Source organism: Streptomyces sp. SAJ15 (assembly GCF_007595705.1).
Taxonomy (GTDB): Bacteria; Actinomycetota; Actinomycetes; order Streptomycetales; family Streptomycetaceae; genus Streptomyces.
In genome coordinates this window covers 1-115,343 of the sequence record NZ_NISY01000002.1, presented here as the reverse complement: position 1 = coordinate 115,343, position 115,343 = coordinate 1, and the positions used below count along the sequence as shown (strand labels likewise).

Annotated in this window: 79 protein-coding genes, 1 tRNA gene and 1 riboswitch (1 of these 81 running past the window's edge); of the genes, 26 read left to right on the top strand and 54 right to left on the bottom strand. The window is 73.2% G+C overall.

What is annotated here, in order from left to right:
* The 3 genes in view from CD790_RS06045 to CD790_RS06035 are tightly spaced (at most 60 nt apart) and all read right to left on the bottom strand, a layout consistent with a single transcriptional unit that may run on beyond the window.
* A protein-coding gene (locus tag CD790_RS06045; protein ID WP_144382006.1) for an alkaline phosphatase family protein crosses the window boundary here: on the bottom strand, window positions 1-621 show its 5' portion. The gene continues 588 nt to the left of window position 1, outside the view; only the first 621 of its 1,209 coding nucleotides appear in the window; the start codon lies at window positions 619-621; the stop codon falls past the left edge of the window.
* Entirely contained in the window at window positions 621-1,211 is a 591-nt protein-coding gene (locus tag CD790_RS06040) for a DUF5998 family protein (RefSeq protein WP_144382005.1), read from the bottom strand. The genes CD790_RS06045 and CD790_RS06040 overlap by 1 nt, the downstream gene beginning before the upstream one ends.
* A 60-nt stretch (window positions 1,212-1,271) precedes the next feature.
* Window positions 1,272-4,256 carry a GNAT family N-acetyltransferase gene (locus CD790_RS06035; RefSeq protein ID WP_144382004.1) on the bottom strand — a complete coding sequence of 995 codons (2,985 nt, stop codon included), beginning with the start codon at window positions 4,254-4,256 and terminating at the stop codon, window positions 1,272-1,274.
* Between the two features lie 709 nt (window positions 4,257-4,965).
* Here CD790_RS06035 and CD790_RS06025 point away from each other — a divergent pair.
* Window positions 4,966-5,247, top strand: coding sequence for an HPr family phosphocarrier protein (locus tag CD790_RS06025; protein WP_144382003.1), 282 nt, complete (start codon window positions 4,966-4,968; stop codon window positions 5,245-5,247).
* A 230-nt stretch (window positions 5,248-5,477) separates the two neighbouring features.
* Here CD790_RS06025 and CD790_RS06020 read toward each other — a convergent pair whose 3' ends face one another.
* The 4 genes from CD790_RS06020 to CD790_RS06005 all read right to left on the bottom strand — a co-directional run bounded on the left by CD790_RS06020 (window position 5,478) and on the right by CD790_RS06005 (window position 10,636).
* Complete coding sequence (locus tag CD790_RS06020; RefSeq protein WP_399217017.1) at window positions 5,478-6,272, bottom strand: GntR family transcriptional regulator; 795 nt, start codon at window positions 6,270-6,272, stop codon at window positions 5,478-5,480.
* Window positions 6,273-6,481: 209 nt separating this feature from the next.
* Complete coding sequence (locus CD790_RS06015; protein WP_144382002.1) at window positions 6,482-7,309, bottom strand: M23 family metallopeptidase; 828 nt, start codon at window positions 7,307-7,309, stop codon at window positions 6,482-6,484.
* A 9-nt stretch (window positions 7,310-7,318) separates the two neighbouring features.
* Window positions 7,319-7,473, bottom strand: a riboswitch (cyclic di-AMP (ydaO/yuaA leader).
* A 335-nt stretch (window positions 7,474-7,808) separates the two neighbouring features.
* Entirely contained in the window at window positions 7,809-9,209 is a 1,401-nt protein-coding gene (locus tag CD790_RS06010; RefSeq protein ID WP_186318897.1) for a pitrilysin family protein, read from the bottom strand.
* Window positions 9,206-10,636, bottom strand: coding sequence for a pitrilysin family protein (locus CD790_RS06005; RefSeq protein ID WP_144382001.1), 1,431 nt, complete (start codon window positions 10,634-10,636; stop codon window positions 9,206-9,208). The genes CD790_RS06010 and CD790_RS06005 overlap by 4 nt, the downstream gene beginning before the upstream one ends.
* A 508-nt stretch (window positions 10,637-11,144) precedes the next feature.
* Between CD790_RS06005 and CD790_RS06000 the strand changes: the two genes are divergently transcribed.
* From CD790_RS06000 to CD790_RS05985, 4 genes are all read left to right on the top strand, one after another.
* Window positions 11,145-13,598 carry a DNA topoisomerase (ATP-hydrolyzing) subunit A gene (locus tag CD790_RS06000; protein ID WP_144382000.1) on the top strand — a complete coding sequence of 818 codons (2,454 nt, stop codon included), beginning with the start codon at window positions 11,145-11,147 and terminating at the stop codon, window positions 13,596-13,598.
* Between the two features lie 399 nt (window positions 13,599-13,997).
* Window positions 13,998-14,924: a sucrase ferredoxin gene (locus CD790_RS05995; protein WP_144381999.1), complete on the top strand. Its 927-nt coding sequence runs from the start codon at window positions 13,998-14,000 to the stop codon at window positions 14,922-14,924.
* Between the two features lie 230 nt (window positions 14,925-15,154).
* Window positions 15,155-17,017, top strand: a complete 1,863-nt coding sequence (locus CD790_RS05990; protein WP_144381998.1) for a sensor histidine kinase — start codon at window positions 15,155-15,157, stop codon at window positions 17,015-17,017.
* Window positions 17,014-17,835 (top strand): response regulator, encoded by an 822-nt coding sequence (locus CD790_RS05985; RefSeq protein WP_260867364.1) that lies wholly within the window; start codon window positions 17,014-17,016, stop codon window positions 17,833-17,835. Before CD790_RS05990 ends, CD790_RS05985 begins: the two co-directional genes overlap by 4 nt.
* A 13-nt stretch (window positions 17,836-17,848) precedes the next feature.
* Here the strand turns inward: CD790_RS05985 and CD790_RS05980 are convergent, their stop codons facing one another.
* The 3 genes from CD790_RS05980 to CD790_RS05970 form a co-directional block, all read right to left on the bottom strand.
* Window positions 17,849-19,444, bottom strand: a complete 1,596-nt coding sequence (locus tag CD790_RS05980; protein ID WP_144381997.1) for a cation acetate symporter — start codon at window positions 19,442-19,444, stop codon at window positions 17,849-17,851.
* Window positions 19,441-19,890, bottom strand: coding sequence for a DUF485 domain-containing protein (locus CD790_RS05975; protein ID WP_260867363.1), 450 nt, complete (start codon window positions 19,888-19,890; stop codon window positions 19,441-19,443). Before CD790_RS05975 ends, CD790_RS05980 begins: the two co-directional genes overlap by 4 nt.
* A 483-nt stretch (window positions 19,891-20,373) precedes the next feature.
* On the bottom strand, window positions 20,374-22,497 hold the full coding sequence (locus tag CD790_RS05970) for a type IIA DNA topoisomerase subunit B (protein WP_144381995.1): 2,124 nt from the start codon (window positions 22,495-22,497) through the stop codon (window positions 20,374-20,376).
* A gap of 444 nt (window positions 22,498-22,941) precedes the next feature.
* Here CD790_RS05970 and CD790_RS05965 point away from each other — a divergent pair, with 444 nt between their 5' ends.
* Window positions 22,942-23,172 carry a hypothetical protein gene (locus tag CD790_RS05965; RefSeq protein WP_144381994.1) on the top strand — a complete coding sequence of 77 codons (231 nt, stop codon included), beginning with the start codon at window positions 22,942-22,944 and terminating at the stop codon, window positions 23,170-23,172.
* Window positions 23,173-23,666: 494 nt separating this feature from the next.
* Here CD790_RS05965 and CD790_RS05960 read toward each other — a convergent pair whose 3' ends face one another.
* From CD790_RS05960 to CD790_RS05935, 6 genes are all read right to left on the bottom strand, one after another.
* Window positions 23,667-24,500 carry a trypsin-like serine protease gene (locus CD790_RS05960; protein WP_144381993.1) on the bottom strand — a complete coding sequence of 278 codons (834 nt, stop codon included), beginning with the start codon at window positions 24,498-24,500 and terminating at the stop codon, window positions 23,667-23,669.
* Window positions 24,501-24,774: 274 nt separating this feature from the next.
* Complete coding sequence (locus CD790_RS05955) at window positions 24,775-26,331, bottom strand: RNA polymerase sigma factor (protein ID WP_186318896.1); 1,557 nt, start codon at window positions 26,329-26,331, stop codon at window positions 24,775-24,777.
* Between the two features lie 462 nt (window positions 26,332-26,793).
* Window positions 26,794-27,681, bottom strand: a complete 888-nt coding sequence (locus CD790_RS05950; RefSeq protein WP_186318895.1) for a FadR/GntR family transcriptional regulator — start codon at window positions 27,679-27,681, stop codon at window positions 26,794-26,796.
* Between the two features lie 1,207 nt (window positions 27,682-28,888).
* On the bottom strand, window positions 28,889-29,650 hold the full coding sequence (locus tag CD790_RS05945) for an NUDIX domain-containing protein (protein ID WP_144381990.1): 762 nt from the start codon (window positions 29,648-29,650) through the stop codon (window positions 28,889-28,891).
* 109 nt (window positions 29,651-29,759) lie between these two features.
* The gene (locus CD790_RS05940) at window positions 29,760-31,829 is read right to left on the bottom strand and encodes a glycogen debranching N-terminal domain-containing protein (protein ID WP_399217015.1); all 2,070 of its coding nucleotides are present in this window, start codon (window positions 31,827-31,829) and stop codon (window positions 29,760-29,762) included.
* A gap of 101 nt (window positions 31,830-31,930) precedes the next feature.
* Complete coding sequence (locus CD790_RS05935; protein WP_144381989.1) at window positions 31,931-33,280, bottom strand: DUF4192 domain-containing protein; 1,350 nt, start codon at window positions 33,278-33,280, stop codon at window positions 31,931-31,933.
* Window positions 33,281-33,391: 111 nt separating this feature from the next.
* On the opposite strand from CD790_RS05935, the gene CD790_RS05930 reads away from it, so the two are divergent.
* Window positions 33,392-35,578: a RecQ family ATP-dependent DNA helicase gene (locus CD790_RS05930; protein WP_144381988.1), complete on the top strand. Its 2,187-nt coding sequence runs from the start codon at window positions 33,392-33,394 to the stop codon at window positions 35,576-35,578.
* Between the two features lie 215 nt (window positions 35,579-35,793).
* Window positions 35,794-36,480 carry a hypothetical protein gene (locus CD790_RS05925; RefSeq protein ID WP_144381987.1) on the top strand — a complete coding sequence of 229 codons (687 nt, stop codon included), beginning with the start codon at window positions 35,794-35,796 and terminating at the stop codon, window positions 36,478-36,480.
* A gap of 106 nt (window positions 36,481-36,586) precedes the next feature.
* Here CD790_RS05925 and CD790_RS05920 read toward each other — a convergent pair whose 3' ends face one another.
* The 5 genes from CD790_RS05920 to abc-f form a co-directional block, all read right to left on the bottom strand.
* Complete coding sequence (locus tag CD790_RS05920; protein WP_144381986.1) at window positions 36,587-37,204, bottom strand: hypothetical protein; 618 nt, start codon at window positions 37,202-37,204, stop codon at window positions 36,587-36,589.
* Between the two features lie 59 nt (window positions 37,205-37,263).
* Window positions 37,264-37,965 (bottom strand): ribonuclease HII, encoded by a 702-nt coding sequence (locus tag CD790_RS05915; RefSeq protein WP_144381985.1) that lies wholly within the window; start codon window positions 37,963-37,965, stop codon window positions 37,264-37,266.
* A 321-nt stretch (window positions 37,966-38,286) separates the two neighbouring features.
* Window positions 38,287-39,177 carry an ADP-ribosylglycohydrolase family protein gene (locus CD790_RS05910; RefSeq protein ID WP_144381984.1) on the bottom strand — a complete coding sequence of 297 codons (891 nt, stop codon included), beginning with the start codon at window positions 39,175-39,177 and terminating at the stop codon, window positions 38,287-38,289.
* Between the two features lie 27 nt (window positions 39,178-39,204).
* Window positions 39,205-39,864: a histidine phosphatase family protein gene (locus CD790_RS05905; protein ID WP_144381983.1), complete on the bottom strand. Its 660-nt coding sequence runs from the start codon at window positions 39,862-39,864 to the stop codon at window positions 39,205-39,207.
* A 9-nt stretch (window positions 39,865-39,873) separates the two neighbouring features.
* Window positions 39,874-41,586, bottom strand: a complete 1,713-nt coding sequence (abc-f, locus tag CD790_RS05900) for a ribosomal protection-like ABC-F family protein (RefSeq protein ID WP_144381982.1) — start codon at window positions 41,584-41,586, stop codon at window positions 39,874-39,876.
* A gap of 69 nt (window positions 41,587-41,655) precedes the next feature.
* Between abc-f and CD790_RS05895 the strand changes: the two genes are divergently transcribed.
* Window positions 41,656-42,399, top strand: a complete 744-nt coding sequence (locus tag CD790_RS05895) for a TetR/AcrR family transcriptional regulator (RefSeq protein ID WP_144381981.1) — start codon at window positions 41,656-41,658, stop codon at window positions 42,397-42,399.
* A gap of 174 nt (window positions 42,400-42,573) precedes the next feature.
* On the opposite strand, the gene CD790_RS05890 is transcribed toward CD790_RS05895, so the two are convergent.
* The 3 genes from CD790_RS05890 to nrdR form a co-directional block, all read right to left on the bottom strand.
* Complete coding sequence (locus CD790_RS05890; RefSeq protein ID WP_144381980.1) at window positions 42,574-43,179, bottom strand: YdbC family protein; 606 nt, start codon at window positions 43,177-43,179, stop codon at window positions 42,574-42,576.
* A gap of 319 nt (window positions 43,180-43,498) precedes the next feature.
* Window positions 43,499-46,402 (bottom strand): vitamin B12-dependent ribonucleotide reductase, encoded by a 2,904-nt coding sequence (locus CD790_RS05885; protein ID WP_144381979.1) that lies wholly within the window; start codon window positions 46,400-46,402, stop codon window positions 43,499-43,501.
* A gap of 114 nt (window positions 46,403-46,516) precedes the next feature.
* The gene (gene nrdR / locus CD790_RS05880; RefSeq protein WP_144381978.1) at window positions 46,517-47,053 is read right to left on the bottom strand and encodes a transcriptional regulator NrdR; all 537 of its coding nucleotides are present in this window, start codon (window positions 47,051-47,053) and stop codon (window positions 46,517-46,519) included.
* A gap of 689 nt (window positions 47,054-47,742) precedes the next feature.
* Here nrdR and lexA point away from each other — a divergent pair.
* Window positions 47,743-48,528, top strand: a complete 786-nt coding sequence (lexA, locus tag CD790_RS05875; RefSeq protein WP_144381977.1) for a transcriptional repressor LexA — start codon at window positions 47,743-47,745, stop codon at window positions 48,526-48,528.
* A 223-nt stretch (window positions 48,529-48,751) separates the two neighbouring features.
* On the opposite strand, the gene CD790_RS05870 is transcribed toward lexA, so the two are convergent.
* The 5 genes from CD790_RS05870 to CD790_RS05850 form a co-directional block, all read right to left on the bottom strand.
* Window positions 48,752-50,755, bottom strand: coding sequence for an ATP-dependent DNA helicase (locus CD790_RS05870; RefSeq protein WP_144381976.1), 2,004 nt, complete (start codon window positions 50,753-50,755; stop codon window positions 48,752-48,754).
* Window positions 50,756-50,793: 38 nt separating this feature from the next.
* Window positions 50,794-52,818 (bottom strand): IucA/IucC family protein, encoded by a 2,025-nt coding sequence (locus tag CD790_RS05865; protein ID WP_399217010.1) that lies wholly within the window; start codon window positions 52,816-52,818, stop codon window positions 50,794-50,796.
* 121 nt (window positions 52,819-52,939) lie between these two features.
* Complete coding sequence (locus tag CD790_RS05860; protein WP_260867362.1) at window positions 52,940-53,644, bottom strand: GNAT family N-acetyltransferase; 705 nt, start codon at window positions 53,642-53,644, stop codon at window positions 52,940-52,942.
* A gap of 101 nt (window positions 53,645-53,745) precedes the next feature.
* Entirely contained in the window at window positions 53,746-55,896 is a 2,151-nt protein-coding gene (locus CD790_RS05855; protein WP_260867361.1) for an IucA/IucC family protein, read from the bottom strand.
* 955 nt (window positions 55,897-56,851) lie between these two features.
* Entirely contained in the window at window positions 56,852-58,348 is a 1,497-nt protein-coding gene (locus CD790_RS05850) for a diaminobutyrate--2-oxoglutarate transaminase family protein (RefSeq protein WP_144381973.1), read from the bottom strand.
* Window positions 58,349-58,687: 339 nt separating this feature from the next.
* Here CD790_RS05850 and CD790_RS05845 point away from each other — a divergent pair, with 339 nt between their 5' ends.
* On the top strand, window positions 58,688-59,866 hold the full coding sequence (locus CD790_RS05845; protein WP_144381972.1) for a serine protease: 1,179 nt from the start codon (window positions 58,688-58,690) through the stop codon (window positions 59,864-59,866).
* 121 nt (window positions 59,867-59,987) lie between these two features.
* Here the strand turns inward: CD790_RS05845 and hflX are convergent, their stop codons facing one another.
* The 6 genes from hflX to miaA all read right to left on the bottom strand — a co-directional run bounded on the left by hflX (window position 59,988) and on the right by miaA (window position 68,978).
* Window positions 59,988-61,481 (bottom strand): GTPase HflX, encoded by a 1,494-nt coding sequence (hflX, locus tag CD790_RS05840; RefSeq protein WP_144381971.1) that lies wholly within the window; start codon window positions 61,479-61,481, stop codon window positions 59,988-59,990.
* A 204-nt stretch (window positions 61,482-61,685) separates the two neighbouring features.
* Window positions 61,686-63,356 carry a M1 family metallopeptidase gene (locus CD790_RS05835; RefSeq protein ID WP_144381970.1) on the bottom strand — a complete coding sequence of 557 codons (1,671 nt, stop codon included), beginning with the start codon at window positions 63,354-63,356 and terminating at the stop codon, window positions 61,686-61,688.
* A gap of 83 nt (window positions 63,357-63,439) precedes the next feature.
* Window positions 63,440-65,749, bottom strand: coding sequence for a bifunctional (p)ppGpp synthetase/guanosine-3',5'-bis(diphosphate) 3'-pyrophosphohydrolase (locus CD790_RS05830; protein WP_144381969.1), 2,310 nt, complete (start codon window positions 65,747-65,749; stop codon window positions 63,440-63,442).
* Window positions 65,750-65,877: 128 nt separating this feature from the next.
* Window positions 65,878-66,750: a diaminopimelate epimerase gene (gene dapF, locus CD790_RS05825; RefSeq protein ID WP_144381968.1), complete on the bottom strand. Its 873-nt coding sequence runs from the start codon at window positions 66,748-66,750 to the stop codon at window positions 65,878-65,880.
* Window positions 66,751-67,268: 518 nt separating this feature from the next.
* The gene (locus CD790_RS36765; protein ID WP_144382684.1) at window positions 67,269-67,931 is read right to left on the bottom strand and encodes a hypothetical protein; all 663 of its coding nucleotides are present in this window, start codon (window positions 67,929-67,931) and stop codon (window positions 67,269-67,271) included.
* Between the two features lie 108 nt (window positions 67,932-68,039).
* On the bottom strand, window positions 68,040-68,978 hold the full coding sequence (gene miaA, locus CD790_RS05815; protein WP_144381967.1) for a tRNA (adenosine(37)-N6)-dimethylallyltransferase MiaA: 939 nt from the start codon (window positions 68,976-68,978) through the stop codon (window positions 68,040-68,042).
* Window positions 68,979-69,160: 182 nt separating this feature from the next.
* Between miaA and CD790_RS05810 the strand changes: the two genes are divergently transcribed.
* Together CD790_RS05810 and CD790_RS05805 are read left to right on the top strand one after the other, a co-directional pair.
* A complete protein-coding gene (locus CD790_RS05810; RefSeq protein ID WP_144381966.1) occupies window positions 69,161-69,481 on the top strand; it encodes a hypothetical protein in 321 nt (106 codons plus the stop codon).
* A gap of 24 nt (window positions 69,482-69,505) precedes the next feature.
* The gene (locus tag CD790_RS05805; protein WP_144381965.1) at window positions 69,506-69,778 is read left to right on the top strand and encodes an antitoxin; all 273 of its coding nucleotides are present in this window, start codon (window positions 69,506-69,508) and stop codon (window positions 69,776-69,778) included.
* 440 nt (window positions 69,779-70,218) lie between these two features.
* On the opposite strand, the gene CD790_RS05800 is transcribed toward CD790_RS05805, so the two are convergent.
* A complete protein-coding gene (locus CD790_RS05800) occupies window positions 70,219-70,929 on the bottom strand; it encodes a class III extradiol dioxygenase subunit B-like domain-containing protein (protein ID WP_144381964.1) in 711 nt (236 codons plus the stop codon).
* Between the two features lie 384 nt (window positions 70,930-71,313).
* Window positions 71,314-72,804: a tRNA (N6-isopentenyl adenosine(37)-C2)-methylthiotransferase MiaB gene (gene miaB / locus CD790_RS05795; protein ID WP_144381963.1), complete on the bottom strand. Its 1,491-nt coding sequence runs from the start codon at window positions 72,802-72,804 to the stop codon at window positions 71,314-71,316.
* Between the two features lie 250 nt (window positions 72,805-73,054).
* Between miaB and CD790_RS05790 the strand changes: the two genes are divergently transcribed.
* Window positions 73,055-74,050, top strand: coding sequence for a TAXI family TRAP transporter solute-binding subunit (locus CD790_RS05790; protein ID WP_144381962.1), 996 nt, complete (start codon window positions 73,055-73,057; stop codon window positions 74,048-74,050).
* 113 nt (window positions 74,051-74,163) lie between these two features.
* On the opposite strand, the gene CD790_RS05785 is transcribed toward CD790_RS05790, so the two are convergent.
* Together CD790_RS05785 and CD790_RS05780 are read right to left on the bottom strand one after the other, a co-directional pair.
* Window positions 74,164-75,615, bottom strand: a complete 1,452-nt coding sequence (locus CD790_RS05785) for a HAMP domain-containing sensor histidine kinase (protein ID WP_144381961.1) — start codon at window positions 75,613-75,615, stop codon at window positions 74,164-74,166.
* A gap of 15 nt (window positions 75,616-75,630) precedes the next feature.
* Complete coding sequence (locus CD790_RS05780; RefSeq protein ID WP_144381960.1) at window positions 75,631-76,341, bottom strand: response regulator transcription factor; 711 nt, start codon at window positions 76,339-76,341, stop codon at window positions 75,631-75,633.
* A gap of 337 nt (window positions 76,342-76,678) precedes the next feature.
* Between CD790_RS05780 and CD790_RS05775 the strand changes: the two genes are divergently transcribed.
* From CD790_RS05775 to CD790_RS05745, 8 genes are all read left to right on the top strand, one after another.
* Window positions 76,679-77,455: an amino acid ABC transporter ATP-binding protein gene (locus tag CD790_RS05775; RefSeq protein WP_144381959.1), complete on the top strand. Its 777-nt coding sequence runs from the start codon at window positions 76,679-76,681 to the stop codon at window positions 77,453-77,455.
* A gap of 221 nt (window positions 77,456-77,676) precedes the next feature.
* Window positions 77,677-78,492: a glutamate ABC transporter substrate-binding protein gene (locus CD790_RS05770; protein WP_186318894.1), complete on the top strand. Its 816-nt coding sequence runs from the start codon at window positions 77,677-77,679 to the stop codon at window positions 78,490-78,492.
* Window positions 78,493-78,560: 68 nt separating this feature from the next.
* On the top strand, window positions 78,561-79,229 hold the full coding sequence (locus tag CD790_RS05765; RefSeq protein ID WP_144381957.1) for an amino acid ABC transporter permease: 669 nt from the start codon (window positions 78,561-78,563) through the stop codon (window positions 79,227-79,229).
* Window positions 79,226-80,158: an amino acid ABC transporter permease gene (locus CD790_RS05760; RefSeq protein ID WP_144381956.1), complete on the top strand. Its 933-nt coding sequence runs from the start codon at window positions 79,226-79,228 to the stop codon at window positions 80,156-80,158. The genes CD790_RS05765 and CD790_RS05760 overlap by 4 nt, the downstream gene beginning before the upstream one ends.
* 371 nt (window positions 80,159-80,529) lie before the next feature.
* Complete coding sequence (locus CD790_RS05755; RefSeq protein WP_144381955.1) at window positions 80,530-82,290, top strand: NAD(P)/FAD-dependent oxidoreductase; 1,761 nt, start codon at window positions 80,530-80,532, stop codon at window positions 82,288-82,290.
* A 329-nt stretch (window positions 82,291-82,619) separates the two neighbouring features.
* Window positions 82,620-82,709, top strand: coding sequence for a putative leader peptide (locus tag CD790_RS36585; protein WP_313956474.1), 90 nt, complete (start codon window positions 82,620-82,622; stop codon window positions 82,707-82,709).
* 73 nt (window positions 82,710-82,782) lie between these two features.
* The gene (locus tag CD790_RS05750; RefSeq protein ID WP_260867360.1) at window positions 82,783-83,355 is read left to right on the top strand and encodes a cysteine dioxygenase; all 573 of its coding nucleotides are present in this window, start codon (window positions 82,783-82,785) and stop codon (window positions 83,353-83,355) included.
* Complete coding sequence (locus CD790_RS05745) at window positions 83,352-83,732, top strand: rhodanese-like domain-containing protein (protein WP_144381954.1); 381 nt, start codon at window positions 83,352-83,354, stop codon at window positions 83,730-83,732. The genes CD790_RS05750 and CD790_RS05745 overlap by 4 nt, the downstream gene beginning before the upstream one ends.
* A gap of 482 nt (window positions 83,733-84,214) precedes the next feature.
* On the opposite strand, the gene recX is transcribed toward CD790_RS05745, so the two are convergent.
* The 4 genes from recX to CD790_RS05725 all read right to left on the bottom strand — a co-directional run bounded on the left by recX (window position 84,215) and on the right by CD790_RS05725 (window position 88,012).
* Window positions 84,215-85,099 carry a recombination regulator RecX gene (gene recX / locus CD790_RS05740; RefSeq protein ID WP_186318893.1) on the bottom strand — a complete coding sequence of 295 codons (885 nt, stop codon included), beginning with the start codon at window positions 85,097-85,099 and terminating at the stop codon, window positions 84,215-84,217.
* Between the two features lie 3 nt (window positions 85,100-85,102).
* A complete protein-coding gene (gene recA, locus CD790_RS05735) occupies window positions 85,103-86,242 on the bottom strand; it encodes a recombinase RecA (RefSeq protein WP_144381953.1) in 1,140 nt (379 codons plus the stop codon).
* A 141-nt stretch (window positions 86,243-86,383) separates the two neighbouring features.
* Window positions 86,384-87,661, bottom strand: coding sequence for an AI-2E family transporter (locus CD790_RS05730; protein ID WP_144381952.1), 1,278 nt, complete (start codon window positions 87,659-87,661; stop codon window positions 86,384-86,386).
* Between the two features lie 156 nt (window positions 87,662-87,817).
* Complete coding sequence (locus CD790_RS05725; RefSeq protein ID WP_144381951.1) at window positions 87,818-88,012, bottom strand: DUF3046 domain-containing protein; 195 nt, start codon at window positions 88,010-88,012, stop codon at window positions 87,818-87,820.
* A gap of 80 nt (window positions 88,013-88,092) precedes the next feature.
* Between CD790_RS05725 and CD790_RS05720 the strand changes: the two genes are divergently transcribed.
* The 3 genes from CD790_RS05720 (at window position 88,093) to CD790_RS05710 (ending at window position 95,382) form a co-directional block, all read left to right on the top strand.
* The gene (locus tag CD790_RS05720; protein WP_144381950.1) at window positions 88,093-89,040 is read left to right on the top strand and encodes a hypothetical protein; all 948 of its coding nucleotides are present in this window, start codon (window positions 88,093-88,095) and stop codon (window positions 89,038-89,040) included.
* Between the two features lie 250 nt (window positions 89,041-89,290).
* Window positions 89,291-94,156, top strand: coding sequence for an ATP-dependent helicase (locus tag CD790_RS05715; protein ID WP_399217230.1), 4,866 nt, complete (start codon window positions 89,291-89,293; stop codon window positions 94,154-94,156).
* A gap of 377 nt (window positions 94,157-94,533) precedes the next feature.
* Entirely contained in the window at window positions 94,534-95,382 is an 849-nt protein-coding gene (locus tag CD790_RS05710; RefSeq protein WP_144381948.1) for an Fpg/Nei family DNA glycosylase, read from the top strand.
* A 1,149-nt stretch (window positions 95,383-96,531) separates the two neighbouring features.
* Here CD790_RS05710 and CD790_RS05700 read toward each other — a convergent pair.
* The 9 genes from CD790_RS05700 to CD790_RS05660 form a co-directional block, all read right to left on the bottom strand.
* Entirely contained in the window at window positions 96,532-97,002 is a 471-nt protein-coding gene (locus CD790_RS05700) for a Dps family protein (RefSeq protein ID WP_144381947.1), read from the bottom strand.
* A 347-nt stretch (window positions 97,003-97,349) separates the two neighbouring features.
* Window positions 97,350-97,730, bottom strand: a complete 381-nt coding sequence (locus CD790_RS05695) for a helix-turn-helix domain-containing protein (RefSeq protein ID WP_144381946.1) — start codon at window positions 97,728-97,730, stop codon at window positions 97,350-97,352.
* Between the two features lie 109 nt (window positions 97,731-97,839).
* The gene (locus CD790_RS05690; RefSeq protein WP_144382681.1) at window positions 97,840-98,349 is read right to left on the bottom strand and encodes a CinA family protein; all 510 of its coding nucleotides are present in this window, start codon (window positions 98,347-98,349) and stop codon (window positions 97,840-97,842) included.
* Window positions 98,350-98,465: 116 nt separating this feature from the next.
* The gene (pgsA, locus tag CD790_RS05685; RefSeq protein ID WP_144381945.1) at window positions 98,466-99,116 is read right to left on the bottom strand and encodes a CDP-diacylglycerol--glycerol-3-phosphate 3-phosphatidyltransferase; all 651 of its coding nucleotides are present in this window, start codon (window positions 99,114-99,116) and stop codon (window positions 98,466-98,468) included.
* Complete coding sequence (rimO, locus tag CD790_RS05680) at window positions 99,113-100,645, bottom strand: 30S ribosomal protein S12 methylthiotransferase RimO (protein WP_144381944.1); 1,533 nt, start codon at window positions 100,643-100,645, stop codon at window positions 99,113-99,115. Before rimO ends, pgsA begins: the two co-directional genes overlap by 4 nt.
* A gap of 105 nt (window positions 100,646-100,750) precedes the next feature.
* Window positions 100,751-101,560 carry a helix-turn-helix domain-containing protein gene (locus CD790_RS05675; RefSeq protein ID WP_144381943.1) on the bottom strand — a complete coding sequence of 270 codons (810 nt, stop codon included), beginning with the start codon at window positions 101,558-101,560 and terminating at the stop codon, window positions 100,751-100,753.
* Window positions 101,561-101,758: 198 nt separating this feature from the next.
* Window positions 101,759-104,578 carry a DNA translocase FtsK gene (locus CD790_RS05670; protein WP_144381942.1) on the bottom strand — a complete coding sequence of 940 codons (2,820 nt, stop codon included), beginning with the start codon at window positions 104,576-104,578 and terminating at the stop codon, window positions 101,759-101,761.
* 197 nt (window positions 104,579-104,775) lie between these two features.
* Entirely contained in the window at window positions 104,776-105,456 is a 681-nt protein-coding gene (locus CD790_RS05665) for a two-component system response regulator (RefSeq protein WP_144381941.1), read from the bottom strand.
* Between the two features lie 274 nt (window positions 105,457-105,730).
* Window positions 105,731-111,259, bottom strand: coding sequence for a HAMP domain-containing protein (locus tag CD790_RS05660; protein ID WP_144381940.1), 5,529 nt, complete (start codon window positions 111,257-111,259; stop codon window positions 105,731-105,733).
* Between the two features lie 262 nt (window positions 111,260-111,521).
* Between CD790_RS05660 and CD790_RS05655 the strand changes: the two genes are divergently transcribed.
* Window positions 111,522-114,170, top strand: a complete 2,649-nt coding sequence (locus tag CD790_RS05655; protein WP_186318949.1) for a SpoIIE family protein phosphatase — start codon at window positions 111,522-111,524, stop codon at window positions 114,168-114,170.
* Window positions 114,171-114,309: 139 nt separating this feature from the next.
* Here CD790_RS05655 and CD790_RS05650 read toward each other — a convergent pair.
* Together CD790_RS05650 and CD790_RS05645 are read right to left on the bottom strand one after the other, a co-directional pair.
* A tRNA-Thr gene (locus tag CD790_RS05650) sits at window positions 114,310-114,382 on the bottom strand.
* A 105-nt stretch (window positions 114,383-114,487) separates the two neighbouring features.
* Complete coding sequence (locus CD790_RS05645; RefSeq protein WP_144381938.1) at window positions 114,488-115,186, bottom strand: DegT/DnrJ/EryC1/StrS family aminotransferase; 699 nt, start codon at window positions 115,184-115,186, stop codon at window positions 114,488-114,490.
* Window positions 115,187-115,343: the final 157 nt, after the last annotated feature.

Sequence of the window (115,343 nt, the reverse complement as noted above, 5' to 3'; positions counted from 1 at the left end):
CTCGGCCGCCAGGTCCATCCGCTCCTCGCCGCTGAGCCGGCCGTGGAAGGTGCCGCCGCTGAGCGCGATCTTCGTCAGCGGGGTCTCCGCGAACGTCGGGGCGGAGACCTGGCAGGTGTGCACGCCGGCGGCGTCGGCGAGCTCGAAGACGGTGGGGTGCGGCTGCCACACGTACGGATCGGTCCACGGCTGCCAGCGCAGCTGGTTCATCAGCGCGCCGGTCGCCGGGTCGCGCACGGTGTAGCCGGGCAGGCCGTGCGCGCCGGGCGGCAGGCCGGTGCCGACCGAGGCCAGCGAGGTGGCGGTGGTGGACGGGAAGCCCGCGGTGAGCGGGGTGCCGGTGCCGTTCATGGAGCTCGACAGCAGCGAGGTGAGGAACGGGGCCTCGGCCGGGTGCGCCTTGAGCGCCTCCCAGCCGAGCCCGTCGATCAGGAAGACGCAGACCCGGTCGGCGGGGGCCAGGTCGAGCCCGGAGCCGAGCTGGGGGACGCCCAGGCCCGCGGCGACGGCGGGCAGCAGGTCGGCGAGCGATCCGGTGCCGTAGCGGGGGGCGGGCGCGGTGCGGGGGTCGAGCGGGGCGGGCTCGTGCCAGGCGGCGCCGGCGGGGGCGGGGTACGTCATCAGCGGCCGGAGTCCGCGATGGTGGCCTCGGAGAGCGCCTGCGCGAAGGCGAGGGTCTGCCGGACGCTGTCGGGGCCGTCGCCGGCCTCGCTGACCCGCAGGCTCAGGTCGTCGGCGGTGGAGGAGCCGGTGTAGCCGTGGTCGGCCTCGCAGTTGGGGTCGCCGCAGGCGGCGGGCTCCAGGTCCAGGCGGTTGACGGCGCCCCAGCCGATGGTGAGGACGACCTCGCGCGGCAGCGTGCCGGGCGTGTACGACTCGGGGTTGGCGACCACGCGGCTGACCACGACCGAGGAGATCCGGTCCAGCTTCACGGACTCGGTGGAGGTGGTGGCGTACGGCGACGGGGAGGTGCCGTCGGCGGCCTGCTCGTCGGTGTGGCTGACGATGAACCGCGTGCCGGTCAGGACGAGGACCGTGACATGGCGGCGGACCTCGTTGGCGTCGAAGGTGGTCTCCTGGTGGACGAGGTACGACACGACCCGCTCGCCGCCCACCGCGGCCTCCACCGCTTCGGCAACGAGTGCCGGGTAGTAGCCGCTGCGCTCGATCGCCGCGCGCAGCCCCTGGGTCGTCGTACCGGTCTTCGCCATGTGCTCCATCCTACGGGGCCCGACCGGTCCCGGGCCCCAGACCCGTTCGTGCCGGTCCGGTCAGTAGTTCGGCAGGTGACGCGGGCCGAGATCGGTCCGCGGCGGCGGAGGGGCGAGCCGGACGGACGCACCGAGCACCGACAGGCCGCGCTGTGCCACCACGACGGGCTCCAGGTCGACGGCGACCACCTCCGGATGATCGTCCACCATGCGGGACACCCGCAGCAGCAGCTCCTCCAGCGCCGCGGTGTCCACCGGCTGCGAGCCGCGCCAGCCGAAGAGCAGCGGCGCCGTCCGGATCGACCGGATCAGTTCGGCGGCGTCCCGGTCGGTCGCCGGCACCAGCCGGTGGGCGGTGTCCCCGAGCAGCTCCGAGGGGGCGCCGGCGAGCCCGAAGGAGAGCACCGCGCCGGCCGCGGGGTCGATCACCGCCCGGATCACCGTGTCCACGCCGCGCGGGGCCATTCGCTGCACCACCGGCCGCAGCTCCTCGGGCGCGCCCAGCTGCCGGGTCAACTCCGCGTACGCCCGGCGCAGTTCCACCTCGCCGCCCAGGTCCAGCCGGACCCCGCCCAGGTCGGTACGGTGCCGCAGGTGCGGGGCGGTGGGCTTGAGCGCCACCGGGTAGCCGAGCCGCTCGGCGGCGCGGACGGCCGCGTCGGCGTCGGGCGCGGGGAAGGCGGGCAGCACGGAGATGCCGTACCGGGCGAGCAGCCGCTGCGCGTCGGGCGCGGAGACCGGCACGCCCTCCCCCACGGCCTCCGGGCCGGTGGGGTCGGCCATGGGGTCGACGGCGGAACCGGCCGTGGCGTCCGCGGCGGCGGGCCCGGCCCCGGGCGCCAGCAGCACCTCGATGTCGGCGGCGGCGCCGGCCTCGTCGATGTCCTCGTACTCCGGGACGCGCCCCGGCTCGGCGGCCTCGCGGCGCCACCGCGCGTACCGCACGGCCTCCGCCAGGGCGCGCACCGCGCGCTCGGCGGCGGGGTAGGCGGGGACGCGCGGGGCGGGGCCGCCGGGGCCGGCTCCGGGGCCGGCTCCGGCCGGGTGCCCGTCCGCCCCGTGGGTGTTCGTGGGGGCCGCTGTCGGAGCCTGCGCGGGGGCCGCTGCGGGCGGCTGTGGCGCGGCCTCTGTGGTCACCTCGGTCGGGCCCGCCGTGGGCGCCTGCGCCGGGGCCTCCGCAGGGGCCGCCAGGGCCTCGGCGAGCCCGGGGATCTCCAGGTGGACCACCGCGACCGGCTTGGCGGCCCCGCCGGCCGCGCACGCCTCCCGCACCGCGGCGGCCAGCTCCGTCGCCGAGGCGCGGCCGACCCAGGGGATCGCGTTCACGACGACGGCGTCGCAGTCCGGGTCGGCGAGCGCGGCCGAGAGGGCGGTGCGGTAGTCGGCGGGCTCGGCGCCGGTGGTGAGGTCGCGCGGGTGCAGCGGGCTCAGACCCTCGGTGCGGCAGGCGTCGTAGGTGAGCAGGCCGAGGGACTCGGAGTTGCCGATGATGGCGATGCGGGGGCCCGCGGGAAGGGGCTGGGAGGCGAGCAGCAGCCCGGTGTCGGCGAGCTCGGTGATGGTGTCGACCCGGATGACGCCCGCCTGGCGCAGCAGGTCGGTGACGGTGGCGTCGGGGATGGCGGTGGTGGGCACGGCGTGGCCGAGCGGGGCGCTGCCGGTGTGCCGGGAGCCCTTGACCACCACGACCGGCTTGGCGGCCGCGGTGCGCCGGGCGAGCCGGGTGAACTTGCGCGGGTTGCCGATCGACTCCAGGTACATCAGGGCGATGTCGGTGTGCGGATCGTCGTGCCAGTACTGGAGCAGGTCGTTGCCGGAGACGTCGGCCCGGTTGCCGGCGGAGACGAACGTCGAGATGCCCACGAGGCCGGCGCCGCGCCGGTGCAGCCCGGAGAGCAGGGCGATGCCGATGGCCCCGGACTGGGTGAAGAGCCCGAGCCGCCCGGCGTGCGGCACCTCCGGGGAGAGGGAGGCGTTGAGCCGCACCTCGTCGGCGGTGTTGATCACGCCGAAGGCGCCGGGGCCGAGGACCCGCATCCCGTGGGCGCGCGCCTGGCGGACCAGCTCGCGCTGGCGGGCCCGCCCCTCGATGCCGCTCTCGGCGTAGCCGGCGGAGACCACGATCAGCCCCTGGACACCGTGCTCCCCGCAGTCGGCGACGACGGACGGGACCTGCTCGGCGGGGACGGCGACGACGGCCAGGTCGACGGGGCCGTCGATCTCGCCGATCGCGCGGTGCGCGGGCACGCCCTCGGGCTCCAGCCGGGTCTGCTCGGGCGGGAAGGCGTGGTTGACGGCGTAGGTCGCGCCGGTGAAGCCGCCGTCCAGGAGGTTGCGCAGCACCCGGCGGCCGACGCCGCCGGGGCGCCGGCCGACGCCGATGACGGCGACGGAGCCGGGGGCCAGCAGCCGCTGCGCGGAGCGGGCCTCGGCGCGCTGCTCGCGGGCGCGCATCACGGCCACGGACCGGGCGGTGGGTTCGAGGTCGAACTCCAGCCGTACGACGCCGTCCTCGAAGCTGCGCTGCTGGGTGTAGCCGGCGTCCGTGAACACCTTGATCATCTTGGTGTTGGCCGGCAGCACCTCGGCCACGAAGCGGCGGATGCCGCGCTCGCGCGCCACGGCGGCGATGTGTTCGAGGAGGGCGGAGGCCACGCCCCGGCCCTGGTGCGCGTCCTGGACCAGGAAGGCCACCTCGGCCTGGTCGGCGCCGACCGAGGAGTTGGCGGACATGCCGCGCTCGTCGATGCGGTCGTAGCGGACGGTGGCGATGAACTCGTCGCCGACGGTGGCCGCGAGGCCGACCCGGTCCACGTAGTCGTGGTGGGTGAAGCGGCGGACGTCGCGGTCGGAGAGCCGGGGGTAGGGCGCGAAGAAGCGGTAGTACTTCGACTCGTCCGAGACGTGCTCGAAGAAGCTGACCAGCCGCTGCGCGTCGTCGGGGGTGATGGGACGGATCTGGGCGGTGCCGCCGTCGCGGAGCACCACATCGGCCTCCCAGTGGGCCGGGTAGCGGTGGCGGTCCGGTGCTGACGGCGTCTGCATGGGCACAGCGTACGGGCAGCTCAGGCGCGGGACATCGGCCGTTCGGCCCCGGATCCCGGCCGGACGGCCGATGTCGACCGGCCTCTGACTCATGACCTACGGCGCCGGGCGTTGGGTGTTGGGTGTTGAGCGTTGGGCGCCGGGCGTTGGGCGTTGAGCGCTGGGCCCCCGGAAGTCAGCGGCGGGCGGCGAGCCCCGGGCGGCCGGCGGCGAGCCCCGGGCGGCAGGGCCCATAGCCGGGCACCAGGTGTCGCAACGCGCGCGTCAGACAGCGGGCGCCGGGCGCCGGGCGGGAGTGCCCTGGGCGGCGGGCTTCCAGCCCCAAGCGCCGGGCGGCGAGCCCAGCCGCCGGACCCGGAGCCGGGCGCCGGACGTCGGGCCCCAGGCACCGGGCCGAGACGCCGGGCATCAGGTGTCGCAACGCGGGCGTCAGGCGTCGGGCGCCGGGCCCGGAAGCCGGGCGGCGGGCGGCAGGCGGCGGGCGGCGGGCGACGAGCGGCGAGCGGCGAGCCCCAACCGCCGAGCCCGGAAGCCGGGCGGCGGGCGGCGAGCCCCACGCACCGGGCCGAGACGCCGCGCGTCAGGCGTCGCAACGCGGGCGTCAGGCGTCGGGCGCGCCGGGCGGGCGTCCGGGGCGGACCATCCCCGACACCGTGAGACACTGGTCTAGACAACCTCAGTGACTGGAAACGACTCGAAGGGTTTCACCATGGCTGAGCGCCGCGTCAACGTCGGCTGGGCCGAGGGCCTGCACGCCCGCCCCGCGTCCATCTTCGTCCGTGCGGCGACCGCCGCCGGGGTCCCCGTGACCATCGCCAAGGGCGACGGTCAGCCGGTCAACGCCGCTTCGATGCTCGCCGTGCTCGGCCTGGGCGCCCAGGGCGGCGAGGAGATCGTGCTCGCCTCCGAGGCCGCCGACGCGGACGTCGCGCTGGACCGCCTGGCCAAGCTGGTCGCCGAGGGCCTGGAGGAGCTCCCGGAGACGGTCTGAGCCACCGGCACGGTGGTGCGGAGCGATCGGGGGCGGGCTTTACGGAGCACGCCCCCCATTCGTCTCCGAAACCCCTCCGGTCAATCCACCGCACACGATGACAAGGCCGCGCGCCCGGCTAATCCGGGCACGCGGCCTTGTTTTCACTCCAGGCGATCGCGTCGCGAAGCCACGGTATCCCCGCGACGGAAATCGCCATTCTTATTCCCCATGTGTATACGGCCCGCGTGTTAATTCCGAGCGCTCGCCGTGTTGTGGGAGTGTTTCGAATCCCTCACCGCGACGGCCGGGGCCACGGCCGTGAACGGGCGGCGGAGCCGGTACTCGGCGAGCGAGCGCTCCGCGTGCAGCGTGGCCAGCGAGCGGGCCCGCTCGGCGTCGCCGCGGGCCACGGCGTCCACCAGCGCGCCGTACCCCTCCCACGACTCCACGGCCCGCACCACCGCGGGTTCCGCGCGCGGCGGGCCGGGGCGCGAGGCCGGGACGGCGGGCGAGGCGGGGCCGACCGGCTCCACCGCGTACATCCAATCGATCTTCCGACGCAGCTGCACCAGCAGCCCGGCCAGGCTCGGGCTTCCGGAGGCCTGCGCCAGCGTCTCGTGGAACCAGTCGCAGAGCGGGCGCAGCTCGGCGAGCTGGCCGCGGCGCGCCCGCTCCTGGCCGAGCCGCACCAGCCCGCGCAACACCTTCAGATGCGCCTCGGTGCGCCGTTGGGCGGCGCGCGCGGCGCCGAGCGGCTCCATCAGGGCGCGGATGTCGAGCAGGTCGGCGACCTCTTCCGGGGACGGCTGCGCGACACACGCCCCGGCGTGCCGGCGGCTGGTCACGAAGCCCTCGGACTCCAGGGTGCGCAGGGCCTCCCGCACCGGCACCCGCGAGACGCCGTAGCGACGGGCGAGCAGCTCCTCGGTCAACCGCGCGCCGGGCGCGAAGGCGCCGGAGACGATGTCGTCGCGGATCGCCGTACACACCGCATGGGCCGAAATCCGACGGCCACCCTGGAACACAGTCGAATCGCCGTTCACTTCCGGTCCCGCATGGTCGAACCTCCGCCGTAATCCCCGCTAAACGCAGCTGATTGACGTGTGATCCACAAACTCTATTCCACGTGGCCGGAATTTCCGACGGCCCGAGTGATTTCATGGCTATTTTTTGGCCATGGCCCGGGGCGCACGCGTAAGGCCCCGGCCGGGGGCCGGGGCCTTGCGGGGGAAGTCCGCCGTGCGGCGGTGGGTCAGATGTTGACGCCGTGGTGGCGGAGGTAGCTCACCGGGTCGATGTCCGAGCCGTACTCCGCGGTGGTGCGGGCCTCGAAGTGCAGGTGCGGGCCGCTGGAGTTGCCGGTGCTGCCGGAGAGGCCGATCTGCTGTCCCGGGGTGACCGTCTGGCCGACGGAGACGCTGAGCGAGGACAGGTGGCCGTACTGGGTGTAGGTGCCGTCGTTCATCTTGATGACGACGTTGTTGCCGTACGCCCCGCCCCATCCGGCCTCGACGACGGTGCCGGAGCCGACCGCGCGCACCGAGGTGCCGGACGCCGCGTGGAAGTCCACACCGGTGTGGCTGCCGGAGGACCACATGCCGCCGCCGGCGTGGTAGGAGGTGGAGACGTAGGAGCCCTCGATCGGCGACACGAAGGTGTTCAGCCGCTTGCGCTCGGCCTCACGGGCGGCGCGCTCCTTGGCCTCACGCTCTGCCTTCGCCCGCGCCTTCGCCTCCTTCTCCGCGGCCTCGGCCTTGCGCTTCGACTCGGCGGCCTCGCGGACGGCCTGCTTGCGGGCGGCCTCCTCGGCCTGCGCCTTGGCGGCGGCCTCTTGGGCCACGTTCTCCTGGGTCTGCGCCTGGGCGTCGATCTGGTCGGCCATGTGCTCACCGACGACGATCGCCTGGTTCAGGCCGGTGTCCTCCAGGCGGTCCGGCTCGCCGGAGGGCGAGGCGGCGAACGCGGGGGAAGCGACGGAGGCGACGACGCCACCGATCGTGGCTATCCCGGCGATGTTCGCGCCCGTACGGGCGGCGGAGCGGGGACGACGGTGCTTCCCGGTGGCACGGGTGAACGCCATGGGGTGGCGTACTCCTTTCCTTCCTTCGCCTACCGGGTTAGCTGACGGGTTCGGAGCAGGAAGGTCTCCTACGAGCACCTCCGGAAAGGCGCCCGATTCACCCCAGGGGGATATGGGTCCCCGGCTCCCCTGGCTCGCGCCACGGGACTCGGCGATGGTCGCCCGCTGCCGCGGGTGCGGCTCACGCATGACGAGCAACCGCATCGACGCTAAAGGCGAGTTCTTTCGTTCACCAAACAGATCAGCGTTTTTGTTGCGCTCGCCACACACACAGACAGGCAATCTCTCCAATAAAACGGACATTTGACGGATGCCAAGCCGTGATCTGGAACCCGGGTCGGCGCGGGCGGGCGCGGGCAGCGAAAGAGGGGCCCTGACGTCCCGTCGGACGTCAGGGCCCCTCATCGGACCTCACATCGCGTCAGCCGATCGCGAGCGCGCGCCGCGTCGGCGCATCGCGCCGGCGGATCGCCTCAGCCGATCGTGTCAGCGCATCGCGTCAACCGGACACGACCCGCACCTCGCCGATGCCGAGGGCCCGCACCGGCTCCTCGATGACCGAGGCGTCACCGACGAGCACCGTGACGAGCCGGTCCTCCGGGAAGGCGCTCACCACGGCCGCGGTCGCCTCGACCGTGCCGGTCTCCGCCAGCCGGGCGTAGAGCGTCCCCTGGAAGTCGTCGGGGAGCTGCTGCTCCACCTGGTCGGCCAGGGTGTTGGCGACGGCCGCCGCCGTCTCGAAGCGCAGCGGCGCCACGCCCACGAGGTTCTGTACGGCCGCCTCGCGCTCCTCGTCCGTCAGCCCCTCCTCGGCCAGCGTCCGCAGCACCTTCCAGGCGTCCTCCAGCGCGGGCCCGGTCACCTCGGTGGCCACCGAGCCGCTGATGGCGAGCATCGCGATGCCGGAGACGCCCGCGGTGGCGGGGTCGACCGAGCGCAGCACCTGCCCGAAGGCGCGCACGCCGTAGGTGTAGCCCTTCTCCTCGCGCAGCACCCGGTCGAGGCGGGAGGTGAGGGTGCCGCCCAGGCAGTAGGTGCCGAGCACCTGAGCGGGCCACACCCGGTCGTGCCGGTCGGCGCCGACCCGCCCGATGAGCAGCTGGGTCTGCACCGCGCCGGGCCGGTCGACGATCACCACACGGCCGGTGTCGTCGGCCGTGATCGCCGGGTAGGAGCGCTTCCGGGCCGGACCGCCGGTCCAGGAGCCGAGGGTGTCGGCGAGCGCCTGGTCGAGGTCGAGGCCGGTGAAGTCGCCGACCACCACGGCGGTGGCGCTGGCCGGCCGCACGTGCGCCTCGTAGAAGGCGCGCACGGAGGCGGCGTCGATGCGCGCGACGGTCTCCTCGGTGCCCTGGCGGGGCCGGGACATCCGGACGTCGGCAGGGAACAGCTCCTTGGACAGCGCCATCGAGGCGCGCCGGGCCGGGTTGGCCAGCTCGTGCGGGATCTCGTCCAGTCGGTTCTGGACCAGCCGCTCCACCTCGCCGTCGGGGAAGGCGGGGGCGCGCAGCGCGTCGGCCAGCAGGCTCAGCGCCTTGTGCAGCCGGGAGGCCGGGACCTCCAGCGAGACCCGGACGCCGGGGTGGTCGGCGTGCGCGTCCAGGGTGGCGCCGCAGCGCTCCAGCTCGGCCGCGAACTCCTCCGCGTCGTGCTTGTCGGTGCCCTCGGACAGGGCGCGCGCCATGATGGTGGCGACTCCGTCCAGGCCGGCCGGCTCGGCGTCCAGCGGCGCGTCGAGGCTGATCTCCACCGCGACGACCTTCTGGCCGGGGCGGTGGCAGCGCAGCACGGTCAGGCCGTTGGGCAGCGTGGTGCGCTCGGGCGCGGGGAACGCCCACGGCTTGGCCAGGCCCGGCTTCGGCTGCGGGTGGAACGTCATGGTGGCGGCGGTGTCGCTCACTGCGCCGACTCCCCTTCTTCCGTGGTGCCGGCCTGCTTGCCGGCGGCGTTCTCGGCGGCGTCCGCGGCGTCGGCCGCGCTCTCCTCGGTGTCGGCCCCGTCGGCGGCCTCGGCCTGCTCGGCCGGCTGGACGGGCTCGTAGACGAGGACCGCGCGGTTGTCGGGGCGCAGTCGCGCGGCGGCCACCGCGCGCACCTCATCGGCGGTGACGTCCAGGGCGCGGTTGACGGCGGTGAGCGCCAGCTGCGGGTCGCCGAACAGGACGGCGAACCGGCACAGTTCGTCGGCGCGCCCGCCGACGGTCGCCAGCCGGTCCAGCCACTCCCGCTCCAGCTGGGCCTGGGCGCGCTCCATCTCCTGCGGGGTCGGTCCCTCCGCGGCGAAGCGGGCCAACTCCTCGTCGACCGCGGCCTCGATGTCGGGCACCTCCACGCCGCCGGAGGTCTTCACGTCCAGCCAGCCCAGCGAGGGCGCGCCGGAGAGCCGCAGCAGGCCGAACCCGGCGGCCACGGCGGTGCGGTCGCGGCGCACCAGCCGGTTGTGCAGCCGGGAGGACTCGCCGCCGCCGAGCACGGTCAGCGCCAGATCGGCGGCGTCGGCCTCGCGGGTGCCGTCGTGTGGCAGCCGGTAGGCGGCCATGAGGGCGCGGGCGGGAACCTCCTCGTGGACCTCCTCGCGCAGCTGCTCGCCGATGACGTCCGGGAGCGAGCCGTCGCGCGGGGGGCGCTTCCCCTCGTGGGAGGGGATGGAGCCGAAGTACTTCTCGACCCAGGCCAGCGTCTGCTGGGGGTCGATGTCGCCGACGACGGCCAGCACCGCGTTGTTGGGCGCGTAGTAGGTGCGGAAGAACTCCCGCGCGTCCTCCAGCGAGGCCGCGTCCAGGTCGGCCATCGAGCCGATGGGCGTGTGGTGGTAGGGGTGGCCCTCGGGGTAGGCCATGGCGACGAGGCGCTCGAAGGCCGTGCCGTAGGGCACGTTGTCGTAGCGCTGCCGGCGCTCGTTCTTGACGACGTCCCGCTGGTTCTCCAGGCTCTCCTCGTCCAGCGCGGTGAGGAGCGACCCCATGCGGTCGGCCTCCAGCCACAGCGCCAGCTCCACCTGGTGGGCGGGCATCGTCTCGAAGTAGTTGGTGCGTTCGAAGCTGGTGGTCCCGTTCAGCGAACCGCCTGCGCCCTGCACCAGCTCGAAGTGGCCGTTCCCGGACACCTGGGCCGAGCCCTGGAACATCAGGTGCTCGAAGAGGTGAGCCAGGCCGGTACGCCCCTTGACTTCGTGGCGCGAGCCGACGTCGTACCAGAGGCAGACGGCGGCGACCGGGGTCAGATGGTCCTCGGAGAGCACCACCCGTAGGCCGTTGGCCAGGCGGTGCTCGGTCGCTGTCAGGCCGCCGGAGCCGGCCTGTTGCGTGGCCGTGTGACCCATGGGCATGTACGTCCCTTCGATCGCGTGATCAAGCGTGTACGGAACCGGCGCGGTGCCGCACGATGAGCGGTTCAGTCACTGTATGCAAGCGCGCGGACATCTGGCGAAGTTCCCGGACGCCGGTGGCTGACGAGACGACCCGGCCGCCGGCCGGGTGAGGCGGCCGGGATGGGGCGCGCGGCGACGCCGGGGCCGCCGCGCGCCAGCGCTTGGGCCGGGATGGGGCGCTGACCGGGTTCGTTCCGGGACCCACTCCGGGCCCCGCACCGGGCTCGTTTCGGGGCGCGGGACGGGCTCGTGCCAGGGCGCCGGTCGGGCTCGTTTCGGGGCGCTGGCCGGGTTCGTTCCGGGACCCACTCCGGGCCCCGCACCGGGCTCGTTTCGGGGCGCGGGACGGGCTCGGAGCCGGGCCTCCGGGGGCCCGGCGATGGGTCGCGGTCGGCGTTGTCAGTGGGTCGGGCCACAATGGTCCGCGTCAGATCCCTTCTCGGCAGTTGAAGGAGCCGCAGCCGCGATGGCCCGCCGCAGCACGAAGACCCCGCCGCCGGACGACTTCGAGGAGCGCATCCTCGACATCGACGTCGTCGACGAGATGCAGGGCTCCTTCCTGGAGTACGCCTACTCGGTCATCTACTCTCGCGCCCTGCCCGACGCGCGGGACGGCCTCAAGCCCGTGCAGCGCCGCATCCTGTTCCAGATGAACGAGATGGGGCTGCGCCCGGAGCGCTCGTTCGTGAAGTGCGCCCGGGTCGTCGGCGAGGTGATGGGAAAGCTCCACCCGCACGGCGACGCCTCGATCTACGACGCGCTGGTGCGCATGGCCCAGCCGTTCTCGCTGCGCCTGCCCCTGGTCGACGGGCACGGCAACTTCGGCTCCCTCGGCAACGACGACCCGCCGGCGGCGATGCGGTACACGGAGTGCCGCATGGCGTCGGCGACCTCGCTGATGACGGAGTCGATCGACGAGGACACCGTCGACTTCACGCCGAACTACGACGGCAGCGAGCAGGAGCCGGTCGCTCTCCCCGCCGCCTACCCGAACCTGCTGGTCAACGGCGCGTCCGGGATCGCGGTCGGCATGGCCACCAACATGCCGCCGCACAACCTGGGCGAGGTGATCGCCGCGGCCCGGCACCTGATCCGGCACCCCGGCGCGGACCTCGACACCCTGATGCGCTTCGTGCCGGGCCCCGACCTGCCCACCGGCGGTCGGATCGTCGGTCTCGGCGGCATCCGGGACGCGTACGAGAACGGACGCGGCACCTTCAAGATCCGCGCCACGGTGTCCGTGGAGAACGTGACGGCGCGCCGCAAGGGCCTGGTCGTCACCGAGCTGCCGTTCACGGTCGGCCCGGAGAAGGTCATCTCCAAGATCAAGGACCTGGTCGGCTCGAAGAAGCTCCAGGGCATCGCCGACGTCAAGGACCTCACCGACCGCGAGCACGGGCTGCGGCTGGTCATCGAGGTCAAGAACGGCTTCAACCCCGAGGCCGTGCTGGAGCAGCTCTACAAGCTGACGCCGATGGAGGAGTCCTTCGGCATCAACAACGTGGCGCTGGTGGACGGCCAGCCGCTCACCCTCGGGCTCAAGGAGCTGCTGGAGGTCTATCTGGACCACCGGTTCGAGGTGGTGCGGCGGCGCAGCGAGTTCCGGCGCGGCAAGCGGCGGGACCGGCTACACCTGGTCGAGGGCCTGCTGGTGGCCCTGCTGGACATCGACGAGGTCATCAGGATCATTCGATCGAGTGAGAACGCGGCGGCGGCCAAGGAGTCACTCATCGCCCGCTTCGCGCTCTCCGAGACGCAGACGCAGTACATCCTCGACACCCCGCTGCGCCGGCTCACCAAGTTCGACCGTATGGAGCTGGAGTCGGAGCGCGACAAGTTGACGGCGGAGATCGCGGAGCTGACCCGGATCCTCGAGTCCGACGCCGAGCTGCGCAAGCTGGTCTCCTCGGAACTGGCCACGGTGGCGAAGAAGTTCGGCACCGAGCGGCGCACGGTGCTGCTGGAGTCGGCCGGCACCCCGGCGGCCGCGGTGCCGCTGGAGGTGGCGGACGACCCGTGTCGGGTGCTGCTCTCCTCCACCGGGCTGCTGGCCCGGACCGCCAGCGGCGAGCCCTTCGCGGTGGAGGCCAGCGGCAAGCGCGCCAAGCACGATGTGATCGTCTCGGCGGTGCCGGCGACGGCGCGGGCCGATGTGGGCGCGGTGACCTCCGAGGGGCGTCTGCTGCGGCTGTCGGTGATCGACCTGCCCATGCTCCCGGCCACCGCCGCCGCGCCGAGCCTGGCGGGCGGGGCCCCGATCTCGGAGTTCCTGTCGCTGCGGGACGGCGAGCGTCTGGTGTGCCTGACCACCCTCGACGAGTCCTCGCCGGGCCTCGCCATCGGCACGGAGCAGGGCGTCGTCAAGCGCGTGGTGCCCGACTATCCGGCCGCCAAGGACGAGTTGGAGGTCATCGGGCTCAAGGAGGGGGACCGGATCGTCGGCGCGGTGGAGCTCCGCACGGGCGAGGAGGACCTGGTCTTCATCACCGACGACGCGCAGCTGCTGCGCTACCCCGCCGGACAGGTGCGGCCGCAGGGCCGCCCGGCGGGTGGCATGGCGGGCATCAAGCTCTCCTCCGGGGCCCGGGTCGTCTCCTTCACGGCGGTGGATCCGGCGGCGGACGCGGTGGTGCTCACGGTCGCGGGCTCACGCGGCACACTCGACGACTCCGTGCAGCAGTCGGCCAAGCTGACGCCGTTCGACCAGTTCCCGCGCAAGGGACGGGCCACCGGCGGCGTGCGCTGCCAGCGGTTCCTGAAGGGCGAGGACTGCCTGGTGCTGGCCTGGGCCGGCGCGGCCCCGGCCCGTGCGGCGGCGTCCAACGGCACCCCGGCCCCGCTGCCGGAGCCGGACCCGCGCCGCGACGGCTCGGGCGAGCCGCTGGACAAGCCGATCGCGGTCGTGGCGGGACCGGTGTAAGGACCGCCGGCGAGGCCGGTGTAAGGACCCGGGTGAGCGACCCGGCCGGCGCGGGCCGGCCGGTGTCGCGGCCGGCGTCGCAGCGGTTTCGCGGCCGGTTTCGCGGCCGGTCTCCCCGTAGAGGCTCTCAGCGGGGCGGTGCGGCCGGAGGGTGCGGCCGGGCCGCGTCGGGCGTGGCGGGGACCGGCATCCACCGGGGACGGTGAGCCGGTGGTGGGTGGTCGGTTGCGCCCACGGCGCCCCGCCGCCCCGGCCGCGCGTGGTGACCGCACGAGGTCAAGGGCGCACAGGGCAGGGGTGTTCACAGGCGACGAAATCACGTCAACTCGACACGACGAAGGGAGCCGTTGAGGGCGGAGCGGGTGATCTCCGGCGCGAAATGAGGTTAGGCTTACCTTCGTGAGCACGTGCGCGACCGCCTCCCGCGATCTGTCCGAGCCGCTCGCCGGAACGGCGGCGACCGCTCCCACCTGGCTGCTGGTGGAACAGCCCGGCCCCTGGGGTGCCGAGGCCCTGACCGCCAGCCGCCTCGGCCCGAGACTGGGCCGCGCCCTGGAGCGCGTCACCGAGGGCACCGGGGTACGGGTCGCGCTCATCCGTCGCCCCGGCCGGCACGCCGACTGCCACCTCCCCGCGCGGCACCGCGTCTTCGTCGCCCACACCGGACCCGGCGCCTCCTGGGTCCGCACCACGGCGCTCACCGACCCCGCCCGGCTGCTGGAGCTGGACTTCGCGGCGCTCGGCGCCGGCGATGAGGCCGGCCTGCGGGACGAGTGGTCGGCGTACACCGGCGATCCGCTGGTGCTGGTGTGCACCAACGGCAAGCGGGATCGCTGCTGCGCGCTGCTCGGCCGCCCGCTCGCCGCCGAGCTGGCGGCCTCCGGCGCCGAGGGCACCTGGGAGATCACCCACATAGGAGGGCACCGCTTCTCCCCCACCCTCGTGGTGCTTCCATACGGCTACGCGTACGGGCGGGCCACTGCCCAGAGCGTCACAAAGGTCATCGAGGCCGTGCGCGCCGGCCATGTCGTCACCGCCGGCTCCCGCGGCCGCTCCACCTGGGAGCGCCCGGGCCAGGCGGCCGATCTGGCGGTCCGCGAGCTGACCGGGGAGACCCGCGCGGGGGCGCTCACGGTGCTGCGTACGGAGGGCGCCGCCCCCGCCTGGACGGTCACGGTCGCCCACACCGACGGTCGCCGCTGGGATGTCTCCCTCGCGCAGGTCGCCGCCGCCCCGCCGCGCCCGCAGAGCTGCGGCACGGCCCTCGGCTCCCCCGCCCGCATCGACGTGATCGGCATCCGGGCCGCCGTGGCCGCCACCCGCTGACGAACGACGCCGCACAGCCGGAAGCCGCGCGGCGGACCACTCCCGTACGTCGGGCCACACCCGTGGGGCGGACGACACCCGTACGGCGACCCAGCCCGTACCTCGGGCGACACCCGTACGGCGGGCACGGGGCGGCGCGGCACCACAGACGGGCGGTGCGGCACCACGGGCGCGGCGGAACGGGGCGCGCGCGGGCACCCCCCTTGACGCCGGGCCTTACCGTCGTACGCATGAGCGATGCGATACCGCACCGGTCGCGCGCCGCCGCCCGCCGACGGATCGGGTGGCCCCGACCACGGCGGGTGTTCTCCCAGGTCCTGCTGATGCAGCTGACCATCGCGGCCGGGGTCACCGTGCTGGCCACCGGCCTGTTCCTGGCCCCGCTCAGCTCCCAGCTGGACGACCAGGCGATGCGCCGCGCCCTGGCCATCGCGCAGACCACGGCCGCCCGGCCGGAGCTCGCCGACGCGCTGCGCGACGCCGGGCGGCCCGCCGCCGACGGACCGGTCCAGGCGGCGGCGGAGCGCGTCCGGCGGGTCACCGGGGCCGAGTACGTCGTGGTCATGGACACGCGCGGGGTGCGCTGGTCCCACCCCGACCGGGCCCAGATCGGCCGGCCCGTCTCCACCGACCCCAGCGCCGCCCTCGCGGGGCGGGAGGTCATGCAGATCGACACCGGGACGCTGGGTCGGTCGGCGCGCGGCAAGGTCCCGCTGCGGGACGACGACGGGCGCATCGTCGGGGCGGTCTCGGTCGGCATCGCGTACGAGAGCGTCCGGGACCGGCTCGTCGGCGCCGTGCCCGGGCTGCTGGCGCACGCCGGTGGCGCGCTCGCGGTCGGAGCGCTGGCCGCGTACGCCGTGGCCCGCAGGCTTCGGCGCCGCACCCACGACCTGGCCTTCTCGGATATCTCGGCGCTGCTCGCGGAGCGCGAGGCGATGCTGCACGGCATCCGGGAAGGCGTCGTCGCGCTGGACGCCGGGGGCCGCATCCGGCTGGTCAACGACGAGGCCCAGCGGCTGCTCGATCTGCGCGCCGAGCACACCGGGCGGCCGTTGGCGGAGGTGCTGCCGCCGGGCCGCACCACCGATGTGCTGGCCGGCCGGGTCACCGGCGCCGACCTGCTGACGGTCAGCGGCGGCCGAGTCCTGGTGGCGAACCGGATGCCCACGGACGACGGCGGGGCGGTGGCCACCCTGCGCGACCGCACCGAGCTGGAGCGGCTGGGCAGGGAGCTGGACGGGACGCGGGGGCTGATCGACGCGCTGCGCGCCCAGGACCACGAGCACGCCAACCGCCTCCACACCCTGCTCGGACTGCTGGAGCTGGGGCTGCACGAGGAGGCGGTGGAGTTCGTCACCGAGGCGGTGGGCGTCCACCGAGCCACGGCCGAACAGGTCACCGAGCGGGTGCGCGACCCGCTGCTGGCCGCGCTGCTGGTCGGCAAGGCCACGGTCGCGGCCGAGCGCGGCGTGTCGCTGCGCCTCACACCCGGCACCCTGCTGCCGGACCGACTGGTCGATCCACCGGGCCTGGTGACCGTCCTGGGCAACCTCGTCGACAACGCCATGGACGCGGCGGCCGGATCGGCGGACCCGCTGGTCGCGGTGGAGCTGCGCGCCGAGGGCCGCACCGTGGTGCTCACCGTCGGCGACACCGGGCCGGGAGTCCCGGCCGGACGACGCGAGCTCGTCTTCACCGAGGGGTGGTCCACCAAGGAGCCGCCCGCCCACGGCAAGCGGGGCATCGGGCTGGCGCTGGTGCGTCGGCTCGCGGAGCGGCAGGGCGGCAGCGTGACCGTCACCGACCGGGTGGGCGGGGGCGCCGCGTTCGCGGTCGTCCTGCCGGAGGCGCTCACCGACGCGCGTCTCGAGACGCAGGGCGAGGCACCACCCGAGGCGCTGCCCGAGGCACCGCCGAAGCCGCCTGCCGCGGCGCCCGACCGGGTGCCGGGGGACATGTCGCCCGCGGCCGTGGCTCGCGCCGTACCCGCTCAGGGCACGGCCCCCGCCACCCCGCCCCCGGTGCCACCGTCCCCGGGCCAGACACCGAGCGCTTCGTGGAACGACGCGCTGACCGAGGAGCCGCGATGATCAATGTGCTGATCGTGGACGACGACCCGCGCGTGGCCCGGATCAACGCGGCCTACGTGGAACGGATCCCCGGCTTTCGGGTCGCCGGGCGGGCGCACTCGGCGGCGGAGGCGCTCGCCTTCCTGGAACGCGGCGGCCCCGGCCCGGAAGCCCGCGGGAGCACTTCTGAGCGCCACGAGACCGCCTCGGAAGGCTGGGGGACCACTTCTGAAGGCCGCGAGGCCACTCCTGAACGCCACGAGACCACCTCGGAAGGCCGCGGGACCGCCTCGGAAGGCTCGACGGCCCAGGTCGACCTGGTGCTGCTCGACCACTATCTGCCGGACGGAACGGGGCTCGCGCTGGTCACGCGGCTGCGGCAACTCGGCCACCACACCGACGTGATCATGGTGACCGCCGCCCGCGACATCGCGACCGTACGAGCGGCCATGCGCCACGGGGCGCTCCAGTACCTGGTGAAGCCCTTCACCTTCGCCGGGCTGCGCGCCAAGCTCAACGGATACGCCGCGCTGCGCCGCACCCTGGACGGCGGCGGCGAGGCCGAGCAGGAGCAGGTGGACCGGATCTTCGGCGCCCTCTCCGCCGTCGGCCCGCCGGACCTCCCCAAGGGTCACTCGGCGCTCACCGCCGACCGGGTGCGCGAGGTGCTGCGCGACGCGGAGGGGCCGCTGTCGGCGCAGGAGGTCGCCGAGCGATGTCGGCTCAGCAGACAGACCGCACAGCGGTATCTGAAGCTCCTGGAGCGGGCGGGGCGGGTGAAGCTGAGCCTGCGCTACGGCGAGACGGGGCGCCCCGAGCACCGCTATGTGTGGGTGTGACCCTCTGCTGGGCTCACGCCGCGCCCGCCCCGGTCAGGGCCCGCACCTCCGTCTCGGCGTGTCGGGCCGCGTCGGCCGGCTCGGGTGAGGTCACGGTGCCCAGCCAGCCGGCCAGGAAGCCGAGCGGGATGGAGACGAGGCCCGGGTTCTGGAGCGGGAAGAGATGGAAGTCCACCCCGGGGAAGAGGGCTTCCGGAGCTCCGGAGACCACCGGCGAGAACACCATCAGCGCCACCGCCGGCAGCAACCCGCCGTAGACCGCCCACACCGCGCCGCGCGTGGTGAACCGGCGCCAGAACAGCGTGTAGAGCAGCACCGGCAGATTGGCGGAGGCGGCGACCGCGAAGGCGAGGCCGACCAGGAAGGCCACGTTCAGGTCCCGCGCCAGCAGCCCCAGCCCGATCGCCGCCACTCCCACCCCGGCGGCCGCGACACGCGCCACGGCGACCTCGCCGGCGGGCGTACGACGGCCGCGGCGGCCCAGCGTCGCGTAGAGGTCGTGGGCGACCGCCGCCGAGGAGGAGAGGGTGAGTCCGGCGACGACGGCGAGGATGGTGGCGAAGGCGATGGCGGCGACGACCGCGAAGAGCACCGTGCCACCGGTCGAGTCCGCGCCGCCGCCGAGGTCGAGCGCGAGCAGCGGGACGGCGGTGTTCCCGGCCGGGCCGGTCGCCCGCACCGCGTCGCTCCCCACGATGGCGGCGGCCCCGAAGCCCAGCACGATCGTCATCAGGTAGAAGCCGCCGATGAGGCCGATGGCCCAGACCACCGAGTGGCGGGCGGCGCGGGCGGTGGGCACGGTGTAGAAGCGCGACAGGATGTGCGGCAGCCCCGCGGTGCCCAGGACCAGCGCCAGGCCGAGGCTGATGAAGTCCAGCCGGGCGACCCAGTCGCCGCCGTACTTCAGGCCGGGCGCGAGGAAGGACCGGCCGTGGCCGCTGCGTTCGGCGGCGGTGCTCAGCAGGGCGCCGGGGTCGCCGTGGAAGCGCAGCAGGACCAGGACGGTCAGCAGCCCCGCGCCCGCCATCAGTAGCACAGCCTTGACGATCTGGATCCAGGTGGTGGCGCGCATGCCCCCGAGCGAGACGTAGACGATCATCAGGGCGCCGACGCCGACCACCGTCCAGGCACGCGCCGGGCCGCTGTCGCCGCCCAGCAGCAGGGCGACCAGGCTGCCGGCGCCGACCATCTGGGCCACCAGGTAGAGGACGCAGACGACGACCGAGGAGGTGCCGGCGGCGATCCGGACCGGGCGCTCCCGCAGCCGTGCCGCGAGCACGTCGGCGAGGGTGAAGCGGCCGCAGTTGCGGACGAGTTCGGCGACCAGGAGCAGGACCACGAGCCAGGCGACCAGGAAGCCGACGGAGTAGAGCATTCCGTCGTAGCCGAAGAGGGCGATGAGGCCGGAGATGCCGAGGAAGGACGCGGCCGACATGTAGTCGCCCGCGATGGCGAAACCGTTCTCCAGAGGGGAGAACAGCCGCCCGCCCGCGTAGAACTCCTCTGGCGATCCCCGGCGACCACGGCTCACCCAGGTGGTGATCGCCAGCGTGACGGCGACGACCGCGATGAAGAGCAGCAGCGCCAGCGTCTGGTGGTTGCCCGTCATCCGCGGCCCCGCTCCCCTCGCGCCGTCTCGGCGGCCCCCTGGGGCGCCGCACCGCCCAGAGTTCCGGTCAGCTCCTGGGTCACCCAGCGCAGTTCCAGGGCCGGTCCGTCTCGACGCAGCCGCGCATGGCGGGCGTACGCCCAGGTCAGCAGGAAGGTGGTGGCGAACTGGGCGATCCCGGCGAGCAGTCCGACGTTGCACGCGCCCACCACCGGACGGGCCATCAGGCCGGGTGCGGTGGTAGCGGTGATCACATACGCGAGGTACCAGGCGAGGAAGGCGAGCGAGGCGGGGAGCACGAAGCGCCGGTAGCGGCCGCGCACCTCCCGGAACGCGGCGCTGCGGTGGACCTGTCGGTAGGCCGCTGCCCTGGCGTCATCGGCCTCCTCGGCTCCGTCGCCACCCGGGGGATCGTGAGGGCCTGGGACATCATGGGCATTTTCCACCCGAACTCTCCTTGGTTCGGCGGCGCGTCGCCGCGTGCCCAAGGATGGACAGATCGGAAAGATCCCGGACGCTTCACCATGGAACCTCACACCATTGAGTGAAGGCCGCCCCAGAGCTCGGCTCCGGGGCGGTCGAGGTCCGGGGCGAACCCGCCGGCGCGCACGGGCGCGTCGAGCTCCCTCCGCCCGCGTGGATGCGCGCCAGGCGCACCCCGCCGACGCACGGAGGCGCATCGGGGGCACCCGGCCACCGCGCGGAGGCGCCCCAGGCGCGTCCGGCTGCCATACGGAGGCACGCCAGGCGCACCGGCCACCACCTGCCGCGGACAGCCGCGCCGGACGCGCGGCCACCGCCCGTGGACGCGTCCAGGCGCCCCAGCCACCCCGCAGGGACAGGTGCCCCCGGCCATCGCGCAGGGACGTGTCAGGCGCGTCCGGCCACCGCGCGGTGGCGCCCGAGGCGCGCCGGGCGCGCACGGCGCGTCAGGCGTCGATCCGCGAGCGGTCCAGCGTCGCCGCCGAGTTGGTGATGAACTCCTTGCGGGGCGCGACCTCGTTGCCCATCAGCAGGTCGAACGCCTGCTCCGCGGCCTCCAGGTCGCTGATGTTGATCCGCCGCAGGGTGCGGTGGCGCGGGTCCATGGTGGTCTCGGCGAGCTGGTCGGCGTCCATCTCACCCAGACCCTTGTAGCGCTGGATGCTGTCCTTGTAGCGCACGTTCTTGCGCTGGAGCTCCAGCAGGGTCTCCTGCAGCTCGCTGTCGGAGTAGGTGTAGATGTACTTGTCCTGCCCCTTCTTGGGGTTGGACAGCTCGATCCGGTGCAGCGGCGGCACGGCGGAGAAGACCCGGCCCTGCTCGACCATCGGCCGCATGTAGCGCTGGAAGAGGGTGAGCAGCAGACACCGGATGTGGGCGCCGTCGACATCGGCGTCGGCGAGGAAGATCACCTTGCCGTAGCGCGCCTGGTCGATGTCGAAGGTACGGCCGGAGCCCGCCCCTATCACCTGGATGATGGCGCCGCACTCGGCGTTCTTGAGCATGTCGGAGACGGACGACTTCTGCACGTTGAGGATCTTGCCGCGGATCGGCAGCAGCGCCTGGAACTCGGAGTTCCGGGCGAGCTTGGCGGTGCCCAGCGCCGAGTCGCCCTCGACGATGAACAGTTCGCTGCGGTCGACGTCGTCGCTGCGGCAGTCGGCGAGCTTGGCGGGCAGCGAGGAGGACTCCAGCGCGGTCTTCCGACGCTGGGCCTCCTTGTGCTGCCGGGCCGCGATGCGCGTACGGGCCGCGGCCACGACCTTCTCCAGGACGGCGCGCGCCTGCTGCTTGGCGTCCCGCTTGGTGGAGGCCAGGAACGCCTTGAGCTCCTTGGCGACGACGTTGGCGACGATCCGGGAGGCGGCCGAGGTGCCCAGCACCTCCTTGGTCTGCCCCTCGAACTGCGGCTCGGCCAGCCGCACGGTCACCACCGCGGTGAGGCCCTCCATGGCGTCGTCCTTGACGACGTCGTCCTCGGCGACCCGCAGCAGCTTGGCCGAGCGCAGCACCTCGTTGACGGCCTTGGTGACCGAGCGCTCGAAGCCGGAGACGTGGGTGCCGCCCTTGGGGGTGGCGATGATGTTGACAAAGGACTTCACCGTGGTGTCGTAGCCGGTGCCCCAGCGCAGCGCGATGTCCACGCCGAGCTCCCGGGTGACCTCGGTGGGGGTCATGTGGCCGCGGTCGTCGAGGACGGGGACGGTCTCCTTGAAGGTGCCCTGGCCGGTCAGCCGCAGCACGTCGCAGACCGCCTTGTCCTGCGCGAGGTACTCGCAGAACTCGCTAATGCCTCCGTCGAACCGGAAGATCTCCTCCAGCGGCGGCTGTCCGTCGAGCCCACGCTCGTCCCGGACCACCAGGGTGAGGCCCGGCACCAGGAAGGCCGTCTGGCGCGCCCGCGCGTGCAGGTTTTCCAGGGAGAGCTTGGCGTCCTTGAGGAAGATCTGCCGGTCCGCCCAGTAGCGGACCCGGGTGCCGGTGCGGCCCTTGGGCACGCGCTTCCCCTTGAGCAGGCCGTTGGACGGGTCGAACGGAGCGTCGGGGCCGGACTCGGTGAAGATCCCGGGGACGCCACGGCGGAAGCTGATGGAGTGGGTCTTGCCGTCCCGGTCGACCTCGACGTCCAGTCGGGCGGAGAGGGCGTTGACGACGGAGGCGCCGACGCCGTGCAGACCGCCGGAGGCGGCGTACGAGCCGCCGCCGAACTTGCCGCCGGCGTGAAGCTTGGTCATCACAACCTCGACGCCCGACAGACCGGTCTTGGGCTCGACGTCGACCGGGATGCCACGGCCGTTGTCCCGCACCTCCACCGAGCCGTCGTCGTGGAGGATGACCTCGATGCGGTCGCAGTAGCCGCCGAGCGCCTCATCGACCGAGTTGTCGATGATCTCCCAGAGGCAGTGCATCAGACCGCGACTGTCGGTGGACCCGATGTACATACCGGGGCGCTTGCGGACCGCTTCCAGTCCTTCGAGGACGAGCAGGTGCCGCGCGGTGTAGTTGGAGCCGCCCCGGTCTGCTCCGGTCAGCAGCGCAGTGGAAGGCACGGACGTCTCGGCGGCGGTCACGCGGTTCGCTCCTCGCTGAATTTCTGGATGGCCCTACTCCGGGCACGGTGGTGGCTGGGTCGCCTGTGAGAGCGTACCGAGGCTTGATAGAGCCTTTGTGCCGCCACCCGTCAGAACGACCATGGTAGTCGAGGGTCGATCGTACGTTCGATCCCTCTTAGGGGTGACGCATACATCACGTTCCCTTCCGGGCATGAACCATTTAGGCTCCGGGCACGTCCTCAAGCACAACCGGCAAGCCAGCCGGGAGGGCAAAACCGACAAAGAGCAACAAGAGCGAACATGAACCCGTAAAACACAGCAATACGGCTCATTCGCCGCCAACCGTCACCATTCAGTCGACTCTGAAGGAATTTTCGAGGAAAAGCCGCGAGCGGGAACGTTTTCGGCCTGGTTGGATGTTGACCCTGGTACGACAGCTCGTCGAGCTAGAGAAGAGGCGACGTGACTACTGTTCTGACCCCCGCGAGCCCGCTGACGGCCGCTGACCGCTGCGACCGCTGCGGCGCCCAGGCATACCTGCGCGTCGTCCTGATGAGCGGCGGCGAGCTGCTCTTCTGCGCCCATCACGGGCGCAAGTTCGAGCCGGAGCTCAAGAAGATCGCCGCGGAGATACAGGACGAGACGGAGCGACTCACCACCGTCCCGGCGTCCGCGACCGACGACGAGCGCTGAGCGGCACCGACCCTTCGTTTTACACGACGAGCGAGACGTTCCGGCCGAGAGGCCGGGGCTCGGGCGGCCGTCCCCGCGACCGGGGGCGACCGCCCGTTCTCGTTTCCGGCCCACGGCGCCCTCCGGTCGGCGGCCTGGGTGCGAACCCAGGCCCAGGCTCACGACCCAGGCCCAGCTCGGCCTCGGGCCTCCGAGCCGCGGTCCGCCCTCCGGACCAGGACCCGGACCTGCGACCCGGCCCCGCACGGAGGCACCCACGACCCGATGCCGGCCGAGGGCGGCGGCACCGATTCCGGCCCGGCCTCAGTCGATCCGAGGCGGTCCGACCAGCCCGCGACAGCGCCGGCCCGCCTTGGACCACGAGACCCAAGGCCCCGTGGGGGCCACAAGGCCCCTCAGCGGGCCCTGACGGGCCCATCACGCCCCTGTCGGCGCCATCCGCGGCCAGCAGGCGCCGCGGGCAGCCCCAGGGCCCAGCAGGTCCGGCCGGGCCATCAGCCGTGCGCCGCCACCAGCGGGGCGACCGCGGAGATCCGCGTATAGACGCCCGGCCGACCCGCCTCGCCACAGCCACTGCCCCAGGACACCAGCCCGATCAGCCGGCCCCGGGCCACCAGCGGACCGCCGCTGTCCCCCTGGCAGGCGTCCCGACCCCCGCTGGGCAACCCGGCGCACAGCATGGAGGGTCGGTGGTAGGTGCCGTTCCGGGTGCCCGGATAGGCGCGCTCGCACACCGTGTCGTCGAGGACCTTGACGTGCGCCGACCGCAGCCCCGCGGCATAGCTGCCGTTGCCCCGCATGTCGCCCCAGCCGTAGACCGCCGCCGCGGTGCCCGGCTGGTACTCCGTGCCCCCCGCCTCCGCTATCGGGATCACCTTGGAGATCGGCAGGGGACGGGAGACGGTCAGCACCGCGACGTCCCAGGCGTTGGTGAAGGTGTCATAGGCCGGGTTGATCCACACCCGCTGCAGCGGGACCTCCTCGCCGTCGTCGGCCCCCAGATCGCCACGGCCGGCGATCAGGCGCAGGTCGGGGATGTCACGCCAGTCCACGCCCAGCACATCGGTTCGCAGACAGTGCGCCGCGGTGAGCACCGTCCTGCGGCTGATGGCCACGCCGCCGCAGAACTGGCCGGAGCGGGCCGGGCCGAAGTGACTGCGGCTGGCCAGCGCGACGGTCCACGGGGCGTCGGCGAGGCGCACCGGGTGCCCTCCCACGACGACACGATCGGCGGCCGCCGGAGCGGACATGGCGAACAGTAGGGCGAGGGCGCCGAGCAGGGACGCCAGCGGGGCCGCCGCGAGGAGCGGACGGCGCGAGTTGCGCATACAACCTCCTGACGTTACGGAACGGTCTGCATACTTAGCGTTACCCAGCGAATCGCATCACGCATCTCGAACAGCACGTCCGCCGACGCCCGGGTGGCGGACAATCCTCGGCGTCGCGAGGTCGCCGGCAACGCCCGGCGTCACGAGGTCGCCGGCGATGAGGCCGGACCAGCCGTGATCGGACAACGCGAAGGCCGGGCTCCCAGGGGAGCCCGGCCTTCGCGGGGATCATCGCGCGACGTGCCCGTCAGGCACTGATCGTCGCGCCGGTCTGTCAGTCGAGGTAGTCGCGCAGAACCTGCGAACGCGACGGGTGGCGCAGCTTGGACATCGTCTTCGACTCGATCTGGCGGATGCGCTCACGCGTCACGCCGTAGACCTTGCCGATCTCGTCCAGCGTCTTGGGCTGGCCGTCGGTGAGGCCGAAGCGCATGGAGACCACGCCCGCCTCGCGCTCGCTGAGCGTGTCCAGAACGGAGTGCAGCTGCTCCTGGAGCAGCGTGAAGCTGACGGCGTCGGCCGGGACGACCGCCTCGGAGTCCTCGATGAGGTCACCGAACTCGCTGTCGCCGTCCTCACCGAGCGGGGTGTGCAGAGAGATCGGCTCGCGACCGTACTTCTGGACCTCGATGACCTTCTCCGGGGTCATGTCGAGCTCCTTGGCCAGCTCCTCCGGGGTGGGCTCGCGGCCCAGGTCCTGGAGCATCTGGCGCTGGACGCGCGCGAGCTTGTTGATGACCTCGACCATGTGCACCGGGATACGGATGGTGCGGGCCTGGTCGGCCATGGCGCGGGTGATCGCCTGCCGGATCCACCAGGTGGCGTACGTGGAGAACTTGTAGCCCTTGGTGTAGTCGAACTTCTCGACCGCGCGGATCAGACCCAGGTTGCCCTCCTGGATGAGGTCCAGGAAGAGCATGCCGCGGCCGGTGTAGCGCTTGGCCAGGGAGACCACCAGACGGAGGTTGGCCTCCAGGAGGTGGTTCTTGGCCCGACGGCCGTCCTCGGCGATGATCTCCAGCTCGCGCTTCAGCTTCGGCGCCAGCTTGTCGGCGTTGGCGAGCTTGTCCTCGGCGAACAGGCCGGCCTCGATGCGCTTGGCGAGCTCGACCTCCTGCTCGGCGTTGAGCAGCGGGACCTTACCGATCTGCTTGAGGTAGTCCTTGACCGGGTCGGCGGTGGCACCGGCCGCGGCGACCTGCTGCGCGGGGGCGTCGTCCTCGTCCTCGTCGGAGAGCACGAAGCCCTGGGCCTCGCCCTCGCCCTCACCCTCGCCCGGCTTGCCGGGACCGGTGACCTCCTCGAGCGGCTCCTCGCCCTCGAGCAGGTCGTCCGCGTCCTTCTTGGCGGCGGTCTTCTTGGCCGTCGTCTTCTTGGCGGCGGTCTTCTTCGCCACGGCCTTCTTCGCCGTGGTGGTCTTCTTCGCGGCGGCCTTCTTGGCGGGCGCCGTGGCCTCGTCGGCCGTGTCCACGCCGCCCTCGGCCGCGGCCGAGGTGGTGGTGACGGCTGCGGTCTTCTTGGCGGTGACCGTCTTGGTGACGGTCTTGGTGGCGGTGCGCTTCGCCGGACTCTTCGCTGCGACGCTCTTGCGGGTGCGCTTGGGCGCCTCTGCGGCACTGACCATCAGCGTCACACCCTCCTCGTCGAGGATCTGGTTGAGGCTGCGCAGAACGTTCTTCCACTGGGTTGGCGGAATCTGGTCAGCCTCGAAGGCCCGGCGCACATCGTCGCCGGCGATCTGCCCCTCAGCCTTTCCCCGCTCGATGAGCGCCATGACAGACTCGGACTCGGCGATCTCCGGCGGGAGCGTACGGGATGTGCTGGCCGACACGAACAACCTCTCGGAATGATGGGAACGGCATCCGGCCCCGTCCTCGGAGGACCGGAGCCGACGACCGCCGGCAGGGATGAACCGGCGGCGGCGGGCGGAAGTGCAGAGAGATACAGCGTCGTAAGCGACCTTTGTATTCCCTCCGCGGCTACCACCTCTTTAGTCATCGCGCTGCCTCAAGGAGCGTTACGCCCAATCCTCGTGGCCCGAGTCACACCACAATCGCCGCGAATCCCGTCCGAAACGGACGAATCACACCGCGTCGCCGAATCCACCGAGACCCTGGAGCGGGCCTCGGAGGGGATCCGCGGCCGGATCCCCGGCCGGACCGCCGAGCGGCTCCCGACTCGGGCGCCGACCCGGCTCCCGGGTCGGCTCCCCGGGGGGATCCCGGTGCGGACACCGCGATGGATCCGACGACGCCGTCTCGTGCGCGTCCGTACGCATGCGCGTGGGGCCGGTTCAGTGCTCGCGGGGCGCCGGCACCACGCGCTCGACCTCGGGGTGCACGGTCAGCAGTTGCCGCATGGCGCTCTCCGCGGCCGCGGCGTCACCCGCGCCGACGGCGTCGACGATCCGGCGGTGGTGCCCGAGGCCGGCCTCGGTGAGGCGGTCGCAGCCGGTGACCGGTCCGCCGGAGACGTGCAGCGCGGCGGCGACGATGCCAGCCAGGTGCTCCAGCATCCGGTTTCCGGCGACCTGGAGCAGCAGCGCGTGGAACTCGGCGTCCGCGCGAGAGAAGGTCAGCGAGTCGCCCTGAGCCAGCGAGTGACCCATGATCTCGACCATGTCGGCGAGCCGCTGCTGCACGTCCTCGCGGTTGTGCCCGGCGGCGAGGCGGGCGGCCAGCGGCTCGATCGTCCAGCGCAGCTCACACAGCTCGCGACGCTGGTCATCGCGCTGCGGGCCGAACGCCCGCCACTCGATGATGTCCGGGTCCAGCAGGTTCCAGTCGCTGACCGGCCGGACCCGGGTGCCGACGTTGGGACGGGCGCTGACGAGGCCCTTGGCCTCCAGGACCCGGAGCGACTCGCGGACGACGGTCCGGGAGACCTCGAAGCGCTGGCCGATCTCCTCGGGGACGAGCGGGCGGTCGGCGCCCAGGTCTCCGGAGACGATCATCTGCCCCAGCTGCTGGACGAGTTGGCCATGCAACCCGCGGCCTCGATTGCCGGCGGCGCGGCGCCCCACGCGGCCGATCTCCGCGTCGGCGCCCTCCCAGGAGGGGGCGCTGCCGCGGTCGGCACCGGGGCCGTCGGCGTAGGAGTAGCGGTCAAGCTCGCCCGAGCCGGCAAGTCCGGAATCGGCGGGGCGAGCCGCGGTCATCGTGGTGTGCGCAAGGGTACTCACGCATCCTTTGTCGGCGACGCTTCCGGACCCCTTGAGGTCTTTGGTGAAAAGCACACGAAAGGGTGATCGCCCATTACCTCACAATTGACGCCCAATCGGGCAGAAATGGCCACCCTCCAGGGGCCTTGGGCCTGGTCGCGCGGCCAGCGCCCGCCCTGTCCCCGCTCAGGCCCGTGACCGAGGGCGTACGGCGCGTGGGCAATGACGGGCGCGAGGGGCGTGCGCCGGGCCGCCCCCGCGGATCCGGCAACCGGAACGAGGCAATCGGCGTGAACGCCCGAGCCGGGCGGACCGAAGGTCCCGCCCAGAGGCGGAGGCGGCGTGCCGGCACCCGGAAACGCCGGAGCCGCCCGGGCCGCAGACGGCGGGCCTCGGGGCCTGCGGGGGCGGTGAGGGCTCCGGGGTTCGAGGAGCAGAGGCCCGAGGAGCGGGGTTCGAGGGGCAGAGGCGGATGAGCGGGGTTCAAGGGGCAGAGGCGGATGAGCGGGGGTTCAAGGGGCAGGGGCCCGAGGCCGAGGCGGGATCCGGGCCTGCGGCTGAGGAGCATCGACTGCGAGGCGGGCGCCGGCGAGGCGAGCGCGTTCGACACCCCACTGTGGGGCGACCGCGTCCGCCCCCCACTGCCGGGGGCGACCGCGTCCGATGCCCCACTGCCGGGGGCGACCGGCCGGCGGCGGGATCGGTAGGGCGACGGTCCGGTACGTGAACGGTGTGCCGGCGCGGCTGCGGCGTCACTTCGGTGCCGCCGCGGCGCCGCGCGAACGCCGGCCTGGCGGAGCGGCATGGCGGAGCACTGGGCGACCTCGCGTACCAGCGCCGCCGCGGCGACGGCCGGTGCGTGCGGACGACAGACCAGGAGCACCCGGAACGAGGCGGGGAGCCGTCCGGCGACGTCGGCGCGGTGCAGACGCCCCGCCGGTGCGGCGCGGAGAGACGACGGCACGGCGCGGAGGCCGACAGTGCGGCGCGGAGGCACGGCAGGCGGTGCGGAGGCCACGACAGCGCGGCGCGGAGACACGACAGCGCGGCGCCGAGGCCACAGCGGTGCGGCGCGGAGACCACGACAGGGCGGCGCGGAGGCACGAGGAGTGCGGCGCCGGGGCATGGGCAGGGCTCCGGGTGGGCGGAGGTCGCCCAGCCCCTCCCCGCCTCGTACGGCGGAGTCAGCGCACACGTCAAGGGCGGAGCGGGCGGGAGGGCCGCCCTGTCACACCTCGGGGCGCAGCATCGGCGGGTTCAGCAGCGTGGCGCCGCCGGCCCGGAACAGCTGTGCCGGGCGGCCACCCTGACGCGTCGTCGTCCCGCCGGTGGGCACCAGGAATCCCGGCGTGCCCGTGACCTTGCGATGGAAGTTGCGCGGATCGAGCGCGACGCCCCACACCGCCTCGTAGACCCGGCGGAGCTCGCCGACGGTGAACTCCTGCGGGCAGAAGGCGGTGGCCAGCGAGGAGTACTCGATCTTGGAGCGGGCGCGCTCCACGCCGTCGGCGAGGATGCGGGCGTGGTCGAAGGCGAGCGGGGCGGAGATCTCCGGATCCCGGCCGAACGCGCCGCTGGGGTCGAGCAGGGACTCCACCGGGGCCCAGCGCACACTGTGGGCGTCGCCCCCGGCACGCGGGGCCGGCAGGTCGGGCGCCAGCACCAGGTGGGCGACGCTCACCACCCGCATGCGGGGGTCGCGCTTGGGATCACCGTAGGTGGCCAGCTGTTCGAGGTGGGCCGCGTTCGGAGGGACCGGGAGGTCCGGGTCGTGGGCGAGCAGCCCGGTCTCCTCGGACAGCTCTCGCGCGGCGGCGGCCGAGAGGTCCTCGTCGGGCCGCACGAATCCGCCCGGCAGCGCCCATCGCCCCTGGAAGGGCGGCTCGCCGCGGCGGACGGCGAGCGCGCACAGCGCGTGCCGCCGCACGGTGAGCACGACCAGGTCCACGGTGACGGCGAAGGGCGGGAAGGCCGAGGGGTCGTAGGGCATAACGCGATCATAGTCGTCTTCCTGACGATAATCAGGCGCTTGACCGTCACGGCCGATGTGCGGGAGGTCGCGCCTCCCCGGCATTCCCGTCAGCGTGTTCACGGCTGTCTCACCCTCCCAACTGCAGTCCATCCGCGGCCTCCTCGACCATGCCCAAGCCGAGACGGCTGACCCTCAGGGCGAAGGGTTGCTCGGCCACGCGCAGGCCGGTGAACTGAACGGCACCCAGCGGAGCGGTGTGCATGGGCCGCACGGCCACGGACCCTCCGGGCACATCCGGGCGGACCCCGGCCGCCGTGATGAGCAGTTGCGCCGCCCCGGCGGCCGCGACCGCGGCCGGGCGGCAGGCGGCGGGGTGCGGCAGCGGGACGCCGCCGGTGACGCGCTGCTCCCCCGCGTACATCTCCGGCAGCCGGTGGCCGAAGTGCTGCGCGGCGTCGAGGGCGCCGCGCAGCAGGGCGCCCGCCTCCTTCTCATAGCCCGCCGCGGCCAGCCCCGCGACGGCCACCGCCGTCTCGTGGACCCGGACGGCGCCGCCGCGGTGGCCGAACGGGTTGTGTCCGGGCTCCTTGGCGCCGAGGCTGCGCAGCCCCCACCCGGAGTCGAGGGCGGGGCTGCCCAGCAACCGGGCCAGTTGCTCGGTGCGCGCCGGATCGAGCAACCCCGCGGCGAGGCGGCCGCCGCCGAGCAGTCCGGTATCGAGGAGGTGGGCCGCGGCCCCGCCCAGGTGCGCCACCGGCCGGCCGCCTGCGAGCAGCGCGGCGGCGGGGCGCCCGCCGGCGAGGTCGTCGATCCAGAAGTCCTCCCGGAAGCGTCCGCGCAACGCGGCCGCCCACTCGCGGGCCTGTGCCCCTCCCGGGCGGCCGTAGGCGTCGAGGAGGTCGGCGCCGAGCAGGGCCGCGCGGTGGGCGTGCGCCTGGGTCTCGCAGCGGTACGGCCCGCCCGGCGCCGGGTCGGGGATGAAGCCGCTCTCTCCTGCTGCCGCGAGCAACCAGCGCAGACAGCCCTCCACGGCGTCCAGGAGTGGCCCGACCTCGCGATCGGGCAGCCCCCAGCGGCGGGCTTCGGCCAGCACGACCGGGAACAGCAGGGTCGCCTCGACCCCCGTGCAGCCGGGCGGCAGATGCGGACCGCTGTGGCGCAGCGACCCGGGGATGTGGCCCGCGTCGGACCCGCGTCCCGTCCGCTGGGTGCGGGCCAGGGTGCGCAGCGTGCCGGCGGCGAGGCGGGTCCCCAGCGGGAGGGTGAGCCGGGCGGCCCACAGCGCCTCGGCGGGGGCCAGTCCGCAGCGCCAGGGGACGCCCGCGACCAGGTAGCTGTCGGCGGGGTGTCCACGGTCGCGCACGAGGAGGCCGCACAGGTCGCCGAGGGCTGTGCGCAGCAGGTCCTCGACCCGGGCGTCGTCGCCTTGGGCCCGCGCGGCCCGCCAGAGGTGCTCGGGGCTCTGCCCGGGCGGCGCGGCGGCGGGCGCGGCCGCCGCCGCGCCCATGGCCGTCGGGCGCGTGGCGGGCGGGGTCTCCAGTCGAACGCGCAGCTCGATGCTGTGGGCGGCACCGGGGTCGAGCTCCACGTCCCAGCGGAGCAGACCGGCGTGGGCCAGTGTGTCGGTGGGCGCGGGGTCGGCCGCCACCACCGCGTGTATCCCCCCGGTGGTGGCCCAGCGCATGCCGGAATCGTGGACGCTGCCGGGGAGTTCGGGCCCGGCCAGCCCGGTTCCGACCGCGGCGAGTTCGGCCAGGTCGGTGCCCACGGCCAGCTCCACGGGGAGTCTGACCGCGCGTGGGGAGGCGCTGCGCAAGGTGATCCGCTCGGTCCCGTCGGCGTGCCGCAGCCGCTCCACGCTCACCCCCGGGTCCGGTCCGGGATCGGCCGAGGTGCGCACCGTCGAGACGAAGCGGGCCCGGTCGGCGCCGACCAGCTGTCCCTGCACGGGGAGTGGGTCCTGCCCCGCGACCCGCAGCCGGCAGCGGGCCAGCACTCGGCGGCCGGACCTGTAGAACCCGTCCAGCCCCTGGCCGGTGAGTTGGCCGTGCTCGTCGGAGATCGCGAAGGCGGGCATCGAGACGCAGATCAGCGCCCGGTGCACCGGCTGCGGGGTGGGGGCGGCCCGTCCCGTGGCCGCCCGCGGCGGCGGGGCCGGGCGGCCGACCGTCGGGTCGGTGGGGACCATGCCCTGCATCCTCTGCCCTCCTGGAGAGATCACGGATTTCGACGGCCGTGGCCAATGGGTGAACGGCATGATCGGCGCACAGGTCACGCTGGGCGGCCCGAACACGGCCGTCAGCGGCGCCCGCGGCTGCCGCGCGGTCCTGTCCGGCGGGGCGGACGGGCCTTCCCGGTGGGGCGGTCGGCGGCTCGGGCCGCGCCCGCCCCGGGGCCGCTGGGCGCCGGTCGGCCCCGGCGCGCCTTGCGGCGGCTGCCGCCCGGAGGCCCGGCCGGCACGCTCAGCAGGGGCGTCGGCGCGCCGCGCTCCGTCTCCTCGTGCAGGGCGGTGTGCAGGGCGTGGTCGGCGCGCTCCTGCCGCAGGCACCGACGCAGCAGCTCCGGATCGAGCCCCTCGTTGCACGCCTGGTGCAACAGCCTGGCGAAGAGGTAGTCCGGGTCGGCGCGCAGGGCGCGGCTCAGCGCCACCCGCGCCGCCGGCTCGTCGCCGGTGGACCAGGCGACCCAGCCGGCGAGGGTGAGCGGTACCGCCGCGTGCTCCGTGTACGAACCCACGCAGCGGCGGGCCAGGGCCCGCCACAGCCGCAGCGCGGCCTCGGCGTCGGCGCCCTCCATCCACTGCGCCGCACGGTCGCGCGTGATGCGGTCCTGAAGGCCGATGATGACGTCAGCGGCCTTCCCCGGGTCGAGCAGGCGGTCGTCGCGGGCGTCGGCGGCGAGGGGGTCGGCGATGGGCGGCGCGGCGCGGAACCGCTCCACCAGTTCCCCCGCGAGGCGCAGCGTCTCCTCGCGCACGGTCGCGCAGTCGACGCCACCCAGGATCCTCGGAACCAGCTCGGCGCCCGCCGTGTCCAGGGCGTCCTCCTGCTCCTCGGCCAGCGGCGCGGCGAGCGGGGCGAGCCGCGCCTCCATCTCCCGCAGCGATCCGCGCACCTGGATGCCCGCGTAGGCGGCGGCCGCGGCCATCACCGAGGTGCCCGGGAGGCCGAGCGGCGTCCCGTCCGCGGGGCAGCAACGCGGGTCCGGGCAGCAGTACGACCAGAACCGCCCGTCGGACAGGCACAGCGCCTCGAAGACCGGCACGTCCAGCCGTCCGCACGCGGTGCGCAACTGTTGGGCCAGCGGCCGCAGCCGCTCCATCACGTCCCGTCCCGACTCCGCCTCCGCCGGGTCCTGGCAGAGGAAGAGGACGATGCCGTCCGGGCGGATCCCACGCCGCTCCCCGGCCGTCACCAGGGACTCGGCGAGCTGGTGGCTCACCTCCGGCCAGTCCTCGCGGGCGTCGGGGATGCCGAGCCTGAGCCGCCCGCCGAACCGGCCCTGCGGGCCGTGCAGGGCGGCGAGGACGATGCTGTCGTCGGGGTGGAAGCCCAGCAGATACGGGAGGGCGTCGGCGAGTTCCGCGGGGTTGCGGAGGGTGATCTCCTCCTGGCCGGACGGGACGGGCGATGCGTTGTGTTCGGTCATGGCAGGACGGTCCCGCGGCCCGGCATGATCGCACCACCCCTGTGGATAACGTTATCCACAGGCTGCCGAGAGCATTCGCGTGATGTCGGTGGCATCGGGTTGCATGGGGGGATGAGCAACGACGAACTCCGTGCCTCGGCAGACCGTGTCCTCGCCCGCCTCGTCGGGGACGCCACCGGCGCCGCCCGACTGCGCGAGGACCAGTGGCGGGCGGTCGAGGCGCTGGTCGCCGACCGCCGCAGGGCGCTGGTGGTGCAGCGCACGGGCTGGGGCAAGTCCGCGGTGTACTTCGTGGCGACCGCGCTGCTCCGCGAGCGCGGCAGCGGCCCCACGGTAATCGTCTCCCCGCTGCTCGCGCTGATGCGCAACCAGGTCGAGGCGGCCGAGCGGGCCGGGATCCGCGCGCGCACCATCAATTCGGCCAACACCGAGGAGTGGGACACCGTCCAGGCCGAGGTGGCCGCCGGTGATGTGGATGTGCTGCTGGTCAGCCCGGAGCGGCTGAACAACCCGGACTTTCGCGACCAGGTGCTGCCCAAGCTCGCCGCCGCCACCGGTCTGCTGGTCGTCGACGAGGCGCACTGCATCTCCGACTGGGGGCACGACTTCCGGCCCGACTATCGCAGGCTGCGCACCATGCTCGCGGAGCTGTCGCCCGGCGTCCCGGTGCTGGCGACCACCGCGACCGCCAACGCCCGGGTCACCGCCGATGTCGCCGATCAGCTGGGCACCGGCGGACAGCAGCCGGGGGCCGGGCCGGAGTCCTCGCGGGCCTTGGTGCTGCGGGGGCCGCTGGAGCGCGAGAGCCTGAGCCTGTCCGTGGTCTCCCTGCCGGACGCCGCGCACCGGCTGGCCTGGCTGGCCGACCACCTCTCGGACCTGCCGGGCTCGGGGATCGTCTACACCCTCACGGTCGCGGCCGCCGAGGAGGTCACGGCGTTCCTGCGGCAGCGCGGCCACACCGTCTCCTCCTATACCGGCAAGACGGAGAACGCCGATCGGCTGCAGGCCGAGGAGGATCTGCTCGGAAACCGCGTCAAGGCGCTGGTCGCCACCTCGGCGCTGGGCATGGGCTTCGACAAGCCCGACCTCGGCTTCGTGGTCCACCTGGGCTCGCCGTCCTCCCCCATCGCCTACTACCAGCAGGTCGGCCGGGCCGGCCGCGGGGTGGAGCACGCCGAGGTGCTGCTGCTTCCCGGGCGCGAGGACGAGGCGATCTGGCGGTACTTCGCCTCGCTCGCCTTCCCCGCCGAGGAGCAGGTGCGCCGCACCCTCGACGTGCTGGCCGCGGCGGACCGCCCGGTGTCCTTGCCGGCCCTCGAACCGCAGGTCGACCTGCGCCGCTCACGGCTGGAGATCATGCTCAAGGTGCTCGACGTGGACGGCGCGGTGCGTCGGGTGCGCGGCGGCTGGACGGCGACCGGACGCCCCTGGACGTACGACGCCGAGCGCTATGCGTGGGTGGCCCGGCAGCGCGAGGCCGAGCAGCAGGCCATGCGGGAGTACGCGACGACGGGCGGCTGCCGGATGGAGTTCCTGCGGCGGCAGTTGGACGATGAGACGGCCGCGCCGTGCGGGCGCTGTGACAACTGCGCGGGGGCTCGGTTCACCGCCGAGGTGTCCGCTTCGGCGCTCGACGCGGCGCGCGGTGAGCTCGGCCGGCCGGGGGTCGAGGTGGAGCCGCGTCGGATGTGGCCGACGGGGCTGCCCGCCGTCGGCGTCGACCTCAAGGGCCGCATCCCGGCGGGCGAACAGGCCGCCACCGGCCGGGCGCTGGGCCGGCTCTCCGACATCGGCTGGGGCAACCGGCTGCGCCCGCTGCTCTCCCCGCAGACCCCGGACGGCCCCGTGCCCGACGATGTCGCGGACGCGGTGGTCACGGTGCTCGCGGACTGGGCCAGGGGGCCCGGCGGCTGGGCCTCGGGAGCCCCCGACGCCCCCGCGCGTCCGGTCGGCGTCGTCACCATCGCCTCGCGCACCCGCCCGCGGCTGATCCAGTCCCTCGGCGAGCGGATCTCCTCGGTGGGCCGGATGCCCCTGCTCGGAACCGTGGGGTACGCGGACGCCGGGGCGGACACGCGTATTCCACGCAGCAACAGCGCCCAGCGGCTGCGGGCGCTGCACGGGGCGCTCACCGTCGATCCGGACCTGGCGGCCGCGCTCGCCCGGGCGGGCGGACCGGTGCTGCTCGTGGACGATCTGGCCGACACCGGGTGGACCATGGCGGTGGCCGCTCGCCTGTTGCGGCAGGCGGGGGCGGGAGAGGTGTTTCCGCTGGTCCTGGCGGTGCAGGGGTGAGCCGACGGAGCCATCGACGGGAACGCGCAGGAATATAGAGGCCACACCACCACATATCGGCCATCAGCGGCCACAGGCGCGTTGCCGCATGCCAGTGCGACCGAAAGAATGGAGTCAGCTTCCCATCCCCATTCGCCCGCGGTCCGCTGGGTGTCGTGGCGTGCTGCCCGTCGCACGCCCCGCGACCGACCGTGCGCGCAGACGAAGGGAGGACCGTGGCCCTCAGCTTCGCTCCGCCGCCATCCGCCGACCGCGCCACACCGCTGGGCCGGCTGCTCGAACCAGCCGAGTGGGCCGCCGCGAGCATCCCTTTGCTGCGCGATCCACGTGCAGTGATCACCGGCCTGCACGCGCGCCATCTGCCCACCCCCTCGACGGCGGTCGTCGCGGTCCTCGATCCCGAGGAACGCCTGGTGGCAAGCGCGTCCTTCAGCCGTGGGAACACCGCGGCCGACGGCTGGGAGTTCCGCAACGCGCTGCTGGACCGGCTGCGCAGCGTGATACCCCACGACCTGCGCCGCCGTAGACCGGTCCGCACCGCGGTGCTGCTCTACTGCCGTGACGGCGAAGGCCGCTGGACGGAGGAGGACGGGGCCTGGATGTGGGGCCTGCGAGACGCCTGCACCCTGCATGGGCTGCGCTGCGGGGCGTACATCACGCTCACCCCCGGCGGCTGGCAGGTGCTGGGCGAGGCGCGCGGCGGCAGGCGGCCGCACGCCGCCTCCGCTCCGGAGTGGACCGTGGATGCGAACGCCCCGGCCTCCTCCGCCGTCATTCCGCGCCAGGGCCGCCCCGAGAGGATGGCGAAGGGCTCCCTGGACACCGGGGGCGTCGCCCCGGCCGGGCTGGCCCGGTCCGGCGGCGGCGCGCCGGAGGCACACCGGCACACAGCCGCCCGGTGACGAGCGGCCCCGTCGGCAGGGGCCGCCGGACACCGGGCGCTCCGGCTACCGGGGGCTCGGTCCGGACCCGGACCGTCACACGGGTGGTGAGACCCTGCCGCCGGGGTCAGACGCCCGCGGTCATGAGGCTGTTGATCCGCTGCGGGTCCCCGCAGACGATCAGCAGCACCTTGGCACGGGCCATCGCCCCGGGCAGGGCGCGGGCGACGGAGGCGTCGGCACCACCGTTGACCGCGACGACCACCACTGGGCGGGACTGGGCGCGCGAGGCCTCGATGTCGGCGTAGAAGACGTCGTCACCGGCGTCGTGCTGCGCCCAGTACGAGTCCTCGCCGAACGACAGCTCGTGCGCGGCCCAGGGGTGCTGGTCACCGGTGGTGAGCACCAGGATGTCGCTCGGTGCGCGGCCGGAGTCCAGCAACAGGTCGACGGCCTCGTCCGCGGCGTCCAGCGCGCCCTCCACCGAGGCGGGGATCAGCTGGATCTGCGGAGTGGACGATGCCTTGGTGGGCGGTGCGGGCTTCGCGGCGTCGCCCCCGGCGCGCTGCGACGGGGGCGCGGCCGGACCGCGGTTCGGGCCCGGGGTGCCGGGGCGCCGCGGAACGGGCCGGGGTCCGGGACCGGGGACGGGACGGGGGGTCGGCACGGTGCGGCCAGCGGCCGGCGTCGCGCGGGGACCCGGGACACTCTCGTGAATCTGAGGCTCCTCGGGGAAGAGAGGCATGATCTGATATTTATCAAACGCCGGTGCGAGTCGCATCGGCGGGTGGCGGAATTCTCCGCTCAGAAGTCGAAACCCAATTGGCCAACGGCTTCCATCGCAGCGGTTTCAGGGGCGCTGCGGCCCCGCTTGAGGTGCCGCCAACGCGGCAGGGCGTCCAGGTAGGCCCAGGACAGGCGGTGATGCGGAGTGGGCCCGAGCTCCTCCAAGGCTGCGCGGTGTACCGGCGAAGGGTAACCGGCGTTGTCAGCGAAGCAGAAGTCGGAATGCTCGACTCCGAGTTCGACCATCATCGCGTCTCGGTAGACCTTGGCGATCACCGAGGCCGCGGCCACCACGACACAGCTGCGGTCGCCCTTGATGACGGTGCGCACCCGCCAGGGCGCCCCGAGGTAGTCGTGCTTCCCGTCGAGGATCACCGCGTCGGGGCGCATCGGCAGCCCGTCGAGGGCACGCGTCGCGGCGAGCCGCAGCGCGGCGGTCATGCCCAGCTCGTCGATCTCCTGGGGCGAGGCGTGCCCGAGCGCGTGCGCGGTCACCCAGCTCTCCAGTTCGCGGGCGAGTTCCGTGCGCCGCTTGGGCGTGAGCAGCTTGGAGTCCGTGAGCCCGGCGGGCGGCCGACGCAGGCCGGTGACGGCCGCGCAGACGGTGACCGGGCCTGCCCACGCCCCTCGCCCGACCTCGTCGATACCGACGATGATCCGGGCTCCGGTGGTGGCGCGCAGGGAGCGCTCGACGGTGTGAGTGGGCGGTTCGTAGGCCATGACGTGAACCACACTACGCCGCCGTGATGACGCCCTCGGCGCAGGGGCCGCCCACCGAGCCGCCACCGCCCTTCGGAACGGCGGGGCATCCCCGTCGCGGCCGGCGCGCGCCCGGGTGGACCGCGCCTCGCCGAGGGCCGGCTCCGGCGAACTCCGAGCGCCGAGAACGGAGATCACCGCCTCGACGCGCGGAGGACGCCGGCGCGTGGCCGCTCCGGCGCGTCCGACGATCACCGCCCTGAACGCCACGGGAGGCCGGCCGCGAGCGAAGCATCGAAGGGTCAGGTCACGGGTGACCGGTCGCCGTCGCCGGTCGGCCGATCACCCTGCCGACGGGAGCCAGTCCGGAAGCGCCTCGACGCTCTCCCACCAGGCGAGCGGCGGGGCGCCCGCCTCGCCGGCCGCGATCACACCGCCGACGATCGCGCACGTGGTGTCCACGTCGCCGCCCGCCTGGGCGGTGGTCCAGAACGCGTCCTCGAACGAGCCGAGGTGGCGGGCGGCCGCCCACAGGGCGAAGGGCACGGTGTCATGGGCGCTGGTGCGCCGGCCGCAGCCCAGGACCGCGGCGACCGTGCCCGTGTCCCCGTAGTCGAGCATGTCCCGGGCACGACGCAGCCCGGCCTGCACGGCGCTGCGCGGCACCAGGGCGATCACCTCGTCCAGCAGCGCCTCCGGGCCGGCGACGCCCTCCGGAGCCGCGGTCAGCGCCGCGGCGGCCGCGACCGCCATCGCCCCGGCCACCGCCTCCCGGTGCTGATGGGTGGTGTAGGCGGAGATCTCCGCCTGGTGCGTGGCCTGCTCCGCGTCGCCCGCGTACCAGGCGCCGAGGGGAGCGATGCGCATCGCGGCGCCGTTGCCCCACGAGCCCTGCCCCTTGAAGAGTCCGGCGGCCAGCTCCCGCCAGTCGTCGCCCTCCCTGATCAGTCGGAGCATCCGGTTCACGGCCGGGCCGTAGCCGCGGTCGAAGTCGTGGTGCTCGGCGAAGGAGCGGGCCAGTGCGTCCTGGTCGATCCGACCGTGGGCCGCGAGGACGGCCAGCACCGAGCACGCCATCTCGGTGTCGTCCGTCCATTGCCAGGGCGCGGGCGGCAGCTCACGGCGCGACAGTTTCGGGTAGTTGGCGGGCACGAAGAACTGGGAGCCGAGGGCATCCCCCACGGCGAGCCCCCGCAGACTGGCGAGGGCGCGGGTGAAACGGTCAGCGCTCATCGCTGCGAACTCTAACCCGGTGAAGCCCTAACCGGTGAGGTCATATGGCTCGGGCGTGCACCAGCGCTCGAAGGGACGGTCCAGCCGGTACCGCCCGTCGGCACCGAGCTGCAGCATGCGCATCTCGCCGTTTCCCGGGTTGGAGAGGCACTCGAACTCCGCGACGGTCCAGTGCAGCCATCGCATGCAGAACAGCCGCATGGTGAGACCGTGGGTGACCAGCAGGACGTTCGGCGGGTGTCCCGGATCCTCGAAACTCCGCCACAGGCTCTCCAGGAAGGCACCCACCCGGTCGTAGACGTCGGCACCCGACTCCCCCTGGGCGAAGCGGTAGAAGAAGTGGCCGTAGGCGTCGCGATACGCCTTCTGCCGTTGCACGTCGTCCCGGTCCTGCCAGTTTCCCCAGTCCTGCTCCCGCAGTCTGGGCTCCTCTCGCACCCGGGTACGGGAGGGGTCGAGGCGCAGCAACTGGAAGGTCTGGTGGGTGCGGCGGTACGGCGAGACATAGGCGGAGACCGGCTCGTCCTCGAACAGCTCGCGCAGCCGCACGCCGGCCTCCCGTGCCTGCCTCCGGCCCCGCTCCGTCAGCCGTAGCGCGTGGTCGGGCACTCGTTCGTACACCGTGTCATCGACATTTCCCTCCGATTCTCCGTGCCGTACCAGGACGATGCGGTGGGGTCGCGCCATGCAGCCACCCTAGATCGCGGCCGCGGCCACCGCCTCATTCCGGGCGCCGGTGACCGGCCGCCCGCCGCTTATCTCGCAGACCCCGCCGTTGAAGCGATCGCGCAGCAGGCGGTCGTGCGAGACCACGACCAGGGCGCCGGTCCACCTCTCCAGGGCCCGCTCCAGGGCCTCCACCAGGTCGAGCGCCAGGTGGTTCGTCGGCTCGTCCAGCAGCAGCAGGTCCGCCGGGCGGGCCAGCAGCCGGGCCAGGGCCAGCCGGCGGCGCTGACCCACGGAGAGCGCACCCACCGGCACATGGAGGTCACGGGGGCGGAACAGGCCGTAGGACAGCAGGAGTTCCGCCTGCTCCTCGGGGGCTCCCGGGAGGCCGCGGCCGAAGGCGGCCAGCAACCGCTCACGGGGGCTGGTGACGGGGATCTCCTGGGCCAGGTACCCGATCCGGCCGCGCCGCACCACGGTGCCCGCGTCGGGCGCCGCCACCCCGGCCATGAGTCGCAGGAGGGTGGACTTCCCCGCGCCGTTGGCGCCGTGCACCAGCAGCCGCTCCCCGGCGGAGACGGTCAGGGAGTCGACCGTCAGCCGGTCGCCCACCCGCACTCCGTGGAGGCCGACGAGCACCCCGCCCGCCGTGCCCACGACCGGCCGAGCCGCGAACCGCAACGGCTCCGGCGGGCGGGGCACCGGCTCCTCCTTCAGTCGGCGCAGCCGCTCCTGGGCGTTGCGCACCCTGCTGGAGACCGACGACTGCACGCGCCCCTTGTCCCGGTCGTACGCCATCTTGTTGCCGTCCTTGCGGGCCCGGCCGGGGGCCACCCGCTGGGCGGCGGTGGCGGCGCTCTCGGTCAGGGCGGCGACCTCGGCGCACCACTGGTCGTACTCCTGCTCCCAGCGGCGCCGCGCGGCGGCCTTCTCCGCGACGAAGCCCGCGTATCCCCCGCCGTAGCGGACCAGGGTGCGGCGGTCGGCGTCCACCTCGACGATCGCGGTGGCGACGCGCTCAAGGAAGACACGATCGTGGGAGACGGCGAGGACCGTGCCCCGGTGGGACCGCAGGGCGTCTTCCAACCAGGTCAGCGCGGCGCCGTCGAGATGGTTGGTGGGCTCGTCCAGCAGCATGACCTCCGGCGCCGCCGCGATCAGACAGGCCAGGCCCAGTCGGGCCCGCTCGCCGCCGGAGAGACCGCCCAGCAGCCGATGGCGACCGATGTGCGCGAGGCCCAGGCCGTGCAGGGCCTTGTCGACCCGCGCGTCGGCCTCGTAGCCGCCGCGCGCCTCGAACGCGGTGAGCAGTTCGCCGTATTCGGCCAGCGCGGCAGCCGCGTCGTCGCCGTCGAGACGCTCCTCCAGCGCCCGCAGCCCGCGCTCCATGGTCCGCAACTCGGCGAGGGCCGCGTCGACGGCGTCGCCGACGGTGTGGTCCGGGGGCAGCTCCAGGGTCTGGCCGAGGTGCCCCACGCCGCCGTCGGCGGCCGTCACCGCCACCCCGTCGTCCGGCGGCTCCAGCCCGGCCAGCAGCCGCAGCAGGGTGGACTTCCCCGCGCCGTTCTCACCCACGATCCCGATCCGCTCGCCGGGCCGTACCGAGAACGACACGTCCTCGAGGAGGAGCCGGTCGCCGCGGGACACGGTGACGCCGCGCAGGGAGAGCTGAGTGGACTTCTGAGCGGTCAAGGGCGACCTCCGGGACGCTTGGAAACAGGACGGCGACGGCCGATCAGCCATCTAACGCAACCGGTGTCGCGTTACGATGATGGTGACACACGGCAGCTACTAACGCAACAGGAGTTGCACTTGAATACGGAATCCCCCACCTCCGGTTCCCGGGCCGGACGCCGGCGGGGCGGCGCCAAAGCCGGCAGCACCCCCACGCGCACCGACACCGCCGCCCCGAACGCGTCGCAGCCGCCCGGGACCGTCCGCCCGGGCGGGCGCACCGCCCGGACCCGCGCCGCCGTCCGTGACGCCGTCCTCACCGGGCTCACGGAACACGGCTATCCCGGCCTGACCGTCGAGTACGTCGCCGAGCACTCCGGCGTCCACAAGACCACGCTCTACCGTCGCTGGGGCGGCGTGGAGGGGCTGGTCGCCGACGCCCTCGACCTGGCGGGCGAGGACAGCTGGACCCCGCCCGACACGGGGACCCTCGAAGGCGATCTCCGCGCCCTGGCCCGGGAGGTGTACGACACCTTCTCCGACCCCGCGACCGCCGCCGCTCCCAGCGCGTTCATCGCCGCGGCGTTCCAGTCCGAGCGCGCCGCGGACGCGCTGCGCGGCTTCTACGCCGAGCGCTTCGCGCGCTGCGCCGACGTCGTCCGGCGCGCGGTGGAGCGCGGCGAGGCGCCGGCGGGCACCGACGCGGACGCGGTCGTACGGGCCGTCTCCGCACCGCTGTTCTTCCGGGTCCTGATCACCCGCGAACCGCTCGACGAGGCCCTCGCCGACCAGACCGCGGCGGCCGTCCACGCGGCCGTGAGCGCCGGGGCCTACACGACGAGCGACACCACGGGCGCCACTCCGGGCGGTGCGACGGGTTGACCGGGATGCCGCACGGCGCGCGCGAGCGGCCGCGCCACGCGCCCCGGCCGCCGGGCGGGCCCCGCGCGCACCCCGCTCAGCCCGGCCCGGTCGGCCCCGTACCGACCGGGTACCGCCCGGGCTGGGCCCGGGGCATGAGCGGGCCGTCGGTCGGCCCGCGTACGTCCCGCGCGGTCAGACGGTCCAGGTGGACTCCAGGGCCACGACATCTCCGGCGATCGCCGCCACATCGGTCTCGGTCTGCGCGCGCAGCGCGAGCCGCTCGACCCGCTCCGTGCGGTACTTCCCGTGCTCGGCGGCCGAGTCCCAGATGGACAACACCAGGAACTCGCTTCCCGGCGCCTCGCCGAAGACCCCGCGCAGCATCCCGGGCGACCCCGCCATAGCCGGGTTCCACACTTTCTCCTGCACATGGGTGAAGTGCTCCACCCGGTCCTCGTGCACCCGACAGTGGGCTACCCGGACCACATCCGCGTCGCTGAACCGCGGCTGGAAGCCCACCTTCACGTCAAACCTGCGCTCGAACAGTCTGACCTGGGTGTTCTTGAACGTCCCCGCCTGTCCCGCAGCCAGACGATCATGTGATCGCGCCATGAAGGAGTCGTAGAACGCGCGGCTCTCCCAGAAGCCGAATATGTGCGCCACGTCCGGGCGCCGGAAGCTCCAACCACCGCCCTGACCCCGGAACCCCGGTTCGCCGAGCAACCCCGCCCACTTCCGCTGCCCGCGCTCGAACCCTCGGCGGTCCACCACGGTGCAGCGAATCCACTTGACCAGCACCGCAATATCGTACGACTCCGAAGGTGGCGTGCATCACGTGCCAGGGACGAGAACCGCCCGCGCGCCGGCGCGCTACGGCGCGCGCTCGCATGCTCGCCCCGAGCCGTACACACCACGACCCCGGGGCGGGGAGCCGATGTCCTCGGCTCCCCGCCCCGGGGGTGAAGTGCGCGTGCTCCCGGGCCTCTCGCTCACCGTCGGACGGCGGACCGGGTCGCCTCGGGCGCGAGCCCAAGGCCACCAACGCCAAGGGCGGTGGCGCCGAAGAATCGGCGCCACCGCCCTGACTGGTCAGATCACCGCCGGGACGGGCCCGGCATCAGCTGCAGCCGCTGGTCGAGCCGCAGCCCTCGCAGATGTAACAGCTGCCGGCCCGCTGCATCTTGGTGCCGCAGGAGAAGCACAGCGGCGCGTCCGCGCTGATGCCCAGCTGCATCTCGACGAGCTCTGCCGAGGTGTGCGCCTGCTTGGGGGCCTCGACGACGGGGGCCGGCGGGGCGGCGACGACGGGCTTCGGCGCCTCCGTCTGGCGCGGGGCGGACTGGGCCAGGCCCTCGACGTCCATGTCCTCGTCGATCGGCTCGTAGGAACCGGTCTCCAGATGGCGCTGGCGCTCCTCCGCGGAGTGGATGCCCAGCGCCGAGCGGGTCTCGAAGGGCAGGAAGTCCAGCGCCAGGCGGCGGAAGATGTAGTCGACGATCGACTGCGCCATCCGCACGTCCGGGTCGTCGGTCATGCCGGCCGGCTCGAAGCGCATGTTGGTGAACTTCGAGACGTAGGTCTCCAGCGGCACGCCGTACTGGAGGCCGACCGAGACGGCGATCGAGAAGGCGTCCATCATGCCCGCGAGGGTCGAACCCTGCTTGGACATCTTCAGGAAGACCTCGCCGAGGCCGTCGTCCGGGTAGGAGTTGGCCGTCATGTAGCCCTCGGCGCCGCCGACCGTGAAGGAGGTGGTGATGCCGGGACGACCCTTCGGGAGGCGCTTGCGGACCGGACGGTACTCGACGACCTTCTCGACGGCCGCGCGGATCGTCTCCTCGGTCTTCTCCGCGAGCTCGGCCTTCTCGTCCTTCTTCGCCTCGTCCTTCTTCTTGGCCGAGAGCGGCTGGCCGACCTTGCAGTTGTCGCGGTAGATCGCGAGCGCCTTGACGCCCATCTTCCACGCCTCGAAGTAGATCTCCTCGACCTCTTCGACGGTGGCGGACTCCGGCATGTTCACGGTCTTGGAGAGCGCGCCGGAGATCCACGGCTGGATGGCGGCCATCATGCGGACGTGGCCCATCGGGGAGATGGAGCGCTCGCCCATGGCGCAGTCGAAGACCTCGTAGTGCTCGGCCTTGAGACCCGGGGCGTCGATCACGTTGCCGTGCTCGGCGATGTGGGCGACGATCGCCTCGATCTGCTCCGGCTGGTAGCCGAGGCGGCGCAGCGCCTGCGGGACCGTGCCGTTGACGATCTGCATCGAGCCGCCGCCGACCAGCTTCTTGAACTTGACCAGGGCGAGGTCGGGCTCCAGGCCGGTGGTGTCGCAGGACATCGCCAGGCCGATGGTGCCGGTCGGGGCGATCACGGACGCCTGGGAGTTGCGGAAGCCGTTCTTCTCGCCGAGGCGGAGCACGTCCTGCCAGGCCTCGGTGGCCGCGGCCCAGATCGCGGTGTCCAGGTCGTCCATCCGCTTGGCGGTGGTGTTGGCGTCCGCGTGCTGCTTCATGACGCGCTGGTGCGGCTCGGCGTTCCGCTCGTAGCCGTCGTACGGGCCGACGACGGCGGCCAGCTCGGCGGAGCGCCGGTACGAGGTGGCGGTCATCAGGGAGGTGATGGCGCCGGCCAGGGCGCGGCCGCCCTCGCTGTCGTACGCGTGGCCGGTGGCCATCAGCAGCGCGCCGAGGTTGGCGTAGCCGATGCCCAGCTGGCGGAAGGCGCGCGTGTTCTCACCGATCTTCTGGGTGGGGAAGTCGGCGAAGCAGATGGAGATGTCCATCGCGGTGATGACCAGCTCGACGACCTTGGCGAAGCGCTCGGAGTCGAACGACTGGTTGCCCTCGCCGTCGTCCTTGAGGAACTTCATCAGGTTCAGCGAGGCGAGGTTGCACGAGGTGTTGTCCAGGTGCATGTACTCGCTGCACGGGTTCGACGCGGTGATCCGGCCGGACTCCGGGCAGGTGTGCCACCGGTTGATGGTGTCGTCGTACTGGATGCCGGGGTCGGCGCAGGCCCAGGCGGCCTCGGCCATCTTGCGGAAGAGCGACTTGGCGTCGACCTCCTCGATGACCTCGCCGGTGAGTCGGGCGCGCAGACCGAAGGTGCCGCCGTTCTCCACGGCCGTCATGAACTCGTCGTTCACGCGCACCGAGTTGTTGGCGTTCTGGTACTGGACGGACGTGATGTCGTCGCCGCCCAGGTCCATGTCGAAGCCCGCGTCGCGCAGCGCGCGGATCTTCTCCTCCTCCTTGACCTTGGTCTCGATGAAGTCCTCGATGTCGGGGTGGTCGACGTCGAGAACGACCATCTTGGCCGCCCGGCGGGTGGCTCCACCGGACTTGATCGTTCCGGCGGAGGCGTCGGCGCCGCGCATGAAGGAGACCGGGCCGGAGGCGTTGCCGCCGGAGGAGAGCAGCTCCTTGGAGGAGCGGATGCGGGAGAGGTTCAGGCCGGCGCCGGAGCCGCCCTTGAAGATCATCCCCTCTTCCTTGTACCAGTCGAGGATCGACTCCATGGAGTCGTCGACGGAGAGGATGAAGCAGGCGCTGACCTGCTGCGGCTGCGGGGTGCCGACGTTGAACCACACCGGCGAGTTGAAGCTGAAGATCTGGTGCAGGAGGGCGTAGGCGAGCTCGTGCTCGAAGATCTCCGCGTCGGCCGGGGAGGCGAAGTACCGGTGGTCCTCGCCGGCCTTCCGGTAGGTCTTCACGATGCGGTCGATGAGCTGCTTGAGGCCGGTCTCCCGCTGGGGGGTGCCGACCGCGCCGCGGAAGTACTTGCTCGTGACGATGTTGACCGCGTTCACCGACCAGAAGTCGGGGAACTCGACGCCACGCTGCTCGAAGTTGACCGAGCCGTCGCGCCAGTTGGTCATGACGACGTCACGACGCTCCCACGCCACCTCGTCGTACGGGTGCACGCCGGGGGTGGTGTGGATGCGCTCGATACGCAGACCCTTGGCAGCCTTGCTTCCCTTGGAACGGGAACCTCGCGCCGGGCCGCTCGCCGTCTCTGTCATTCCGCCTCCCTGATACGGGCAAAACGCCCTGATGTGCCAAATTCTTCCTTGGCACGGTGTTCTGTTCTGTCGCCCACGCGCACGGCGGCGCCCGGGCAGGTTCGTGGTCGTCGCTCAGTCGGCGACGACGGCAGGCGCGGAGTCCTGCACGGCTCCACCACGCCCGGTGGCGGCGTCCGGCCCGCCCTCGGCGGGCGCGCGGAGCGGCTGCTGTTGACGCAGCTCGGCGACGGCCGCCTCGAAGTCCTCCAGCGAGTCGAACGCCTGGTAGACGGAGGCGAACCGGAGGTACGCGACGAGGTCGAGCTCCTTGAGCGGGCCGAGTATCGCGAGCCCCACGTCATGGGTCGACAGCTCGGCGCTGCCGGTCGCGCGCACCGCCTCCTCGACCCGCTGCCCCAGCAGGGCGAGCGCGTCCTCGGTGACCGGGCGCCCCTGGCACGCCTTGCGCACCCCAGAGATGACCTTGGTGCGACTGAAGGGCTCGGTGACCCCGCTCCGCTTGATCACCATCAGGGACGCGGTCTCCACGGTGGTGAACCGCCGGGAGCAGTCCGGGCACTGGCGACGCCGACGAATGGAGCAGCCGTCGTCGGTGGTCCGACTGTCGACGACTCGGCTGTCGGGGTGCCTGCAGAAGGGGCAGTGCATGGTTTCCCCACCCTTCTTCCACCCTCGGAAACGGCGTACGACCAGGTACGACTGACAGCCTCGACCGGCCCGTCGTGAGGGCCTCTCGAAGCAGCCACCAGCATAGGCGACCACCGAGGGGGCTCCGTACCAGGGACACAACCTGTGGTGGCGGACCCCAATCACACCACTAGATGTGGTGCCCGGTGCACTCTCCGCGCCGATCATGCCGCTGACGTGCCGAGGAGTCGCCACCGCGCGGGCGCGCGCGGGAACAGTGGGGACGAGACTACGCGAAGCCACCCGGACGGCGGCCTTCGGGGCAGATCGGGAGGTCAGCCGCAGGGGCGATCGGGCATCCGCCGCATGGCGGTGTCGCACCGCACCCCTCCCCCGGACGGGCCGCCGCCGCACGGACGGTGGAGCTGCGACCGGAGAGCCGCCGGGAAGCACCCCCGCCGGAGCACTCCCGACGGCGGACGCGAGGCGACGAAACGCGGTCGAGGCGGGCCCTCAAAGCGGGAATCGGGACCGCGAAGTGCCACACTGGATGCCACTCCGACCCCGGATCCACGGTCCGCCCATACACCCGATCCCTTGATCGCGTCAGCCGATCCGCGAGATTTCACTCGAACGTGTGTTTGGCGCAACCTTTCGAAAGCAACTACCGTTGACCAACCAGGGAGAACATTTCGAGAGGGGCCGACGACGTGACCACCACCACAGACAGTGCCACCATCACCGCCCAGGACCGCTCCCAGAGTCGACTCGAACACGCGCACACGATGACGAGCGAAGCCACGAACCCCGAGGGCGCGAAGCCCACACGCTCGCTTCCCGGCCGCCCCCCAGGGATCCGGGCCGACAGTTCCGGGCTGACCGATCGACAGCGGCGGGTCATCGAAGTGATCCGCGACTCCGTGCAGCGCCGCGGCTACCCACCGTCCATGCGGGAGATCGGCCAGGCCGTGGGGCTGTCCAGCACCTCGTCGGTGGCGCACCAGCTGATGGCCCTGGAGCGTAAGGGCTTCCTCCGTCGGGACCCGCACCGCCCCCGCGCCTACGAGGTGCGTGGCTCGGACCAGCCCACCGCACAGCCGGCGGACACCACCGGCAAGCCCGCCGCCTCCTATGTGCCGCTGGTCGGCCGGATCGCCGCCGGCGGCCCGATCCTGGCCGAGGAGTCGGTCGAGGACGTCTTCCCGCTCCCGCGGCAACTGGTCGGCGACGGCGAGCTGTTCGTACTCAAGGTCGTCGGCGACTCCATGATCGAAGCCGCGATCTGCGACGGGGACTGGGTGACCGTCCGCCGTCAGCCCGTCGCCGAGAACGGTGACATCGTCGCCGCGATGCTCGACGGCGAGGCCACGGTGAAGCGCTTCAAGCGGGAAGACGGGCATGTGTGGCTGCTCCCGCACAACGCCGCCTACCAGCCCATCCCCGGCGACGAGGCGACCATCCTCGGCAAGGTGGTCGCGGTGCTCCGGCGGGTCTGAGGACACGCCTCACGACCGGGCCCCGGGACCACTGCGCCGGTTCCGGGGCCCAGCTTCTCTTTCCCTGTCGTCTCTGGTGCGCGGGGCCCGCCGCCGGCTCGCCCGGCGCGCCAGCGCCCCCACACCACTGACGAGCAGCCCTCGCGCCGCGGACCAGCGGCCTACGCACCACAGACGAGCGGCCCGTACGCCGCGTCTCCTCCGGCGCGTACGCCCTCCCGGTCTACCTGCCCTCCGCGCGGGCGGCGGCATCGATGGCGGCCAGGGAGCGGCGCACCTGGTTGCGGTCCGTCGTGTACCAGAAGTCGGGCATCGAGGCCCGCAGAAAGCCGCCGTAGCGGGCGCGCTCCAGCCGGGGGTCGAGCACCGCCACCACGCCGCGGTCTCCCGTCGCCCGCACCAGGCGCCCGGCTCCTTGGGCCATCAACAGCGCGGCGTGTGTCGCGGCCACCGCCATGAAGCCGTTGCCCCCGCCCTCCTCGACCGACTTCTGCCGGGCGCTCATCAGCGGGTCGTCCGGGCGCGGGAACGGGATCCGGTCCATCACCACAAGCTGGCAGCTGGCGCCCGGCACATCCACGCCCTGCCACAGCGACAGGGTGCCGAAGAGGCAGGTGCGCGCGTCCGCCGCGAAGCCCCGGATGAGCTCGCCGAGGGTCTCCTCGCCCTGGAGCAGGATCGGCACGTCCAGTCGCCCGCGCAGTTCCTCCGCGGCCGCCTGGGCGGCGCGCATCGAGGAGAACAGCCCCAGCGTGCGGCCGCCCGCGGCCTCCATCAGCTCGGCCAGCTCATCGATCATGTCCCCGCGGCTGCCCTCCCGGCCGGGCTGGGCCAGGTGCTTGGCGACGTAGAGGATCCCCTGCTTGCGATAGTCGAAGGGGGAGCCGACGTCGAGCCCCTTCCAGACCGGACTCTCAATGCCGGAGCCCTCGCCACCGGCCCCGCCCTGGGCGCTCGCGGCGCCCTCGGGGCCCAGGCCGAGCGAGGCCGCGACGCCGTTGAAGTCCCCGCCGAGCTTGAGGGTGGCCGAGGTGAGCACCACCGAGCGGTCCTCGAACAGCTTCTCGCGCAGCAGGCCGGAGACCGACAGCGGGGCGACGCGCAACGAGGCGCCGAAGCGGTCGTGACGCTCGTACCAGACCACGTCGTACTCGGAGCCCTGCACGATGCGCTCGGCCACCGCCTGGATGTTCTCCACCGAGGCGAGGGCCTGCTTGCGCACCGCGTCCTCGTCCTGGACCGACTTGTCGCGGGTGGCGCCCAGCGCCGAGATCACGTCGCGGGCGGCGTCCCGCAGCGACATCAGGGCGTATCCGAGGTCCTCCGGGATCTCCTCCAGGCGGCCCGGGAGGGCCAGCTCCATCAGCCGCTCGAAGGTCTCGGCCGCCGTCTGCAGGGCGTCGGCCTCCTTCTCGTTGACGAGCTTGGCGGAGCGCCGCACGGCACGGTTGACCTGGCCCGGTGTGAGCTCGCCGGTGGCCACCCCGGTCACCCGGGAGACCAGCTCATGGGCCTCGTCGACGATCAGCACCTCGTGGCTGGGCAGCACGGGGGCGCCCTCGATGGCGTCGATGGCGAGCAGGGCGTGGTTGGTGACCACGACGTCGGCGAGCTTGGCGCGCTCCCGCGCGGCCTCGGCGAAGCACTCGGCCCCGTAGGCGCACTTGGAGGCGCCGAGGCACTCGCGCGACGTGACCGACACCTGCGACCAGGCCCGGTCGGAGACGCCGGGGGTCAGGTCGTCCCGGTCGCCGGTCTCCGTCTCGTCGGCCCAGTCCCGCATCCGCAGCAGATCCTGGCCCAGCTTGCTGGTGGGTGCCGCGGCCTCGAACGGATCGAAGAGACCCTCTTCGTCGTCCTGGGGCACGCCCTCGTGCAGCCGATGCAGACACAGGTAGTTCGAGCGGCCCTTGAGCATGGCGAAGTCCGGCCGGCGGCGCAGCAACGGGTGCAGCGCGTCGACCGTCCGGGGCAGGTCGCGCTCGACGAGCTGCCGCTGGAGCGCGAGGGTGGCGGTGGCCACCACGACCCGCTCTCCGTGGGCCAGGGCGGGCACCAGATAGCCGAGCGACTTACCGGTGCCGGTGCCGGCCTGGACGAGCAGATGGGCGTTGTCGTCGACGGCCTCGGCGACGGCTTCGGCCATGGTGACCTGACCGGGGCGCTCCGAGCCGCCCACGGCGGAGACGGCGGCGTGCAGGAGCTCGGGGAGGGAGGGCTTCGTCATAGCGCGTCCACCCTACGGCCCACCACTGACAACCGCGATCAGCCCTGGTGGAGCGGGTTGGGTACGGTGCCGTGCACCGCGGCGTGCGGGCGGGTCGGGCGGTCGCGGTAGCCGTCCAGGTGCAGTCGGTTGCGGTTCAGACACAGCCGCTCGATGCGCTCGGTGAGCAGGTCGAAGGTCTCGAAGCGCTCCTTGAGCTCGGGGAACCGCTCGTGGTGGCGGACGATCTCGTCCCGCACCATGGCCCAGAAGTCCGCTTCGGGGATGCCCAGTTGCCCCTCGCAGAGCGGGGCGAGGTAGCGGAAGACGCCGACGAAGAGCCCGGAGTGGATGAACTGGGTGAGGAAGCCGGGCGGCTCGGTGAGCAGCACGTCCCGTACCTCCTCCGGCATCGTGGCGTGCTCGGGGACCGGGACGGCGCTCACGTTGATGTCGTCGACGAAGTCCTTCACGGCCATCCGCGCGGGGACGTCGTTCCCGTCGAAGACGATGACGGTGTTCTCGCCGTGCGGGGAGAACACGGTGCCGTAGCGGTAGAGGAAGTGCAGCAGCGGTGGCAGCAGGGCCTTGAAGAGCAGCCGCAGCCAGTCCCGGGGCGGCATCCCGGAGCGCTCGACCAGCTCGGCCACGAAGGCGCGCCCTCGGGAGTCGGTGTGCAGCAGCGCCGCCAGGGTGCGGGCGCGCTCGCCCGGGACCAGATGTCGGGCCAGCGGCTCCCGCCAGATCGCCCCCAGGAGCTCCTTGTACTGGTACGGCGCCTCCGGCAGCCGGTCGTAGACCTCGTGGCCGACCGCGACGGAGGCGACCTCGCCCAGCAGGATCACCCGGCAGTCGTCGCGCAGGAACGCGTCGCTCTCGCACAGTCCGCGCACCCAGCCCGTGACCGCGGGCGCCGCCTTGGTCAGCCGGGTCGGCAGCCCCCGCCACACGAGTGTGTTGAGGATGGAGAGCGGGAGCTTCACGCTGTGCCGCCCGGGCCGGCTCACGTTGAGGAAGGTGCGGATGGACTGCTGGGGCAGCCGCAGGTCGCGGTCGGCGGGCGGCAGCGGAACGATGTCGTGGGCGGCGATGCCGGCCGCGAAGAGCGGCACGACGATCTCGTCCCACTGCCACGGATGGACCGGCAGGTAGAGGTAGTCCCCCGGACACAGGCCACGGGCGTCCAGCGCGGCGGCGAACGCCGCGCGGACATCGTGGTCGAGCTCGTGCGCGTACAGCCGGTTCGGGTCGCCGAGCTCGGGGACGCCGCGATAGGTGGCGAGGCCGCGGCGGACCGCGATCCACGGCAGGGGACGCGGGCATCGGGCCTCGGGGGCCCAGTGCCGGGTGTCGCTGGCCGAGAACCCCATCCGCCCCTTGTTGAAGACGATCCAGGGGTGCCCGGTCTGGTGGCCCTCCAGCTCGGCGTAGTCGAGGTCGGCGAGGTCGGAGGCGGGGAGCGCGGTGTGGTCGAGGCGGGCGTCGGCGTTGAGCGTGGTGCCCAGCTCGCGGACGAGGTGGCCCAGGGTGGCGCCGTCGAGGCCGAGCAGACCGCGGGCCCGGATCAGGAACTCCATCGGGTTGACGGAGTCGTCCGTCGGCTCCGGGACCGGCGGGACGTCCCACGCCACGCTCGCCTCGTCGACCCACCAGCTGCCGTACGCGCCGCGCCGGGCCAGGAAGGACAACGTGCCTCCCCCGGAGTCGGCCCCTCCGTCCGCTCCTCCCTCGGCTCCTCCCTCGGCCGGGGCGGCGTCGTCGAGCCGGAGGACGTAGGGGGCCGCCGCGGAGTGGCCGGCACAGTGCCCGACCGCCGGGGCGGGCGCGGGGGCCGAGGGCGCGGCGGACGGGGCCGGGGCGGAGGGCACGGGCGCGGAGGTGCCGAGGGTGGCCGCGGAGCGGGGAACCGGCTGGACGATCTCTTCGTAGGCGAACTCGGCGATCATCTTGGCGAGCAGCCGTCGGGAGACCCGCTGCCAGGTGGCGCGGTTCAGCTCCGAGGGGAGTCGCAGGGGCTCGGCTTCGGCGAACTCGGCGATGCCCTCGGAGTCGTCGCTGGCATCGGTAACGGGCGGCTTCGGCACGGACAGGACTCCCTGTGCGGTATCGGAAACGGCGGGCGCGGGTGTAACGAGTACGGCGGGTCAGGCGTGTAGAGAGTGAGGGACGCTGGACGGAGCGCGGAGCGGATCATGGTGGCGGCCCTCACATCAGATGCCGGAGGGCTCGGTCGCGCAGCATCAGCGCCGCGCGCTTGTCCGGGAGGTCGAGCTCGGCCGAGAAGCGGAAGCCGGCGCTGAGAAAAGCGACGATGGAGGGGGTGTTGCGTAGGTCGGGTTCGGCGATGACGCGCGCGCAGGCGGGTCGGTGGTCGAGCGCGAGATCGGCCGCGGCGCGCAGCAAAGTCCTGCCGAGGCCGTGACCGCGGTCGGACACACCGCCGATGAGGAGATGGAGCCCGGTGTCGTGCGGCCGGGCCGGATAGTGCCGCGCCAGCGGGTCGAGGTCGGCGCGGTAGACCTCCCAGTAGCTCATCGGCACGCCCTTCAGGACACCCAGGCAGGGCACGCTGCGACCATCGCCGTCGAGTTGGGCGCGCAGGTGCTTCTCGGTGGTCTCCTCGGGCCCGGCGAGGTCCCAGAAGGCGGCGACGGCCGGATCGTTCATCCAGCGGGCGATCAGCGGCAGATCGCGCGAGACCTTGACCGGCACCAGTTGGAAGGCGCCCACCGGTGTGTCGGTGGGCCCCCACCCCGCGAGGTGGTCGAGGAGGTCCGGCCGGGCGTCGTCGACGGGCCGTACGGCGAGCCGCTCCGCGCCGAGCCGGTCGGCCCGGTCGTCGGCCAACCTCAGGTCGAGGGTGTCGTCGGTGCTGGAGGTCGTACGGGCGGTGGAGTCGGCCGGCTGCACGGCGACGGTCTCCTCTCGTGCGTTCGCGCGGGCGCGAGGGTCCGGGCGGCGGTCGGGGGCTGGGGGTTCGGAGGGAACCGGATCGATGCGCGGCGCGGACGTCATGACGTGCCGCCGACAAGGGGGTTGGCGATGGTGACGTAGACGGACTGGGTGTCGACGGGGCCGACGAGCTCGTCGAGGCCGCGCAGCCTGGTCAGCATGTTCGCCTTGCAGCGCAGGACGGGGGTCTCCAGAAGGCGGGCCGGGAGCGTGGAGCGGAGCGCGGCGGGTCCGGTGGCGGCCTCGCCGAGGAAGCGGCGGAAGGCGGCGAGCAGGACGCGTTCGTCCGCCAGCCGCTGGGAGCCGAACGCACCCACCAGACCGAGCACGTTGTTCACCCCCAGGTAGTAGGTGAACCTTTCGTCGGCGACCTCGTCGGACACGAAGGTGTCGCTGTCCCGGCCGATCCCGGGGAGCCTCCGGTCGAGTTCGTCACGGCGCGACTCACGGAAGTAGTAACCCTGGTTGTCGCGGTAGCGGCCGCCCGCCGGCCACCCCTCGGGGTCCAGCAGCACCAGCGTGTTCTGCTGGTGGGCCTCGAGGGCGACCCCGGCCTCGCCGTCCAGCCACAGCACGGGCCGTACGACGGCGTGGAGGTAGCGCAGGAACCACTCCGCAGAGACCGCGCCGAGGGATCGACCGGTGCGGGCGGCGAGCCGGGCGACGATCGAGGCGAGTCGGGAGCACGGCAGCGGCCGGCCCGGCCACGGTCGCGACGCGGTCAGCCCGGCGACGCACACCGCGTCGTCGGTGGGCCCGAACGGGTTGTGCCGGATGACGACGTCAAGACCGGTGAGCGGGGCGCCGTCCGCCCCGTCGGCGCCGAGCCAGGCCGGGTCGCGCACGATGTCGAAGCCGGAGGGGCCGGAAACGCCGGACGACCCCGGACCACCGGTCGGCCCCGGGCAGGCCGCCCGCCACTGCTCGGCGACGCCGCTGCGCAGCAGTCGGTGGACCTCGACGCCCCGGCGCAGTTCCTTACGGAGGTTCTCACGACGGGAGTTGGTGATGCGCACGCCGAGCGACAACTTCAACATGGCCGGGGCGTCCGGCCGGTACACGGTACGAACCGAGGAGGTGGGGTGCCAGAACGGGCCGCCCTGGCCGATGTCACGCAGCAGTCCGTCCGCGAACAGCGCGGCGATCGCGGGGCGGTGCCGGATCTCCCGCGCCTGCCAGGGGTGCAGGGGTAGCGGCACCGCACCGCTCGGTAGCCCTTCGGAGAGGATCGCACCCGCCAGCCGGGCGGCGAGCCGCTCCGCCGGTACGGTGCGCCCGCGCTGGGTCCATGCCGAGTCGGCGGCGAGCAGGGAGCGATCGACGGCGATCCAGTGCAGCGGGAAGCTGCCGCGCAGCTCGGGTGAGTAGTGCCGCGCCTCCGCTTCGGAGAGCCCTTCCCGGCTCTTGGGGGTCGGGTGCAGCGGGTGGCCCAGAATCAGCGCCTGTTCGGAGCTGAGGAAGGAGCCGCGTTCGGGCGGGTCGGCCGGCGCGGCCCGTCGTTCCTTCAGGAACAGGGCGGTCCGCTGGATCGAGTCCGCGACCCTGCCGACGAGTTCGGCGGCCTCTCCGACGGCTGCGCGGCCGCCGTCAGGCTCCGGGGCTTGGGCGGCGGGCCCGACGGCACCGCGCTCCCCCGCGGCTGCGCGCTCCTCCGCGCCGTCGCGGCACTTCACGGCTTGGGGGTCACCCGCGCCCTCGCTGCTCTTCGCGGCTACGGGCTCCCCCACGCCGTCGCGGCACTTCGCGGCCTCGGGGTTCTGCTCGACTCCAGGAGGTGCCTCGACGGGCACGGTGGGCGCTGCCGCGGCGCGCATCGACGGCACGAGCGGCTCGGCGGACGGTCCGGCCGCCTCGGGCGACGGCGCTCCCGCCCCGGGGCGCGGAGCGGCGGACTCGGCGACCCTGCTGCCCCCATCCGCCGCGCCGGCCCCGGCGGCGTACGCCGCCTCTCGGCCGAGCAGGGCGGCGAGGGTGACGGCGTCGACGGCCGGGGCATCCTCGGGGGCGTGCTCCAGAGCGGCCCGGCCGAAGAGGTGGGTGCCGGTCGGCGACCAGTAGCGCACCAGAACCCGCACCGCACCGCCGCCGGCGGCGAGGGGGATCCGCAGGACGTCCGTCTCCGGTCGGGCGAGCCCCGTCTCGCGCACCCAGCAGCGAAGGAGGTTCTCCACCGCGGCCGCGTCCGCCGCGACCCAGGGATCGGGGTGCACGAGCGGCTCCGGGTGGCGGCCGGGCGCAGCGCCCCCCGGGGCCTGGGCGCCACCGCCTGCCTGGTGATCGTCGAGCGCGCGGCGGTGCTGCCGCGGCACGGTCGGCGTGGCCTCCGTCGGCCTGGCCTCCGTCGACGAGGTCGCCCCAGGCGCCGCCCCCGGCGGTGTGGTCGCGCCCGGGACGTACGGACCGGAGAGGTCCGGCGAGTGGGAGGCGCCGGGCGGGGAGGGGGTGTTGGGCGTTCCGGTCGGGGGCGCCGCGGCGGGCCGAGTCTCGGGCTCCGCCGCGGGCCGACACGCGGCCGACGTGGCAGGGCGCGTGGTGCGGGGGATCACCAGGGGCCCCAGGGCCTCCGGAACGGCGGGCTCCGGGGCACCCCGATGCGCGCCCGTCGGTGCGGGCCGGGCGGCGTGGTGAATCACCGCGGGCTCCGAGACCTCTGGAACGGGCGGGGTCGGGGCGGGGCAGTCGGCCTCGGGGGTGTGCAGCATCTCGTCTGTGGCGCACACCTCGCGACACTCACGCCGTGAACCGGGCGCCTCCCTCCTTCCACGGTGTGGGGGTGAACGGGCGGCCGTACGACGGCGCGCGCCCGTACGACGGTGAGCGGGCCCCCGGCGGCGGTCGGGCACCCGGCCGCGGGCCGAGGCACCAGGCCCGGCGGCGCCGGCGCGGGCCGCCGCCGTGTTGCAGCGGCCGGCCGCACCGCGCCAGCCGGGGGCGCGGCCACACGCGCGGGCCGGACGGCAGCCGGGAGTGCGGTGAGGCGGCGACGACCAGAGAGAGCACGGGTCGCCCACCCGCGCCTGGCCACGACGGCCGAGCACGGGCGCCGGCGCACCCCACGGGTCAGGGCGCGCCCGGGTACCCGGCGACGCACCGCCGGGGACCCGGCCGCCTGACGAATCCGGCTGAGGGCGTTGGGCGTGCGGCCTCGAGGGGCCGTCGGTCGCGTCACCGGGCGGGGCCCGGGAGCGGTGGGGCGAACGGGGCGTGGGCACGGACGGCGTAGCAGCGTTCGACCGCCTCAAGGGCGTCGGCCAGCCGGTCGAGGATCGCTTCGGCCTGCTCGTCGGTGATGGTCAGCGGCGGCAGCAGCCGGACCACGCTGGAGTGCCGGCCGCCCAGCTCGACGATGAGGCCCCGGCCCAGGCACTCCTGCCGGACCGCGGCCGCGAGCGAGGGCGCGGCAGCGGGGGCGGGGGCGGAGGCCGGCGTGACCGCGGGGCTGGGAGCGGGAGCGGGAGCGGGAGCGGGCACCGTAGCGGCGGAGCCGGGGGCGAGGGCGGGCTCGATCGGTGCTCCGGCGCCCTCCGGGTCGACGAGCTCCAGGCCGAGCATCAGGCCCCGACCGCGGACGTCGCCGACGCAGGGGTGTCGGCGGGCCAGTTCGCGCAGCCGGGCCAGGATGCGGGCGCCGAGCGTGGCGGCCCGTTCGGCCAGCGCGTTCTCACGGACGAAGGCGAGGGTGGCGGCGCCGGCGGCCATGGCGAGCTGGTTGCCGCGGAAGGTGCCCGCGTGGGCGCCCGGCGGCCAGACGTCGAGGTCGTCGCGGTAGACGACGACGGCCAACGGAAGGCTGCCGCCGATGGCTTTGGAGAGCACCATCACATCGGGGACGACGCCGCTGTGTTCCACGGCCCAGAAGGCGCCGGTGCGGCCGACGCCGGTCTGCACCTCGTCGGCGATGAGGGGGATCCCGCGCGCCGTGGTGATCTCCCGCATCCGGCGCAGCCAGCCGTCCGGGGCCGGGATGACACCGCCCTCGCCCTGCACCGGTTCGAGGATCATGCCGGCCGGAGCGGGCACACCGCCCTTGCCGTCGTCGAGCACGCTCTCGGTCCACCGGGCCGCGAGCTCCGCGCCGCGGTCCCCGCCGACCCCGAACGGGCAGCGGTAGTCGTACGGGAAGGGCAGTCGGGTCACGCTCACCGCGCGGGCGCCGCCGGACGCGGCCAGCGCTCCGGTGGTCATGCCGTGGTAGGCCCCGGTGAAGGCCAGGAGCCCGTCGCGGCCGGTGGCGGTCCGCACCAGGGTGAGCGCGGCCTCGACGGCGTCGGTGCCGGCCGGGCCGCAGAACTGCACCCGCCCCCGCTCGGCGAGTTGGGGCGGGAGGGTGGCGAACAGCTCGTCCACGAAGGCGTCCTTGACCGGCGTGGCGAGGTCCAGGACGTGCAGTGGGGCACCGGAGTCGAGCACGGAGCGGATGGCCTCCAGCACCACCGGGTGGTTGTGGCCGAGGGCCAACGTGCCGGCGCCGGAGAGACAGTCGAGATAGCGACGGCCGTCGGCACCCTCGATGGTCAGTCCCCGGGCCCGCACCGGGACGATGGGCAGCGAGCGGGCGTAGGTGCGGGCCGCCGACTCGCGCAGCGACTGGCGCCGCAGAATGCCCTGGATGCGTTCGTCCGCCGCGCACTGCGCCGTCGGCGGGAGCTCGGTCACGGCCATGGGAGTCGGCCCTCCTGCTGCGGACTGCGTGCGAGCGCACGCCGGTCGACGGTCCCCCGTACGTACCAACGACGCGCACAGCGGCAGATCACGGGCAAAAGGAAGATCCTTCTCCGTGGGAACCGGGGACCCGGCTACCGCCGTCGTAGGCGGCACCGGCATAGTGGGGGCTGCCGTCCCCGCCGAGTCGGAGACATGACAAATTCAGATCGAGTGCAGACCTGGTGTGGGCCCGGTCCACAGCTGACGCGGCCCCGCACAAGGGGATCCGGACCGTTTTCCGGATCGAAGCACTCCGAGCCCAGGACGTCTCAGAACATCTCAGGGGGAGTTCCACCCATGCCATCCATACGCCGTTCCGCGCTGGCCGCGGCCGCCATGGCCGCCGCACTGGCGCTGACCGCCACCGCGTGCGGCCCGGACGACGGCGGGGACGCCGGTCAGTCCAGCTCCCCCGACCAGGGGTCGCAGGACATCGCCCTGCCCGATGACCTCAACATCGGGGACAAGCTGAAGGACCTGGGCATCGATCTCGACGAGTGGAAGAACGGCGCCTGGGACAAGTGGGACAAGGACGACTGGCTGCGTGAGGCCGGGGAGTTCATCAACCCGATCATCGAAGACCTCTGGAAGCCGGACCGGATGAAGGAGGCTCAGGAGCCCGACAAGCCGGTCGACGAGGAGGACATCGACGGCGACCAGGGCGTCACCGACCCGGAGCCGACTCCGGTGACCGCCAAGCAGGTGTCCGCGCCGTTCAGCACCAAGGTGCCGGAGGCGGGCAAGGTCTTCTTCGACGGCCCCGAGGGCTCCATGGTCTGCTCGGCGACCGTGGTGAAGGACCCGGCGCACCCCGGCAAGTCCAACCTGGTGTGGACCGCCGGTCACTGTGTCCACGCGGGTAAGGGCGGCGGCTGGTACAAGAACCTCGCCTTCGTCCCCTCGTACAACGACGCCGGCAAGTCGGCGGCCCAGCTGGAGAACGCGACCCGCGAGGAGCTCGCGCCCAAGGGCGTCTGGTGGGCCGACTGGGCCCAGACCTCCTCGCAGTGGATCGACAGCGGCGCGCAGGTCGGCGGCAAGGGCGCGCCCTACGACTTCGCCGTGCTGCACGTGAAGCCGGAGGCGGGCGCGGGCGGCAAGTCGCTGGAGGAGACGGTCGGCGGGGCGCTGCCGGTCGAGTTCAACGCCCCGGCGGTCAAGTCGATCGACAGCATCACGGGCACCGGCTACCCGGCCGCGCCGCCGTTCGACGGCCAGAAGATGTTCCAGTGCGCGGACAAGCCGGGTCGCCTCTCGCTGCAGGCCGCGCAGCCGACGATGTACCGCATCGGCTGCACCATGACCGCGGGTTCCTCCGGCGGCGGCTGGGTCGCCACCGGCTCCGACGGCAAGCCCGCGCTGGTCTCCAACACCTCCATCGGCCCGTCCAACGCCACCTGGCTGGCCGGTCCGCACCTGGGTCCGGAGGCCAAGGGCGTCTACAACGCGGTGAGCAAGAAGTTCGCGGGCCAGTAGGTCCGCCGGGTGTGGGCGGCGCCGAGCGCGCCGCCCACACGGGCGAGGGCCCGCCCCCGTTCCCGGGGGCGGGCCCTCGTCGTATGACCGCGTGCCGCCGGGCACGCGAGGGGCGCGGACGCTATGCGGACGCCGGGACGTACGGCTGGAGCTCGGCCGCCAGCTCCTCGTGCACCCGCGCCTTGAGGAGCGTGCCCTCGGAGGTGTGCTCCTCGGAGAGGACCTCGCCCTCGGCGTGGGCGCGCGAGACCAGGGCCCCGTGCGTGTACGGAACCAGCGCCTCGATGGCGACCTCGGGCCGCGGCAGCTCCGCGTCGAGGAGCTCAAGCAGCTCCTCGATGCCCTGGCCGCTGCGGGCGGAGACCGCGATGGAGCGCTTCTCGACCCGCATGAGACGCTGCAGCACCAGCGGATCGGCCGCGTCCGCCTTGTTGATCACCACGATCTCGGGCACCTCGACGGCGCCCACGTCGCGGATCACCTCGCGCACGGCGGCCAGCTGCTCCTCCGGCGTCGGGTGCGAGCCGTCCACCACATGGAGGATCAGATCGGCCTCGCCGACCTCCTCCATGGTGGAGCGGAAGGCCTCGACGAGGTGGTGCGGCAGATGGCGCACGAATCCGACGGTGTCCGCCAGCGTGTACAGCCGCCCGCTGGGGGTCTCGGCCCGGCGCACGGTCGGGTCGAGGGTGGCGAACAGCGCGTTCTCCACCAGGACGCCCGCGCCGGTCAGCCGGTTGAGCAGCGAGGACTTGCCCGCGTTGGTATAGCCGGCGATGGCGACCGAGGGCACCTTGTTGCGCTTGCGCTCCTGCCGCTTGATGTCGCGGCCGGTCTTCATCTCCGCGATCTCCCGGCGCATCTTCGCCATCTTCTCGCGGATGCGCCGACGGTCGGTCTCGATCTTGGTCTCACCGGGACCACGGGTGGCCATGCCGCCGCCCGAGGAGCCGGAGCCACCACCACCCATCTGCCGGGACAGGGACTGACCCCAACCGCGCAGCCGCGGCAGCATGTACTGCATCTGCGCGAGCGAGACCTGGGCCTTGCCCTCTCGGGACTTGGCGTGCTGGGCGAAGATGTCGAGGATCAGGGCGGTCCGGTCGACCACCTTGACCTTGACGACGTCCTCGAGGTGGATCAGCTGGCCCGGGCTGAGCTCACCGTCGCACACCACGGTGTCGGCCCCGGACTCCAGCACGATGTCCCGCAGCTCCTGGGCCTTGCCGGAGCCGATGTAGGTGGCCGGGTCCGGCTTGTCGCGACGCTGGGTGACGCCGTCGAGCACGAGGGCGCCCGCGGTCTCCGCGAGCGCGGCCAGCTCGGCCAGCGAGTTCTCCGCGTCCTGGACGGTGCCCGAGGTCCAGACGCCGACCAGCACCACGCGCTCCAGGCGCAGCTGCCGGTACTCGACCTCGGTGATGTCCTCGAGCTCGGTCGACAGGCCCGCGACGCGGCGCAGCGCCGCGCGGTCGGAGCGGTCGTGCTGATCGCCGTCGCGCTCCCCGTCGAGCTCATGACTCCAGGCGACGTCCTCTTCCATCAGGGCGTCGGCCCGAAGGCTCTCGGCGAGGCGGAGGCGCTGCCGGTCCTGCGGAAGGGAGGAGAAGGTCAATGCGATCCTTACGTCGTTGGTCGATGTCACTGTCGACAACGATCGGCACGGCCGTGGCATTCCCCGGCGTCGGCCGCGTCGTCGACCCCTTGATGGTCGCACGACCGCCACGCTGGGTCACTCGGGTTTTCCTCCGATCCTCGCCTCCTCGCCTCCTCGCCCCCGGCACCGGCTTCCTCCCGTCGTCCCGGCCTCTCCCGCCGCTCACCCGGCGGGCGGTGCCTGCTTCCCCGGCGCCTTGGCGGTCTGCTTGGCGGCCTGGGCGGGGTGCAGGGGGTGCGCGGCGTGCGCGGCCTGGGCCGGGGACTGCTTGGTCGGCGGCTGCTTGGCGGCGGTCGTGGCCGTCGCCTTCCAGTCCGCGTGGCCGGGCATCGGCGGCGTCTTCCTGTCGTACAGCCAGGAGTGCAGGAACCCCGTGAGATCGCGGCCGGCGATGTCCGAGGCGAGGCCGACGAAGTCCTCGGTGGAGGCCACGCCGTCCCGGTTACGGCTCGCCCACTCCCGCTGGAGCCGCTCGAAGGGCTCCTTGCCCATCTCCTGGCGCAGCGCGTAGAGGATCAGTGCGCTGCCGTCGTAGACGGCCGGCCGGAAGATGCCGATGGGCTGGCCCGGCTTGGAGGGCTCGGGGTCCGCCGGCGGCCCGCCCTGGGCGCGCCAGGCGTCGGACATCCCGTACGCCCACTTCATCCGCTTGTCCAGGGACATCTCTCCGTGCTGGTCGGCGTAGAGCGCCTCGTACCAGGTGGCGTGCCCCTCGTTGAGCCACAGGTCGGACCAGGCGCGCGGGCTGACGCTGTTGCCGAACCACTGGTGCGCCAGCTCGTGCACCATGATCGAGTCCACGTACCAGGCGGGGAGCCGGCTTTCGAGGAACAGGTCCTGTTCGAACAGGGAGAGCGTCTGCGTCTCCAGCTCGAAGCCGGTCGTCGCGTCGGCGATCAGCACACCGTACGTCTCGAACGGGTACCGGCCGACCCGCTCCTCCATCCACTCCAGCTGTGCCGGCGTCTTGGCGAGCCATTTCGCCAGCCGCCGGCGCTCCGCCGTGGGCACCACGTCCCGCACCGGCAGCCCTCCTGGGCCGCGCCGGCGCACGATGGTGGAGCGGCCGATGGCGACCTGCGCGAGCTCGGTGGCCATCGGGTGCCGGCTGCGGTACTCCCAGGTCGTCTCGGGCCCGTCGTGGGTGTGCCCGCGCGGGAGGCCGTTGGCCACCACCGTGAGGTCCTTGGGGGCGGTGACCCGGAAGGTGAAGCGGGCCTTGTCCGAGGGGTGGTCGTTGCAGGGGAAGACGCGGTGGGCGGCGTTGGCCTGGTTGGCCATGACCAACCCGTCGCTGGTCTTGATCCAGCCGCCCTTGCCCTGCCCGCGCGGGTCGCTGGTGTGGTGGACGGTCACCTGGAAGTAGCCGCGCTCGGGGACCATGATCTGCGGCGCGATCACCAGGTCCTCTTCGGCCGTGGCGAACCGCGCGGCACGACCGTTCACCTCGACGGACCGTACGGTGCCGTTGGTGAAGTCGAGGTTGAAGCTCTCCAGGGTGTCGGTCGCATGGGCGGAGATGGTGGTCACGGCGTCCAGCGGCTTGTCGTTGCCGTGGTACTCGAAGGTCACGTCGTACGAGGTGACGTCGTAGCCGGGGTTGCCGAGGTGCGGGAAGAGCCGGTCCCCGATGCCCATCGGGGCGACGGGGGCCGAAGGGCCGTCTCCAGGGCCGTCCAGCGGGCCGGCGGGCGAGCCCGCGGCGACCGAGGGCACCGCGGCGAGTGCGGCCAGCGCGGTGGCCACCAGCGTGGCCCTGCGCCGGGTGGCCCTCCGGCGGACGGAGCGGGCGGTACGGGTACCCGGTACAGAGCGGGCGGAAGTGTGCGGCATGCGCTACGGCTACCAGGGCGGGCGGAGAGCCATGCGGAAACGCGGGGGGAGTGCACCCGTTCGGGGGCAGCAGACGAGGGCGGTCAGGCGCCGGTGGCCGCCGTCGTCTCGCGGCCCGTGCGGGTGACGTCGTACACGCCCGGCACCCGCCGCATCGCGCGCATCAGCACCGGCAGCCGCCCCGCGTCGGACAGCTGGAGGGTGTAGGTGTGCCGTACCCGCTGCTCGCGCGGGGGCTCGACGGCGGCGGAGACGACGGCCACGCCCTCGGCGGCGATGGCCTCGGTGAGGTCCGCCAACAGATGCGGCCGGCTGAACGCCTCCGCGTACAGGGTGACCCGGTAGTCGGCGGCCCCTCCCCCCGGTGCGCCGTCGTCCTGCCAGCGCACCCCGACCGGGGCGCGGCCGCTCGCCGCCATCCGGGCCACCGCCGGACACTCCTGGCGGTGCACGGTGACGACCCCGCCGCGCACCGGAAACCCGGTGACCGCGTCCGGCGGCACGGGCGTGCAGCAGCCCGCCAGCCGCACGGCGGACCCAGGCGGGTCGGTGACGACGCCCACGCCCCTGCGGCCCTCTCCGGGGCGCCAGGGGGCGGCCCGGCGGCCCTGGGTCGGGGCGGCGGCCGCTGGACCCTCCGGGCGCGGCGGATGGGCCGCCAGCCAGCGGGTGATGGCGATGCGGGCGGCCGGGGTCCGGGCGTGGTCCAGCCACTCCGGCGGGGGGCCGTCGGGCGTCGGGCCGTCCTCCGGCGCCGGAACCTCCGCCGCCGGGCTCTGCGCCGCCGCGTCGGGGGCCATCAGGAGCTGGAGCGTGTCGCCGTCGCGCAGCACGGTGCCCAGTCCGACCAGCCGCCCGTTGACGCGTGCGCCGATGCAGCCGTGGGCGGCCTCGCCGTGCCGCGCGTAGGCGGCGTCCACGCAGCTCGCCCCGGCGGGCAGCCCCAGCGTGCCGCCGTCCGCGCGGAAGACGGTGATCTCCCGGTCCTGGGCCAGGTCGTCGCGGAGCGAGCTCCAGAAGGTGTCCGGGTCGGGGGTGGCGCGCTGCCACTCCAGCAGTCGCGAGAGCCAGCCGGGGCGGGTGGGGTCGGCACGTTCCCCCTCGGGGGCGACCGAGCTGTCAGCGACCCCGGTGTCCCCGGTGCCCCCGGTGCCCCCGGTGTCTCCGGGCCTTCCGGTCGCCGCGACGTCTCCGGCGGCCTCGGGGATGGTCTCTGCCGGAGCGGGCTCTGACGGGGCGTACGGATTGCCGAGGGCGACCACCCCGGCCTCGGCGACCCGGTGCATCTGGTGGGTGCGGATGAGCACTTCGGCCACCCGACCCTCACCGTCGGCCACGGCGGTGTGCAGCGACTGGTAGAGGTTGAACTTCGGAACGGCGATGAAGTCCTTGAACTCCGAGATGACGGGCGTGAAGCAGGTGTGCAGCTCGCCCAGGACGGCATAGCAGTCCGCGTCCTCCGCGACCAGGACCAGCAGCCGCGCGAGGTCGAAGCCGGTCAGCTCACCCCGTTTACACCGCACCCGGTGCACCGAGACGAAGTGCCGTGGCCGCACCAGGACTTCGGCGGCGATGCCCGCCTCGTGCAGCACGGCCCGCACGTCCTCGGCGACATGGGCGAGCGGGTCGGGGCGACCGGCGTGCTCCAGCAGCAGATCGCGGGTCCGCTCGTACTCCTCGGGGTGCAGGATGGCGAAGACCAGGTCCTCGAGCTCGGTCTTGAGCGCCTGCACGCCGAGCCGCTCGGCGAGCGGGATGAGCACGTCGCGCGTGACCTTGGCGATGCGCACCTGCTTCTCGGGCCGCATCACGCCCAGAGTGCGCATGTTGTGCAGCCGGTCGGCGAGCTTGATGGACATCACGCGGACGTCGTTGCCGGTGGCGACGAGCATCTTGCGGAAGGTCTCGGGCTCGGCCGCCGCCCCGTAGTCGACCTTCTCCAACTTGGTCACGCCGTCGACGAGATAGCGCACCTCCTCGCCGAACTGCCGCCCCACCTGATCGAGTGTCACATCCGTGTCCTCGACGGTGTCGTGCAACAACGACGCGGTCAACGTCGTCGTCTCGGCTCCCAGTTCGGCCAGGATCAGCGTGACGGCGAGCGGATGGGTGATGTACGGCTCGCCGCTCTTGCGCATCTGACCGCGGTGCGAGGACTCGGCCAGCACATACGCCTGGCGCAGTACGTCGAGGTCGGCGCCGGGGTGATGGGCCCGGTGCACCTTGGCGATGTGCTCGATCGCGTCGGGCAGCCGGTCCCGGGCGGCCGGGCTCAGCAGGGAGGCGGGGCCCAGCAGCGCGGTCCTGCCGAATCTGCGGAGATTCCGCAGGTCGAGGCGGGGGAGGCCGCGCCTCCGGCCGAGGGCGGCCTGGTCCGTGGCCTCTGCGCTCATGGGCACCTCCGGCGGGTCGACCGGCGTGGGCTCACCCCCGGGGCCGGTGCTTGATGCTATCGAGCCCACCACGCACGGCCGACCGGCTCTCGCCGAGAGTGAAACGGATCACCCATTCGAGCGAAGTGTCAGGCGACGGCCGTGTCCCACCAGGAGGAGTCGATCGTGCCCTCGGCCACGATCACAGCGGGCCCCGTCATCTCCACGGTGCCGTCCGGCAGCTCGCTGATCACCAGCCTGCCGCCCAGGACGTCCACGGTGTACGTGGCGGGGGCGCCGGTGACCGCCGGGTCCACGCCGTCGCGACGCGCGGCCGCGACGGCCACGGCGCAGGCACCGGTGCCGCAGGACCGGGTCTCGCCCGCGCCGCGCTCGTGGACGCGCATGGCGAGGTGGCCGGGGCCCCGGTCCACGGCGAACTCGATGTTCACGCCGTCCGGATAGACGGAGGCGGGCGCGTACGAGGGCGCCGACTTCAGGTCGCCCGCGTGGTCGAGGTCCTCGACGAAGGCGACGGCGTGCGGGTTCCCCATGTTCACGTTGCGGGCGGGCCAGCCGCGCTCGCCGACCGTCACCGTGGCCTGCTCCGCCGGCAGTTGGGCGCGCCCCATGGAGACGGTGATGTCGCCGTTCTTGCCGATGTGCGCCCGCTTCACACCGGAGCGGGTGGCGACCGGGACGTCGCCCAACGGCACGAGTCCCGCGTGGTGCAGATAGCGGGCGAACACCCGGACGCCGTTGCCGCACATCTCGACGATGGAGCCGTCGGCGTTGCGGTAGTCCATGAACCACTCGGCCTCGTCCGCCAGCGCCCGCGCCTCGGGGTGCGCGGCGGAGCGCACGACCCGCAGCAGGCCGTCGCCGCCGATGCCCGCGCGGCGGTCACACAGCCGCGCGACCTCGGCCGCGGACAGCTCCAGCGCGCCGTCCGCGTCGGGCACGATCACGAAGTCGTTCTCGGTGCCGTGACCCTTGAGGAAGGAGAGGGTTCGTGTGTTCACCCTTCGAATCTTACGGGGCGCCCGACGCGGGGCCGAAGGGCGGCAACGGGGCGCGGGGGCCGCGCGCGGACGGGCACTGTGCGGTCGGCTCGGGCGCGGCCGGCGAGCGCCGTGAGCTGGGCGGGCGCGCGGCCGTGCGGGCGCCGCGCGGTGGGCTCGGCCCGTGGAGGACCCGCGCCACCGTGTGAGGGGCGGCGTGGACCGCGCGGGAAGCCACGCGCTACCCGCGCGCTATGCGGTGTCCTGGCGCTGCACCGAGTTCCACCCCACAGGAGACGGCCCAGGTCGCCAGGGGCCGGCCGCGCCGGAAACCGCACACCGCGCGGGGGCCGCCCATCCACGGGCACCGACTGTCGCGCGGGCCACCGATCTGTCGCGCGGGGCGCCCGCGCCCGCCGCTCCTCGCGCGGGGCGCGGCGCCGAGACGATCCGTACCGTCGGAGAGGGCGCGTACCGCCGGGGACCGTTCGCACCAGTGGGCCAGGCCCCGCACAGGCTACGCGCGGGAAGGGCGTCGTTCAGCGCAGGCGGGCGACGCGCCAGATGGCCAGCGCGGCCATGAGGGCGACGATCGCCGTGTACAGCAGTACGAAGCGCCAGTCGGGGCGGCGCCCGGAGCCGCGCGGCGGCAGTCCCGGCCAGGTGTAGCCGACGCGCCGTGCGGCCGTCAGCCCCCAGCCGGCCGCGCAGCAGCTGAGGAGCAGCCCGAGCATGGCCACCACGGCCCCGCCGTCGCCGACCTCGAAGGCCAGCGGGAAGGCGAACATCAGCGAACCGAGGATGGCCAGGCCGACGATGGGCGCGATCTGCCAGATGCGGAACCGGCGCGGCGGTCGCAGGTCACGGAAGGACTCGCCGGGGCCGGGCGGGCCGTCCTCCGCCTCCACGGACTCGGAGACCACCAGGGCCTCCGCCTCCGGAACGTCCAGGTCGTCGGCGCCTGCCAGGGTGTCCGAGTCGGCCAACGCCTCCGAGTCGGCCGGCGCGGCCGGGCCGGCGAGCGGGTCCACGTCGGCCAGGACGTCGACGGCGCCGAGGCCGTCGGGTTCCGCCCCCGCCGGGCCCGGCTCGGCGCCGATGCCGTCACCATGAGCATCGGGGGGCGCCGCGGACATCGGAGTCAACAGCTCCGATTCGCCCTGCGGCGGCTGCTGCGAGGTGTCCCGAGGGCCGGCCTCCATCGCCACACGCCCTCCAAACTCCAGACACCACGGCACGATCGAAGCTCGATGATGGCACGGGCGAGGCGGCGGTATTGACACACGGGGCGTCCCGATGCAATCACGTGATCAGGCTGTGACCGCCCGTTCGACCAACGCCAGCGCGTGCGCCGTCAGTTCCCCCCTGCGGTCAGCCGCGCCGCTGAGCCAGTGCACCCGCGGGTCGCGGCGGAACCAGGAGTCCTGGCGCCGCGCGAAGCGCTTGGTGGCGCGCACGGTCTCGGCCCGCGCCTCGTCCTCGGTGCACTCCCCGGCGAGCGCGGCGAGCACCTGTTGGTAGCCCAGCGCGCGGGAGGCGGTGCGGCCGGAGCGCAGCCCGGCCTCCTCCAGTCGCCGCACCTCGTCCACGAGGCCGGCCTCCCACATGCGGTCCACGCGCCGCGCGATCCGCTCGTCGAGCTCGGGCCGCTCGACGTCGACGCCGATCTGGACCGTCTCGTAGACCGACTCATGGCCCGGCAGATTGGCCGTGAAGGGCCGGCCGGTGATCTCGATGACCTCCAGGGCGCGCACCACGCGACGGCCGTTGCTGGGCAGGATGGCGCGGCCCGCCTCCGGGTCGGCCGCGGCCAGCCGGGCGTGCAGCACCCCGGGGCCGCGCTCCTCCAGTTCCGCCTCCAGCCGCGCCCGCACGGCGGGGTCGGTGCCGGGGAACTCCAGAGCGTCGATGGCGCCGCGCACGTACAGGCCGGAGCCGCCGACCAGGATCGGGGTGCGGCCCTCGGCGAGCAGCCGGTCGATCTCGGCGCGCGCCAGGCGCTGGTACTCCGCGACGCTCGCCGCCACGGTGACGTCCCAGATGTCGAGCAGCCGGTGCGGCACACCCTGCTGCTCCTCCGCCGTCAGCTTGGCGGTGCCGATGTCCATGCCGCGATAGAGCTGCATGGAGTCGGCGTTGATGACCTCGCCGCCCAGGTGATGGGCCAGGGCGACGCCCAGGTCGGACTTGCCGGCCGCGGTGGGTCCGACGACGGCGATGACTCGCGGAGGAGGAACTGCGCTGTTCACGGGCACCAGTCTCGCAAACCTCCCGGCCTGGACTCGAACGGGCGACGTGACGGGACGCCACCGGCGTCGTTGCCCGATGCGAGGTTCCGAGGGCCGGTTCACGGACCGGGTCCGCGAGCGGCGCAATGGGACGCTCCGGGCGGCACGGAATTTCGCCCACACGAGTAAGGTATGGAGTAGATATGGGCGTTTTTGCAAGGCTTCGCGGTCGTAAGTCCAAGGCGTCACGTGAGGAGGCCACCACGGCCGCCCTGACGGAGGAACCGACGACCAAGGGTGCTGACGAGGGCACCCCGGAGGCCGCCCAGGACGCCAAGAAGACCGAGGAGGCACCGTCGGCCCAGGGGTCGAAGGAGCCGGAGGCGCCCGCCGCGGAGCCCGAGGCCGAGCGGAAGGACGAGCGGAAGGCCGAGGCCGCGGGCCCCGACGGCGTGGAGATTCCGAAGCAGCAGTCCGCTGAGGAGGCGGCCGACAGCGAGGCCGGCGAGGGCGCCCGGAAGTAGTTCTCTGACGAGGGAAGGTGGCTCATGGGCCTGCTGAACACACTCAAGGCCAAGGCCGGCGCCATGAAGGGCAAGGCCGGGCATTTCATGCAGCAGCACGAGCCCCAGATCGAGCGCGGTCTGGACAAGGCCGCGAAGGCGGTCGACTCCAAGACCAAGGGCAAGTACAGCGGCAAGATCGAGACCGGCACGGACAAGGCCAAGGGGGCCCTTGGCCGCCTCTCCCACAAGGACACGGGCATGGGTAAGGACGCGGGTGCCGGTCCCGGCACCGGCACTCCCACCAGCGGCACCTGACCCCCGCCGGCGGACGGTCGCGGGTCCCGCCCCGCGGCCGTCCCCCTGCCCGGGCCGGTTGACGTCCGTGCGCGTCGGTACCGTCGGTCCCACCAGGCGACGGCAGCACGACCTGCCGCCGTCGACCCCGCAGCGCGCACGCACGGCGCGCCCTCGCGCCTCTCCGCTCTGCGTTCCTCGCCTCGCGGCGGGCCATGCGGCGCCCCCGCTGGCCAACGTCCAAGGCACGCTCCCCCACCACGCGCCTCGTGAACGACCAGCGGCGCGTACGCCGACGCCTCCGGCCCACGCGCCGACCCCCACCAGATCGCACGCGCCCGCGCGGTACGTCCCCGCCCGCGGTAGGGGCCGTCCGTACGGCTCGTCTCGGCGACGGCCAGGGCGCGGCGGCGCAGGGAAAACGGGCGAGCGCGGCTCGCGCGCGAGAGGCGGTGGGCGCGTCAGGACCAGGCGGCGACGAAGTACCCCACGCCGTAGGGCGCGTCGTCGTACAGGAGTCGACCGTCGAGGCCGGCGTCTTCGGCCGCGCCGGCGAGCACCTGCCAGGGGGCCCGGCCCGCGGCCCGCAGTTCGGCCGCCAGTGCCGAGTCGAGGGCGGCGAGGGCGGCGGTGTCGGCCGCGCCGAGTGCCCGCGCGGCCTCGGCGTCGAAGCCGGCCGCGCGCTCATCCAGATAGCCCGGCGCCTTGAGGGTGCGGCAGGCGCTTCCGTCGCCCATGACCAGCATGGCGAGCCGGCCGCCGGCCGCGGCCAGCTCGCGCCCGGTCCGGGCGCACGCCTCGGGGTCCAGGGACTCGGCGACGCCGAGGCCCTCCAGCGGGGCCGCGGCCCACTCCGTGCGCTCCAGCAGCCACGCGGCGACGGTCAGTGACAAAGGCAGCTCGGGCGCGGCCGCCGGCTCACCCGCGCCCAGTCGAACGGTCGTCTCGACGCCGTAGCCGTGGAAGGAGCCGGGTGCCCCCTGCGGGTACGGTCCGCGACCGCTCTCGCCCGCGGGGCCGATCACCACCAGCCGGTCCGGCCGGGACGCGGCGAGCACGCCCACGGCGTCCTTGCAGGCCGCGCGGAGCGCGTCCAGCTCGGCTGCGGCCCCGGCGGCGACCTCCGGTACCAGAAGCGGCGGACAGGGGCAGACGGCGGCGGCTACGAGCATGATCGGCACCCTAGCAAGGCGAAGCGTCCCCATCCGGCGGGAACCTGCCGCGGCGAGGCCCGGCCCCGGCGGCAGCCTGCGCCGGCGGGAACCTGCGCCGGCCCTGGGCGGGGCGATGGTGTCCCGGGCCGCCGCTGCCGCGCGGGGTTCTCCCACGCACCCGCGGGGTGCCGGTGCGGGCGCGGCCGCCGCCTGGGCCGTGGGCACCAGAAGCAGCCCGCGTGGAGAGCTGCTCGGACAGCCGGCGCCCGCGTAAGCAGCCCGCGCAGAGAGCCCGCTCGGACAGCCGGCGCCCAGGTAAGCAGCCCGCGTAAACAGCCCGCGGCCGGGCGCACCCGTCAGGGGCGCCCGGCCGTGGGGAAGCGGTGTCGGCGGGAGGCGGCGTCAGTCGCAGCCGCAGCCCGCCGCCGGAGAGGGGGCGGGGGCCGGGGCGCCGATGGTCGGCAGGCCCAGCATCACGCCCGCGGGCTTGGCCTGCGCGGCCGCGTTACGGCGCTCCCAGGCATCGCCCGCCGGGGTGCGGCGCACGCCGCGTGCCGGCCCCTCGGCGAGCAGGTGGTGCGGGGCCGCGTAGGTGATGTCGACGGTGACGACGTCACCGGGCCGCACCGGCTCCTCGGGCCGGGTGAAGTGCACCAGCCGGTTGTCGGCGGCGCGGCCGGAGAGCCGCCGGGTGGCGTCGTCCTTGCGGCCCTCGCCCTCGGCGACCAGCACCTCCAGGGTGCGGCCGACCTGCTTCTTGTTCTCCTCCCAGGAGATCTCCTCCTGGAGGGCGACCAGCCGCTCGTAGCGCTCCTGGACGACGGCCTTGGGGATCTGCCCGTCCATCTCGGCGGCGGGGGTGCCCGGCCGCTTGGAGTACTGGAAGGTGAACGCCTGCGCGAAGCGCGCCTCGCGCACGACGTGCAGCGTCTGCTCGAAGTCCTCGTCGGTCTCGCCGGGGAAGCCCACGATGATGTCGGTGGAGATGGCGGCGTCGGGCATGGCCGCGCGCACCTTCTCGATGATCCCCAGGAAGCGCTCCTGCCGGTAGGAGCGGCGCATCGCCTTCAGCACGGTGTCCGAGCCGGACTGCAGCGGCATGTGCAGCTGCGGCATCACGTTGGGCGTCTCGGCCATGGCGGCGATGACGTCGTCGGTGAAGTCGCGCGGGTGCGGGGAGGTGAAGCGGACCCGCTCCAGCCCCTCGATCTTCCCGCAGGCGCGCAGCAGCTTGCTGAACGCCTCGCGGTCGCCGATGTCCGAGCCGTACGCGTTGACGTTCTGGCCGAGCAGGGTGATCTCGACGACGCCCTCGGCGACCAGCGCCTCCACCTCGGCCAGGATGTCGCCGGGGCGGCGGTCCTTCTCCTTGCCGCGCAGCGCGGGGACGATGCAGAACGTGCAGGTGTTGTTGCATCCGACGGAAATGGAGACCCACGCGGCGTACGCCGACTCACGGCGGGTCGGCAGCGTGGACGGGAACGCCTCCAGGGATTCGGCGATCTCGACCTGCGCCTCCTCCTGAACGCGGGCGCGCTCCAGCAGCACCGGCAGGCTGCCGATGTTGTGCGTGCCGAAGACGACGTCCACCCAGGGCGCCTTCTTCACGATGGTGTCGCGGTCCTTCTGGGCCAGACAGCCGCCGACCGCGATCTGCATGCCGGGGCGCTTGGCCTTGGCCGGCGCGAGCCGGCCGAGGTTGCCGTAGAGCCGGTTGTCGGCGTTCTCCCGCACCGCGCAGGTGTTGAAGACGACGACGTCGGCGTCCCCCTCGGCGGTGCCCTCCGGGGCCCGGACGTAGCCGGCTTCCTCCAGCAGGCCGGACAGCCGCTCGGAGTCGTGGACGTTCATCTGGCACCCGTAGGTGCGCACCTCGTAAGTCTTCGCACTCATCTCAGTCCACCAGGGTACGTGGTCGCGTCCCGACCCCGCCCCTCCGTTTGTCGCGAGCTGATCCGCCGGCCCCGGGCCTTCCTCCGCCGCTCGGCCGGCCGCTCCCCCGGCCACGCCGCTCACCGGCCCTTTCGTCGGCGAGCGCGACGATCGCGCCGCCTTCGGTCGCCCCTCGGGGGAGACCGGTCGCCGTGCATGTCACAGCGGACGCCCCTCCCCTAATCCGTGCCCGGCTGGCAGGATCCTGGCCATGCTCGACAGACTCACCCGCCCGCGCGGGCGGCGGCTGGCGCAGCTGGCCGCGGCGGCCGCGGCCCTCGCGCTGCTGCTGTGGTGGCAGCTGCCCCTCGGCGGCGGTGGCGCGCCCTCGGGCCGGGTGGTGCTCTCCACGGGCGTCCCCACCGGCGTGTACGCGAAGTACGGGTCGATGCTCCGCGACGACCTGCGGCGCGACCTCCCGGAGGTGCGGGTGCGGCTGCTGCCCAGCCAGGGCTCGGTCGACAACCTCCAGCGGCTGGCGGACGGCAGGGCGTCCTTCGCGATCGCCACCGCGGACGCCGTGGCCGCCTACACGGGCGAGGGGCGGCCGGGCGCCGAGCGGCTGCGGGCGTGCGCCCGGCTGTACGACGACTACATGCAGCTGGTGGTGCCCCAGGGCTCGAAGGTGCGCTCCGCGCGGGACCTGAAGGGGCTGCGGGTCGGGGTCGGAGAGGACCGCTCCGGGGTGCAGCTGATCACACGACGGCTGCTGGCGGCGGCGGACCTGGACTTCGCGACGGACATCAAGGCCGCGCGGGTCGGCATCGACAAGATGACCGGGATGCTGCGCAGGGGCGAGCTGGACGCGTTCTTCTGGTCGGGCGGGCTGCCGACCAACGCCGTCCAGGACCTGGCCGACGTCTTCCCCGTCCGGCTGGTCCAGCTCGGCGACCTGGCAGAGGCGCTGCACGACCAGGGCGATCGGACGCGCTACTACCGGGCCGCGGTGATGCCCGCCGACGCCTATCCCAAGGTGCGTCCGGGTCGGCCGGTCAAGACCATCGCGGTGGCGAACCTGCTGGTGACGACCGACCGTATGGATGCCCGCCTCACCGAGTCCGTCACCCGCACCGTCATAAGGAGCCGGGACCACATCGGCGAGGTGGTGCACGCCGCCCAGAAGGTCGACCTGCGGACCGCGGTCTTCACGGATCCGCTGGAGCTGCACGAGGGAGCGGCGCGCTACTACCGCTCGGTCAAGCCGTGAGGCCCGCCTCCGCCCCTTGACCGCCTCCGGTCGCTCCCCGGGCCTGACCGCCGCTCGGTCAAGCCCTGAGGCCCCCTCCTCCGCTCCATGGCCGGTCCGGGAGGCTGCCCTGGTCAGACCTTGAACGCCGGCACCGGCCGGTCCTTCGGCGGGGTGCGGGGCACCGAGATGGTCACCCGCAGCCCGGTCGGCTCGTTGGGCGCGTAGGCGATCGTGGCGCCGCCCGCCGCCAGCAGGGTCCGGGAGATGGACAGGCCCAGTCCGGAGCCGGAGACGTTCTGGTGCCGGTTGCTGCGCCAGAAGCGGTCGCCGACGCGGGCCAGTTCGTCCTCGGTGAGCCCGGGGCCGCCGTCGACGACGGTCACGGTGGCGGGTCCGGCGTCCGGCGGGACGGCGACCTTCACGCTCACCGAGGCGCCGGCCGGCGTGAACTTCAGGGCGTTGTCGACGACGGCGTCCAGGGCGCTGGACAGCGCCACCGGGTCGGCCCAGCCGATGGCGGTGTGGGGGCCGGAGTAGGTCAGGTCGATGGACTCGCTCTCGGCGAGCGGCAGCCAGGCGTCGACCCGGTCGGCGGCGACCGCCGCGATGTCGGTGAGGGTGAGCTCGGCGGTGGAGCGCTCGGCGAGGGCGAGGTTGAGCAGGTCGTCCAGGACCCGGGCCAGCCGCTTGCCCTCGCCGCGCACCGAGGCGATCTCCGCGTGGCCCTCGGGGAGTTCCAGGGCGAGCAGCTCGATGCGCAGCAGCAGCGCGGCCAGCGGGTTGCGCAGTTGGTGGGAGGCGTCGGCGACGAAGGCGCGCTGCTGTTCCAGCACCTCCTCGACGTTGTCGGCCATCTCGTTGAAGGAGCGGGCCAGCCGGCGCAGCTCGGGGGGCCCGGAGGCGGCGGCGACGCGTGAGTTCAACCGGCCGGTGGCGATGTCGTGGGTGGCCGAGTCCAGGATGCGGACGGGCCGCAGCACCCAGCGGGTGAGCCGGATGGCGGCGGCGACCGCCAGCAGCATCGCGGCGGCCTCACCCGCGGCGATCACCAGCCAGCCGTGCAGGATCCGGGAGCGCATCTCTCCGGTGGGTGAGTCGGTGACGACGACGTAGACCACGTCGCCGTCGCGCACCACCGGCGAGGCGACGGTGAGCCGGTTCCGCTGCCAGGGCCAGACCTGCTCGGGGTCGTGGCTGCGGCGCCCGGCGAGCGCCTCGTCGAAGGCGCGCCGCGCCTCCCCCTTGGCCGCCATCCGCCATTCTCCGGGGGCCTTGGCCACGCTCTCGCCGTTGCGCTCGAAGACGCCCGCGCGGATGCCGTACAGGTCGTAGTAGCGGTCCAGTTCGGACTGGAGGGTGGCGAGCCGCTCGTCCTCCTCGGTGGGGGGTTCGGCGGTGGCCGCCCGCTCCGGGCTTGCCGTGACGTACTGGGCCAGCGAGGCGAAGCGGGCGGTGTCGTCGATGCGATCGACCACCACCCCCTGCTGCTCGGCGGCGGCCAGGCTGCCGGCCAGCGGGAAGCCGAGGGCCAGCAGGACGCCCGCCATGAGGACGATGAGGAGCGGAAGGAGCCGTGAACGCATGCCCGTGCCGGCCGCCTACGCCGCCGGGGGGACGAGGCGGTAGCCGACCCCGCGGACCGTCTCTATCAGGGCGGGCATGCGCAGCTTGGAGCGGAGCGAGGCGATGTGCACCTCCAGCGTGCGCCCGGTCCCCTCCCAGCTGGTGCGCCAGACCTCGCTGATGATCTGCTCGCGGCGGAAGACCACTCCGGGGCGCTGGGCGAGCAGCGCCAGCAGGTCGAACTCCTTGCGGGTGAGCGGGACGGCGGTGCCGTTGACGACGACGGTGCGGGTGGGCACCTCCAGGCTGAGCGGCCCCAGCCGGAGCGCCGGCTGGGTGCCCTCGGCCGGTTCGTCGTCCGCCGAGGGGGCCTCGGCGGGGACGGTGCGGCGGCTGACGGCGTGGATGCGGGCCAGCAACTCCATGGTGTCGTACGGCTTGACCACGTAGTCGTCGGCGCCGAGGTTGAGTCCGTGGACGCGGGAGCGGACGTCGGCCCGCGCGGTCACCATGATCACGGGGGTGCTGGTGCGCTTGCGGATGCGGCCGCAGACCTCGAAGCCGTCCTGGTCCGGCAGCCCGAGATCGAGCAGCACGACGCCGAACGGGGCGCGCGTGTCGGGGAGCAGGGCCTTGAGCGCCTCCTCGCCGCTGCGGGCGTGGGTGACCTCGAAGCCGTGCCGCGCGAGGAACGCGGACAGAGCGGCGGCAACGTGGTTGTCGTCCTCGACGAGCAGCAGTCTCACCGGCACCTCCTCCCTCAGTCGACCCCTGGTGCGATCCGTTAACCGATCTTTTCCGGGGTACACGTCCCGTACACGCGCATCTCCGTGCGTACCCCCACGCGCGGGCCGTATGACACGGCCAGAGGGCATCCACCCCGATGGGGGGCGCACCCGTCAAGACGGTTTCCGGTAACCGGGCGTTTCCGTTACCCAGCCGGTACGCGTCCCGAGGAGGTGATCACACAACGTGTTCCGTTGCGGCCGGATCGTTATGCTCAATTTCAGCTCAGATGTGATGACGCTGGTCGCGGCGGCTCATAAGGTCCTGCCCAACCGAGGAGGATGGAGCGAGACGCCGATGAGCGAAGTATCGGTGACCAAGGACGACGCCGTGCCGGCGGGCGAGCTGGTCGCGCTGACCGGAGTCAACAAGCACTTCGGCGCGCTGCACGTACTCCAGGATATCGACCTGTCGATCGCCCGGGGTGAGGTGGTCGTCGTCATCGGACCGTCGGGCTCCGGGAAGTCGACCCTGTGCCGGACGATCAACCGCCTGGAGACGATCGACTCCGGGACCATCACCATCGACGGCAAGCCGCTGCCGGAGGAGGGGCGCGAGCTCGCCCGGCTGCGAGCGGACGTCGGCATGGTCTTCCAGTCGTTCAACCTCTTCGCCCACAAGACGGTGCTGGAAAACGTCATGCTGGGGCAGATCAAGGTCCGTAAGACGGACAAGAAGGTGGCCGAGGAGAAGGCACGGGCGCTGCTGGACCGGGTCGGCGTGGGCACCCAGGCCGACAAGTACCCCGCACAGCTCTCCGGTGGTCAGCAGCAGCGGGTGGCGATCGCCCGGGCCCTGGCCATGGGCCCCAAGGTGATGCTCTTCGACGAGCCGACCTCCGCGCTCGACCCGGAGATGATCAACGAGGTGCTGGAGGTCATGCAGCAGCTCGCCCGGGACGGGATGACCATGGTCGTGGTCACCCACGAGATGGGCTTCGCGCGGTCCGCGGCGAACCGGGTGGTCTTCATGGCCGACGGCCGGATCGTGGAAGAGGCCCAGCCGGAGCAGTTCTTCACCAACCCGCGCAGCGACCGCGCCAAGGACTTCCTGTCGAAGATCCTGCATCACTGATCGGCTCGTATCCCCCGTACGACCACTGATCGGCCCGTACGTACCCGGTGCGGGCCACGGAACGACGCGTACGGCCCGCACCCCGGCGGTCCGTACCGCCCCGGACCACCGACACGGCCAGAGCGGCCCCGGACCGGTCCGTATCCCCGCACGCCTCGAACGCCTCGAACGCCTCGAACGCTTCGATCGCCCCCGCTCGACGACCCCAAGGGATGTTCACCATGAAGTTCCGCAAGTCGGCCGCTCTGGCCGCCACCGTGCTCACCCTCTCGCTGACCGCGACCGCCTGTGGCAGCGGAGACGATGACGGCAAGATCAAGATCGGCATCAAGTACGACCAGCCGGGGCTCGGCCTGAAGACCCCGGACGGCGACTTCAAGGGCTTCGACGTCGACGTCGCCACGTACGTCGCCAAGGAGCTGGGCTACAAGGAGAGTGACATCGAGTGGGTGAAGGCGCCCACTCCGGAGCGGGAGAACATGCTCTCGCGCGGTGACGTGAAGTTCATCGCCGCCAGCTACTCGATCACCCCTGAGCGCAAGGAGAAGGTCAGCTTCGCGGGCCCGTACTTCCTCGCCCACCAGGACCTGCTGGTCCGCAAGGACGACGACTCGTTCAAGGACGTCAAGGTCCTGAACGACAAGAAGCTGTGCTCCGTCACCGGTTCGACCTCCGCGCAGAACGTCCAGAAGAAGTTCGCGCCCAAGGCCGACCTGCAGCAGTACCCGGGCTACTCGCAGTGCCTCACCGGCCTGGAGAACGAGGCCGTGGACGCCCTGACCACCGACGACTCCATCCTGGCCGGCTACGCGGCGCAGAAGGAGCACCAGGGCAAGTTCAAGCTCGCCGGGCTCAACCTGAGCAACGAGAACTACGGCATCGGCATCAAGAAGGGCGACAAGAAGCTCCAGGCCGACATCAACAAGGCCCTGGAGAAGATGGTCAAGGAAGGCGCCTGGGACAAGGCGGTCAAGGACAACTTCGGCCCCGCCGAGTACAAGTACGAGCCCGCTCCGAAGATCACCGAGAACAGCTGAGGACACGGAGGCGCGCCGCTCGCGCGGCGCGCCTCCTCCCATCCGACCAGGGGAGAGCGCGGTAGAACGTGTTCGATTTTCTTGAAGGGTACGACCTCCTCGGAGCCTTCTGGGTGACGGTGCAGCTCACCGTCTACTCGGCGATCGGCTCCCTCGTGTGGGGAACCCTGCTCGTCGCCATGCGGGTCAGCCCCGTTCCGGTGATGCGCGGCTTCGCCGCCGCGTACGTCAACCTCATGCGGAACACCCCGCTGACCATCGTCATCCTCTTCACCTCCCTGGGGCTGAACCAGACACTGGGCGTCACCCTGGCCGGTGGTGATCGGGACAGCATCCTGTTCCGGCTCGCGGTCCTCGGCTTGATCGCTTACACCGCCACCTTCGTGTGCGAGTCGCTGCGCGCCGGCATCAACACCGTCCCGTTGGGGCAGGCCGAGGCCGCCCGCGCACTGGGGCTGAGCTTCCCCCAGGTGCTGGCCCTGGTGGTGCTGCCGCAGGCGTTCCGCGCGGTGGTCGCCCCGCTGACCAACGTGCTGATCGCGCTGACGAAGAACACCACGGTCGCCGCCACCATCGGCGTCGCCGAGGCCGCCCTGCTGATGAAGGAAATGATCGAGGTCGAGAGTGACGCGATCTTCCTCGTGTTCTCCGTCTTCGCGTTCGGATTCGTCGTACTGACCCTCCCGATGGGCCTGCTGCTCGGCTGGGTGGCCAAGCGAGTGGCGGTGAAGCGATGAGCAACCTGTCCGTTCTCTACGACGCCCCCGGGCCGCGCGCCCGGCGTCGGAACCACCTCTACACCGTCCTCTTCCTGGTCGCCTTCGCCGCCCTCATGTGGTGGGTGCTGGACGTCATGGCCGACCAGGGCCAGCTGGACGCGGACAAGTGGAGCCCGTTCGTCGAAGACAGCCGGGTATGGACCACGTACCTGCTGCCCGGTCTGGCGGAGACGCTCAAGGCCGCGGGGTTGGCCATCCTCATCGCCCTGCCGCTCGGCGCGGCCCTGGGCATCGGCCGGCTCTCCGACCACCGGTGGGTCCGGGTGCCCGCCGGTGTCGTGGTGGAGTTCTTCCGCGCCATCCCGGTGCTGATGCTGATGCTGTTCGCGAACCAGGCGTACGCCGAGTTCGGCAACCTCGACTTCGACATCCGCCCGCTGTACGCGGTCGTCACCGGTCTGGTGCTCTACAACTCGTCGGTCATCGCGGAGATCGTCCGGGCCGGCATCCTGGCGCTGCCGCACGGCCAGACCGACGCGGCCAAGGCGATCGGCATGCGCAAGGGCCAGATCATGACCGTGGTGCTGCTGCCGCAGGCGGTCACCGCGATGCTGCCGGCTCTCGTCAGCCAGCTGGTCGTGATCGTGAAGGACACCGCCCTCGGTGGTGCGCTGCTCGGCTTCCCCGATCTGTTCAGCCAGGTCCAGGAGATCACCGCGAACTACGGCGCGAACAACATCGCCGCCATCACCGTGGTCGCCCTGATCTACATCGCGTTGAACTACCTGCTCACCAGCTTCGCGGGCTGGCTGGAGCGTCGACTGCGGCGCGCCAAGAAGAGCACCGGCGCGGTGCTGGCGGCGGACGCCACGGACCAGCTGGAGACGCTGGGCACCGAGTCGGCCGTGATGACCGAGCGGCCCACGGACCGTGACCGGGAGGCGTGAGGCGCGAGCGGTCAGCCGGGCGGCGTGACGCCGCCCGGACCGGATCCGACGGTGCCCGGAGCGGATCGCCGCGGGGCCGATCGACCGGCCCCGCCGACCGCCGGGCGACCGGCCGGCCCGCCAACGGGCCGGTGGTACGCCGGGATCGGCGCACGGAGGCGGTGGCGCACGCGCCACCGCCTCCGCCGTCTCCTCCCCTTGGCCTACGCTTCGCCGCCTCCCCTCCCCGGCCCCCGCTTGACGCGGGCGGCCGCAGTGGGTTGCATACGCTGTGTGATCACGCTCCGGGCTCCCTTCGCCAGCTCTCGTACGACCTGCGCCTGCTTCGTCACCGTCCACCGCACCTCCTCTCGGGCCCGAGGAGCCGCGCCGTGGACCCGGTGATCGTCGTCGGGGCGGGCCCGGTCGGGCTCACCCTGGCGCTGGCGCTCGCCCGACTCGAGGTCCCGGTCGTCCTGCTGGACGAGGGCACGGGCGCCGAGGAGCACCGGCTGGCCCGTACGGCGGTGTTGCGCCCGGACACCGCGGCGCTGGTGGCGCGGCTGGGCTGCGCGGAGCTGGTGGCCAAGGAGCGCTGGACCGCATGGCGCACGGTGCGGCGCAGGCAGGCGGTGCGGACGGCGCCCTTCGCGGCGCCCCTCGACGGCTCGGGCGCCGGGCAGGACGCCTCGCCGCCTCCCGCGCGGGAGCGCGCGGCGGAGGAGTCGCCCGAGTCCGGCCGGGCGGCGGAGGTCGTCGCACCGGTGCACCTGCCGCAGCACGAGCTGACCCGCGCGTTGCGCGCGGCGCTGCGGGTGCTCGCCGAGGCCAGCCCGGGTCTCGTCACCCTCGCCACCGGCAGCCGCCTCGACACCCTGGAGCAGGACGCCGCGGGGATCACCGCGCACACCCGACACGGCACCTGGTGGCGCGGCAGCTACCTGGTCGGCTGCGACGGCCCCCGCTCCACCGTCCGCAAGCTGCTCCAGGTGCGCTTCCCGGGGCGCACCGCGGTGGAACGCCACGCGGTGGCGGCGCTGCGCACCGAGTTGCCCTGGCCCGGCGAGGGCCTGCTGCACCGCTCGCCGCCATGGCGCGGCGCCGACGGCGAGATCGTCGCCCGTCCCCTGCCCGGCGGGGTGTGGCGGCTCGACTGGCTGCTGCCGCCCGGCCGTGAGCTCGTCACCCCGGACGCGCTGCTCACCCGGGTGCGCGAGACCCTGAGCGGCTGGTGCGACGGGGCGCCGCCCCCCTACGAACTCCTCGACACCGGGGTGCACACGGTCCACCACCGGCTCGCCCGACGCTGGCGGGTCGGCCGGGCCTTCCTCGCCGGAGACGCCGCCCATCTGATCGGCGCGCTCGGCACCCAGGGGGTGGACGAGGGGCTGCGGGACGTCGGCAACCTCTCCTGGAAGCTGGGCCTGGCCTGGCACCACGGCCGAGGCGAGGCCCAGCGGCTGCTCGACAGCTACCAGGCCGAGCGTCGGGCCGCGGTCGGCGCCCGGCTGCGCGGCGCCGACCAGGCGCTCCCGCTCGTGCGGGCGACGGACGGCTGGCACGCGGTGCGGCGCACCGTGGTGCCGGGCACCGTGCGCGGCCATGACACGTTGCTGACCGACAGTCATATGGGCCGGGGTCCGCTCGGTGGACCGCCCGTGCACGCCCGTTCGCCGCTCACGCCCCCGGTCGCCCCGGCCGGCTCCGTCACCGTGGACACCCCGATCGGAGCGCTGGTCACCGATGTCCCGGTGACGGCGCCGGACGGATCGGCGGTCCGACTGCGGGAGCGGCTCGGTCGGGACCTGCTGGTGGTGCTGGTCGCGCCCGGCACCGCGGTGTGGGAGCGTCGGCACTGGCTGCGCGCGGGGCTGATGCCACGGCTGGCGGCCGCGGTCGCCGCGCTGCCCGTTCGGGCCGAACTGCTGGTCGCCGAGTCCTACCCGGGCGCCGCCGCGCACACCGTCCTCCTCATCCGCCCCGACGGCCACCTGGTCGCCGCCCTGTCCGGGGTGCGCCCGGGGGAGTTGTACGCCTGCGCCGACGCGACCCGCGGCGGCGCGCCCGCGCGGGACGACGCCACGGCCGACGACGGCGAGGCGGCCGCCGAGGCCCCGACCGCCGAAACGGAGGCGACGGCGGGGCGTCGCTGAGGATCGCCGCGAGCCCCTGAGGATCGCTGAGGGCCGCCGAGGATCGCTGAGGGGGCGTCACCTCACGGCGCGTCGGCCGGGGGCGACGGCGCGATCGGCACCGCCCTGGGGCGGTGCCGATCCGACCCCGTGTCCACGCGAGCGGCTCAACGGGCGCACGCGGTCGGCACCTCGGCGTACGCGGTCGGCACCTCGGCGCACGCCGTCGACGGGTGAGCGCACGGCCGCCGAGGGTGCGCGGTTCGGTGCTCGGCGCGCTTCCCCGGGGCTCCGACCACTGGGCGAACACCGGTTGACCCCCTCTTCCGGCCCGTGGTTCACTGCGGAGCGTGATCGACACCCGGCAGCCGCGCTTCTGGCGGAGGGTCCATGTGGACCTGCTCCGCTATGCGAGCTGCATGTGTCGCCCGTCGTTCTGACGCGTTCCCCTGCCACGCGGCTTCGCCGCGCCCTTCGCGATCACTCAGGACGGCCCTCGTGTCCGACGCACCCGTGCCTCTCACATCCTCCACCTCCCGTAGGTCCCTCTCCTCCCCGCTGGCCTCGCCCTCCGCCCGCACCTCCCGCACTTCCGCGCCCAGCGCCGCCCGACTGCTGGACTTCGTCAACCGAACCGCCGCCGACACCGCCCTTGTGGCCTCGCTCCCGCTCGACCCGCGGGGTCGCACCTGGATGCGGCTGAACGGGCCGGGCGGCAGTGAGGCGTGGCTGATCGCCTGGCCGCCGGAGAGCGGCACCGGCTGGCACGACCACGGCGGCTCGCACGGCGCCTTCGCCACGGCCGCGGGTGAACTGACCGAGCAGTCGCTCGCCGCCCAACTGCCGACCGAGGGCTGGAAGACCCTTGAGCTGGCCGACGGGGTGGACCGTGAGCGCCGGCTCTCCGGCGGGCACGGCCGGGCCTTCGGCCCCCACCATGTGCACCAGGTCTTCAACGAGTCCCCGGACCGGCACGCGGTGTCGGTCCACGCGTACCACCCGCCGCTGCCCCTGATGCGTCGCTACAGCCGCACCGGCCAGGTGCTGCGTCTTGAGCAGGTCGAGCTGCCGGAGGAGTGGACATGAGGCGCCGTGTGGAGGAGCTCCTGGACGAGGCGCGCAGCGGCCTGGACCGGGTGAGCCCGGCACGGGCCGCGGAGCTGAAGGCCGCGGGCGGGCTGCTGGTCGACATCCGCTACGCCGCGCTCCGGGAGCGCGACGGCACGATACCCGGCGCCCTGATCGTCGAGCGCAACGAGCTGGAGTGGCGGCTGGACCCGCTCTGCGATCACCGCCTCCCGGAGGCCACGGCCCATGATCTGCCCGTCGTGGTGATCTGCAATGAGGGCTATGCCTCCAGCCTGGCGGCGGTCTCCCTGCGCCAACTCGGGCTGACCGGGGCCACCGACCTCATCGGCGGCTTCCAGGCGTGGCGCGCGGCCGGCCTGCCGGTGCGGCGCTGACGCACGGTGCCGGCCGAGGTCGGGACCAGGCGCCCCGGCCGGACGCACGCTGCCGCGGCCGCCCACCGGGTTCCCCTCCCCCGGTCACGAGCGTCAGCCACCGACGGTCCCACAGGGTCGACGGAGAAGACCGACAGGGTCGACGGGCCCGACGAAACGGTCACGTTTAGGGGGTCGCTTACGGGACCGCCTGCGGGTCGATGAGCGGGCGATGCGGCCGGCTCCACCGTGTCGGCGAGCCGGCGGCGTTCGTGTCGGGGGCTACCGCAGCGTCCCTCCACGGCGCCCGCGCCCGCGGTGTGAGCCGGTCGGGGACAGCGGCCGACCGGCGGACCGTCGCCGGATCGGCGTCGGCGAAGGATGCGCCGACGGCGTCCGCTTCGGTGGCTACCGTGGCGGCCGTGCCGGCCGCGGCGGCGGCATCGAGACCGGTCGTGTGCCCGGGGTCGAGCGCCGGCTCGGGGATCGGGACCCGATCCGGGTCAGGGCCCGGAGAGGTGTTCGTCCAGGTGCTCCGCGTCCTCGCCTTCCTCCTCCAGGGCGCGCCGGACCACGCGCAGGGCCAGGCCCTCCGGATACCCCTTGCGGGCGAGCATGCCGGCGAGGCGGCGCAGCCGCTTCTCACGGTCGAGCCCGCGGGTGGCGCGCAGCTTGCGTTCGACCAGCTCGCGGGCGGCGCGCTCCTCCTGGTCGGCGTCGAGCCGGCCGACGGCCTCCTCGATCAGCGCCGAGTCCACGCCCTTGGTCCGCAGCTCACGGGCGAGCGCGCGGCGGGCGAGGCCCCGGCTGTGGTGCCGGGACTCCACCCAGGCACCGGCGAAGGCCGCGTCGTCGATCAGCCCGACCTCCTCGAACCGCGACAGCACACCGTCGGCCACGTCCTCGGGGATGCCCCGCTTGCGCAGCGCGTCGGCGAGCTGCCGACGGGTGCGCGGGGTCCCGGTGAGCAGGCGCAGACAGATCGCCCGCGCCTGCTCCTCCGGGTCGGGCGACGCCTCCCGCTCGGCCCTCGGCGAGGAGGAGGCACCCCCCGGCTCACGGTCGGCGCGGCCCGTACCCGCGCCGCTCCGCGATCCGCCGCCGTGCGCCCTGGCGTCACCGTCGAACGGATCGCCGTCCTGATACGGGTCGCCCTGGTACAGGTCGTCCGGGTACGGAGGCTCGTCCGCGTACGGAGGCTCGTCCCGATAGGGAGCGCCGCCGTCCCAGCCGGCGTCCCCGCGCCCCGGCTCTTCCCCGTACGGCCGCGCGTCCCCATACGACGGTCCGTCCTCGTACGACGGGTCCGCCGGTCGGCGTCGGGCGCGCCGGCCCTGCCCGGCCGGCGGCCACTCCGGCGGGTCGGGCCAGTCGGTTCGCCGCGTCACGGATCAGCTCTTGGCCGCGGCGGCCTTGGTCGCCTTGGCACCGGCCTTCGCCGCCGTGGCGGTCGTGGCCTTCGCCGGGGCGGCGGCCGCGCCGCCCGTGGCACCCGCGGCGTCCGCGCCGGGCTCGGCCACGGCGGCCGGGTCGGCCTTCACACCGATGCCGAGCTTCTCCTTGATCTTCTTCTCGATCTCGTTGGCGAGATCGGGGTTGTCCTTCAGGAAGTTGCGGGCGTTCTCCTTGCCCTGGCCGAGCTGGTCGCCCTCGTACGTGTACCAGGCGCCGGACTTGCGGATGAAGCCGTGCTCGACGCCCATGTCGATCAGGCCACCCTCGCGGCTGATGCCCTGGCCGTAGAGGATGTCGAACTCGGCCTGCTTGAAGGGCGGCGCGACCTTGTTCTTGACGACCTTGACGCGGGTGCGGTTGCCGACCGCCTCGGTGCCGTCCTTGAGGGTCTCGATACGACGGATGTCCAGGCGCACCGAGGCATAGAACTTCAGCGCCCGGCCACCGGTGGTGGTCTCCGGGGAGCCGAACATGACGCCGACCTTCTCACGCAGCTGGTTGATGAAGATCGCGGTGGTCTTGGACTGGTTCAGCGCACCGGTGATCTTACGCAGCGCCTGGCTCATCAGTCGGGCCTGGAGGCCGACGTGGGAGTCGCCCATCTCACCCTCGATCTCCGCGCGGGGCACCAGGGCCGCCACGGAGTCGATGACGATGAGGTCGAGCGCGCCGGAGCGGATCAGCATGTCCGTGATCTCCAGCGCCTGCTCACCGTTGTCCGGCTGGGACAGGATCAGGGAGTCGGTGTCCACGCCGAGCTTCTGGGCGTAGTCGGGGTCCAGGGCGTGCTCGGCGTCCACGAAGGCCACCGTGCCGCCGGCGCGCTGGGCGTTGGCCACCGCGTGCAGGGTCAGCGTGGTCTTACCGGAGGACTCCGGCCCGTAGACCTCCACCACACGGCCGCGCGGCAGGCCGCCGACGCCGAGCGCGACGTCGAGAGCGGTCGACCCGGTGGGGATGACCTCGATGGGCTCGTTCGGCCGCTCGCCCATGCGCATCACGGCGCCCTTGCCGAATTGCCGTTCAATCTGTGCGAGAGCGGCGTCCAGCGCCTTCTCGCGGTCGGTGCCTGCCATGGGTTCCACCCGGGGTGCTTGAGTCGATCGCTTCACGTCCATGACGCTAACGCCTGCCACTGACAACGCGCCCGGACTGCGGCCGGCCTGTGGAAAACCCAGGGCCGGAACACCCATGAGAATGGATGTTCGAATTACGTGTCAACCGCGCCGCGAGAGCGTGTCGCGGACCCGCGCCAGCGCCGAGGCGCCCCGCTGTCCGGGCTCTGCCGGGGCGTCGCTCCCCTCTTGCGCCGCCGCCCGTTGTTCGGCCCGCCGCTCGCGTCGCGACGTCCGCCGCCGCCCCTGGACCCGGGGGTCGTCGGTCACCTCGTACCGCTTGACGTACGTGCTGAGGAACGCCTGGAGCGTCGCGGTGGCCGGGATCGCGATCAGGGCGCCCACCGCGCCGAGCAGCGCCGTGCCGGCGATCACGGAGCCGAAGGCGACGGCCGGGTGGATGTCCACGGTCCTGGCGGTGATGCGCGGTTGCAGCAGGTAGTTCTCGAACTGCTGGTAGATCACCACGAAGCCGAGCACCCACAGCGCGTACCAGGGCTCCACGGTGAAGGCGATCAGCATCGGCAGGGCGCCCGCCAGATAGGTGCCGATGGTCGGGATGAACTGCGAGATGATCCCGACCCAGATGCCCAGCGCCGGGGCGTAGGGCACCCCCAGGCACTCCAGCAGGATGTAGTGCGCGACGCCGGAGATCAGCGCCATCAGACCGCGCGAGTAGAGGTAGCCGCCGGTCTTGGCGACCGCGATCTCCCAGGCCCGCAGGACCTCGGCCTGCCGGTGCGGCGGCAGCAGGGAGCACAGCCCGCGGCGCAGCCGGGGGCCGTCGGCGGCGAAGTAGAAGGCGAACAGCGTCACCGTCAGCACCTGGAAGAGGCCGCCGAGCACCGCCGCGGACACGTCCAGCACGTTGTCGGCGCTGTCCTCGACGTACGTCTGCAGCCAGTCGGAGTGCAGCAGGCTGTCCTGTATCTCCACCCGGGACAGATCAGAACGGAAGGTGGCGTTGATCCACTTGATCACCTTGTCCAGGTACTTCGGGAAGTCCTCGACCATGGTGGCGATCTGTCCGGCCAGCATCGAGCCGAGCAGCGTGAAGAAGCCGGCCACCGAGACGACGATGCCGAGGAAGACCAGGGCGGTCGCCACTCCCCTGCGGACGCCTCGCGCGGCCATCCGGTCCACCGCCGGCTCGATGGCCAGCGCAAGGAAGAACGCGATCAGGATGTTCAGCAGCAGCCCGGTCAGCCGGTCGAAGGCCCAGGTCGCCAGGCGGAAACAGGCCACGAGCGCGAGCGCGAGCACCATCGCGCGGGGCAGCCAGCGCGGCATCCGCGCGGACGGGTGCGCGGCGTTCCCGGTGCTCGGCACGGGAGCGGGGCGGTCGCCGTCGGGGATGGTCGTCTCTTCTGTCGTGGCCACCCGCACAGTGTGGCGTACCGACCGCACACCTTTCCGGCCACCCCGCGCGGGGGACCGACAGGCGCCAGAGCGTGCCCCCGACGCGGACCGTCCCGGTGTGCTCCCGGGAGGGTGGCGATCCGCGCGAGGCTCCGGTCGGGGGCGCCCCGAAGGGGCTCAGCGGCGCTCGAAGGGGATCTCCATGGCGCTGCACACCCCGCGCCAGACATCCTTGGTCTCCCAGCCCGCGGCCAGCGCCTCCCGTACGGTCCGGCCTCCCAGTTCGGACATCACGTGGTCGCGCGCGAACGTGTCGGCGTACCCCTCTCCGAAGTGATCCGCCATCCGCTGCCAGAAGTCCGTCAACCGCATGCGCCCAGTATCCCGCCCCTAGGAGTGCTGCCGTGCGCGAGCCGCTGCCGTGGAGCGCTTTCCGCCCTACGGTCTGGTTCATGGCCCGATCCGACACAGCGCCCGCCGCGCCCTTGTCGTCCCTGTCCCCGCTCGCCCGTGCCGAGCACTTCGTGTGGCTCACCGCCCGCGTCCTGGAGCAGCACCGGTTCGCGTACCACTTCCTCGGCGCCGCGGCCGACCCGGTCGAGGCGGCGCTGACCGCCTACGCGCGGGACGACGGCGGCTTCGGACACGCCCTGGAGCCCGATCTGCGCGGCCCGGTGAGCCAGCCGCTGCACGTGGCGCACGCGCTGCGGGTGCTCGACACGATCGGCCGCTGTGGAGGGCGGCGGGCCGAGCGCATCTGCCGCTACCTGACGGAGATCTCCACCCCGGACGGCGCGCTGCCCGCGCTCCACCCGTCGCTGCGCGGCTACCCGGCGGCGCCCTGGATCCCGGTGCTGGACCATCCGCCCAGCGATCTGCTCGCCACCGGACCGGTGGTGGGGCTGCTGCACCGCAACGACGTGTGGCACGCCTGGCTCTTCCGGGCCACCGACTTCTGCTGGTCGGCGGTGACCCGCCTGGCCGACGGGGCGAGGACGCATCCGTACGAGGTCCAGGCGGCCGTCGCCTTCCTCGACGGAGCGCCGGACCGACCCCGCGCGGAGAGCACGGCCGAGCGGCTCGGCCGCAGTGTGCGCGAGCAGGGGCTGGTGGTGCTCGACCCGGACCGCGCCGAGGAGTACCCGCTCCCCGAGGGGTACGCGCCCGGCGAGCGCCACTTCCCCCATGACTTCGCCCGCGCCCCGGGCTCGCTCGCGCATCGCTGGTTCTCCAGGGGGGAGCTGGAACGGTCGTTGGATCACCTCGCCGCCGCCCAGCGGGACGACGGCGGCTGGCCGATCCGCTGGCGCCGCTGGGCGCCGGGCACCGAGCTGGAGTGGCGGCCGATCGTGACCATCGACGCCCTGCTGACTCTGCGCGCCCACGGCCGGCCGATCTAGCGGCCGGTCACACGATCCGTGGCCGCCGGGCGGGCCGCCCGCCCCCTCCGACCGGCTCGCCGACGCGGGCCGGATCCCGCCCCGCCGTGGCACCGCCCGACGGCCGTCCCCGGCGGCCGTCCCCGGCGGCCGTCGGGCCGGGGGCGAGGAGCGACGACACCGGTCACCCCCGGACCGTGCGGGCGCCGCGGCGCCGCCCGCACCGCCTCCGACCAGCGAGGACGGCCGATTGTCAGTGGCGCGGTGCACGATGGTGGGCATGGCGACGACAGCGCTCGACGGCTTCTCCCCTGCCACCCGCGGGTGGTTCACGGGAGCATTCAGGGCGCCCACCGCCGCACAGGAGGGGGCGTGGCGGGCGATCGGGGCCGGCTCGGACGTGCTGGTGGTCGCCCCGACCGGCTCCGGCAAGACCCTCGCGGCGTTCCTGGCGGCGCTGGACCAGCTGACCAGCAACCCACCGCCCGCCGAGGCCAAGCGCCGCTGTCGGGTGCTGTACGTGTCGCCGCTGAAGGCGCTCGCCGTCGACGTCGAGCGCAATCTGCGCTCCCCGCTCACCGGCATCCGGCAGGAGTCCGTGCGGCTCGGGCTGCCGGAGCCGGAGGTGCGGGTCGGCATCCGCTCGGGCGACACCCCGCCCGCCGAGCGGCGGGCGATGGCCAGCCGGCCGCCGGACATCCTGATCACCACCCCCGAGTCGCTGTTCCTGATGCTCACCTCGGCCACGCGGGACGCGCTGAGCGGGGTGGAGACGGTGATCCTGGACGAGGTGCACGCGGTCGCGGGCACCAAGCGCGGCGCGCATCTGGCGCTCTCCCTGGAGCGCCTCGACGAGCTGTTGGAGCGCCCGGCCCGCCGGATCGGGCTCTCGGCCACCGTCCGGCCGGTGGACGAGGTGGCGCGCTTCCTGTCCCCCCGGCGCCGGGTGGAGGTCGTCCAGCCGCCGTCCGGCAAGGAGTTCGACCTGTCCGTGGTGGTGCCCGTGGAGGACCTCGGCGAGCTGGGCGGCTCCCCGGTCCAGGAGGGCGACACCGGCGAGAAGCCGTCGATCTGGCCGCATGTGGAGGAGCGCATCGCCGACCTGGTCCAGGCCCACCGGTCGACGATCGTCTTCGCCAACTCCCGCCGCCTCGCCGAGCGGCTCTGCAACCGGCTGAACGAGATCGCGTACGAACGCGCCACGGGCGAGGCCGCCGCCGAGCACCACGCGCCCGCGGAGATCATGGCCCAGGCCGGGGCGGCCAAGGGCGCCCCAGCGCTCCTGGCCCGCGCGCACCACGGCTCGGTCTCCAAGGAGCAGCGGGCCCAGGTGGAGGAGGACCTGAAGGCGGGCCGGCTGCCGGCGGTCGTGGCCACCTCCAGTCTGGAGCTGGGCATCGACATGGGCGCGGTCGACCTGGTGGTGCAGGTCGAGTCGCCGCCGTCGGTCGCCTCCGGCCTCCAGCGGGTGGGTCGCGCGGGACACCAGGTCGGCGCGGTCTCGACCGGCGTCGTCTTCCCCAAGTACCGCGGCGACCTGGTGCAGGCCGCGGTCGTCACCGAGCGGATGCGCCAGGGGGCCATCGAGTCGCTCCGGGTGCCCGCCAACCCGTTGGACGTGCTGGCCCAGCAACTGGTGGCCATGACCGCGCTGGACAGCTGGGACGTGGACGAGCTGCTGGCCGTGGTGCGCCGCGCGGCGCCGTTCGCCTCCCTGCCCGAGTCCGCCTTCACGGCCGTGCTCGACATGCTCGCCGGCCGCTACCCCTCCGACGCCTTCGCGGAGCTGCGGCCGCGCCTGGTCTGGGACCGCGTCGCCAACACGGTCACCGGGCGGCCCGGCGCCCAGCGGCTGGCGGTCACCTCGGGCGGCACCATCCCGGACCGCGGGCTGTTCGGCGTCTTCCTGGCGGGCGCCGACCCCAAGAAGGGCGGCGGCCGCGTCGGCGAGCTGGACGAGGAGATGGTCTACGAGTCGCGGGTGGGCGATGTGTTCACCCTCGGCACCACCTCCTGGCGGATCGAGGACATCACCCGCGACAGGGTGCTGGTCTCCCCCGCCCCCGGCGTCCCGGGCCGGCTGCCGTTCTGGAAGGGCGACCAGCTGGGCCGGCCGCTGGAGCTGGGGCGCGCGCTGGGCGCGTTCCTGCGCGAGGTCGGCGGCCTGGCGCCCGAGGCCGCGCGCGAGCGGCTGCTGGCCGCCGGGCTCGACGCCTGGGCCGCCGACAACGTCACGGCCTACCTGGACGAGCAGCGCCGCGCCTGCGGCCACGTCCCGGACGACCGCACGATCGTGGTGGAGCGGTTCCGGGACGAGCTGGGCGACTGGCGGGTCGTCGTCCACTCCCCCTTCGGCGCCCAGGTGCACGCCCCCTGGGCGCTGGCGCTGGGCGCCCGCCTGGCCGAGCGGTACGGGATGGACGCCCAGGTCATGCACGCCGACGACGGGATCGTGCTGCGGCTGCCCGACGCCGATCTGATGCGGCTGGACCTGCTCGACGCCGACCCCGCCGCGCAGGGCGTGGAGTACGACAGCGAACAGTCCCCGGTGGGCGCCGCCGACGTCGTCTTCGACCGCGGCGAGGTCGACCAGATCGTGACCGACCAGGTCGGCGGCTCGGCGCTGTTCGCGGCCCGCTTCCGCGAGTGCGCCGCCCGCGCGCTGCTGCTGCCGCGCCGCAACCCGGCCCGGCGCACCCCCCTGTGGCAGCAGCGGCAGCGCTCCGCACAGCTGCTCCAGGTGGCCAGCGAGTTCGGCTCCTTCCCCATCGTCCTGGAGGCGGTCCGCGAGTGCCTCCAGGACGTCTTCGACGTGCCCGGCCTCACCGAGCTCATGGGTGACATCGAGTCCCGCCGGGTCCGGCTGGTCGAGGTGACCACCCCCGAGCCCTCGCCCTTCGCGCGGTCGCTGCTCTTCGGCTACGTGGCCCAGTTCCTCTACGAGGGCGACTCCCCGCTGGCCGAGCGGCGCGCCGCGGCCCTCTCCCTGGACTCCCGGCTCCTCGCCGAGCTGCTGGGCCAGGCCGAGCTGCGCGAGCTGCTGGACGCCGAGGTGCTGACCGAGCTGGAGCGCGAGCTGCAGTGGCTGACGGAGGACCGGCGCGCCAAGGACCCCGAGACGGTCGCCGACCTGCTGCGGCTGCTGGGGCCGCTGACCGACGCCGAGCTGGCCGAGCGCGGCGCCGAGCCGGAGTGGGTGCGGGAGCTGGCGGCCGCCCGGCGCGCGATCCGGGTGCGCGTCGCCGGGGCGGACCACTGGGCGGCCGTCGAGGACGCCGGCCGGCTCCGAGACGCCCTGGGGACCGCGCTGCCGGTGGGCGTCCCCGAGGCGTTCACCGAGCCGGTGAAGGACCCGCTCGGCGATCTGCTGGCGCGCTACGCCCGCACCCACGGCCCCTTCACCTCCGCCGCGGCCGCCGCCCGCTTCGGCCTGGGCACGGCCGTGACCGAGGGCGCGCTGCACCGGCTCGCCGCCGCCGGCCGCGTCGTCCAGGGCGAGTTCCATCCGGCCGGGATGGACCAGGAATGGTGCGACGCCGCGGTGCTGCGCCGGCTGCGCCGCCGCTCGCTGGCCGCGCTCCGCGAGGAACTGGAGCCGGTGCCGCCCGCGGCACTGGCCGCCTTCCTCCCCCAGTGGCAGCACGTCGGCTCGCTGCCGGCGGGACGACAGCGCGGCGGAAGCCACAGCCTGCGCGGCATCGACGGTCTCGTGCGCGCCGTCGAGCAGCTGCAGGGCGCGCCGGTCCCCGCCTCCGCCCTGGAGAAGCTCGTCCTGCCGTCCCGCGTCGTCGACTACTCCCCCACGATGCTCGACGAGCTCACCGCCACCGGAGAGGTCCTCTGGGCCGGGTCCGGAGCGCTGCCCGGCAAGGACGGCTGGGTCTGCCTCCACCTCGCCGAGGCGGCGCCGCTGCTGCTGCACGCCCCACACCCGCTGGAGATCGGCCCACTGCACCAAGCCGTGCTCGACGCCCTCTCCGGGGGCTACGGCCTGTTCTTCCGCCAGATCGCCGACCAGGTGCGCGCCGCCCACCCGGACTGCGGCGATCCGCAGCTCGCCGAGGTGGTGTGGGAGCTGGCCTGGTCCGGGCGGCTCACCAACGACACCCTCGCCCCGCTGCGCGCCCTGCTGGGTTCCGGCCGCACCGCCGGGGCCACCGCCCATCGCGCCAAGCGCGCCGTCCCGCGCGGTCGCTACGGCGGGCTCACCGGCCGTACCGGTCGCCCCACCGCCTCCCGCGGCGGGCCGCCGACGGTGGCGGGCCGCTGGTCCCTGCTGCCCACGCGGGAGCCGGAGACCACCCACCGCGCCCACGCCCTGGCCCGTGCGCTGCTGGACCGGCACGGCGTGGTGACCCGCGGCGCGGTCGCGGCCGAGGGCGTCGAGGGCGGCTTCGCCGCCGCCTACCGGGTGCTGGCCGCCTTCGAGGAGAGCGGACAGGCGCGGCGTGGCTATGTGGTCGAGGGCTTGGGGGCGGCCCAGTTCGCGATGGACGGCGCGGTGGACCGGCTGCGCGCGGTGAGCGTCGCCCGCGAGCGCGCGAGTGCCCCGAGCGCCACCCCCGGCGGCTACGCCCTCGTGGACTCCGTCCCGGCCGTCGGCTACGACGGCACAGGTCAGGCGCTCGACGGATACGGCACCCCCGGCTTCGGCGGGTCGGCTCCCGTCGAAGCCTTCGGCGGGCCGGCCCCGTCGACCGCCGGGCGCCACGGCGCCCCGGCGAGCCCGGCGGCCGGCGGCCGCACGGTGGTGCTCGCCGCGGCCGATCCGGCCAATGCCTACGGTGCCGCCCTACCCTGGCCGGAGCCGCCTTCCGACGCCGGGCACAAGCCGGGCCGCAAGGCCGGATCGCTGGTCGTGCTGGTCGACGGCGAGCTCACCCTGTATGTGGAGCGCGGCGGCAAGACGCTGTTGGCCTGGCCCCTCGGACCGGCGGAGGCGGCCTCGCCCTTCGACGACGGCCGGCTCCAGGCCGCGATCGACGCCCTGGCCCACGCCGCCCGCGCGGGCGCCCTCGGCACGGTCACCGTCGAACGCATCAACGGCACCCCGGCGCTCTCCTCCCCCTTCGGCCCGATCCTGGAATCCGCCGGCTTCCACGCCACGCCACGCGGCCTGCGCATACGCGAGGGGTAGCCGGCCGCCTCCGCCCCGGCCGCCAGCCACCGCGGTCGTCGTCCGCCTGCGACATCCGTGCGCCCCGAGCACGATGACGCATCCGCGTGTCCGCTCCGCGGCGCAGGGGTCACGGGGGCGCACGCAGGGCAGCCTCTGAGCGGTGCGCGGACGCGGACGCGGGCGCACTCCCCCGGCGGGCGGCACTCCTGGGACACCACCGCGCCCCGTCCACCGACCCCCGTGCGCCCCGTGCGACGGGCGCGCCCCGCGTGCCGCCACCGGGTGCGGCCCGGCCCCCGCGACGGCACAGGCCCGGAGGCGGCCGAGGCCCGAAGGCGGCCGGAGCCCGAAGGGCGTCGGGGCCCGGAGCGGGTGGGCGCCTGCATCATGGCGGTATGCCTGAGGGAGACACCGTCTGGTGGACGGCGCGGCGGCTGCATGAGGGGCTGGCCGGTCAGCGGCTGGTGCGGTGCGATCTGCGGGTGCCGCGGTTGGCGACGGTGGACCTCACGGGCCGCGAGGTGATCGAGGTGGTGCCGCGGGGCAAGCACCTGCTGACCCGGGTCGAGGGCGGGCTGACGCTCCACTCGCATCTGCGGATGGACGGCGCCTGGCGGGTCTACGCCCCCGGCGCGCGTTGGACCGGCGGGCCGGGGCATCAGATCCGGGCGATCCTCGGCACCGCGGGCGGCACCGCCGTCGGCTACCGGCTGCCCGTACTCGAACTGCTCCGCACCGCGGACGAGGACCGGGCCGTCGGCCATCTCGGGCCCGACCTCCTCGGCCCCGGCTGGTCCTCGGAGGAGGCGTTGCGCCGGCTGCTCGCCGACCCGGGCAGGCCGGTCGGCGAAGCCCTGCTCGACCAGCGCAATCTCGCCGGGATCGGCAACGTCTACAAGTCCGAGCTGTGTTTCATGGCGGGCGTCTCCCCCTGGACCCCGGTCGGCGACGTGCCTCGGCTCGAGCGGATGGTGGCGCTCGCCAAACGGCTGCTGGAGGCCAACAAGGACCGCCCCGCCCGCGTCACCACGGCCGATCCGCGCCGCGACCACCGGCTCTGGGTCTACGGCCGGGCGGGCCGTCCCTGTACGCGCTGCGGCACCCCCGTGCGCGGTGCCGACGTCGCCGGCGCCCCCGGCAGCGGCGATGACGGCCAGAGCAGGGTCGGCGCCGGTCGTGACAGCGCACGCGTCACCTACTGGTGCCCGCGCTGTCAGCCGGGGCCCGCCCCCACCGAGTCGTGACCCTTGCCGGCGGCAGCGCCCCGGTCGCGCGGTCCGGTCCCGTACGTCAGCGCCCCCGTCGCTCGGTCCGCTCCCGGACGTCAGCGCCCCCGACCACTCAGAGGTCCGGCCCCCTTCCCGCACCCGCGGTCCTTTTCCCGGCCGCACCCTTCCCCGCGCCCGCACCCCTTCCCGCAGCCGCAGCCTTTCCCGCGGCCGCGCCTCCTCGCGCAACCGCACCCCTTCGCGCCGCGGAAGCCCGTGCCCATACGGCGGAATCCCATACCGCGGCCGCGGCCTCCTCGGGACCCCTGGGCACAGCCGCACTCCCCCGCACAGCCGGCGCAGCCGCACGGCCCCGGACACCCGGCGCAGCCGCACGTCCGTGTGCGGCCGCACGCACCCGCCCCGCCAGCACAGCCGCATCGGGCCGCCTGGCCGCCTCCGCACGCCCCGTGCGCCGCGCACGGACCACTCGCGGCACACCCCTCCGCCGCCCCATCGCAGCACCACTCGCCCGGGCCCGGGAGGCCCAGGCGGCGCAGCAGCCATCCCCAGAGCCGGTGGCGGCGGATAGCCCGGGCTCCGGCGGCGGATCCGGGGACGCAGTGCACGGGCAGCAGGCTCAGGCCCCAGCCGCCGGCCACCACCGCGCCTTCCACCGGACCGGCGCGACCGGGCTGGAGGGCCAGCCGGAGCGCCGCCCAGCACCACAGGCACCAGATCCCCACGAGAAGGCTCGCGCAGGCCCACCGGGCCGCCCGGCGGAAGCAGCGGCCGGCCGTTCCGATGGGTGCCATGGCTGCCTCCTTCGGCCGACGCGGACTCGGGCAGACGCTAGACGCCGGTTCGCTCGGGCCGGGAGAGCGCACAAGGGGCGCGGCGGGGCGGCGATGACCGGGGCGCGTCGGACCTCCGCGCTCTCCACAGTCTGCCCAGCGTCGGCCCACCCCGCATGTCGGCCCGCCCACATCGAGAGTGGGACGGCCGACTGCCTCTGACACCCCCGACCGCCTCTGACACCCCCGGATGCCCCCGGCCGCCCCCGGCACCCGTCCCGGCACCCGTCCAGCACCCGGATGTACCCCGACGCCGACGCTCTCGCCGCCCCTGACACGCCATCAGGCTGATGTCCCGGCCGTTCGCCGGAACATCAGCCCTTCACCACGCTCAGACGTTCTCCGCGTTGAACATCCAGTGGTGCTTCTCCAGATCCCGTGTCAGCCCGATGAGGATGTCCTGAGTCACGGGATCGGGTTCGGCGGTGGCGTCGATACGCTGCCGCATCCGCCCGATGACCGCGTGGAGGGCGGCGACCAGGGTCCGTACGGCTTCGGTGTCCTTGCTCCAGCCGTCCTTGACGGTGTCGATTCCGCTGGTCTTGGCGACGGTCTCGGCGCGGCCGTCCGGGGCGACACCGATCGCCGAGGCGCGCTCGGCCACGATGTCGGCATGCTGCCGGGCCGTGGCCACGACCTCGTCGAGTTGAAGATGCACGGAGCGGAAGCGTGGTCCGACCACCGTCCAGTGGACCTGCTTGGCCACCAGGGAGAGGTCGACGAGGTCGACGAGCGCGCCCTGTAGGGCGTCACCGACGGTCTTGCGGCTCTCCTCCGGGAGGGGGCTCTTGAGCACGGACATCCGTTTCCTCCTGTTCGACTGTTCGCCATCGACAGCGACCGTTCGACGGCATTTCGAGCAGTTGGCTCCCTTCCCACCATCGCACAGACCATGGCAACCTTCGTGCGCGTTCCACGCCCCGACGGCCTGCGGACAGCTCCCCATAAAAGGAGGCGACCGCACGCTCTTCGGTGGTCAGCGTGGGTACGGCGGTGGCATCTCAGCGGTGTGGCGCGCCGCTGAACGCGAAGGAGTCCTGGCCGGTGCGCATCCGCACCCACCAGGACTCCGTTCGAACACTCGTCGTCTCGACATCCGTCGTCTCGAGTCGTGTCGACACGCGACGGGACCACCGAGGATTCGGGCCGTCAGGCCGCGACGACATCCACCGCTTCCGCCGGGGCCTTGATGGTCACGCGCTCCTCCGGAACACCCGTCACCGAGGTGACGGACACCGAGTTGAGCGGCCTGACCGGCGTTGGCACGGGCTCGGTCGCGGTGGCCGACTCCGCCAGCTCCGCGAGCGACAGCTCGTCGCTCACTTCCCGCATGACCTGGGACATCCGCACATCCAAGGCGTCACAGATCGCGGCGAGCAGTTCGGATGAAGCTTCCTTCTGGCCGCGCTCGACCTCGGACAGGTAGCCGAGGGACACCCGGGCGGAGGAGGAGACCTCGCGCAGAGTACGGCCCTGGCGCTGGCGCTGCCGGCGCAGCACGTCACCCAGCAGGCGACGGAGCAGAATCATCGCTGGCTCCCTCCTCGGACCTCGGATCCGGATCCTTCACGCCCCACCGTACCGCCTCCGGCTCCGCCCGTGCGGGGAGCGATGTCGTGTTCACTCAGGGCTGCAAACATCAAATCCCCCCGTGTTGTTCCGTATCCTGTGCCCTTGCATTTTCGATCAGTTCGTTGAACAACAGCTCTAGAGCTGCTCGTACGCTCTGCTGTCGAATGTCTGCCCGGTCGCCGTCCAGATGCAACGCGACCACGGTCGCGGCTCCGCCCGGCCCCTCGACCGCCACGAAGACCGTGCCGACCGGCTGCCCGTCCTGCGGGGTCGGTCCGGCGACCCCGGTGGTCGCCACCCCCCAGTCGGCGCCCAGCGCCCGCCGTACGCCCCCCGCCATCTGCCGTGCGACGTCCGCGTCGACCGCCCCCCGCTCGGCGAGCAGTTCCCCGTCCACGCCCAGCACCGACCGCTTGAGCTCGGTGGCGTACGCGGTCACCGAGCCGCGGAAGGAGCGGGAGGCCCCGGGCACGGCGGTCAGCGCGGCGGCCACCAGTCCACCGGTGAGCGACTCGGCGACGGCCAACGTCTGGCCGCGCGCCGCCAACAGCTTCAACGCCCGGACCGCCGGCCCCACGTCCGGGGACCCACCCCGGGCACCGGGCGGGAAGCCGTCCGGTGCGATCTCCGCGGCGACGTCCGCGGGGCCGCCGGCCGGGACGTCCGACCCCGTGCCGCTGCCGGCGGCGGCCGTCACCGTACGGACTCCCGGGCCGCCCGTTCACGCTCGGCGGCCAACCCGGCGCGGCGCAGCACGATCGCCTGCCGCACGTAGTCCAGGCCGGTCAGCACGGTGAGCGCGACGGCGACGGCCATCACCCAGGCCCGCAGCGTGGCCAGCGGTCCGGTGAGCGCGAGGATGTACATGCCGACCGCGGTGCCCTGGGCGAGCGTCTTCATCTTGCCGCCCCGGCTGGCCGGGATCACCCCGTGTTTGATCACCCAGAAGCGCATCAGGGTGATGCCGATCTCCCGGAAGAGGATCACGCCGGTGACCCACCACGGCAGGTCCGAGAGGGCCGACAGACAGATCAGCGCCGCTCCCATGATCGCCTTGTCCGCGATCGGATCCGCGATCTTGCCGAAGTCGGTGACGAGGTTGTAGCGACGTGCCAGATGCCCGTCGAAGAGGTCGGTGATCATGGCGATGGCGAACGCCGCCCAGGCGAACGAGCGCCAGGCCGGGTCGTAGCCGCCGTTGTGCAGCATCAACAGGACGAAGCCGGGCACAAGGAGCAGCCGCACCATGGTGAGGATGTTGGCGATGTTCCACAGGCGGGCCGGCGCCACGGACCGGGCCGCCGGACGGGCGCCGCCCGCGGCGGAGGCCGGCAGGTGGGTCATCTGGCCGCCTCCTCGCCACAGCTGCCGGCATCACCGAGGGACAGCGAGGCCGGCAGCGGTTCCGCGACGAGGTCCACGCCCTCCGTCCCGACCACCTTCGCCAGGATCATGCGGCCGGGGGCCAGCTCCGCGCCGTCGGTGCCGACGCCCAGGCCGTCCAGCCCGGTCAGGATCGTCTGGCCGTCGGTCTCCGGCGCCTGGTGCGCGCCACGGCCGACCGGCCCGTCCTCCTCGTCCACCCGGTCGATGAGCACCTCCACCGTCTCGCCCAGCCGCTCCTCGGCGCGCTGCGCGGTGAGCTCCTCGGCCAGGCGCGAGATGTGCTCCAGGCGCTCGGCCACCACCTCGGGGTCGAGCTTGTTCTCGTACGAGGCGGCCTCGGTGCCCTCCTCGTCCGAGTAGCCGAAGACGCCGATGGCGTCGAGCCGGGCCTCGGTGATGAAGCGCTCCAGCTCGGCCAGGTCCTCCTCGGTCTCACCGGGGAAGCCGACGATGAAGTTGGACCGGGCGCCGGCCTGCGGGGCCTTGCCCCGGATCTGGTCCAGCAGCTCAAGGAAGCGGTCGGTGTCGCCGAAGCGGCGCATCGCGCGCAGCACGCCCGGGGCGGAGTGCTGGAAGGACAGGTCGAAGTAGGGGGCGACCTTCTCGGTGGAGGTCAGCACGTCGATCAGGCCGGGCCGCATCTCGGCGGGCTGGAGGTAGCTGACCCGGATCCGCTCCAGGCCGTCCACCGCCGCCAGCTCCGGCAGCAGCGTCTCCAGCAGCCGGATGTCGCCGAGGTCCTTGCCGTAGGAGGTGTTGTTCTCGGAGACCAGCATGATCTCCTTGACGCCCTGCTCGGCGAGCCAGCGGGTCTCCCCCAGCACGTCGGAGGGGCGCCGGGAGATGAAGGAGCCGCGGAAGGACGGGATGGCGCAGAAGGTGCAGCGCCGGTCGCAGCCGGAGGCCAGCTTGACCGAGGCGACGGGGCTGGTGCCCAGCCGGCGGCGGAGCGGGGCGCGTGGCCCGGAGGCCGGGGCGAGGCCCTCCGGCAGGTCTTCGGGCGCGCTCTCGGCGGCCTGGGCGTGGCCGGGCAGTGCCACCTCGGCCGCGGCCTGTCGCTCGGCCGGGCTGATCGGCAGCAGCTTGCGCCGGTCGCGCGGGGTGTGCGAGGCGTGGATGCCGCCGGAGAGGATGGTCTGCAGCCGGTCGGAGATGTCGGCGTAGTCGTCGAAGCCGAGGACTCCGTCGGCCTCCGGCAGCGCCTCGGCGAGGTCCTTGCCGTACCGCTCGGCCATGCAGCCCACGGCCACCACGGCCTGGGTCCTGCCATGATCCTTGAGGTCGTTGGCCTCCAGTAGGGCGTCGACCGAGTCCTTCTTTGCGGCCTCGACGAATCCACAGGTGTTGACGACGGCGACGTCCGCGTCGGAGGCGTCCTCGACGAGCTCCCAGCCGTCCGCTGCCAAGCGGCCTGCGAGCTCCTCCGAGTCCACCTCGTTACGGGCGCATCCAAGCGTGACAAGAGCGACGGTACGGCGTTCGGGCATAGGCTCAGCCTACTTTGTCCCGGCCGCGCCTCCCGCTGCCAGGGCTACCGCTCGCACGTTCTCCCGGTCGCCCGGGCTTCGTCCCCCGTCGCTCCACCCCGTCTCTCAGCCGACCTCGGGGTCTCCTCGGGTGTAGCTCAGCCGCTGGACCTGGCCTTCTTCTCCCACCTCCGTGACCTCCTTGCCGTTCACGAACAGCTGCACGACGCCCGCGTTGCCCAGGACGAGGTCGATCCGCTCGCTGTCGGTGAACGTCTCGGAGTCGCCCTCCCGCAGCACTCCCTCGTGGATCAGTCGCCCGTTGTGATCCTGGGCGGAGATCCAGCTCTGCCCGCCGGCGGCGGTGAGCCGCACGGTGACCTTGTCCGCCGGAGCGGCCGCGATGGCGCTGTCGGACGGCTCCGGCTTGGGGTCGGCGGGCCGGCTGGGCCTGGGCTCGGCCTTGGTGGGCCTGGCCTCGGCGGACTCCTCGGCGACGGTCTGGTCCTGGGCCCCGCCCCCGCTGAAGAGGGTGAAGCCGACGAAGCCGACCACCGCGACGATCGCCGCGACCATGGCGGCGGTCCAGTTCGGCCGGCGCGGCTCGGGCCGGATCCGCTCGGCCTCGAACAGGGGCGCCGCCGGAGTGGGCGCGGGGCGCCCCCCGTGCTCGGCGTCGTACTGCGCGATCAACGCGGCGGGATCGAGGTGGACCGCGCGGGCGAGCGCCCTGATATGCCCGCGGGCGTAGACGTCGCCGCCGCAGCGCGAGAAGTCGTCCTGCTCGATCCCGTGCACGATCGGGACGCGCACCCGGGTGGCCGAACTGACCTCGTCGACGGTCAGCCCCGCGTCGATGCGGGCCTGCTGGAGGGCGCGACCGACCGAAGGACGGTCATCTTCGGGGGAGTTGCCAGAAGAGTTGCCGATGGACACGGGGGCGCCTTTCGAGCGTGTAGCCACCTGCTGGAGGTTCAGTCTAGGGGGGGTGCGAAAGGGTCGGGCAAGCGGGAGGGCGGACTTTGTACGCCAACAGAATGGACATACGACCGCACGGGCCGAACATGCCGCATCCGCCCCACCACTTCCCTCAACTTGACGTGTCAGCAGGGGAAACGGTTGCCCGCCATCCCCTTACGGGTGAGCCTCCCCGCGGATCACGGCGAGCACTCCATCCAGTTCATCCGCTTTGACCAGAACATCCCGAGCCTTCGAACCCTCGCTCGGTCCGACGATCCCCCGCGACTCCATCAGGTCCATCAGCCGCCCCGCCTTCGCGAAGCCCACCCGCAGCTTGCGCTGAAGCATCGAGGTGGAGCCGAACTGCGTGGAGACCACCAGCTCGGCGGCCTGGCAGAGCAGGTCGAGGTCGTCGCCGATGTCCTCGTCGATCTCCTTCTTCTGCGCCGACCCCACCGTCACGTCGTCGCGGAAGACCGGCGTCATCTGCCCCTTGCAGTGCGCGACGACCGCGGCGACCTCCTCCTCGGTGATGAAGGCGCCCTGCATACGGACCGGCTTGTTCGCCCCCATCGGCAGGAACAGGCTGTCGCCCTTGCCGATCAGCTTCTCGGCGCCCGGCTGGTCCAGGATGACCCGGCTGTCGGCGAGCGAGGAGGTGGCGAAGGCGAGCCGGGACGGCACGTTCGCCTTGATCAGACCGGTCACCACGTCCACCGAGGGGCGCTGGGTGGCCAGCACCAGGTGGATGCCCGCGGCCCGCGCGAGCTGGGTGATGCGGACGATCGAGTCCTCCACGTCGCGCGGCGCCACCATCATCAGGTCCGCCAGCTCGTCCACGATGACCAGCAGATACGGGTACGGGCGCAGCTCTCGCTCGCTGCCCTCGGGGAGCGAGACCTTCCCCGACCGGACCGCGGCGTTGAAGTCGTCGATGTGCCGGTAGCCGAAGGCCGCCAGGTCGTCGTAGCGCAGGTCCATCTCCCGCACCACCCACTGCAGCGCCTCGGCGGCCCGCTTGGGGTTGGTGATGATCGGCGTGATCAGGTGCGGGATGCCCTCGTAGGCGGTCAGCTCCACCCGCTTGGGGTCGACCAGCACCATCCGCACCTCGTCCGGGGTGGCGCGCATCATGACCGAGGTGATCAGGCAGTTGATGCAGGAGGACTTTCCGGAGCCGGTGGCGCCGGCCACCAGCACGTGCGGCATCTTGGCGAGGTTGGCGGTGACATAGCCGCCCTCGACGTCCTTGCCGAGCGCGACCAGCATCGGATGCTCGTCGCCGACCGAGTCCGCCGAGCGCAGCACGTCGCCCAGGTTGACCATCTCGCGGTCGCTGTTGGGGATTTCGATGCCGACCGCGGACTTGCCCGGGATCGGGCTGATGATCCGCACGTCCGGGCTGGCCACCGCGTACGCGATGTTCTTGGTCAGCGCGGTGATCCGCTCGACCTTCACGGCCGGGCCCAACTCCACCTCGTAGCGGGTGACCGTCGGGCCGCGGGTGAAGCCGGTGACCCGGGCGTCCACCTTGAACTCGGTGAAGACGGTGGACAGCGAGGCGACGACGGCGTCGTTGGCGGCGCTGCGGGCCTTGCCGGGGCCGCCCCGGGCCAGCAGGTCCAGGGAGGGCCGCGCGTAGCTGATGTCGCCGGAGAGCCGAAGCTGCTCGGCGCGCGGCGGCAGCGGCTCGGCGGGCTCGGGCGCGGCGCGGGTCAGGTCGGGCACGACCATGGTCGACTCGGCCCGCTCGACGCCGCCGCGGGCGGCCTCTCGGGCGCCCGGCACGGAGCCGGTGGCGTCCGCGCCGTCCCGGTCGCCGCCGACGCTGTTGCTGAGGCCGGCTACCAGCGGCGACGGCTGCACCCCGTGCAGCACGGCCCCGTCGAGGGCCGCCGCGGCTGCGGCGGCCACGTCGACGGCGTCCTTGGGGCGGTCCGAAGGCGGCTCCACGGGCCCGGGTCGGGGCGCCCCGCGTCGCTTGCGCAACGCCTCCTCCTCGGCCCGCTCCGGGCCGACCACCGCCGGCGCGCGCCGGGGGCCGCGCCGGCGCGCGGGAGCCGGCTCGCGCCAGTCCTCGGCGTAGTCCCCGGCGTACTCCGGGTGGCCGTCGGCGGCACCGCCGTCGTCGTACTCCTCGTACGCGTGGCCGTCCTCGTACTCCTCCCCGCGCAGCAGCCCCAGCCTGGTGCCCAGCAGCCGCAGCCGCTGTGGGATGGCGGCGACGGGGGTGGCGGTGACGACCAGCAGCCCGAAGAGGGTGAGCAGGATCAGCAGCGGCACGGCGAGCACCGCGCCGAGCGCGAAGTCCAGCGGGGTGGCGATGGCCCAGCCGATCAGGCCCCCGGCGTCCCGGACGGCCTCCGTCTGGTCGCGCTCGGGGGCGCCACAGGCCAGGTGCACCTGGCCGAGCACCCCGAGGACCAGCGCGGAGAGCCCGATGACGATCCGTCCGTTGGCCTCCGGACGCTCGGGGTGCAGGATCAGCCGGCCCGCGATCACGCCGAGCAGTATCGGCACCAGCAGGTCCAGCCGGCCGAAGGCGCCGGTCACCAGCATCTCGACCAGGTCGCCGACCGGGCCCTTCAGGTTGGACCAGGTGCCGGCCGCGACGATCAGGGCGAGCGCCAGCAGGAGCAGCGCCACGCCGTCCTTGCGGTGCGCGGGGTCGAGGCCCTTCGCCCCGCGTCCTATGCCGCGGAAGACGGCGGCCACGGAGCGCGCGAGACCCATCCAGACGGCGCGCGCGGCGCGGTAGACGCCGCCGGTGGGTGAGGGTGCGGGCTTGGGGGCCGGCTTCTTGGCGGGGGCCTTCTTGGCCGCCGCCTTCTTGGCCGGGGGCCGCTTCGCGGGCGCGGCCTTCTTGGCGGGCGGCTTCTTGGCCGCCGCCTTCTTCGCGGGTGCCTTCTTGGCGGCGCCTCCGGATTGTCCGGCGCGCTGCTTCGAGGTGCCCGCCGTGCTCTGGGAACCCTTGCCGGACGTACGTGAGGCCATGGGGGCGAGGTTACCCGCGTCCGCCGTACGGGGCACGCATGGCTGCCGTTTCAGGTGGGACGACTGCCACGGTCGCGGCGACGCAGGCGTCGTGACGGCGCATCACGACGGGCGTGCCACGCGGCGGGCCGCACAGCGCCCCCACACGGCTGAAGGCCCCGAGGAGGGGCCCTGGAGGAGGGGTGAGCGAGGGTGCGTCAGTTCTGCGAGGGCACCTGGCTGGCGGCCCCGCTGCCGGCGCCCGGCTCCAGGGCGTCCAGCGCGCGGCGCAGCCCGGTGAGCTTGCGCTCCAGATGCGCCGCGGTGGCCACGGCGGCCGCGTCCGCGGACTCGTTCAGCTGTTTGGAGAGCGCCTCGGCCTGCTCCTCCACCGCGGCGAGCCGCGCGGACAGCTCGGCCAGCAGCCCGGCCGGCTCCGCGGCCTCGCCCGCGACCGGCTGGCCGCTCTCCAGCTGGAGCCGCAACAGCGCCGCCTGCTCACGCAGCTGGCAGTTCTTCATGTACAGCTCGACGAAGACCGAGACCTTCGCGCGGAGCACCCAGGGATCGAAGGGTTTGGAGATGTAGTCCACCGCGCCCGCCGCATAGCCGCGGAAGGTGTGGTGCGGGCCGTGGTTGATCGCGGTGAGGAAGATGATCGGGATGTCACGGGTCCGCTCCCGACGCTTGATGTGCGCGGCCGTCTCGAACCCGTCCATGCCCGGCATCTGGACGTCCAGCAGAATCACCGCGAAGTCATCCGTCAGCAGCGCCTTGAGTGCTTCCTCCCCTGACGATGCCCGGACCAGGGTCTGATCGAGCGCGGAGAGAATGGCCTCCAGCGCCAGCAGATTCTCCGGCCGGTCATCGACCAGGAGGATCTTGGCCTTCTGCACCATGGCCCGTCCTCCTCGCCCCGGCGTGGGACCTCCCCTGCTCAGCGAGCTAGGGGAGACACCGGGTGCCGCCCCAGGGGACGACTCCCTTGCGCCGCCCGTCCTTGTGCCGGTCATGGTAGCCGCACCCCGCTCGTCGCCACACCCTGTCACCGCGATGTCACTGTGCACGTAGCAGAAACGCGGTGGGGGACCAGAAGGTTCCCCGAATACCGCGTCCCCACACGTGTTCGGCCACGGTCAGTCAACACCCCCGGGCGCCGGCCGGCCCCCGGCCTCACTCCCTGCGCATCCACTGCTCCATCACCGTGAGGAGGTGATCGGTGTCGACGGGCTTGGTCACGTAGTCCGAGGCGCCCGCCTCGATGCTCTTCTCCCGGTCCCCCTTCATCGCCTTCGCGGTGAGCGCGATGATCGGCAGCCCGGCGAACTGCGGCATGCGGCGGATGGCCGCCGTCGTCGCGTACCCGTCCATCTCCGGCATCATGATGTCCATCAGCACCAGCACCACATCGTCGTGCTGCTCCAGGACCTCGATGCCCTCGCGGCCGTTCTCGGCGTAGAGCACCTGGAGCCCGTGCTGCTCCAGCACGCTGGTGAGGGCGAAGACATTGCGGATGTCGTCGTCGACGATCAGCACCTTCTCGCCGTGGAAGCCTCCGGCCGCCTCCGGCGCGACCAGGTCCTGCCCGCCCAGCAGCCAGGGCTCGGCCTGGGCGCGGCCGCCGGCCCTGCCGTTCTGGGCGGCCCCGCTCTCGGCCTCCTGGGCCGCCCGCTGGCGGCGCCGGAAGAGCCCGGCGCCGCCACGGGCCCGGTGCGGGGCCACCGACGACGGCTCGTGGAGCGGTGGCAGGGCGTGCAGTCCGAAGCCTGAGCCGTCGGCCGCGGGGGCGTCCAGCGGCGGCTCGCCCTCGAGGCCCTGCTCCAACGCCGACGGGCCGGCGTGGTCGCCGCCGGGGCCGAGCTGCGGATAGCCCTGCGGCGGCAGCTCGCTGGGGTGCAGCGGCAGATAGAGGGTGAAGGTGGAGCCGCGGCCCGGCTCGCTGGCGGCGTGGATCTCGCCGCCGAGCAGCCGGGCGATCTCCCGGCTGATCGACAGGCCCAGCCCGGTGCCGCCGTACTTGCGGCTGGTGGTGCCGTCGGCCTGCTTGAACGCCTCGAAGATGACGCGCATCTTGCTCGCCGCGATGCCGATGCCGGTGTCGGTGACCGAGAAGGCGATCATCTCGGCGTCGGGGTCACGCAGCGCGCCGTGCTCCAGCAGCTGCTCGCGGATGGCGTCCGGCACATCCGCGCCGGCCGGCCGGATCACCAGCTCCACCGCGCCGGTGTCGGTGAACTTCACCGCGTTGGAGAGCAGGTTGCGCAGCACCTGGAGCAGCCGCTGCTCGTCGGTGTGCAGCGTCGCCGGCAGCTCCGGGGAGACCCGCACCGAGAAGTCGAGCCCCTTCTCCGCGGTCAGCGGCCGGAAGGTGGCCTCCACATAGTCGACCAGCTGGACCAGCGCGATCCGGGTCGGGCTGACGTCCATCTTGCCCGCCTCGACCTTCGACAGGTCCAGGATGTCGTTGATCAGCTGGAGCAGGTCGGCGCCGGCGCCGTGGATCGTCTCGGCGAACTCCACCTGCTTCGGGGAGAGGTTGCCGTCGGCGTTGTCGGCGAGCAGCTTGGCCAGGATGAGCAGCGAGTTGAGCGGGGTGCGCAGCTCGTGCGACATGTTGGCCAGGAACTCGGACTTGTAGCGCATCGAGACCGCGAGCTGCTCGGCGCGCTCCTCCAGGACCTGCCGCGCCTCCTCGATCTCGGTGTTCTTCACCTCGATGTCCCGGTTCTGTCGCGCCAACCGGTCGGACTTCTCCTCCAGTTCGGCGTTGGACGCCTGCAGCGCCGCCTGCCGGTTCTCCAGCTCCGCCGACCGCTCCCGCAGTTGCTCGGTGAGCTCCTGCGACTGCTTCAGCAGCACCTCCGTGCGGGTGTTGACGCTGATCGTGTTGACGCTGGTGCCGATCATCTCGGCGAGCTGGGCGAGGAAGTCCTTCTGGATCTGGGCGAAGGGCTGGAAGGAGGCCAGCTCGATGACGCCGAGGACCTTGCCCTCGAAGAGCACCGGCAGCACGATCACATGGGCCGGGGCCGCCTCGCCGAGCCCCGAGGCGATCTTGAGATAGCCGGGCGGCACGTTCTCCACCAGGATGGTGCGCTTCTCCGCCGCCGCGGTGCCGATCAGCGCCTCGCGGGGCTTGAAGGTGGTGGGCATGCTGCCCTGCGAGTAGCCGTACGAGCCGATCAGCCGCAGCACGTACCCGTCGTCCTGGACGCCCGCCTCGCTGCTGTCGTCCTCCGGCTCGGCCAGGAAGAAGGCGCCGTGCTGGGCGGAGACCACCGGGGTCAGCTCGCTCATGATCAGCCCGGCCACGTTCTCCAGCTCGCGCAGGCCCTGCATCAGACCGGAGATGCGGGCGAGGTTGCCCTTCAGCCAGTCCTGCTCCTTGTTGGCCAGCGTGGTCTCGCGCAGGTTGGCGATCATCATGTTGATGTTGTCCTGCAGCTTGAGGATCTCGCCGGCCGCGTCCGCCTCGATCTTCAGGTTGAGGTCGCCGCGGGTGACCGCGGTGGCGACCTCGGCGATGGCGCGCACCTGTCGGGTGAGGTTCCCGGCCATCTCGTTCACCGACTCGGTCAGGTCCTGCCAGGTGCCGGCCACGTCACGGACCCGCGCCTGACCGCCCAGCTGGCCCTCGGTGCCCACCTCGCGGGCCACCCGGGTGACCTCCTCGGCGAACGAGGAGAGCTGGTCGACCATGGTGTTGATGGTGGTCTTGAGCTCCAGGATCTCGCCGCGCGCATCGATGTCGATCTTCTTGGTCAGGTCGCCGTTGGCGATCGCGGTGGTGACCATCGCGATGTTGCGGACCTGACCGGTCAGGTTGTTCGCCATCGAGTTCACGGACTCGGTGAGGTCCTTCCAGGTCCCCGAGACGCCCGGCACCCGTGCCTGACCGCCGAGGATGCCCTCCGTACCCACCTCGCGGGCGACGCGGGTGACCTCGTCGGCGAACGACGACAGCGTGGTCACCATCGTGTTGACGGTGTCGGCGAGTTGCGCGACCTCGCCGCGCGCCTCGACCGTCACCTTCTTCGTCAGGTCGCCGTTGGCGACCGCGCCCGCCACCTGGGAGATGTTGCGCACCTGGATGGTGAGGTTGTTCGCCATCAGGTTGACGTTGTCGCTGAGGTCCTTCCAGATGCCGGTGACGCCCTGCACCCGCGCCTGGCCGCCGAGCTGTCCCTCGGTACCCACCTCGCGCGCCACCCGGGTCACCTGCTCGGCGAAGTCCGACAGCTGGTCGACCATCGTGTTGACGGTGGTGACCAGTTCGAGGATCTCGCCCTTGGCGTCGACGGTGATCTTCTTCGACAGGTCGCCCATCGCGACCGCCGTGGTCACCTCGGCGATGTTGCGGACCTGGATGGTGAGGTTCTCCGCCATGAAGTTGACGGACTGCGTGAGGTCCTTCCAGGTGCCGGAGACGCCCTGCACCTCCGCCTGACCGCCCAACCGGCCGTCGGTGCCCACCTCGCGGGCCACCCGGGTCACCTCCTCCGCGAACGAGGAGAGCTGGTCGACCATCGTGTTGATGGTGTTCTTCAGCTCCAGGATCTCGCCCCGCGCGTCCACGTCGATCTTCTGCGACAGATCGCCGCGCGCCACCGCCGTCGCGACCTGCGCGATGTTGCGGACCTGGGTGGTCAGATTGCCCGCCATGCCGTTGACCGAGTCCGTCAGATCGCGCCACACGCCGGCCACCCCGGGCACCTGCGCCTGACCGCCCAGCCGGCCGTCGGTGCCCACCTCGCGGGCCACCCGGGTCACCTGCTGGGCGAAGTCGGAGAGCTGGTCGACCATCGTGTTGATGGTGTTCTTCAGCTCCAGGATCTCGCCCCGCGCGTCGACCTCGATCTTCTGCGACAGATCGCCGCGCGCCACCGCGGTGGTCACCTGGGCGATCTGGCGCACCTGGGAGGTCAGGTTGCCGGCCATGAAGTTGACGGAGTCCGTCAGGTCCTTCCAGGTGCCGGAGACCCCGTCCACCCGGGCCTGACCGCCCAGCCGGCCCTCCGTGCCCACGTCCCGGGCCATCCGCGTGACCTGGTCGGCGAAGGAGGACAGCTGGTCCACCATGGTGTTCACGGTGTTCTTCAGCTGGAGCATCTCACCGGAGACGTCGACGGTGACCTTCTGCGACAGATCGCCGTTGGCCACCGCCGTGGTCACCTGGGAGATGTTGCGCACCTGACCGGTCAGGTTGCGGAACGCCGTGTTGACGGAGTCCGTCAGGTCCTTCCAGGTGCCCGCCGCCCCCGGCACCTGGGCCTGGCCACCCAGCTCGCCCTCGACGCCGATCTCCCGGGCGACGCGCGTCACCTCGGCGCCGAAGGACTGCAGCTGGTCCACCATCGTGTTGACGGTGTTCTTCAGCTCCAGCATCTCCCCGACGACGTCCACCGTGACCTTCTGCGACAGATCGCCGTTGGCGACCGCCGTCGTCACCTTCGCGATGTCCCGCACCTGGGTGGTGACGTTGCGGAACGCCGTGTTGACGGAGTCCGTCAGGTCCTTCCAGGTGCCCGCCGCCCCCGGCACGTGCGCCTTGCCGCCCAGCAGCCCCTCGGCCGCCACCTCGCTGGCCACCCGGGTCACCTCGTCGGCGAAGGTGCGCAGCGTCTCGGTCATGGTGTTGATCGTGTCCGCCAGCCGCGCGATCTCGCCGCGGGCGCTCACCGTGACCTTCTGCGACAGATCACCGTTGGCCACCGCCGTGGTGACCTGCGCGATCCCACGCACCTGCATGGTGAGATTGCCGGCCATCGTGTTGACCGAGTCCGTCAGGTCCTTCCATACGCCGGCCACCCCGGGGACCTGGGCCTGACCGCCGAGCTGGCCCTCCGTGCCCACCTCGCGCGCCACCCGCGTCACCTCGGAGGCGAAGGAGGAGAGCTGGTCCACCATGGTGTTCACGGTGTCCTTGAGCTCCAGCATCTCGCCGGACACGTGCACCGTGACCTTGCGCGACAGATCGCCCTTGGCCACCGCCGTGGTGACCAGCGCGATGTCGCGGACCTGCGCGGTCAGCCGCGAGGCCATGGTGTTGACCGAGTCGGTGAGGTCCCGCCAGGAGCCCGACATGCCGCGCACCCGGGCCTGACCGCCCAGCCGGCCCTCGGTGCCGACCTCGCGGGCCACCCGGGTCAGCTCCTCGGTGAACACCGACAGCTGGTCCACCAGCCCGTTGACGGTGCGCCCCACCTTCAGGAACTCACCGCGCAGCGGGTGCGCCGTGCCGTCCGCGTCCATCGAACGCAGTTCCATCCGCTGTTCCAGGTTGCCCTCGGAGACCGCCGAGAGCACCCGTCCCACCTCGGACACCGGTCGTACGAGATCGTCGACCAGCGCGTTGGCCGCGTCGACCGCCGTCGCCCAGGCGCCCTCGCGGAACCCCGTCTCCAGACGCTCGGTGAGCTTGCCCTCCCGGCCCACGGCCCGCCGCACCCGCGACAGCTCCCCGGTGAGCTGGAGGTTACGCTCCGCGAGCTCGTTGTACATCTCGGCGATCTCGGCCAGCACCCCGTCCCCGGAGACCGCCAGCCTCCGGCGGAAGTTTCCGTCCCGCATCGCCGTCATCGCCGACAGCAGCCGGTTCAGGGCCGCCGTCTCGACCTCCGTCGTCCCACTGCGCTGTCTGCTTCGGGACTGTCCGCCCTTCGCGCGCGTGCCTGTGCCCCGCGCCGCCGCGCCAGACTCCACCGTGTCCCTCCCGCAGGGTTGACCGTCTTCGCCGGGTTCGCACTTCCGACTCTCTCCGAGCTTTCCCAGTGTTTCACCCTGGCCCAACCAGGCCATAACAGTTCGACGGGTTCGCATGCCGGACCGGGCACTCTCACGGTGGAATGACTCCATACCGGCATTCGCACGGGCCGCGGAGGTCAGTAACCTGGCAGTCGGCCAGGCATCGGAGGGGCACTGCGGCATGGGTGAGCAGATCGCCGAGACACGCATGGGGAGAGCTGTGATCACCGCGCGGGCAGCCGCGAGCTTCGAACCGGTGGGACGCTCGGTCGCCTCCGCCCGCACCTTCGTGCGCGACACCCTCCAGGGCTGGGGGCTCGCCGACGTCGTCGACGACGCCGTGGTCCTCACCAGCGAGCTGGTCACCAACGCCGTGGTGCACGCCGGCACCGCCGCCGAGGTGGTGTGCGTACGCGCCGAGGACGGCGTGCGGGTCGAGGTCGGCGACCGATACCCCGAGCGCGAGCTGCCGCTGGAGGGCAACGGCCGGCAGTACGCCAACCCCGACCGCGAGGGCGGCCGCGGCCTGCTGCTGTGCGCGGCGCTCGCCTCCCGCTGGGGCGTGGAGTACACCGCCGCCCGCAAGCGGGTCTGGTTCCAGCTCGACCTCCCCGACCGGCCGGCCGGCACCCGCTCCGCCGGCCCCGCCCTGCCCGCGCACGCGCTGCCGGTCGCCGACGCCCGGGTGCGCGTCGCCGTCCTCCAGATCGACCGTGCCGGGGCGCTCAGCGCCTGGAACGACGACGCCCGGGAGCTGTTCGGCTACGCGGCGGAGCAGGTCGTCGGCAAGCCGCTGACCGACTTCGCCGCCTGGCCGCACACCCCGGGGACCAGCACCGGCATCGCCGAGGCGCTGCGGCTGTCCCGCTGGGAGGGCTCCTACGGGGTCCGCGGCGCGGACGGCCGCGTCATCCCCGTCTACGCCTCCCACCTCCGGGTCCGCGACGCCGACGGCGAACCCTCCACCGTCTGTCTGCTGGTCCGCGAACACGAGCGGGCGGTGCTGCAGAGCCCGACGCGCGGGGCGGCGCCCGACGCCGTCAGCGCCCCGGAGCGCGGAACCCCCACCGACGCCTTCGAGGTCTTCATCGGCTCCCCCGCCCCCGACGACCTCGACGGACTGCTCCAGCGCACCGTGGAGCGCGCCCGCGACATGCTGGACGGCGACGCCGCCTATCTGCTGCTGGCCACCGACGACGAGACGGAGCTGGAGGTGCGTGCCTCCACCGGTCTGCCCTCCGCCCGCCAGCGCTTCGCCCGGGTCCCGGTCGAGGCCGGCACCGGTCGCTACGGCTCGGCCCGGATGCCCGCCGTCCACGAGGACCTCGGAGTCGTCCCCGGCGCCGTGCCGCTGCTGGCCAACACCGGGATGCGCTCGGTGGTCACCGTCCCCCTGAAGGTGGAGGGCCGGCTCACCGGCTCGCTCGGCGTCGCCGCCGAGGCCCCCGGGCGGTACAGCAACGAGGAGGCGCTGCGACTCCAGTTCGCCGCCGACCGGATCGCGCTGGCCGTGGAGTCCGCCCGGCTCACCGAGTTGGAGCGGCTGCGCCGCGGCTCACTGTCCTTCCTGGTCGAGGCGTCCGACCTGCTCGCCGGTACGCTCGACCGCGACCAGACGCTGGCTCTGATGGCCCAGATGACCGTGCCCACCCTGGCCACCTGGTGCGCCGTCTACACCATCGCCGACCAGACGTCGGAGCCCGAGCTGAGCTACGTCCTGCACGAGGACGAGGACCGCATCGACGGGCTCAAGGCGCTGCTGTCCAAGGTGGATCCGCCGGAGCCGGTGCGCACCGGGGCCCGGGTGTGGACGGCGCCATCCGAGGCCGCGAACGCGGCGGCGCTGCGCACCTCGCTGCGCAGCCTCAACCTGGGCGAGTCCGCCCGCCCCTCCTCCGGGCCCGGCGCCTCGCTGGCCACCGCCTCCGCGGTCGGTGGGGAGACGGTCGTCCTGCCACTGGTGGCCCGCAACCGCGTCATCGGCATGCTGACCCTCGGCAAGCCCACCGACGAGCACTTCCGGCAGGAGATCCTGGAGCTCGCGGAGGACCTCTCCCGACGGGCCGCCCTGGCGCTCGACAACGCCCGGCTGTACTCGGAGCGCACCGCCATCAGCCAGTCCCTCCAGCGCAGCCTGCTGCCGCCGGAGCTGCCCACGGTCCCCGGCGTGGAGGTCGAGGTCATCTACCGCGCGGCCGGCGAGGGCAACGAGGTCGGCGGCGACTTCTACGACCTCTTCCCCATCCGCGACGGCGCGTACGGCTTCGCCATCGGCGACGTCTGCGGCACCGGGCCGGAGGCCGCGGCGGTCACCGGGCTGGCCCGGCACGCCCTGCGGCTGCTCGCCCGCGAGGGCTTCGGCGGCCCGGCGGTGCTGGAGCGGCTCAACGCCGCGATCCTCGACGAGGGCGCCCGAAGCCGCTTCCTCACCCTGCTCTACGGGGAGTTGTGGCCACAGCGGGACGGCAGCGCCATCCTGAAGGTCGTCTGCGCCGGGCACCCGCTGCCGCTGCGGCTCCGCCCGGACGGCGGCGTCGAGCCGGCCGCCGAGCCCCAGGCGCTGCTGGGCGTCATGGAGGACCTGGAGCTGTACGAACAGACCGTCACCCTGGAGCCGGGCGACGTCCTGCTGTGCGTCACGGACGGGGTCACCGAGCGGCGTGAGGGCTCCCGGATGCTCGGCGACGACGGTCTCACCGACGTGCTGACGACCTGTACGGGGCTGACGGCGGGCGCGGTGGCCGCGCGGGTGCTGCGCGCCGTGGAGCGGTTCGCCCCCGATCCGCCCTCCGACGACATGGCGATCCTGGCGATGCGCGTCCCCGAGCTCACCGAGCCGGCCGAACTCGCCGTATCCCAGGAGCCCTGACCCGTACCGGACTCACGTCCGCCTTCCGGGCGCCCGGTGGTGAACCGCCGGGCGCCCGAAGCCTTTCTTCCGGCCCTTCTTCTCCTGGAAACGGAGAAGGCCCCCGCCAACTGGCGGGGGCCTTCTCCGTTTTCCTCAGAGCCCCAATACGGAATCGAACCGTAGACCTTCTCCTTACCATGGAGACGCTCTGCCGACTGAGCTATTGGGGCGGGCCAACGAGGTAAATCATACCCGAAGTTTCGGAGGCTCCGGACCATCGACGGACCATCGACGGACCATCGACGGACCATCGACGGACCATCGACCGGACCGGATCAGGCGGCGACCTGGAGCAACCCGCCCAGTGCGTTGCAGGCCGACACCACACGCTGAAGTTCGCGTCGTGTCATCTGCGCGTCCACCGGCAGCGCCAGGCACTCGTCAGCGGCCCGCTCGGTCTCCGCCAGCCACATCTCCCGCCGGAAGCGCGAGGTGCGGTGCACGGGGGTCTGTACGGGGACGTGGCAGCCGACGCCCCGGGACCGCAGCGCCCGCGCGAAGGCGTCCCGGTCCGGCCGGCCGTTGCCCGGCACCCGGACGACGTACTGCTGGTAGGTGTGGCACACGTGGTGCGCGACGGGCTGGGTGATCACTCCGCGGAGCCGTTCGTCCAGATAGGCGGCGTGGGCCTGGCGGCGCCGCACATCGGCGGCCGACTCGTCCTCGGGACCGTATCCGATGACCCGCAGGCCGTGTCGGGCGCCTATCCGCTCGATGCCTGCCATGTCGGCCGGGTGGCCGAAGGTGTGGACCGGTATGACGGCCGCCGTTCGGGGGGTCACCGCGGCCGCCACCGCGGCCGGGTCCACGCACAGCGTGTCGGCGGCTATGTCCACGAAGACCGGCCGGGCGCCCACCAGGAGCACCGCCTCGGCCGCCTCAGACGTGCCGTACGACGGCACGATCACCTCGGCGCCGGGCCGAACGCCCGACTCCGCCAACTCGCGTCGCAGCTCATCCGCAGGAGTGCCCATGCCTCGAATGCTGCCCAGAGAACGTGAACACGGGGTGACCCGCAACACAACGCAAGAAAGCCCTGTTGGGAACCGAGGTTCCCAACAGGGCTTTCTTCAATGATTGTTCGGCGGCGTCCTACTCTCCCACAGGGTCCCCCCTGCAGTACCATCGGCG

What these genes read in the sequence shown, in the direction of transcription:
- CD790_RS06040 (WP_144382005.1), bottom strand. Translation starts at nt 1,211, where the DNA reads ATGGCGAAGACCGGTACGACGACCCAGGGGCTGCGCGCGGCGATCGAG.
- CD790_RS06035 (WP_144382004.1), bottom strand. Translation starts at nt 4,256, where the DNA reads ATGCAGACGCCGTCAGCACCGGACCGCCACCGCTACCCGGCCCACTGG.
- CD790_RS06025 (WP_144382003.1), top strand. Translation starts at nt 4,966, where the DNA reads ATGGCTGAGCGCCGCGTCAACGTCGGCTGGGCCGAGGGCCTGCACGCC.
- CD790_RS06015 (WP_144382002.1), bottom strand. Translation starts at nt 7,309, where the DNA reads ATGGCGTTCACCCGTGCCACCGGGAAGCACCGTCGTCCCCGCTCCGCC.
- CD790_RS06005 (WP_144382001.1), bottom strand. Translation starts at nt 10,636, where the DNA reads ATGCCCATGGGTCACACGGCCACGCAACAGGCCGGCTCCGGCGGCCTG.
- CD790_RS06000 (WP_144382000.1), top strand. Translation starts at nt 11,145, where the DNA reads ATGGCCCGCCGCAGCACGAAGACCCCGCCGCCGGACGACTTCGAGGAG.
- CD790_RS05990 (WP_144381998.1), top strand. Translation starts at nt 15,155, where the DNA reads ATGAGCGATGCGATACCGCACCGGTCGCGCGCCGCCGCCCGCCGACGG.
- CD790_RS05985 (WP_260867364.1), top strand. Translation starts at nt 17,014, where the DNA reads ATGATCAATGTGCTGATCGTGGACGACGACCCGCGCGTGGCCCGGATC.
- CD790_RS05980 (WP_144381997.1), bottom strand. Translation starts at nt 19,444, where the DNA reads ATGACGGGCAACCACCAGACGCTGGCGCTGCTGCTCTTCATCGCGGTC.
- CD790_RS05960 (WP_144381993.1), bottom strand. Translation starts at nt 24,500, where the DNA reads ATGCGCAACTCGCGCCGTCCGCTCCTCGCGGCGGCCCCGCTGGCGTCC.
- CD790_RS05945 (WP_144381990.1), bottom strand. Translation starts at nt 29,650, where the DNA reads ATGCCCTACGACCCCTCGGCCTTCCCGCCCTTCGCCGTCACCGTGGAC.
- CD790_RS05940 (WP_399217015.1), bottom strand. Translation starts at nt 31,829, where the DNA reads ATGCAGGGCATGGTCCCCACCGACCCGACGGTCGGCCGCCCGGCCCCG.
- CD790_RS05935 (WP_144381989.1), bottom strand. Translation starts at nt 33,280, where the DNA reads ATGACCGAACACAACGCATCGCCCGTCCCGTCCGGCCAGGAGGAGATC.
- CD790_RS05930 (WP_144381988.1), top strand. Translation starts at nt 33,392, where the DNA reads ATGAGCAACGACGAACTCCGTGCCTCGGCAGACCGTGTCCTCGCCCGC.
- CD790_RS05920 (WP_144381986.1), bottom strand. Translation starts at nt 37,204, where the DNA reads ATGCCTCTCTTCCCCGAGGAGCCTCAGATTCACGAGAGTGTCCCGGGT.
- CD790_RS05915 (WP_144381985.1), bottom strand. Translation starts at nt 37,965, where the DNA reads ATGGCCTACGAACCGCCCACTCACACCGTCGAGCGCTCCCTGCGCGCC.
- CD790_RS05910 (WP_144381984.1), bottom strand. Translation starts at nt 39,177, where the DNA reads ATGAGCGCTGACCGTTTCACCCGCGCCCTCGCCAGTCTGCGGGGGCTC.
- CD790_RS05905 (WP_144381983.1), bottom strand. Translation starts at nt 39,864, where the DNA reads ATGGCGCGACCCCACCGCATCGTCCTGGTACGGCACGGAGAATCGGAG.
- abc-f (WP_144381982.1), bottom strand. Translation starts at nt 41,586, where the DNA reads ATGGCTGATCGGCCGTCGCCGTCCTGTTTCCAAGCGTCCCGGAGGTCG.
- CD790_RS05885 (WP_144381979.1), bottom strand. Translation starts at nt 46,402, where the DNA reads ATGACAGAGACGGCGAGCGGCCCGGCGCGAGGTTCCCGTTCCAAGGGA.
- nrdR (WP_144381978.1), bottom strand. Translation starts at nt 47,053, where the DNA reads ATGCACTGCCCCTTCTGCAGGCACCCCGACAGCCGAGTCGTCGACAGT.
- CD790_RS05870 (WP_144381976.1), bottom strand. Translation starts at nt 50,755, where the DNA reads ATGACGAAGCCCTCCCTCCCCGAGCTCCTGCACGCCGCCGTCTCCGCC.
- CD790_RS05850 (WP_144381973.1), bottom strand. Translation starts at nt 58,348, where the DNA reads ATGGCCGTGACCGAGCTCCCGCCGACGGCGCAGTGCGCGGCGGACGAA.
- CD790_RS05845 (WP_144381972.1), top strand. Translation starts at nt 58,688, where the DNA reads ATGCCATCCATACGCCGTTCCGCGCTGGCCGCGGCCGCCATGGCCGCC.
- CD790_RS05835 (WP_144381970.1), bottom strand. Translation starts at nt 63,356, where the DNA reads ATGCCGCACACTTCCGCCCGCTCTGTACCGGGTACCCGTACCGCCCGC.
- CD790_RS05830 (WP_144381969.1), bottom strand. Translation starts at nt 65,749, where the DNA reads ATGAGCGCAGAGGCCACGGACCAGGCCGCCCTCGGCCGGAGGCGCGGC.
- CD790_RS36765 (WP_144382684.1), bottom strand. Translation starts at nt 67,931, where the DNA reads ATGGAGGCCGGCCCTCGGGACACCTCGCAGCAGCCGCCGCAGGGCGAA.
- CD790_RS05810 (WP_144381966.1), top strand. Translation starts at nt 69,161, where the DNA reads ATGGGCGTTTTTGCAAGGCTTCGCGGTCGTAAGTCCAAGGCGTCACGT.
- CD790_RS05805 (WP_144381965.1), top strand. Translation starts at nt 69,506, where the DNA reads ATGGGCCTGCTGAACACACTCAAGGCCAAGGCCGGCGCCATGAAGGGC.
- CD790_RS05800 (WP_144381964.1), bottom strand. Translation starts at nt 70,929, where the DNA reads ATGCTCGTAGCCGCCGCCGTCTGCCCCTGTCCGCCGCTTCTGGTACCG.
- miaB (WP_144381963.1), bottom strand. Translation starts at nt 72,804, where the DNA reads ATGAGTGCGAAGACTTACGAGGTGCGCACCTACGGGTGCCAGATGAAC.
- CD790_RS05790 (WP_144381962.1), top strand. Translation starts at nt 73,055, where the DNA reads ATGCTCGACAGACTCACCCGCCCGCGCGGGCGGCGGCTGGCGCAGCTG.
- CD790_RS05785 (WP_144381961.1), bottom strand. Translation starts at nt 75,615, where the DNA reads ATGCGTTCACGGCTCCTTCCGCTCCTCATCGTCCTCATGGCGGGCGTC.
- CD790_RS05775 (WP_144381959.1), top strand. Translation starts at nt 76,679, where the DNA reads ATGAGCGAAGTATCGGTGACCAAGGACGACGCCGTGCCGGCGGGCGAG.
- CD790_RS05770 (WP_186318894.1), top strand. Translation starts at nt 77,677, where the DNA reads ATGAAGTTCCGCAAGTCGGCCGCTCTGGCCGCCACCGTGCTCACCCTC.
- CD790_RS05760 (WP_144381956.1), top strand. Translation starts at nt 79,226, where the DNA reads ATGAGCAACCTGTCCGTTCTCTACGACGCCCCCGGGCCGCGCGCCCGG.
- CD790_RS05745 (WP_144381954.1), top strand. Translation starts at nt 83,352, where the DNA reads ATGAGGCGCCGTGTGGAGGAGCTCCTGGACGAGGCGCGCAGCGGCCTG.
- recA (WP_144381953.1), bottom strand. Translation starts at nt 86,242, where the DNA reads ATGGCAGGCACCGACCGCGAGAAGGCGCTGGACGCCGCTCTCGCACAG.
- CD790_RS05725 (WP_144381951.1), bottom strand. Translation starts at nt 88,012, where the DNA reads ATGCGGTTGACGGACTTCTGGCAGCGGATGGCGGATCACTTCGGAGAG.
- CD790_RS05720 (WP_144381950.1), top strand. Translation starts at nt 88,093, where the DNA reads ATGGCCCGATCCGACACAGCGCCCGCCGCGCCCTTGTCGTCCCTGTCC.
- CD790_RS05715 (WP_399217230.1), top strand. Translation starts at nt 89,291, where the DNA reads ATGGTGGGCATGGCGACGACAGCGCTCGACGGCTTCTCCCCTGCCACC.
- CD790_RS05710 (WP_144381948.1), top strand. Translation starts at nt 94,534, where the DNA reads ATGCCTGAGGGAGACACCGTCTGGTGGACGGCGCGGCGGCTGCATGAG.
- CD790_RS05700 (WP_144381947.1), bottom strand. Translation starts at nt 97,002, where the DNA reads ATGTCCGTGCTCAAGAGCCCCCTCCCGGAGGAGAGCCGCAAGACCGTC.
- CD790_RS05695 (WP_144381946.1), bottom strand. Translation starts at nt 97,730, where the DNA reads ATGATTCTGCTCCGTCGCCTGCTGGGTGACGTGCTGCGCCGGCAGCGC.
- pgsA (WP_144381945.1), bottom strand. Translation starts at nt 99,116, where the DNA reads ATGACCCACCTGCCGGCCTCCGCCGCGGGCGGCGCCCGTCCGGCGGCC.
- rimO (WP_144381944.1), bottom strand. Translation starts at nt 100,645, where the DNA reads ATGCCCGAACGCCGTACCGTCGCTCTTGTCACGCTTGGATGCGCCCGT.
- CD790_RS05670 (WP_144381942.1), bottom strand. Translation starts at nt 104,578, where the DNA reads ATGGCCTCACGTACGTCCGGCAAGGGTTCCCAGAGCACGGCGGGCACC.
- CD790_RS05665 (WP_144381941.1), bottom strand. Translation starts at nt 105,456, where the DNA reads ATGGTGCAGAAGGCCAAGATCCTCCTGGTCGATGACCGGCCGGAGAAT.
- CD790_RS05645 (WP_144381938.1), bottom strand. Translation starts at nt 115,186, where the DNA reads ATGGGCACTCCTGCGGATGAGCTGCGACGCGAGTTGGCGGAGTCGGGC.